The sequence below is a fragment of the Wolbachia endosymbiont (group B) of Philonthus cognatus genome, assembly GCF_947179345.1.
Lineage (GTDB): Bacteria > Pseudomonadota > Alphaproteobacteria > Rickettsiales > Anaplasmataceae > Wolbachia.
Map to the genome: position 1 here is coordinate 1 of NZ_CAMXBG010000002.1, position 115343 is coordinate 115343.

General features: G+C 34.5%; 105 protein-coding genes, 3 tRNA genes and 8 pseudogenes (1 of these 116 running past the window's edge). 58 read left to right on the plus strand and 58 right to left on the minus strand.

Annotation, left to right across the window (positions count from 1 at the left end; translation table 11 throughout):
• Both ONG78_RS01865 and ONG78_RS01870 read right to left on the minus strand, forming a co-directional pair.
• Nucleotides 1-272, minus strand: a 272-nt coding sequence (locus ONG78_RS01865; protein WP_264377553.1) for an SDR family NAD(P)-dependent oxidoreductase, incomplete at its 3' end; no start/stop codon positions are given.
• A complete protein-coding gene (locus ONG78_RS01870; protein WP_264377544.1) occupies nt 259-1074 on the minus strand; it encodes a YihY/virulence factor BrkB family protein in 816 nt (271 codons plus the stop codon). The genes ONG78_RS01870 and ONG78_RS01865, both read right to left, overlap by 14 nt.
• Nucleotides 1075-1202: 128 nt before the next feature.
• On the opposite strand from ONG78_RS01870, the gene ONG78_RS01875 reads away from it, so the two are divergent.
• The 4 genes from ONG78_RS01875 (at nt 1203) to ONG78_RS01890 (ending at nt 5185) form a co-directional block, all read left to right on the plus strand.
• Complete coding sequence (locus tag ONG78_RS01875; protein ID WP_264374480.1) at nt 1203-1556, plus strand: TrbC/VirB2 family protein; 354 nt, start codon at nt 1203-1205, stop codon at nt 1554-1556.
• A gap of 872 nt (nt 1557-2428) precedes the next feature.
• Nucleotides 2429-2626 carry a hypothetical protein gene (locus ONG78_RS01880; protein WP_063630617.1) on the plus strand — a complete coding sequence of 66 codons (198 nt, stop codon included), beginning with the start codon at nt 2429-2431 and terminating at the stop codon, nt 2624-2626.
• 304 nt (nt 2627-2930) lie between these two features.
• Nucleotides 2931-3830 carry a DMT family transporter gene (locus tag ONG78_RS01885; protein ID WP_264377391.1) on the plus strand — a complete coding sequence of 300 codons (900 nt, stop codon included), beginning with the start codon at nt 2931-2933 and terminating at the stop codon, nt 3828-3830.
• Between the two features lie 47 nt (nt 3831-3877).
• The gene (locus ONG78_RS01890; protein WP_264377390.1) at nt 3878-5185 is read left to right on the plus strand and encodes a UDP-glucose dehydrogenase family protein; all 1308 of its coding nucleotides are present in this window, start codon (nt 3878-3880) and stop codon (nt 5183-5185) included.
• A 17-nt stretch (nt 5186-5202) separates the two neighbouring features.
• Here ONG78_RS01890 and ONG78_RS01895 read toward each other — a convergent pair whose 3' ends face one another.
• The 10 genes from ONG78_RS01895 to ONG78_RS01940 form a co-directional block, all read right to left on the minus strand.
• The gene (locus ONG78_RS01895; protein ID WP_010405355.1) at nt 5203-6348 is read right to left on the minus strand and encodes an MFS transporter; all 1146 of its coding nucleotides are present in this window, start codon (nt 6346-6348) and stop codon (nt 5203-5205) included.
• A gap of 127 nt (nt 6349-6475) precedes the next feature.
• Complete coding sequence (locus tag ONG78_RS01900; protein ID WP_264377389.1) at nt 6476-7528, minus strand: threonine aldolase family protein; 1053 nt, start codon at nt 7526-7528, stop codon at nt 6476-6478.
• Entirely contained in the window at nt 7525-8574 is a 1050-nt protein-coding gene (locus ONG78_RS01905) for a threonine aldolase family protein (protein ID WP_006280069.1), read from the minus strand. The genes ONG78_RS01900 and ONG78_RS01905 overlap by 4 nt, the downstream gene beginning before the upstream one ends.
• A 1-nt stretch (nt 8575) precedes the next feature.
• Nucleotides 8576-10351 (minus strand): ABC transporter ATP-binding protein, encoded by a 1776-nt coding sequence (locus tag ONG78_RS01910; RefSeq protein WP_108784045.1) that lies wholly within the window; start codon nt 10349-10351, stop codon nt 8576-8578.
• Nucleotides 10352-11341, minus strand: coding sequence for a phytanoyl-CoA dioxygenase family protein (locus ONG78_RS01915; protein WP_214303434.1), 990 nt, complete (start codon nt 11339-11341; stop codon nt 10352-10354).
• Nucleotides 11342-11345: 4 nt separating this feature from the next.
• Nucleotides 11346-13022 carry a WG repeat-containing protein gene (locus ONG78_RS01920; RefSeq protein ID WP_264377387.1) on the minus strand — a complete coding sequence of 559 codons (1677 nt, stop codon included), beginning with the start codon at nt 13020-13022 and terminating at the stop codon, nt 11346-11348.
• Complete coding sequence (locus tag ONG78_RS01925) at nt 12983-15310, minus strand: glycosyltransferase (protein ID WP_264377554.1); 2328 nt, start codon at nt 15308-15310, stop codon at nt 12983-12985. The genes ONG78_RS01920 and ONG78_RS01925 overlap by 40 nt, the downstream gene beginning before the upstream one ends.
• Nucleotides 15267-16220, minus strand: a complete 954-nt coding sequence (locus ONG78_RS01930; RefSeq protein ID WP_264377555.1) for an NAD-dependent epimerase/dehydratase family protein — start codon at nt 16218-16220, stop codon at nt 15267-15269. The genes ONG78_RS01925 and ONG78_RS01930 overlap by 44 nt, the downstream gene beginning before the upstream one ends.
• 125 nt (nt 16221-16345) lie before the next feature.
• Complete coding sequence (locus tag ONG78_RS01935) at nt 16346-17095, minus strand: NTP transferase domain-containing protein (protein ID WP_264377556.1); 750 nt, start codon at nt 17093-17095, stop codon at nt 16346-16348.
• A 120-nt stretch (nt 17096-17215) separates the two neighbouring features.
• Nucleotides 17216-19816 carry an ankyrin repeat domain-containing protein gene (locus ONG78_RS01940; protein ID WP_253309691.1) on the minus strand — a complete coding sequence of 867 codons (2601 nt, stop codon included), beginning with the start codon at nt 19814-19816 and terminating at the stop codon, nt 17216-17218.
• A gap of 429 nt (nt 19817-20245) precedes the next feature.
• Between ONG78_RS01940 and mutL the strand changes: the two genes are divergently transcribed.
• From mutL to ONG78_RS01975, 7 genes are all read left to right on the plus strand, one after another.
• Nucleotides 20246-22036, plus strand: a complete 1791-nt coding sequence (gene mutL / locus ONG78_RS01945; RefSeq protein ID WP_264377557.1) for a DNA mismatch repair endonuclease MutL — start codon at nt 20246-20248, stop codon at nt 22034-22036.
• A 68-nt stretch (nt 22037-22104) separates the two neighbouring features.
• Entirely contained in the window at nt 22105-23043 is a 939-nt protein-coding gene (gene wmk, locus ONG78_RS01950) for a WO male-killing family protein Wmk (protein ID WP_264377558.1), read from the plus strand.
• Nucleotides 23044-23213: 170 nt separating this feature from the next.
• The gene (locus ONG78_RS01955; protein ID WP_108783952.1) at nt 23214-23879 is read left to right on the plus strand and encodes a JAB domain-containing protein; all 666 of its coding nucleotides are present in this window, start codon (nt 23214-23216) and stop codon (nt 23877-23879) included.
• Between the two features lie 170 nt (nt 23880-24049).
• Nucleotides 24050-25243, plus strand: a complete 1194-nt coding sequence (locus tag ONG78_RS01960) for a hypothetical protein (RefSeq protein ID WP_264377559.1) — start codon at nt 24050-24052, stop codon at nt 25241-25243.
• A 65-nt stretch (nt 25244-25308) separates the two neighbouring features.
• Entirely contained in the window at nt 25309-26229 is a 921-nt protein-coding gene (gene wmk, locus ONG78_RS01965) for a WO male-killing family protein Wmk (protein WP_108783954.1), read from the plus strand.
• Nucleotides 26230-26275: 46 nt separating this feature from the next.
• Nucleotides 26276-27262, plus strand: coding sequence for a WO male-killing family protein Wmk (gene wmk / locus ONG78_RS01970; protein WP_006013990.1), 987 nt, complete (start codon nt 26276-26278; stop codon nt 27260-27262).
• A gap of 169 nt (nt 27263-27431) precedes the next feature.
• A complete protein-coding gene (locus ONG78_RS01975; RefSeq protein ID WP_264377560.1) occupies nt 27432-28520 on the plus strand; it encodes an IS481 family transposase in 1089 nt (362 codons plus the stop codon).
• Nucleotides 28521-28560: 40 nt separating this feature from the next.
• Here ONG78_RS01975 and ONG78_RS01980 read toward each other — a convergent pair whose 3' ends face one another.
• The 15 genes and pseudogenes from ONG78_RS01980 to ONG78_RS02050 all read right to left on the minus strand — a co-directional run.
• The gene (locus ONG78_RS01980) at nt 28561-29475 is read right to left on the minus strand and encodes a patatin-like phospholipase family protein (protein ID WP_108783955.1); all 915 of its coding nucleotides are present in this window, start codon (nt 29473-29475) and stop codon (nt 28561-28563) included.
• 8 nt (nt 29476-29483) lie between these two features.
• The gene (locus ONG78_RS01985) at nt 29484-29705 is read right to left on the minus strand and encodes a hypothetical protein (RefSeq protein ID WP_108783956.1); all 222 of its coding nucleotides are present in this window, start codon (nt 29703-29705) and stop codon (nt 29484-29486) included.
• Between the two features lie 67 nt (nt 29706-29772).
• Nucleotides 29773-30306: an ankyrin repeat domain-containing protein gene (locus ONG78_RS01990; protein WP_155968672.1), complete on the minus strand. Its 534-nt coding sequence runs from the start codon at nt 30304-30306 to the stop codon at nt 29773-29775.
• 52 nt (nt 30307-30358) lie between these two features.
• Nucleotides 30359-31303 carry a contractile injection system protein, VgrG/Pvc8 family gene (locus ONG78_RS01995; RefSeq protein WP_108783958.1) on the minus strand — a complete coding sequence of 315 codons (945 nt, stop codon included), beginning with the start codon at nt 31301-31303 and terminating at the stop codon, nt 30359-30361.
• A complete protein-coding gene (locus tag ONG78_RS02000) occupies nt 31304-31513 on the minus strand; it encodes a tail protein X (RefSeq protein WP_006015620.1) in 210 nt (69 codons plus the stop codon).
• Complete coding sequence (locus ONG78_RS02005) at nt 31510-31872, minus strand: phage tail protein (RefSeq protein WP_264377561.1); 363 nt, start codon at nt 31870-31872, stop codon at nt 31510-31512. The genes ONG78_RS02000 and ONG78_RS02005 overlap by 4 nt, the downstream gene beginning before the upstream one ends.
• 224 nt (nt 31873-32096) lie before the next feature.
• Nucleotides 32097-33110: an IS110 family RNA-guided transposase gene (locus ONG78_RS02010; RefSeq protein WP_264377562.1), complete on the minus strand. Its 1014-nt coding sequence runs from the start codon at nt 33108-33110 to the stop codon at nt 32097-32099.
• A 230-nt stretch (nt 33111-33340) separates the two neighbouring features.
• Entirely contained in the window at nt 33341-35605 is a 2265-nt protein-coding gene (locus ONG78_RS02015) for a phage tail tape measure protein (protein WP_108783959.1), read from the minus strand.
• A 109-nt stretch (nt 35606-35714) separates the two neighbouring features.
• Nucleotides 35715-35972 (minus strand): phage tail assembly protein, encoded by a 258-nt coding sequence (locus tag ONG78_RS02020; protein ID WP_108783960.1) that lies wholly within the window; start codon nt 35970-35972, stop codon nt 35715-35717.
• 88 nt (nt 35973-36060) lie between these two features.
• Nucleotides 36061-36567 (minus strand): phage major tail tube protein, encoded by a 507-nt coding sequence (locus ONG78_RS02025; RefSeq protein WP_108783961.1) that lies wholly within the window; start codon nt 36565-36567, stop codon nt 36061-36063.
• 11 nt (nt 36568-36578) lie between these two features.
• On the minus strand, nt 36579-37754 hold the full coding sequence (locus ONG78_RS02030) for a phage tail sheath subtilisin-like domain-containing protein (protein ID WP_264377563.1): 1176 nt from the start codon (nt 37752-37754) through the stop codon (nt 36579-36581).
• Nucleotides 37751-38308, minus strand: coding sequence for a hypothetical protein (locus ONG78_RS02035; RefSeq protein ID WP_264376937.1), 558 nt, complete (start codon nt 38306-38308; stop codon nt 37751-37753). Before ONG78_RS02035 ends, ONG78_RS02030 begins: the two co-directional genes overlap by 4 nt.
• A gap of 6 nt (nt 38309-38314) precedes the next feature.
• Nucleotides 38315-39586: a hypothetical protein gene (locus ONG78_RS02040; protein WP_264376936.1), complete on the minus strand. Its 1272-nt coding sequence runs from the start codon at nt 39584-39586 to the stop codon at nt 38315-38317.
• Entirely contained in the window at nt 39583-39786 is a 204-nt protein-coding gene (locus ONG78_RS02045) for a hypothetical protein (RefSeq protein ID WP_108784583.1), read from the minus strand. The genes ONG78_RS02040 and ONG78_RS02045 overlap by 4 nt, the downstream gene beginning before the upstream one ends.
• Nucleotides 39787-39790: 4 nt before the next feature.
• Nucleotides 39791-40555, minus strand: a pseudogene (locus ONG78_RS02050) (hypothetical protein); the annotation flags it as partial.
• Between the two features lie 72 nt (nt 40556-40627).
• On the opposite strand from ONG78_RS02050, the gene ONG78_RS02055 reads away from it, so the two are divergent.
• Nucleotides 40628-41500 carry an IS982 family transposase gene (locus ONG78_RS02055; RefSeq protein WP_019236992.1) on the plus strand — a complete coding sequence of 291 codons (873 nt, stop codon included), beginning with the start codon at nt 40628-40630 and terminating at the stop codon, nt 41498-41500.
• On the opposite strand, the pseudogene ONG78_RS02060 reads toward ONG78_RS02055, so the two are convergent.
• The 9 genes and pseudogenes from ONG78_RS02060 to ONG78_RS02100 all read right to left on the minus strand — a co-directional run.
• Nucleotides 41500-41952, minus strand: a pseudogene (locus tag ONG78_RS02060) (hypothetical protein); the annotation flags it as partial. The gene ONG78_RS02055 and the pseudogene ONG78_RS02060 overlap by 1 nt on opposite strands.
• Before the next feature lie 20 nt (nt 41953-41972).
• On the minus strand, nt 41973-43919 hold the full coding sequence (locus ONG78_RS02065; RefSeq protein WP_264377564.1) for a DUF4815 domain-containing protein: 1947 nt from the start codon (nt 43917-43919) through the stop codon (nt 41973-41975).
• 15 nt (nt 43920-43934) lie between these two features.
• Nucleotides 43935-44618: a hypothetical protein gene (locus tag ONG78_RS02070; protein WP_108784542.1), complete on the minus strand. Its 684-nt coding sequence runs from the start codon at nt 44616-44618 to the stop codon at nt 43935-43937.
• Between the two features lie 90 nt (nt 44619-44708).
• Nucleotides 44709-46757, minus strand: a complete 2049-nt coding sequence (locus ONG78_RS02075) for an AAA family ATPase (RefSeq protein ID WP_226079819.1) — start codon at nt 46755-46757, stop codon at nt 44709-44711.
• A 17-nt stretch (nt 46758-46774) separates the two neighbouring features.
• Nucleotides 46775-48013, minus strand: coding sequence for an AAA family ATPase (locus tag ONG78_RS02080; RefSeq protein WP_264377565.1), 1239 nt, complete (start codon nt 48011-48013; stop codon nt 46775-46777).
• Nucleotides 48010-48510, minus strand: a complete 501-nt coding sequence (locus tag ONG78_RS02085) for a hypothetical protein (protein WP_264375362.1) — start codon at nt 48508-48510, stop codon at nt 48010-48012. Before ONG78_RS02085 ends, ONG78_RS02080 begins: the two co-directional genes overlap by 4 nt.
• Nucleotides 48511-48547: 37 nt before the next feature.
• Nucleotides 48548-49336 carry an AAA family ATPase gene (locus ONG78_RS02090; RefSeq protein ID WP_226079816.1) on the minus strand — a complete coding sequence of 263 codons (789 nt, stop codon included), beginning with the start codon at nt 49334-49336 and terminating at the stop codon, nt 48548-48550.
• Between the two features lie 11 nt (nt 49337-49347).
• Complete coding sequence (locus ONG78_RS02095; protein ID WP_264376933.1) at nt 49348-50169, minus strand: ATP-binding protein; 822 nt, start codon at nt 50167-50169, stop codon at nt 49348-49350.
• A gap of 100 nt (nt 50170-50269) precedes the next feature.
• Nucleotides 50270-50758 carry a sigma-70 family RNA polymerase sigma factor gene (locus ONG78_RS02100; RefSeq protein WP_226079814.1) on the minus strand — a complete coding sequence of 163 codons (489 nt, stop codon included), beginning with the start codon at nt 50756-50758 and terminating at the stop codon, nt 50270-50272.
• A gap of 590 nt (nt 50759-51348) precedes the next feature.
• Here ONG78_RS02100 and ONG78_RS02105 point away from each other — a divergent pair.
• The 25 genes and pseudogenes from ONG78_RS02105 to ONG78_RS02225 all read left to right on the plus strand — a co-directional run bounded on the left by ONG78_RS02105 (nt 51349) and on the right by ONG78_RS02225 (nt 72368).
• The gene (locus ONG78_RS02105) at nt 51349-51801 is read left to right on the plus strand and encodes a crossover junction endodeoxyribonuclease RuvC (protein WP_226079873.1); all 453 of its coding nucleotides are present in this window, start codon (nt 51349-51351) and stop codon (nt 51799-51801) included.
• Nucleotides 51802-51904: 103 nt separating this feature from the next.
• Nucleotides 51905-53125 (plus strand): DNA modification methylase, encoded by a 1221-nt coding sequence (locus ONG78_RS02110; RefSeq protein ID WP_253303060.1) that lies wholly within the window; start codon nt 51905-51907, stop codon nt 53123-53125.
• A gap of 133 nt (nt 53126-53258) precedes the next feature.
• A complete protein-coding gene (locus tag ONG78_RS02115; protein WP_141456759.1) occupies nt 53259-55151 on the plus strand; it encodes a hypothetical protein in 1893 nt (630 codons plus the stop codon).
• Nucleotides 55152-55334: 183 nt separating this feature from the next.
• Nucleotides 55335-55817, plus strand: a complete 483-nt coding sequence (locus tag ONG78_RS02120; protein ID WP_264377566.1) for a hypothetical protein — start codon at nt 55335-55337, stop codon at nt 55815-55817.
• An 18-nt stretch (nt 55818-55835) separates the two neighbouring features.
• Nucleotides 55836-57320: an ankyrin repeat domain-containing protein gene (locus ONG78_RS02125; protein WP_015588999.1), complete on the plus strand. Its 1485-nt coding sequence runs from the start codon at nt 55836-55838 to the stop codon at nt 57318-57320.
• Nucleotides 57317-59143 carry a phage terminase large subunit family protein gene (locus tag ONG78_RS02130; RefSeq protein ID WP_015588998.1) on the plus strand — a complete coding sequence of 609 codons (1827 nt, stop codon included), beginning with the start codon at nt 57317-57319 and terminating at the stop codon, nt 59141-59143. Before ONG78_RS02125 ends, ONG78_RS02130 begins: the two co-directional genes overlap by 4 nt.
• 3 nt (nt 59144-59146) lie before the next feature.
• A complete protein-coding gene (locus ONG78_RS02135; protein WP_019236402.1) occupies nt 59147-59371 on the plus strand; it encodes a gpW family head-tail joining protein in 225 nt (74 codons plus the stop codon).
• Nucleotides 59372-60778 carry a phage portal protein gene (locus ONG78_RS02140; RefSeq protein ID WP_141456763.1) on the plus strand — a complete coding sequence of 469 codons (1407 nt, stop codon included), beginning with the start codon at nt 59372-59374 and terminating at the stop codon, nt 60776-60778.
• Nucleotides 60778-61812 carry a S49 family peptidase gene (locus ONG78_RS02145; RefSeq protein WP_019236400.1) on the plus strand — a complete coding sequence of 345 codons (1035 nt, stop codon included), beginning with the start codon at nt 60778-60780 and terminating at the stop codon, nt 61810-61812. The genes ONG78_RS02140 and ONG78_RS02145 overlap by 1 nt, the downstream gene beginning before the upstream one ends.
• A 67-nt stretch (nt 61813-61879) precedes the next feature.
• Nucleotides 61880-62248: a head decoration protein gene (locus ONG78_RS02150; protein ID WP_047759659.1), complete on the plus strand. Its 369-nt coding sequence runs from the start codon at nt 61880-61882 to the stop codon at nt 62246-62248.
• 32 nt (nt 62249-62280) lie between these two features.
• Nucleotides 62281-62943: pseudogene (locus tag ONG78_RS02155) on the plus strand (major capsid protein); the annotation flags it as partial.
• Nucleotides 62944-63166: 223 nt separating this feature from the next.
• Nucleotides 63167-64111 carry an IS110 family RNA-guided transposase gene (locus ONG78_RS02160; protein WP_264377456.1) on the plus strand — a complete coding sequence of 315 codons (945 nt, stop codon included), beginning with the start codon at nt 63167-63169 and terminating at the stop codon, nt 64109-64111.
• 222 nt (nt 64112-64333) lie between these two features.
• Nucleotides 64334-64675: pseudogene (locus ONG78_RS02165) on the plus strand (major capsid protein); the annotation flags it as partial.
• 97 nt (nt 64676-64772) lie between these two features.
• Nucleotides 64773-65078 carry a head-tail joining protein gene (locus tag ONG78_RS02170; RefSeq protein ID WP_108784462.1) on the plus strand — a complete coding sequence of 102 codons (306 nt, stop codon included), beginning with the start codon at nt 64773-64775 and terminating at the stop codon, nt 65076-65078.
• Nucleotides 65079-65567, plus strand: coding sequence for a phage tail protein (locus ONG78_RS02175; RefSeq protein WP_019236396.1), 489 nt, complete (start codon nt 65079-65081; stop codon nt 65565-65567).
• Nucleotides 65568-65576: 9 nt separating this feature from the next.
• Entirely contained in the window at nt 65577-66059 is a 483-nt protein-coding gene (locus ONG78_RS02180; RefSeq protein WP_015588266.1) for a hypothetical protein, read from the plus strand.
• Nucleotides 66046-66510 carry a phage baseplate assembly protein V gene (locus tag ONG78_RS02185; RefSeq protein ID WP_019236395.1) on the plus strand — a complete coding sequence of 155 codons (465 nt, stop codon included), beginning with the start codon at nt 66046-66048 and terminating at the stop codon, nt 66508-66510. The genes ONG78_RS02180 and ONG78_RS02185 overlap by 14 nt, the downstream gene beginning before the upstream one ends.
• 8 nt (nt 66511-66518) lie before the next feature.
• Nucleotides 66519-66773 (plus strand): PAAR domain-containing protein, encoded by a 255-nt coding sequence (locus ONG78_RS02190; protein ID WP_019236394.1) that lies wholly within the window; start codon nt 66519-66521, stop codon nt 66771-66773.
• A 2-nt stretch (nt 66774-66775) separates the two neighbouring features.
• The gene (locus tag ONG78_RS02195; RefSeq protein WP_019236393.1) at nt 66776-67111 is read left to right on the plus strand and encodes a GPW/gp25 family protein; all 336 of its coding nucleotides are present in this window, start codon (nt 66776-66778) and stop codon (nt 67109-67111) included.
• 2 nt (nt 67112-67113) lie between these two features.
• Nucleotides 67114-67905 (plus strand): baseplate assembly protein, encoded by a 792-nt coding sequence (locus ONG78_RS02200; RefSeq protein ID WP_019236392.1) that lies wholly within the window; start codon nt 67114-67116, stop codon nt 67903-67905.
• Entirely contained in the window at nt 67905-69059 is a 1155-nt protein-coding gene (locus ONG78_RS02205; protein WP_262986670.1) for a phage tail protein, read from the plus strand. Before ONG78_RS02200 ends, ONG78_RS02205 begins: the two co-directional genes overlap by 1 nt.
• A 168-nt stretch (nt 69060-69227) precedes the next feature.
• On the plus strand, nt 69228-69923 hold the full coding sequence (locus ONG78_RS02210) for an ankyrin repeat domain-containing protein (RefSeq protein ID WP_019236389.1): 696 nt from the start codon (nt 69228-69230) through the stop codon (nt 69921-69923).
• Between the two features lie 25 nt (nt 69924-69948).
• On the plus strand, nt 69949-70410 hold the full coding sequence (locus ONG78_RS02215) for an ankyrin repeat domain-containing protein (protein ID WP_262986671.1): 462 nt from the start codon (nt 69949-69951) through the stop codon (nt 70408-70410).
• A 106-nt stretch (nt 70411-70516) separates the two neighbouring features.
• Nucleotides 70517-70792, plus strand: a complete 276-nt coding sequence (locus ONG78_RS02220; protein ID WP_017532679.1) for a hypothetical protein — start codon at nt 70517-70519, stop codon at nt 70790-70792.
• Nucleotides 70701-72368 carry a recombinase family protein gene (locus ONG78_RS02225; protein ID WP_264377567.1) on the plus strand — a complete coding sequence of 556 codons (1668 nt, stop codon included), beginning with the start codon at nt 70701-70703 and terminating at the stop codon, nt 72366-72368. Before ONG78_RS02220 ends, ONG78_RS02225 begins: the two co-directional genes overlap by 92 nt.
• Before the next feature lie 31 nt (nt 72369-72399).
• On the opposite strand, the gene ONG78_RS02230 is transcribed toward ONG78_RS02225, so the two are convergent.
• The 3 genes from ONG78_RS02230 to mnmE form a co-directional block, all read right to left on the minus strand.
• Nucleotides 72400-73404, minus strand: a complete 1005-nt coding sequence (locus ONG78_RS02230; RefSeq protein WP_264377568.1) for an NAD(P)/FAD-dependent oxidoreductase — start codon at nt 73402-73404, stop codon at nt 72400-72402.
• Nucleotides 73405-73574: 170 nt separating this feature from the next.
• Nucleotides 73575-73659, minus strand: a tRNA-Ser gene (locus ONG78_RS02235).
• Nucleotides 73660-73706: 47 nt separating this feature from the next.
• On the minus strand, nt 73707-75035 hold the full coding sequence (gene mnmE / locus ONG78_RS02240) for a tRNA uridine-5-carboxymethylaminomethyl(34) synthesis GTPase MnmE (RefSeq protein WP_264377569.1): 1329 nt from the start codon (nt 75033-75035) through the stop codon (nt 73707-73709).
• Between the two features lie 182 nt (nt 75036-75217).
• On the opposite strand from mnmE, the gene nuoI reads away from it, so the two are divergent.
• From nuoI to infC, 3 genes are all read left to right on the plus strand, one after another.
• Nucleotides 75218-75700 (plus strand): NADH-quinone oxidoreductase subunit NuoI, encoded by a 483-nt coding sequence (gene nuoI, locus ONG78_RS02245; RefSeq protein WP_264374802.1) that lies wholly within the window; start codon nt 75218-75220, stop codon nt 75698-75700.
• Between the two features lie 269 nt (nt 75701-75969).
• Nucleotides 75970-77871 carry a threonine--tRNA ligase gene (gene thrS / locus ONG78_RS02250; RefSeq protein WP_264374502.1) on the plus strand — a complete coding sequence of 634 codons (1902 nt, stop codon included), beginning with the start codon at nt 75970-75972 and terminating at the stop codon, nt 77869-77871.
• 11 nt (nt 77872-77882) lie between these two features.
• The gene (gene infC / locus ONG78_RS02255; RefSeq protein ID WP_010404127.1) at nt 77883-78401 is read left to right on the plus strand and encodes a translation initiation factor IF-3; all 519 of its coding nucleotides are present in this window, start codon (nt 77883-77885) and stop codon (nt 78399-78401) included.
• A gap of 22 nt (nt 78402-78423) precedes the next feature.
• On the opposite strand, the gene nuoF is transcribed toward infC, so the two are convergent.
• Complete coding sequence (nuoF, locus tag ONG78_RS02260) at nt 78424-79677, minus strand: NADH-quinone oxidoreductase subunit NuoF (protein WP_264374503.1); 1254 nt, start codon at nt 79675-79677, stop codon at nt 78424-78426.
• Between the two features lie 17 nt (nt 79678-79694).
• Nucleotides 79695-79767 (minus strand) — tRNA-Lys (locus tag ONG78_RS02265).
• A gap of 299 nt (nt 79768-80066) precedes the next feature.
• On the opposite strand from ONG78_RS02265, the gene ONG78_RS02270 reads away from it, so the two are divergent.
• The 4 genes from ONG78_RS02270 to ONG78_RS02285 all read left to right on the plus strand — a co-directional run bounded on the left by ONG78_RS02270 (nt 80067) and on the right by ONG78_RS02285 (nt 83335).
• A tRNA-Ala gene (locus ONG78_RS02270) sits at nt 80067-80142 on the plus strand.
• A gap of 457 nt (nt 80143-80599) precedes the next feature.
• A complete protein-coding gene (locus ONG78_RS02275) occupies nt 80600-81649 on the plus strand; it encodes an RDD family protein (protein WP_264377570.1) in 1050 nt (349 codons plus the stop codon).
• Nucleotides 81650-81839: 190 nt separating this feature from the next.
• Nucleotides 81840-82970, plus strand: coding sequence for an ankyrin repeat domain-containing protein (locus ONG78_RS02280; RefSeq protein WP_264377571.1), 1131 nt, complete (start codon nt 81840-81842; stop codon nt 82968-82970).
• Nucleotides 82964-83335, plus strand: a complete 372-nt coding sequence (locus ONG78_RS02285; protein WP_264377572.1) for a hypothetical protein — start codon at nt 82964-82966, stop codon at nt 83333-83335. The genes ONG78_RS02280 and ONG78_RS02285 overlap by 7 nt, the downstream gene beginning before the upstream one ends.
• Before the next feature lie 163 nt (nt 83336-83498).
• On the opposite strand, the pseudogene ONG78_RS02290 reads toward ONG78_RS02285, so the two are convergent.
• From ONG78_RS02290 to ONG78_RS02305, 4 genes and pseudogenes are all read right to left on the minus strand, one after another.
• Nucleotides 83499-84518: pseudogene (locus tag ONG78_RS02290) on the minus strand (recombinase family protein); the annotation flags it as partial.
• A gap of 76 nt (nt 84519-84594) precedes the next feature.
• Nucleotides 84595-85839, minus strand: a complete 1245-nt coding sequence (gene ltrA / locus ONG78_RS02295; RefSeq protein WP_264377174.1) for a group II intron reverse transcriptase/maturase — start codon at nt 85837-85839, stop codon at nt 84595-84597.
• A gap of 545 nt (nt 85840-86384) precedes the next feature.
• Nucleotides 86385-86864: pseudogene (locus ONG78_RS02300) on the minus strand (recombinase family protein); the annotation flags it as partial.
• Nucleotides 86865-86874: 10 nt separating this feature from the next.
• Nucleotides 86875-87177 (minus strand): annotated as a pseudogene (locus ONG78_RS02305) (DUF2924 domain-containing protein); the annotation flags it as partial.
• Nucleotides 87178-87227: 50 nt separating this feature from the next.
• On the opposite strand from ONG78_RS02305, the gene ONG78_RS02310 reads away from it, so the two are divergent.
• From ONG78_RS02310 to ONG78_RS02325, 4 genes are all read left to right on the plus strand, one after another.
• Nucleotides 87228-87599, plus strand: coding sequence for a transposase (locus ONG78_RS02310; protein WP_264374776.1), 372 nt, complete (start codon nt 87228-87230; stop codon nt 87597-87599).
• Between the two features lie 90 nt (nt 87600-87689).
• Entirely contained in the window at nt 87690-88061 is a 372-nt protein-coding gene (locus ONG78_RS02315) for a transposase (protein WP_264377573.1), read from the plus strand.
• A 499-nt stretch (nt 88062-88560) separates the two neighbouring features.
• Complete coding sequence (locus ONG78_RS02320) at nt 88561-90006, plus strand: magnesium transporter (RefSeq protein WP_264377574.1); 1446 nt, start codon at nt 88561-88563, stop codon at nt 90004-90006.
• A gap of 115 nt (nt 90007-90121) precedes the next feature.
• On the plus strand, nt 90122-90484 hold the full coding sequence (locus ONG78_RS02325) for a hypothetical protein (RefSeq protein WP_264377575.1): 363 nt from the start codon (nt 90122-90124) through the stop codon (nt 90482-90484).
• 74 nt (nt 90485-90558) lie between these two features.
• On the opposite strand, the gene ccmE is transcribed toward ONG78_RS02325, so the two are convergent.
• Genes ccmE through ONG78_RS02360 form a run of 8 tightly spaced genes read right to left on the minus strand, consistent with a single transcriptional unit; the run spans nt 90559 to nt 97362 of the window.
• A complete protein-coding gene (gene ccmE, locus ONG78_RS02330) occupies nt 90559-90951 on the minus strand; it encodes a cytochrome c maturation protein CcmE (RefSeq protein ID WP_264374508.1) in 393 nt (130 codons plus the stop codon).
• Nucleotides 90935-91072, minus strand: coding sequence for a CcmD-like small membrane protein (locus ONG78_RS08085; RefSeq protein ID WP_458694286.1), 138 nt, complete (start codon nt 91070-91072; stop codon nt 90935-90937). The genes ccmE and ONG78_RS08085 overlap by 17 nt, the downstream gene beginning before the upstream one ends.
• On the minus strand, nt 91069-91791 hold the full coding sequence (locus ONG78_RS02335) for a biotin--[acetyl-CoA-carboxylase] ligase (RefSeq protein ID WP_264374509.1): 723 nt from the start codon (nt 91789-91791) through the stop codon (nt 91069-91071). The genes ONG78_RS08085 and ONG78_RS02335 overlap by 4 nt, the downstream gene beginning before the upstream one ends.
• A 4-nt stretch (nt 91792-91795) precedes the next feature.
• Nucleotides 91796-93181: an NADH-quinone oxidoreductase subunit N gene (locus tag ONG78_RS02340; protein WP_264377576.1), complete on the minus strand. Its 1386-nt coding sequence runs from the start codon at nt 93179-93181 to the stop codon at nt 91796-91798.
• Entirely contained in the window at nt 93178-94620 is a 1443-nt protein-coding gene (locus tag ONG78_RS02345) for a complex I subunit 4 family protein (RefSeq protein ID WP_264377577.1), read from the minus strand. Before ONG78_RS02345 ends, ONG78_RS02340 begins: the two co-directional genes overlap by 4 nt.
• Before the next feature lie 3 nt (nt 94621-94623).
• A complete protein-coding gene (gene nuoL / locus ONG78_RS02350; protein WP_264374511.1) occupies nt 94624-96471 on the minus strand; it encodes an NADH-quinone oxidoreductase subunit L in 1848 nt (615 codons plus the stop codon).
• Between the two features lie 4 nt (nt 96472-96475).
• A complete protein-coding gene (gene nuoK / locus ONG78_RS02355) occupies nt 96476-96784 on the minus strand; it encodes an NADH-quinone oxidoreductase subunit NuoK (protein ID WP_064085801.1) in 309 nt (102 codons plus the stop codon).
• Complete coding sequence (locus tag ONG78_RS02360; protein WP_264374512.1) at nt 96775-97362, minus strand: NADH-quinone oxidoreductase subunit J; 588 nt, start codon at nt 97360-97362, stop codon at nt 96775-96777. The genes nuoK and ONG78_RS02360 overlap by 10 nt, the downstream gene beginning before the upstream one ends.
• Nucleotides 97363-97573: 211 nt before the next feature.
• Between ONG78_RS02360 and ONG78_RS02365 the strand changes: the two genes are divergently transcribed.
• A complete protein-coding gene (locus tag ONG78_RS02365) occupies nt 97574-97990 on the plus strand; it encodes a WD_0964 family protein (protein WP_264374513.1) in 417 nt (138 codons plus the stop codon).
• Nucleotides 97991-98118: 128 nt separating this feature from the next.
• On the plus strand, nt 98119-100032 hold the full coding sequence (locus ONG78_RS02370) for an ATP-dependent helicase (protein ID WP_264376522.1): 1914 nt from the start codon (nt 98119-98121) through the stop codon (nt 100030-100032).
• A gap of 42 nt (nt 100033-100074) precedes the next feature.
• On the opposite strand, the gene ONG78_RS02375 is transcribed toward ONG78_RS02370, so the two are convergent.
• Entirely contained in the window at nt 100075-100830 is a 756-nt protein-coding gene (locus tag ONG78_RS02375; RefSeq protein ID WP_264377578.1) for an alpha/beta hydrolase, read from the minus strand.
• Nucleotide 100831: 1 nt separating this feature from the next.
• Nucleotides 100832-101356 (minus strand): c-type cytochrome, encoded by a 525-nt coding sequence (locus tag ONG78_RS02380; RefSeq protein WP_264374516.1) that lies wholly within the window; start codon nt 101354-101356, stop codon nt 100832-100834.
• Between the two features lie 292 nt (nt 101357-101648).
• On the opposite strand from ONG78_RS02380, the gene ruvA reads away from it, so the two are divergent.
• From ruvA to ONG78_RS02405, 5 genes are all read left to right on the plus strand, one after another.
• On the plus strand, nt 101649-102221 hold the full coding sequence (gene ruvA / locus ONG78_RS02385) for a Holliday junction branch migration protein RuvA (protein ID WP_264374517.1): 573 nt from the start codon (nt 101649-101651) through the stop codon (nt 102219-102221).
• Nucleotides 102218-103207 carry a Holliday junction branch migration DNA helicase RuvB gene (gene ruvB / locus ONG78_RS02390; RefSeq protein WP_007302374.1) on the plus strand — a complete coding sequence of 330 codons (990 nt, stop codon included), beginning with the start codon at nt 102218-102220 and terminating at the stop codon, nt 103205-103207. The genes ruvA and ruvB overlap by 4 nt, the downstream gene beginning before the upstream one ends.
• A 268-nt stretch (nt 103208-103475) precedes the next feature.
• Nucleotides 103476-104705 (plus strand): hypothetical protein, encoded by a 1230-nt coding sequence (locus ONG78_RS02395; protein ID WP_264377579.1) that lies wholly within the window; start codon nt 103476-103478, stop codon nt 104703-104705.
• Between the two features lie 847 nt (nt 104706-105552).
• Nucleotides 105553-105732, plus strand: coding sequence for a hypothetical protein (locus ONG78_RS02400; RefSeq protein WP_019236822.1), 180 nt, complete (start codon nt 105553-105555; stop codon nt 105730-105732).
• A 30-nt stretch (nt 105733-105762) separates the two neighbouring features.
• Nucleotides 105763-107241 carry a hypothetical protein gene (locus ONG78_RS02405; RefSeq protein WP_264377580.1) on the plus strand — a complete coding sequence of 493 codons (1479 nt, stop codon included), beginning with the start codon at nt 105763-105765 and terminating at the stop codon, nt 107239-107241.
• A 158-nt stretch (nt 107242-107399) separates the two neighbouring features.
• Here the strand turns inward: ONG78_RS02405 and ONG78_RS02410 are convergent, their stop codons facing one another.
• Together ONG78_RS02410 and priA are read right to left on the minus strand one after the other, a co-directional pair.
• Nucleotides 107400-108185: an ankyrin repeat domain-containing protein gene (locus ONG78_RS02410; RefSeq protein WP_264377581.1), complete on the minus strand. Its 786-nt coding sequence runs from the start codon at nt 108183-108185 to the stop codon at nt 107400-107402.
• Nucleotides 108186-108298: 113 nt separating this feature from the next.
• Nucleotides 108299-110275, minus strand: coding sequence for a replication restart helicase PriA (gene priA / locus ONG78_RS02415; RefSeq protein ID WP_264377582.1), 1977 nt, complete (start codon nt 110273-110275; stop codon nt 108299-108301).
• Between the two features lie 73 nt (nt 110276-110348).
• Here priA and ONG78_RS02420 point away from each other — a divergent pair, with 73 nt between their 5' ends.
• Together ONG78_RS02420 and ONG78_RS02425 are read left to right on the plus strand one after the other, a co-directional pair.
• Entirely contained in the window at nt 110349-111317 is a 969-nt protein-coding gene (locus ONG78_RS02420; protein WP_264377583.1) for a hypothetical protein, read from the plus strand.
• A 9-nt stretch (nt 111318-111326) separates the two neighbouring features.
• Nucleotides 111327-114683 carry an ankyrin repeat domain-containing protein gene (locus ONG78_RS02425; protein ID WP_264377584.1) on the plus strand — a complete coding sequence of 1119 codons (3357 nt, stop codon included), beginning with the start codon at nt 111327-111329 and terminating at the stop codon, nt 114681-114683.
• A gap of 19 nt (nt 114684-114702) precedes the next feature.
• On the opposite strand, the gene ONG78_RS02430 is transcribed toward ONG78_RS02425, so the two are convergent.
• Nucleotides 114703-114846: a hypothetical protein gene (locus tag ONG78_RS02430; RefSeq protein WP_264374492.1), complete on the minus strand. Its 144-nt coding sequence runs from the start codon at nt 114844-114846 to the stop codon at nt 114703-114705.
• Between the two features lie 41 nt (nt 114847-114887).
• On the opposite strand from ONG78_RS02430, the pseudogene ONG78_RS08090 reads away from it, so the two are divergent.
• Nucleotides 114888-115343 (plus strand): annotated as a pseudogene (locus ONG78_RS08090) (IS5 family transposase); it runs 446 nt beyond the window's last position.

Genomic DNA, 115343 nt, shown 5'->3' on the forward strand with positions numbered 1-115343 from the left:
AATTTTGGGCTTTCTATCATATTTGCCAGTTTTTCTACGTTTTCAAAGTCTAAAAGATCAAGCTGAATTAGTTTCACAGAGCCTTCTTTAAGCTCTTCAATTTCGTTATACAATGGCTTGAGATTATCAAGAGATCTGGAAATTAGAATCACACATGCACCTTCTTTTACAAATCTTTTTGCAACAGAAGAGCCTATTCCACCTGAAGCCCCGGTAATTAAAGCTATTTTACCTTCTAACTTACCCATTTCTTTCTCTTTAGCAAGATTCATTGAAATATTTTAGCTGAAAATTAAATTTTGCTCCATATATAAAAATCAAACTTAGCACATAAAAAAATAGCAACGACATCACCACACCGCCTAAACTTCCATATATCAAATTCAGTTGGCCAAAGGAAGCTTTTAAATATTGCTTGAAAGCTGAAGCAGAGATCGTCCAAAGAATAACAGCTACACAAGATCCGGGAAATACGTCTGATAAGTTTTGTTTTATGTTTGGCAATGTGAAATATAGCCAAGATACTATAGTAAAAAGCACAAACTCAATAAGTAAATATCTAGTATAACTTAGCCCTTGGTAAGAAAAATCAATTAACATTGGCACTAATGTAAAAAATACTATAGTCAGAGTTGTAACAAGCGTAATTACTAAAAATTGTAATATACTGAGCACCCTTCTCCATATATAAGGCGATGAAACCGGAACTTTATAGGCCTTATTCAATATCGTTCTAAATCCTTCAATTGTCGATGAGGCAGTCCAAACAGCGCCTACAATTGCCAAGGTTAATAAGCTTTGCGGAGGGCCTGATATTATCTCCCTAATACGTGGCATCAAAGATGATAAAATATCCTGTGGCATGTTATCAATAATAAATGCCCAGCCGACATTGTATTGATCTAAGAAATTTGCGAACGTTGATGCCATGGCTATTAAAACAATAAGAAAAGGAAATATTGATAACAGGATTAAAAATGATAGATACCCTGCATGCTCCACTCCATCATTATAAATTGTGTCAATTAAAGCACGATAAAGGCAATAAACGATACTATAAAATTTCTGTAGCACTTGTAATATAAATAAACTAAGAAAAGTATTCTAAATGAAATAAAGCATACTTTTAAGCAAAAAATCCTCACCGTTTACTTAAATTTAATCAAAATGATAGATAATCCAGCGTTAAATACGGAGGCATAATGAAAAATTTTCTTCTACTTGTAGCTTTAATTCTTTCCTTTGCATTTGATAATGCTTTTGCTGCTGCTGTTACTGATGATGCAACAACCAATACAATATGCAAAATAGTAGGCTATACTCACGGTATAGGCGGACCTATGATTACAATAGTGATAATTGGTGCAGCTTTGCTGGCAATATTTGGCAGAATGCCATGGCCAGCGCTTTTTGCACTCGGTGCATTTACTGCTGTGTTTTTTGGTGCACCTGTAGTTGTTTCAAAAATAGTACCAGGTGGTGTGATTTGTAAAGATGGTGTAACTGCTTGCCCTGATGGTAAAACATGGGATACAACAAAAAATATATGCAAATAATAAGCATAAAGCTTCAAAACATTAGCAAATGGTGCTTCTTTAAGGAGCACCATCATTGCACGAACTTGTGACTTAAGCCACCATAAAGGTGTTATTCGAGTAGTCCCTCCCCTGTCATCCCAGTACTTGATACTGGGATCCAGGAAATTTGATTGGATATTAAGTTTATGAGCATAGAAGCAGTTAATTTTATGTTAAAACACAACATTTTTGATGAGGCTGTATTAAGAGATGGATCCCAGTGTCAGCTACTCGGATGACACCATTTGCTACGCAATTTACTTTCAAAAATGAATGCTCGTACAGCTGTGTGTCAGCTACTTACATAACACCTCTCGAAAATTACTTTAGCTACAAATATTAAAAAATTTACCAAGCAAAAAAAAAGCAAAAAAGTCCCCGTGTAACGAGTTTTAATAATTTAAATTGATAATGTGCTAACAAGCGTGATTTGGCTGAATGTAGAAAAAATTTAAAAAGCCGCTATAATTTTTGTGTAATTTACCAATAAATATTTGAGTTTTTTACTGATTTTGTGATTGAGCCTGCAGGTCAAAAATAAGGATAAATACTCTTAGTATCATGATATGTATAACAATGTTACAAAAAATAATATCATAGAATTCAATAGGATAATTCCTAGAAAACCCCTACATACTAAAAAAAGCAAAATGCTGTTAAAATGAGCTTAAGAATAAATAGCAAACATCTAACATAACAATTCTATTTGTAAATCAGGTGAGACTTATCCTATAGAAAGCTTTCGAACTACGCAAGCGTATCTTTTGCCTTTAGTATTTCTTTAAACCTGCTGCAAAAGAGTGGGAATGGTTATAAAATAGGGAGGTATAGCAAGAGAATAGAGAGGGAAGATGAGCTTAAACTACCATAATCTAAAAGAACATCCGAGAAATTTTCGAGATGTAACAGGTTTGAAAATAGAAGAATTCGAAAAGATTGTAGAAAAAGTGCGCCCAGAGTGGGAAAAAGTTCAAGAACAGAAGAAATGCCATGGAAGAACGTCAAGATTGCCTGTATTGGAAGATAAAATACTCTGTATAATTCTATAGACCTGCTACAAAAGAGGAGATATTTAAAGAGAGATGTAGCAAGAGGGAATGAGCTTAAATTATCAAATCAACGTTATTCTACTTTACCTCACTAGCATTTTCCTTACCTTGAGCCTTACTATTACTCACAAATATAAACGTTCGTTACATAGCTCTTAATATGTCTAAAGAGACGAAATTTCCCGAATTATTTATAATGAACCCTTACGATCACATTCTGGGGACGTACATCAGAAAACTTTTATATTATTAGTTTTGTAGTAAAATTATATGAGTACATCGTATCTATTAAATCAGAAGCTTTATGGATTACAGATTGAGAGCTTATTTGTTTGGGGTTATCTGGTTTATACTTAGCTTACTTAGTAGTGTAGCTAATGATACTATATCAAAATATCTAAGTTTACATCTTCAGAGTTTTGAAATAATTTTTTTCCGCTTTCTGTTTACCACTATTACCCTTGTACCTTTTATGTTTTACTATGGAATAGAAACTTTTAAAACAAGTCAAATATCTACTCAAATAACCAGGGGTGGGTTGTTGTTTTGTGGAATGACCTTATGGACTTACGGGTTGACTGTTTTCCCCATAGTAACTGCAACGATTATAAGTTTTTCTATACCATTATTTGTTATACTTCTTGCAATCCCTTTGCTAAACGAAAATATAATTTGGCAAAGATGGATAGTAACTGTTATTGGCTTTGTTGGTATTGCTATTACTACCAAAGCTCATAGTGAAGATTTTAATCCTAAAATTCTTATTTTTATTGTATCTGCATTAATCTTTGCTATATTAGACATGCTTAATAAGAAACTTGTAATAAAAGAGTCAGTAATAAGTATGTTATTTTATTCAGCTCTAACGACAACTATTTTTTCTACTCCACCTTTGTTATTTTATTGGCATATGCCTTCCTTGTTGGAGTTAGTATTACTGCTGATTTTAGGAATAAGTTCAAACCTAATTCTGTTCTTCATGTTAAAAGCTTTTGCTCTTACTGATGCTACTGCACTTGCACCGTATAGATACATAGAGCTAATAATTTCTGCAATAGTAACATACGTTATATTTAATGAATTACCTGATAAAAGTGCTTTATATGGTACTTTGATATTAATACCATCAACCTTATTTATAGCTTATTCGGAAGGTAAGGCAATTAAGAAAAATAATGTAACAACAAAAGTTTATAATTGTTAATGGTATTTATTTTAGATGCTAAGCTATATTTTTAAGGTGATAATAAAATGCACATAACTATTATAGGAGTAGGGTATGTAGGCTTAGTATCTGGTACAATGTTATCGGAGCAGGGCCATAAAGTTGATTGCATTGACATAAATACTGAGAAGATTGAACTTTTGAAATCAGGGAAAATTCCTCTATATGAACCTGGATTAGCAGATTATTTAGAGAATAATATAAAGTCACAAAGAATAAGATTTTTCGATTCGTATTTTCAAATAAATCCCAATACAGAAGTAGTATTTATAACTGTAGATACTCCATCAGACTCCCTAGGAAATGCAAATTTAAAGAATGTATATAATGCAGTAAGTGAAGTTTCTGACAGAGTTAATCAAGATTGCTTAATAGTGATAAAGTCAACTGTTCCTCCTGGTACTGCAGAAAATATATATAATTATTTATCTAATAAGGGTTATAACTTTGATTTGGGGGTTAATCCAGAGTTTCTCAAGCAAGGCTCTGCAGTATCAGATTTTTTATACCCAGATAGGATAATAATAGGAGTAAAAACTAAGCTAGCTAGGGCAAAACTAGAAGTTATATATAAATCATTTATAGATAAGAATATTCCGTTAATAGTCACTGATACAGTTACTGCTGAAATGATTAAATATGCTTCTAATGCTTTTCTAGCAACAAAGGTTGCTTTTATCAATGAGATGGCAGGTTTATGTGAGCTATTAGGAGCAGACATTGACCTTTTAGCTAACAGTATGGGAATGGACCATAGAATAGGTAAGGAATTTCTCAAAGCTGGTCCAGGATTTGGAGGATCATGTTTTCCTAAGGATTTGTCAGCTTTATTAAGGCTTGCTGAAGACCACAATGTTAAGCTACAAATTTTAAATTCAGTTAAAGAATCTAACTATAATCATATAACAAACATTGCTAAAAAGGTAGAATATGTATTAAATGGAGTCCAAAATAAAAAAATAGCAATATGGGGGCTAACTTTTAAGTCTGGTACTGATGATGTAAGAAATAGCCCAGCTATAGATATTGCACAATTGTTAGTGAATAACAAGGCTAAAGTTACTGCATATGATCCAATGGGGATGGATAATGCTAGGCAAGTTCTAAAGGATATAGAGTACGCAGACAATGCTATAGGGGCTGCAAGGGACGCGGAAGCCTTGTTATTGTTAACGGAGTGGAAAGAATTTAAAAATCAAGATTTTGCAAGTTTAAAGAGTATTATGGCTGCACCTAATGTTTTTGATTTCCGTAATTTATTAGATAGCGAGCTATTACTAAGATATGGTTACCATGTTTATTCCTTGGGTAAAAAGTCTATCTACAAAGTTTAACTGTTGAGAAATTTTTTTTACACCGCTTTACTTAGTTTTTTTAGATCTTTGCTTGATAGTATGGAAAAGCAAACGAGTGCAACAACAGAGCAAATGGAAAAAAATGAAAACATAATACTGTTACCACAGTGCTTAACAAGTACTCCTAAGAGCACGCATGAAAATATTGAACTTGCAATATACCCAAATAATCCTGTTAAGCTTACAATTGCACATACATTATTTTGTGGAGCAATTTCTACAGCTATAACACCTGTCAGTACTTGCACTCCAAATATAAAGAATCCTGATAAGATTGCACCAAGGTTCATAAGAATTATGTTTTGACCAAAGTTCATTGCAATAAAAGTGAGTGCTATACCCAACATATAAAGTGATGCCAGCAAGCTTCTATTTTGAAAGAAGTACATATCACTAATTCTTCCTGTGATTAAAGTTCCAAGGATTCCACCTAAATCATATACGCCTGTTATTAGTGAGGATTGTACAAGAGAAATTTGTAATTTATTCTTTAAAATTATAGGAAACCAAAAGAAGATTCCCATTTTTATAATATAAGCACAAAAAGTAGCACAACATAGAAACCATATGGAACTTGTTACCTTGATACCTATTTGAGATTTCTGCACCTTATAATAGGTAGTAAAGTTGGCACTTTCTTTGTAATATGCCTTTAATATTATATAAATTCCAAAAAGTAAGCATAAGAAACCAGAGTACAAAAATGCACTTTTTGCATCATATATTTTAATTATACTTGGTAATACAATTAAAGTAATACAAGAACCAAGTTGCTGAGATGCGCTCATAACTCCCCATGATGATGCAATTGAAGAGATGCTAGAGTTTGTAACCATAAACTTGGTAATAGCTGGCCAACCTAACCCTTGTGTCCAAGCTAATAATATTAATGTTAACAGTAATAAAGTTAGATTATTATATGATAAAGTTATACCAATGGTTAATAATCCAGTTGCAATATTGCATAGCCCAAACATAAATAATGGATTATTTTTGGAGTCCATGATTATTCCATTAACAAATTTTGATACTCCATAAAAAAAAGAAAAGCAGGCAAAAAAATAGCTTAATTTTACATGGTCAGTATCTATTAACAGTGGTAGAGCAATTGGTATACTTTGTCTTGATAAATAAAGCAGCATATATCCACAGAAGAATAGTAAATATTGAAAGAAGACAAAGTTCACACCTATTCCCAAATAGCTCTATGCAGATGCTAGCATAATACTATATTGGTATAATATTGTTTGACAAGAAGTTTGCAAACAATTAGTGCAGAAAATTACTTAGTATCTTTCTTATAGCAGATACAGTAGTATTAATATCTTCATAGCTTATATCTCTATGTGTTATAGCTCTGATTTTACCTTTGATGTTAGCCATTCTAATTCCATAATTTGTCATTAGTACGTTTATTAATTCTTGAGTAGATATACAATTAGTACGTAATGAAAAATACGCTATATTAGTTTTATACAGGTCGATATCAATTATAACTTGATCTATGGAGTCTAGGCCTTCTATAAGGTGCTGCATTTTTTTATGATCTTCTTCTAAAGAATTTACATTATTACGTAGAGCATATAAACATGCAGCTGAAATAATGCCAGCTTGGTGCATACCTCCGCCAATTTGAAACTTATAGTACCAAGCTTTTTCAATAAACTCTTCACTTCCAAGCAATATTGCGCCCATTGGAGCACCTAATCCTTTACTAAAATCAATGAATACCGAATCAAAATAACTTGCATACTCCTTTGGAGATATTTTAGTATGAGCACAAGCGTTGAACAGTCTTGCTCCATCTAAATGAGTGAATACGTCATTCTCTTTGCAGAGACTTGAGATCTCTTGAATATATTCTAAAGGCCACACAGCTCCACCACCAAAATTTGTCGTTTGTTCGATAGAAACAAGCCCAACTCTCGGAATATTTCTTAAACTAGGACGAGTAATAAACTCAACAATTTGTTCTCCAGTAAATATTCCTCTCGTACCTTTGATGGGCAAAGGAGTGGCATGTGCTTGGGCTGCGATCAAGCCAGATTGTACTATGAGCGGATGTGAAGTTTCATCAAGCAGCAAGTAATCACCAGGTCTTTGAATGTGTACTTTATAAGCAATTACATTGGACATCGTTCCTGAAATCAAAAAGATTCCTGCAGGTTTACCTAATATTTTACATGCGGTTGCCACTAATTCGTTCACAGTTGGATCTTCACATGCAGCTTCGTTTCCAACTTTTGCTTTAGCCATCGCTTCCCTCATTTTAGCTGAAGGGTCAGTGTTTGAATCGCTAAAGAAATCTATTTTTACTCTCATATTAAATTTAACACAACCTCCTTTATAATTTCAGCAGCTTTCATGATGTCTGTTTCCTTTGTGCCAAGATGGGTAACTGCTCTTATATGAGACTCGAGCCAAGGAAAAAGCAATAAACCATAAGCTTGGCACTTACTCAAGAAAACCTCATTAGTTACATTTAGTGCTTTTATACTAAAGCTTACTATATTAGTTTCTGGATAAGGTAGTACCAGTTTTATGTGTGGAATTTCCTTAATCTTGTCTGCAAACAGTTTGGCGAGTTTATTGTCTTCTTTAAGCCTAGAAATATTGTTCTGTAGTACATACTTTGCTGCATTAGCACAATACCCTATCTGATGATAACCACTACCTAGCCAAACCTGTAGCTTTTTAGCCCTTTCAATTATCTCTCTTTTACCCATAAGCATTGAACCAAAAGGAGCTCCAAGTCCTTTGGTAAAAGAAAAGCTCATTGTATCCACATATTTAGCATAATCTGCTAAAGCAATATTTGTTTCGACATGAGCATTAAATATTCTTGCACCGTCTAAATGAAGATTTACATTGTGAGCTTTTAAAAAGTGATATAACTCGACTTGTTTTTCAAAAGGATAAATTTTACCATTAAACCCGTTTATACTATTTTCTATAGAAACAAGACTCACCTGAGCAAAAATTTTGTACCTTGGCTTAGAATTAATAGCATATTCTACTTCAGCAACATCTAAGATTCCGCTATTATTTCTAATACAATTAAATACGATATTATTTACTTTTGCATTGCCTGCGCTATCGAAAAAATTAACGTGATAATTATAATGAGTTATTAGTTCATCACCAGGACTTGTTTGACTGGCAATGGCTAATCTATTTGCAAGCATACCGCTGGTTGCAAATAATGCTTCTTCTACTTTGAATAATTGTTTGCAATATTCTGATAAGTCATTACAGCTTTTGTCTTCACCATAAGCAAAATCTCCAACAGTTGCATTACTTATTGCATGTATAACGTTGGAGCTCTGCAGAGTTGTAGTGTCACTTCTCAGATCAATAATTTTTTCCATCTTATTTTTTGCCATTCAAACAACCAATTTGAGCATTCCAAAGTTCCTTGTAAAGACCTTGCTTAGAAACTAATTCAGCGTGTTTACCATCTTGGACAATTTTCCCTTTGTTAAATACTAGAATTCGGTCCATGTGTAAAAGTGTAGAAATACGGTGTGCTATAGTAATCGTAGTTTTATTTTTCATCAATTTGAATAAACTCATTTGAATTGTTTTTTCTGTTATAGAATCTAACTGACTAGTTGGTTCATCGAGAAATAATATTGGAGCGTTTTTTAAAAATGCCCTTGCTATTATTATTCTTTGTCTTTCTCCTCCAGATAGCTTGATGCCTTTTTCTCCGACTGTAGTTCCATATTGATCTGGTAGAGTCATAATGAAATCGTGAATACCAGCCAGCTTTGCAGCTCTCATTATTTCTTCGATAGTAGATTGAAGTCTACCATATATGATGTTTGCTAAAATAGTATCATGAAATAACAATGGGTCTTGAGGTATTACAGATATTTGTTGCCTCAAAGAACTCTGTGTAACTTCTGATACTATTTGATTATCAATCTGTATATTACCTTTTTTAACATCAAATAGCCTTAGGATTAAGTTTATAAAAGTAGATTTACCACCTCCAGAATAACCAACTAGACCTACCTTTTCGCAAGGATTAATGGTAACTGAAAAATCTTGAAATAATGGCTCCTGGCCTTCATAAGAAAAAGAAACATTATTAAACGTTATTCTTCCACTTAATAAATTTAATTCTTTAGCATTTTCCTTATCTTGAATTTCTGGTACAGTAGTCAAGATTGGCAATGCATCTGAAACTTTGCCGAAATGAGTAGAAAATTGGGTAAGATTCCTAGTTAGATGGTTAAGAAACTCTATAATCGATATATTAATTCCAAGTACAAGAGCAATATCTCCTATTGCGATCTTGTTCAATTGATAATCATGAATTAAAAAATACAAGTTTACTGCTTGGAGTATATCGAATGAATAGCCATATATAAACCAAAGACAAAAGTATGCCCATTGTAATTTTCTCTCTGCAATAGTTCTTTTCTTGCATATTTGAAAAAATTTGTGTCTCTCATGTGCTTGCTGAGAAAATAACCTTACTGATATAACATTTAAAATACTATCTGCTATACTAGCTATTACTTTTGAATTTTGTTTAGAGTAATTATCAGCTAGTTCAGTAAGTACACGAAAGCTGAAAATCGAGACTAAAATAAAAATGCTTACCCAAGTGAATGTAGCGATTGCAAACTTTATGTTTACTAATGATAAGGTATAAATAGCTAAGACTAATGCTATACTGTAACCGAAAAAACAATCTATAAGCAATCTTATTAACTCTATCACACTATCCATTAAGCTACTGACCTTATGTACTAAGCTTCCAGATAAATTGTTCTGATAATAGGAATGGTCTTGTTGGAGTAGCCTACAAAAAGATATATCAGCTATTTTTTGACGCATTAAGGTAAACATTCGAATGTCAACAAAATAGCCATAGAATCTAAAAGCAGTAGTGATAAGTAATGCCATGCCAAGATAAGCGCTTACAGGTAATAAAAGATTTTCAATTACATTACCTTCCTGATATTTTACAGCTGTATCTAGAATATTTTTTACTAAATACTTTCTAAAAGACAAATCAACAGCTACCACCAGGGCAACTAAAGACATTATAAGTACATTAAGTTTGAATTTAGATACTATATTCAAGATGAACATCAATACACATTTGAAGCTATCAACTCTACTTCTGTTCATTTATAATGCTAGCTCCACTACGTTGACTTTTTTATTGAGAAATACAAGTAGTGAAAACCATAAATTTTTGTATATTTTTCCTGAGATGTCTCCAGCATCATGTAGTGCTGATGCTCGATTCAGAATAAGTAGCTTATATAAATCTCGCTTAGCCTCAGTAGTGTCGATCTCAGAAATATTTGTAGTTGTGTCTGTAATAAAGGCTAACCAGCTCTTGATAAGTTCTTCCATGTTTTTTGCTTTTACACTTTCCTGGTAGCCAAACAATGACAAGCATTCTCTCAGTACAGATTCTGTTAACTCACCACAATTGAGTATACCAAAAACTGAAGGCTGAGGTTTTGGCACATAGGGAAGATCTTGATCTTTTATAATCCACCTTGTTACATAAGCAAATCTATCTTTAGCATCTGTATTCTTATCACTACCATGCCATAACCGTGAATCAAAAACTATTGCATCTCCTGCTGAAATAGGTAATGACTTAATTTTGTAATTTTCCCGATTATTTGAGTACTGATCAAAAAAATATGGGTACCAAAAATCAACTAAAGGCTGTATTTCCCATTTATGACTGTTTTCTATAATTTGCAGTGCACCTGAAGTTTCACTTACATTATTCAAAGCTAACCAAACAGAAAAGTGGTAAGGATCATTGAAACTATAGGAGATGTCTTGATGGAAGGGAACTGCATCTATTAAATCAGCAGTTTTACATATAACATTTGATTTTTTCTGCAGTATCTGACACTGAAGTGACTTTTCAAGGTAATTTTTAATAATTTTATCTAATGCTTGAGAGATAATTCTAGTTACTCGAGATGACGTGCCCCATCTACCGGTACAGTTTAAGTAGTCAGAAGTTGAAACACTTAGTTCTTGGGATAGCTCTGATATCTTATTTGTTATATCACTTAAAGACTGAGTTATTAGCTTTAAAGGAACCAGATTTTTGATAATAAAAAAACCATTTTTTTGTAGTATTTCCATATGATTAACACCTGACATCAATGACTGATAAGTAATCTGTTAAAGGTACAACAGAAGAAATTTTGAATCCTTTTACTTGTTTGAGTATTTTTTCCCAATCGCTTAATGTTCTTAGTTTACCTCCTGTTTCAACCATTACATTAATATCTACAGAGCCTCCAGTTGGAGAGCGGTAATCTAAAATAGTTTCTATCAATAAAATACGAGATATTCCTTTGACCAATTTTAAATAAGATAATACTTTATCATCATCATAGTGCTGTAAAAAGCGGCAAAAGACACCTAATTCATAATTTGTAACTGATAGTTCTTCCTGAGTTATAAGTTTGACTTTTAAATTTTCTACTAACTGTCTTGGTACTTTATGTTCGTTATATAGGCCTATAGAACCTTTATTGTGTATATCAGAATAAGCAAGAAATAAAGAGTGTACACCAAATAGCAATATATTCTTAGCACCATCTATATTAATCCTAGAATTAAACTCTTTAGTATCAAATCTAGAATATCCTAGCAATGCTTGGTAAAACGCTATTTTCTTATCTTCTGATGCTTCTCTTTCCTTAAAAGATTCAAATGAAGAGATTGACTTCTGTTTTAGTATATCGGCAATCTTTAACCAATTCTTTTCAGCGGCAACTCTTGCCCACATCGTTGCTGCTTTTGGCAAAAATGGTATTTCCTTAAAACACTTACCTTTTGATGATAGTTGCCATAAGTCCTTGTCCTTATCGTAATCAATAAACCCTATTTCCCACAACGCCCTTAACAGCCTTTCTAGATTTGGTACGATAATGTTTAACTTTTTAGATAAAACTGGCATAGTTGCAGGTAAAATATTTAACAAATCAAGTTCAATAGCAACGCTTGTTAGGTAAGTTTTCCAAAAGGCTGAAAGTTCTGCAGAAATCCTATGCACTTGAGATTCTTTACCTAAATCAAAAATACTAAACTTTACATTTCCGGTAATATTGATTTGTCCTAACACACCTTCAAAAGTTTCAACCTTTGCCATGCCATTATAGAATGCTTCTACCATTTTAAATCTCTGCTGGTAAACAGGATCACCATTAATATCTATATGAAACCAACCATGTTGATCTTCTGCAATAGAATACCCTTTATGAAAAACATTAAGTTTTTTATACCATTTATTATGTACTAACTTTCCATGATGATTAATATGTGTAGCTTTGCCATCCTTATAGACTACAGCGATACCATCCTTAAAATCTCCAACATAATCATATTCCTCCTGATAAATCCTGTTGCCATTTAAATTAATATGAAAACATTTATCATGTCTTCTAACTACACAAGCATCTTCCTGATAATTTCCAATCCATTGATACGACTGTTTGTATACTCTACATCCAGATGAATCAATATGGTAACACCCTGTATCATCTTCTACGGCTGCTCTATTGAAGTAGAATCCAAAAGTTTTTAGAAATCTATGATGATAAACTGCTTCTCCTCTCACATTGATATGATAAGCACCTGTCTGATCATGAACCGGTGCAAGACCGGGCTCATGAAATTTACCAACCTTTATAAACCTATTTTCATACAAAGGATTTCCTAGTAATTCGTGAAAACTCTCACACGGTGAAATTTTAATAGATTTAAGATTATCTTTGATTAATTGATCAAAGGTTTTCTCATGTTGCATGTTTTGCATAATTTGTAATTTAAATAATTCTTTTGTAAGCTTAGGTACTCACTACTCTGCCATATTTCCTCGAGTTTAACCTCATTAACATTACCAAAATTTCCTAATGTCTTACGGAGTTCATCTGGAGCACAGCAAGGACTAAACTTTCCTTCATTGTTTATCCATGCTTCTTTACCTAAAAATGGGCATTGACCACCTGGAGCCAAATCCTTAATACCTTCTTGAGAAAGGATTGTGAAATTTTCTAATTTTATCTTTTTACCATTTGGCAATAGAATATTATCTCTAAGTTCGTATAACCTTCTCACCTCCGTGTTCCATCTACTAATTGCTAACTCATCTCTTCTCATAGATAGATCCTTAATTTCCTCAAAATGTGCCCAAAGATGATGTCCTTTAACTCTATCTATGCCGTTTTTTATGGCCATCTTAACTATGTCATAGAGTTCATGTAAATTACTTTCCAAAAATGTTAATTGTAAAGTAACGGTACACCTTTCACCTGTATCGCTAAAGTATTTATCTCTAACTTCAAGGAAAGTTTTTAAATTTTCTGTCACTACTTCCCATTTTGAACCTTTCATGATTCTTTCATGAGTTTCTTTAGTTGCCCCATTCCAGGAAATCTTAACATCAGATAAAATTGGTACCAATAGTTCAGCCCATTTTCTAGCTCCTTTAATAGGAAAAGAACCATTGGTTGTGAGGTTAAGCTTAAGGTTGAACTCATGGCACAAATTGATTATTTCATCAAAGCTTTTATACATTAAAGGCTCACCCATAGTAGAAGGAATGATTTCCCTTAAAGGTGTTCCAGCTGCTTCCTTAATTACTTTTCTGATAGTTTCTATCGACAGTATCTTAGGTTTTATTCCTTTAGCTTTCTTTTCTTCTTTAACTTTGCTGTATGGTGAAAAACATTCGCACATTATACAAGCAAAATTGCAGTAATCTGGATTAGTATCAAAAGTAATTCTCCAAGGACCGGGTTTAACAGCTACTGATTTGCCTTTCTTTTCAATAGCATTACGGTAAATCTTGTTAAGTTTTTCAGTATGCTCACTTATAGAAGGTATATTTCCATTTTCAGTATAAGGATAGCCTTTTTGGGTAAGTTTATTGTATAACTCCTGATTTGTAGATAGGACTTGCATTTTTTCTGATAAACTACTTGCATCTCTGTGCTTAAACAATAGTCCATCTCTTACATATTCTGCCATGCCACCATAATCGGCTGTTATAACTGGTATTCTAAGTTGCTGTGCTTCATGTATTACTAACGGTGAATTTTCACCCCAAATTGAAGGAACGACTATTGCATCGACTTTATTAAATACGTCAGTAACTATATTCTTATTATCATAACTTCCCATCCATTCTATTCTTTCTTTAACAACAGGTGAAAACTGATCGGCAATCGCTTTTAAGGCTTTAGTTTCTTCTCTTGCTGCTCCCCAAATTCTAAGTTTTACTTTAGATGATAAGTGAGAAAAAGCTTTCAATAATAGATCAATACCTTTTTCGGGAGTATGAGTACCAATATAACCGAAAATAAACTCTTTTTCTTGTGCTCTATTTCTATTCTTAAGACGATTGAGATCAAAACCATAATCAAGATAAGAAATTTTGTTTATCGGAACATTAAAATCCTGAGTAAATTTGTCCATCAAGAATTTCGATGGGGAAATAAAGTAATCTATATAGTCTATTATTTTCCTTGTGTGCTTCATTCTAGTTGCAACCCATTGTTCCCAATAATTTATGTCTAAATTCAGGAATTCTTTATCTCCTGTAAAATATCCTTTGTAACATTGGGTTGCACATTTTTGATCCTTTTGTCCATCACAAAGCCGTAACAAATCTTCAGAATTGCGTTGAATAAACCTTCCTCTTGGACACATTAACCAAAAGTCATGTAGCGTAAAAATTGTAGGTATATTTTCTTTAAAAGCAATTTCTGGTAAAGTAATTGATAGATGATTAAGATGACCAAAATGTATAAGATCTGGCTGAAAGTTATCTATTACTCTTTTAAATTGTATATCTACTTCTTCATTGATAAATTTGTAACGATATTTAGCTATGGGTATATTAATTAAATGCAGTAAGATTCTGGAATCACTACGATCTAGGACTGTAGTGTAATAAAAATCAGGTAAAAAGCTATTTTCATACCTAGTAAATACTTGTACCTCATTGTTATTTGCTAGTTCATGAGCAAGAGTTTGGCTATAAACCTCTGAACCAGCACTATAATAAGGAGGGTAACCATGAATAACTTTTAATATTTTCATATATTACCATATCTATATTGTTAGGATATTGTTGTGTATTGTTTTGTAGACTTTTTATAAATTTACTTAATCCTACTTCTAATGAATGTTTTGGAGACCAACCAAGTAGCTCTTTAGCTCTAGTAAAATCACCATGGAACTTAGTTACATCAAAATTTCTTGGAGGATAAAAATCAATTCTAGAATCACTTTTCGTGACTTTTAATATTGTTTTTGCTAAGTTTTCTAAAGTACATGGGCTATTAGTAGTAAGATGAATAGCAGGAAGAGAAGATTTTTCGCTTTGTAAATATTGAACAGTTAAGCATATACCCTCTATAACATCATCCAAATAGGTAAAATCAAAAACACATTCTTTACCTTCTATTTTAATTGGATCACCTCTTAATGCATTAATACAGAGTGCAGGAATTACTCTACTGTTATGATCTAGTAAACCACCGTATACATTTGAAAAGCGTAATATTGCTACATTAAAATCTTTTGAACTTGTTATTTGTTCCTCAATAAATGCTTTACCTTTTGCATAATTATTTATTGGATCGATACTAGCAGATTCTGTAACTGGCAGTTCCTTCTGCTCTCCATAGACTTCCCTACTACTTGCATATATAAACCATGGTTTATTTGAAAGTGACTTACATAACCCTAAAAACTGCATTGTACCATCAACATTAATTTTTCTACACAGTTCAGGATAAAGTTCACCATGTATAACTCGAGAAATTGCAGCCAGATGAATAATTCCTGTACACTTAGCAAGTAGTGGTACTATATCTTCTGAAAAAAAACTGAGTGGATTGTTGTGAAACCTAATATCACAGCTTATTACTTCATGGCCCTGGTTTTCTAACTTTTTCACCAAGGTTGACCCTATCAAACCTGCAGCACCTGTTATTAATATCCCCATGTATACCCTCTCACTACAACTAGGAAAATTTGTCGTACCAATTATCTTACAAGTAAGAATCAAAAGGTATTATAAAACCAGTATAAAACAAATGTCAACTTAAATTAATGAATAAGAAAATGTAGTTATGAAAGAAAAGTTGGCCGCCTTTTTTTTTGAAAATAGTGTTCGGCTTTAATCAAATCCTCTTTATTATTTACTCCCATTGCTTCTCTTTCATCAGAAACTACATAACCTACACTCAAGTTATTGGTTGCTGCAATGGGCACTATATCATTAAGACAATATTCATTGGTCGAATTATTAAATTTTATTTCTTTTACTAAGGTAAAAAGATCTTTAGCATATGAAACTATTATTCCAGAGTTTGCAAGAAGCATTTTATCTCCATTTTTTAGGATTTTTTGAACATTTCCGTAATTATCAATTACTAATCTTCCATATTGTTCATCTTGACTATTGAATCCAAGAAGAACTAAATTATTATACTTTAAACAATCAGTCATTTTCATAACTGTATCACTAGATATAAAGGGAGTGTCTCCATACTGTATTAAAACTATGTCTTGATCAGATAACTCCTCCAGATTTTCTAGAGCAATTTTAACTGCAGTGCCAGTACCTGTAATATCTTCTTGAATTATTAGTTTTATATTGTATTGATCGATTATACTTTTTAGGGTATCAAACCTTTCTAAATCTTTTAGAAGGGAGTTGTTAACAACAATTGATAAGCTTTTTAGACTCAGCGATTTTGCATTAGAAATTATATGTTCTAAAAGAGTAAGATTTCCCACTTGGTGCAACGCTTTTGAATATTCAGAATTCATTCTACTGCTCTTTCCTGCTGCTAATATTATCAAAATGTTACTCATACATGGCTTAGGGATTGATTAGATAGTAAGTTAATTTATAATTAATAAGATGTAAAGCCCACTATAATTTTCTAAATGATCTAGATCTTGGCACCCTCATTAGAGTTTCATTTAAGAGAGCTATAACTTTAAACTCTTTACTCGATTTTCTACGCTGACATCTTGTAAACTCTGATCTGGACTTTTTAATATTTCTAATAATCTACTTGCAAGGTTTGAGTGTTTATTGATTACTGCAACCTGGACTAATGACTTGCCTTGATCATCACGAGCATTTGTTACAGCTACGCGCTCATCGGGTTTTATTGCTCTCAGCTTACTGATAATTTCAACATTACCATTTTTTGCATTTTCAAATAGCTCTTCTACTAATTTCAATAGGTTAGTAATATTCTGGTCTCGAGAAAGATCAAGTGGTGCTTTACCTTCTTTATTCTTGATGTTATAAATTGCACCATGTTTTAATAAAGATTTTACAACTTCCAAGGAGCCACCTTTAGCTGCAACATGAAGTGATGTAGTACCACTAGAAGTAGTTTTAGCATTAATAAAATCACTCAATTTATTGTGGCTTACACGTTGTAACAAAGCTTCAATAATTTCTTTATGACCTTTGGAAGCAGCAGTGTGTAATGGTGTATTACCCTTGTTAGTAACTTTAGTAGCATCAGCTCCATTTGCTAGCAAGATATTTACAACTTTTATGTGCCCATTATTAACAGCATAATGTAATGGCGTTCTTCCATCCACGTTCTTCGAATCAATGATTGCTCCATCTCTAATGGAACTCTCAATTCCTAAATAATTATTATCTTCTATAGCCTTAAATAACTTCTCAACCAATTTTAGTAATTTTATTACTTCTGGGTTTCCTCTTCTTTCCGCAAAGTGTAATGGTAAAACATATCTACCTCCTTCAGCTCTAGCATTAAAGTATGCTCCGCTCATAAGTAGAGACCTAACTATATCTAAATTACCAATTTGTGCCCCTAAGTGTAAAGGCGTAGCATTTTTATCCATTTTTGCATTAACATCCGCTCCATTTATAATAAGAGTTTTAACTACCTTAGGATGACCATATTGAGCTGCAAGATGTAGGGCTGTGCCTTTATTTTGATTTTCTTTTACATTTACATCAGCACCATGTTTCAATAGAACGGTTGCTATCTGATCATAACCTTTTTCTGCTGCAAAATGTAAAGGAGTCCAATTTGTGTGATCTAAAGCATTAATATCTGCTTCCTTTTCTAAGAGCAATTCAACCACCTCTAAATGATCATGGTCTACTGCAAAGTGTAGAGGTGTAGTACTTTTAACTGTTTTAGCATTAATGTCTGCTCCTTTATCAAGCAAAGATTTAGCAACTTCTAAATTACCATCATATGCTGCACAATGTAGAGGAGTCCAACTTCTGTTATCTAGAGCATTAATATCTGCTCCATTTTCAATCAAGAAATTCATTATTTCCAAGTGATTATGTTCTGCTGCCAAATGTAGAGCTCTTCTACCATCATCCATCTTTGCATTTATATTTGCTCCTTTTGCAATTAAGCTCTCTACTATTTTTAAAGAAAAACCATTATATGCTGCATTATGTAAAGGAGTCCAATTCTGATCATCCACGGTGTTAATGTTTGCTCCATTTTTAATTAAAAAATCACTCACCTCGAAATGACTTTGCTGAATTGCTAGATGCAAAGGTGTAAAACCTTCGTTTTTTTTAGCATTAACATTGGCTTTTTTCTCTATTAGTAGCTTCACTACTTCTAAGTGACCATTCTGAGATCCTATATGTAAAGCTGTGGAATTATCGTGGTCCTTAGCATTAACATCAATTCCCCTTACGAGAAGAAGAGACTTAACTACTCCAAAGTGATTACGTTCTGCTGCTAAATGTAGAGGTGTAAGATTCTCATAATCCTTAGCATTAACATTAGATTTTGCTTTTAGTAAAATGTCTACTAACTCTAAAAAGCCATTTTGAGACGCTAAATGTAGAGGTGTAATCTTATCATCTGTTTTTGCATTAACGTTTGCTCCCGCTTCAAGCAGAACTTTAACTATATCTAACCTACCAGTTTGTGTTCCCAGATGTAAGGGTGTAATGTTTGCATCAACTTTATGATTACCTATGCCTGAAGATCCAGCGTTAATATTAGACCCTTGTGAAATAAGAGCTTTAACTACTTCGAGGTTACCATTTTGTACTGCAGAATGCAAAGGTCTTGCTCGATCATTATTTACAGCATTAACATCTAATCCCTTTTCAATAAAAACATTTACTATATCTAGATGACCATTCTCTGCTGCTAGGTGTAAAGGTGTATTAAGTTTATCTGTTTTAGTACTAAGATCTGCTCCATTTGCAATCAAGGTGTTGACTATATCTAAATATCCTTGCTGGGATGCAAAACTTAAAGGTGTAAAGCCTAGAATGGTCTTATGGTTTACATCTGCTCCATGAGCAATAAGAAAGTTAACCATCTCTAAGCGATTTTTTGCAATTGAAAAATACAGTGGCGTAAAGCCATCGTACTTAATCTCTGAATTAATATCTAAACCTTCTCCTAATAAAGTGTTGACTAAATCCAACTGACCATTTCCTGCTGCTAAATGTAGTGGTGTAAGACTAAGATGTTTCTGAATTTCATAATTTTCATTTAAAAACTCTACAAAAAATTGCAGCTGATCCAGATTATTAGATATTCTATTAGTAAACATAAAGGCCTCGCATGAAGAATTTATGTAAAATATAGTATCTACAAGTTTTTAAGCAAGATAAATCTTCTTCTTAAAAAAGATACTGTAATCCAATCTGTATGCTTATAACTTCTTCATTTGATCATGAGTAGATCAGTTGTCTCAGCTGCAATAGAGACACCTGCCTTAAGTAGCTACGTCAATTTTCTCTGTTTTTGCCCCTTTTTTTTCTGATGAAGATGTCTTCATTCTTCTCAGTAGCCAATATTCTTTTTAAAGAATAATCGTTACGTGCACCAAGGAACTTAGAAAGAACAATAGGAAATCCACTTAAAAAGCATTAATAATTATACATAATTCTAATGATCTTCATGAAAGGGCTTAGAATAGAATTTAATAGACAATCTGATTTTAATTGATATTAAACTGATCAGACTGAGAGTTGAAAATATGGCAATAATTCTTTTAGACACAAAAACTATAAATCGTATAGCAGCGGGAGAGGTAATAGAAAGGCCAGCGAGTGTAGTAAAGGAATTAGTAGAAAATGCAATAGATGCTGGAAGTTCAGAGATAGAGATCAAAATAGAAAGTGGTGGACGTAACCTTATAACTGTGACAGATGATGGAAATGGAATAGAAAAGGACGACTTAGAACTAGCATTTATGAGGCATGCCACTTCAAAATTAAGCGATAGTGAGTTAATAGAAATCAAGCACCTTGGGTTTAGGGGAGAAGCTTTACCTTCAATTGCAGCAGTAAGCAGAATGAAATTATCGTCTAAGGCAAGTGGAGCAAAGGAATCATGGTCTATAAGGTATGAGGGAGGAGAAAAAATAAGAGAGATTACCCCTTGTTCTTTGTTGCAAGGTACATATATTGAAGTTCGTGACTTATTTTTTGCTACACCAAATAGACTAAAGTTTCTAAAAACCGAAAGGGCAGAAACACAAAGTATTGTTGATATTGTGAATAACTTAGCGATGATTAATTATAGTATTGGGTTTACTCTCACTTCTGGTAATAAAAAGCTCTTAAAATATGTTAAGCAAACTTCGCTGTTCAACAGATTATGTGAAATAGAAGAAGAATTTCAAAGCAATTCACTGGAAGTTAAAGAGGAAGAAGAAGGCATCAAACTTAAGGGACACATCTGTAAACCTAATGTCAATCGTGGCAACTCAACTCAGATTTATACGTTTGTTAATGGAAGGCCAATAAAAGACAATCTACTTGTTGGTGCAATTAGATATGCGTATCACGATTTTATTCCAAACAATAGGTATCCTTTTGCAGTGTTGCATTTAGAAGTACCATATGACCAAGTAGATGTAAATGTGCATCCAAATAAATCGGAAGTAAGATTTCAGAATAAAAGGCTAATATATGAAATAGTGAGAAGAGGGATAATAAAAACACTATCAACGAGATTTGCAGCGGGTGATCAAGGTATTGAAGAGGAGCTAATTTTTAATGATAGTAAAAGCCAAGAGCAGGTTGATAGTCAAGAGAAAAAAGATCAAAAAGAGTTTTATGAAAAGAGACCAAGTCTTTTAGAAAATCGTCTAATGAAAGAATTCAATGCACCAGATGAAAGAAGGCAAAGCTTACCAGAAACTTTTAAGTATGGAGAATCCCCAGCCCAAAAGGGAACGATGGTTTTAGAAAGGAAGCAAATTGATTTGGTAGAGGATCATCCCCTAGGATATGCACGTTGTCAGGTCCACAATACTTACATTATTGCTGAGGCTGGAGATAGGCTGATTATAGTAGATCAACATGCAGCCTATGAGAGATTGATATACGAGTGCTTAACAAGCATAAAAAGACAAAAACTTCTCATTCCTGAAACAGTTGAAATTAAAAACCAAGCTGGAATGGGGATGGTTAAAACTTATAAAGATGAGCTTTTTGAAATGGGTTTTGATATTGAAATACAATCAGAAGATAAAGTAACGATAAAAGAAATACCTGCAATCTTGGGAACAATAGATATAAAAGAGATGCTAGTTGATATAGTAGATAAGTTAATGGAAATGGAAGATACGTTGCCAATAGAGGATAAGGTGAATAAAATATCAGCCACAATCGCTTGCCATGGAGCAGGAAGAAAAATGAAATTGGAAGAGATGAATGAGATACTAAGACAAATTGAGAAAACTCCATATCCTGGTCATGAAAGACCAACGTATATAGAAATGAAACTAAGTGATATAGAAAAATTGTTTGAAAGGAGATGAGTTCAGTTTGTCAAAAAGGTTCCCAATTAAGTATACGTAACAGCTCTTCTGGTTATGGAGTATAAAATGTGAAAAAAGAGAATAAATGCTCTAATTTTTTAGATTACAAAGTAATAGGACAGGAAGTAAGAAATCGTAGATTAGCAAAGGGATATACTCAAAAAGATTTAGCAAAAAAAATCGGAACAACATATCAGGTAATACTTCAATACGAAAAAGGAACACGCAGAATTTCAATTAAGAAGTTATATGAATTAGCAGAAGCATTATCAACAACTGCTAGAGATCTAGCTTGCGTACAAGAAGTATCAAATGAGGGAAGGTATGAGGGAGAAGAGGTATTAAATCTAGTAAGAAGACATAGAGAGATTAAGGATCAAGAATTACGTGAAACGTTTTACTTATTAACCAAATTCATCCGTATTAGTGAGGAAGAAAGTGGAAAGGCAGTAAAAGTAGAGGTGGCAAAGGGTTTAGTTAAGGAAAGAGTTTCTGCTCATGTTATCTCTCGAACAACCAATTTATCTATTGATGAATATGATAATGATGAGAAAAAAATTTCCATTCCGTATAAAGTAGGTCAAAGAATAAAAGAATGGAGGTTGATAAGAGGATACACTCAAGAAGATTTAGCAAGTAAAGTGGGCATAATAAATCAAAGAATATATGAATATGAACAAGGACGAGCTGCTGTTTCACTTGAAATGTTAGATGAAATAGCAAAGATGCTATTAATTAATATTACAGATCTGCTTCCAGAAACAAGAGAAAATGAGAATAGTGAAGTGGAACTATCAAGGTTAATAGAAGAATACAAAAAGATTAAAAGCCAAGAATTACGTCATGTACTAATAAAATCTCTGTTTGAAAGCATACAAGTTTGCAAAGAGAAAGTGAAGAGAGTAGAAAAGATGAAAATTGCAAAGAATTTAGTTAAGGAAGGAATTTCTATCAATATTATTTTAAAAACAGTGGGCATCTCTTTAGACGAAATTCAACAAATTTAAAATAAAAAATCAGTATCTATTAATATCTTTACTTTTTGATGAAAAAATAAGTAAAAAAGATTGAAAAATTGATTTGACTTCACTCAAAAGCTATGGCTTTATGCCAATACTGACAAAAAAACAGCAGTAAATATATAAAAACATTTTGTTATTAGTGAAGGGTAATTTTTATGAATAATAAGAAAGATCGTAGAGAAGAAATAGAGTTCAGAGCATTAGAAAGCAACGGTAAAGCTCTACTTGATCGTGAAGTAATAGAAACGTTTCTAAGTGCAGTGCATGACAGGGAAGAAGCTCGAGTTATTGCTAGAAAGCTAATAGATAGTTTTGGAATAGGAGGAATTTTAGGCCAGGAAATAGATGACTTGAAAACTATAGAAGGGATAACTGACTCTACAGTAGCAGTAATTTTATGCCTAAAGGAAGCTGCAAAGAGAGTACCAAGAGAAGAGTTAAAGAAAGGACCTGTAATGGATAACTTGGAAACCATCGTAAAATATTTAAGGGTGAGTATTGGTTATTCAGAGGAGGAAAAGATGAAAATAATATATTTTGATCAAAAGTGCCGTTTAAAGGGGGAAGAAGTGTTCACTGGTACAGTGGATAAGGTACCTTTTTACATAAGAGAAGTAACAAGAAAGGCATTAATAAGAAAAGCGACGTCAATAATAATATCGCATAACCACCCAGAAGGAAGGTTAAAGCCATCTGATGAGGATGAAGCTGTAACTAAAGACTTGGCTAAAGCTTGTCAGGCTATAGGGATTAGGTTACTGGATCACATTATCATCACAAGTGTTGGGTATTTTAGCTTTAAAGAGCAAGGACTGTTATAAAGCAGATATTTGAAGATTTTCATGAGTTGTTTAACTACTTGAATGAAGAAAGTATTTGCAAGTACATTAATTATTGCTTACAATTAATGAGAAAGTATATATTAAATTAATAATAAAGTAATAAAGTCGGTTATAGACTTAGTTAAATATATTTAATAGCGGAGGCTAATATGGTTAATAAAATAATTGTACCTTTTGATGATCAAGAAGGAGGTGTTTACGAATTAAATGTTGATCTTGATAGATTATCAAAGGGTGAAATATCAAATGCGATTATAGGAATTGGTCGTACTAACACCTTTGTAAGCAAAATTAATAAGGCTAAAAAGCCTGAGGAAATAGCACCTTTCCCTGGTAGAGAAGTTCGCGAAAACAAAATCAACTGTGGGAAAGGATTTGACTATGTTTATGGCACAAAACCTGCAAGTGATCAAGAAGATAAAAATCCATTTACCTCCGCCTTGCAAAAAATAAAGCCAAGTATAAGCGAAAGTGAAAAGTTGAGCTGGTTTAAGAGTGGAGTGGTAAAAGCAAAAACCCCAAAAGAGATGAACAAAGTTATAGATGAAGTAATAGGTGATGGAACAAGGCTAAATGCATGTAATGATGGGGAATGGAGTTTCTCAGAGTATGTAGTATTAGGTACACATTTTCATAAATTTGATAAGGTTGATCGTAAAAAGGTAATACGTAAATTAATGTTAAGCGGTGCAGAGTTTCATGATACTCTACTACAGAATAAACTGATAGGTGAAATCTATGATGAGCTACAACCAGAAGTTCAGCTACAGATAGATAAGCAACTAGAAGAACTAGAAAAAGCTGGCGAAAGTGCTGTTCAAGAAGGATCCTTAATAGATCTCGAGATAGACAATACAACATCATATATAGAATTTTCTGATAATAGCAAGGTAGAGGTAGCCAAAATACTGGAAGCAAACAGAAAGTTAGGAAGTAATATTTTAAAAATTGGTAATGATGCAGTTGAGGTTAAAAGCGAGAAGGGAGGTATAAGAAACTATATCGATATGTCAGATGAAAGCTCTATTATATTACAATTTCCTACAAGCATTGGTCAGCTAAATATTATATTGTACCACGATGTAAAAAAATATGATCAAGTACAAGTCAGAGTAGAAAACAAGGAAATGTGGGCTGAGTTACAAAAAAGAGGCGAAGAAATAGGAAAAAACTGCCTTTTTGGGGGAGTGAAACTTCAAGAAGCAGTAGAGAAAGGTAATTTCACTAGATGTGGCATATGGAATGAAAAGTATGCTATAAAAGAGATTGGCAATGATGAAGTATTGTCTTCATGGGTAAATAGGGTATGTGGAGGTAGTAAAGAAACCTTTAGGGAACTTTAATTCATTTATTTTAAGGTTCCAGAGTTTACTGGAGCCTTTGAGCTATAGTAGAAAATATTATATATATGGTTTTTTGCGTGGAAAAAAGTCTAGATTATGAAGTAGGACAAAAAGTAAAAAGTTGGAGGTTAGAGCGAGGTTATACTCAGAAGGGTTTAGCTGAGAAAATTGGTGTAAAGTACTGGGTAATACTGCAATATGAGAAAGGGAACCGTAAAATTCCAATTAAGAAGTTATATGCTATAGCAGAAGCATTATCAGTAAATGTTAAAGGTCTAGTTTGTGGAGAGACGCTACCAAATGAAAAAAGATATTTTGAAGATAAAGAAATATTAAATTTAGTAAAGGGGTATAAGGATAAAGAATTAAGCGAGGTATTTTATTTATTAACCAAATTTATTCGTTTGAGTGAGGAAAGAAGCAGAAAAGCGGTAAAAATGGAAGTAGCAAGGGGTTTGATGAAAGTAGGAGTTTCTGCTCATGTTATCTCTCGAACAACTAACTTATCTATTGGTGAGTATGAGGAGAACAAAATTCCGGTTCCATACAAAGTAGGGCAAAGGATAAAAGAGTGGAGATTGATACGAGGATATACACAAAAAGATTTAGCGAATAAAGTTGGCATAACAAATCAAGGAATATACGAATATGAACAAGGGAGAGCTGCTGTCTCACTTGAAATGTTAGATGAAATAGCAAAGGTATTATCAATCAGTATCATAGATCTACTTCCCGAATCAGATGAGGATAGTGAAGCGGAAGAAAAGCTATCAAAGTTGATAGAAGAATACAAAAAGATTGAGAGTCGGGAATTACGCGATATGCTAATCAAGTCTTTATTTGAAGGTATACATGTTTATAGAGAAAAGGTCAGAGAGGAAAAGAAGATTGAAGTTGCAAGGAATTTAGTGAAAGAAGGAATTTCTGTTGATATTATCTTGCAAACGACAGGCTTATCAAATTATATGATTGAGAAATTTTTGTGATTTCATAAAAACTTAGCCAATAGTGGATTTTTTTGTGATAGAATATATGTTTGCTTCTGTAGGAAAAACAGCTTTTAGAGGATTTATCTATGATAATTCAGAGCATATTGGCTCAGTAAGCTACGAGCTGGGGAAAAAAATAGAAGGTTGTAGGATAGTACAAGGGTATACTCAGGCAAAATTAGCAAGCAAAATTGGTTTAACACATAAGGAAATACATAACTTTGAACTAGGGTGCAAGGCTATTACAATCAAAGAATCGTATATAATAGCAGGAGCATTGTCAGTTAATGTTATAGATCTACTTCCAGGACCAACAGTACTAAGAGAAAACAGTTGGTATGAAGATGAGGATAAAGAAATAGTCTATCTAACAAAAATACATAGAGAAATTAAGGATCAGGAATTACGCAAGAAGCTGTATCCATTAGTAAGGTTTGTATATATTAGCGAGAAAATTAGCCAAGAAGAAGCGAAAATAGAAGTAGCAAAGAATCTAGTGAAAGAAGGAGTTTCAGTTGATATTATTTCCCAAGTGACTCGCTTATCTACTTACGAATATGATGATATAGAGAAAGAAATTTGTACTGATTCTATACTCTACAAAGTGGGGAAAAGGATAAAAGAGCAGAGATTAATACGGGAATACACTCAGGAGGACTTGGCAAATAAAATCGGTTCAACACCTAAAGAAATACACGACTATGAACGAGGATATACAGACATTCCAATTGAAATATTATATAAGATAGCAAAGACATTATCAGTTAACATTAAAGCTCTTGGACTAACAGAATATGAAAATGAGCCAGTTTTTGGGTTTATAGGTAAATGCGAAAAAATTGAGGATCAAGAATTACTGGATACGGTAGCTAGATCTTTATCTGAAGGAATGCAAACTGGTAAAGAAAAGGTTAAAAAAGCAGAGAAAATCAAGATTGCAAAAGATCTAGTTAAGGAAGGTGTTGCTATTGATATTATTGTGCGAGCAAGTGGCCTAACTGCTGATGAGTTGGGTGAGTGTGAAAATTGAATGTGTTTAAGATATAAGTAAAGTTAGTTAATGATTTAACCAGCAGAATTTGCTAACCAACTTTTTTGGCTCAGTTGAATTTTGCTTGGTATAAATTGTATTAGATAGAACTTGATCTGACACTTTAAAAAAGTAAGTTATAAAATAATGAAAATAAGGAGTGTTAGAAATGAGTACAATACAGACAAAAATATTAAAACCAAAGCTAGGATTATTAGAACTAGCAAAGCAACTAGGAAATGTGTCTCAAGCATGCAAAGTGATGGGATACTCAAGAGATACATTTTATCGCTTTAAGGAGTTATATGAAAATGGAGGAGAGGAAGCATTACATGAAATAAGTAAGAAAAAATCGCTATTAGCGAACAGAGTTTCCGACGATGTAGAAAGAGCAGTGATTAGTATAGCAACAGAATTTCCAGCATATGGACAAGAAAGAGCTGCAAATGAACTGAGAAAAAGAGGTATAATAATTTCTCAGGGAGGAGTAAGGTCTGTATGGCTCAGAAATGACCTTGAAACTCTCAAAAAGAGACTTAAAGCACTAGAGACAAAAGTAGCTCAAGACGGAATTGTTTTAACTGAAGAACAACTTGCAGCTTTAGAAAAAGTGAAAGAACAAAGGGAAGCTCATGGTGAAATTGAGACGCAACATCCAGGTTATTTGGGTTCTCAAGATACCTATTATGTGGGTAATATCAAAGGTATAGGGCGAATTTATCAGCAAACTTTTGTTGATACTTATTCTAGAGTTGCAATGGTTAAACTTTACACGGACAGAACAGCTATTACAGCTGCAGATCTTCTCAACGATAGAGTCATTCCATTTTTTGATGAGCAGAAAATTCCATTATTACGCATTTTAACTGATAGGGGTACGGAGTATTGTGGCAAGCCCGAAAATCACGCTTATCAGCTTTATTTGGGAATAGAAAACATTGATCATTCTAGAACTAAAGCCAACTCTCCACAGACTAATGGCATATGTGAAAGGTTTCATAGAACTATGCAAGATGAGTGTTACAATATCATCTTTAGAAAGAAAATCTACAGTTCTTTAGAAGATCTACAGATCGATGTTGATTATTGGTTGCGTTCTTACAACGAAACAAGACCTCTCTCGGGTAAATATTGCTATGGTAAAACACCTGTACAAACTTTTCTTGATAGCAAACATATTGCTTTTCAGAAAAATATTAGTAGCATTAAACAAGAGACTGATATTAGTTTTAACTACCTCAATTATCCTGTCAGTTAAGTCTTGTCTGTCAGGTCAAGTCTTGTCTTTTACATATAAATTAAGATATGAAATCGCAAAGTTTATCTATTAATTTCTGGTTGTCCTCTATCATTGCATTTGCCTCTTGCTGAAGAGATTTGATATTTTTGAGTGTAATATTGTCCATCTCAGTCGATGCTACTTTCAATTGCGATTGTATTCTTATATATTTATCGTCTATTACTTGTTCTAGTTGATAATCAACGCAATCCAATCCAGAGGCAAACATCACATTCAGTAGTGGCTTGATCCACCCTATTTTGCCAAATTTCCTTGAGTTAGCATACTTTATACTTCTATCTGTTCCACCAGTGCCTATTGATAGCAGTATAATCTCATCATTTGGAAATAACCTCTTACCACTTGCATATGCACAAGCCGCTGGATTATTTGCAAACACTCCACCATCTATCAATACTCTCTCTGTTTGGCTAATTTTCAGACGTTTTGGTGTGAAGTACGTTGGAGCAGCTGTTGTAGCTCTGAGTGCATCTTTCAACTTAATGTTTTTTTCTTTCCAACTTTTGAAGAAAAATTCACAACTATTGTGAATGTCATAACTGGTGAGTAGTAGATTACTCGCAACATCGGCCATAGTACTTTCACCAAAGTATTTGTTGAGAATAAATTCCATATTTCTATATGAGTACTGAGAACCACTCAGCCAAGAAGCAATTGATTTTCTCCAAAATGATGATTGAAAGATATATGTTCCATACTCTTGGTAAAGTTCAACCAAATCATTGGCAGAGTATTGAAGTTTATTGCTTTTACAAAGTCCAGCAACAATAATCCCACCGGTTGAGGTTCCTGCCATTAAATCAAAAATCTGGGAAATTGGCTTTTTTGTCCTAGATTCAATTTCTGCTAGAATAATGGCAGGTATTATCCCTCTAATGCCACCTCCATCTACAGATAAAATGTACTTTGTCACTGTAAAATTTATTTGTGTTTGTGAATAGCTTCAAGTTCGTTGACTTCTTCAGTGAGGTTTTTCACTCTCTCTTCAAGTCGATAGACTATTTCGATTAGTTCTTGGTTTTTTTCTACAAATTTATCATGGATATGTACACGTAGGTCGAGTTTTGCCAACCACCAGATTAACCCTACAGTCTGTACAACTATTGTTATTATTACCGCTATTGGGATTTTTTGCTTTTTCATGTGAAAATATTAACTTGTTATGGATAGTTTTGGAAATTTATATGCAGATTATAGAAAACTTACAGCTTTAGTGATTACTTTTTGTTGATTCGTATCGGTCCTCTGCTTCTGCAAGTAGCTTAATGATTTCATCATAAGGTTTGTCCTTATTATGCCGTGATCTTAATACAGCAATTTTCCTTGGTGTTTTTCCATCTGTATCTCTAATGGTAGGGTCTGAACCTTTGTCTAATAAAAATCTAATTATCTCCAATTTGCCTTCATATGTAGCTGCATGTAAAGGTGTCCATCTTTCATATTTCGTAGCATTTATATCAACTCCTTTTTCTACTAGGAATTTTACAACCTCTGCACATCCCTCTTCTGCAGCATAATGTAGTGCTGTTAATTTAGGGATCTGCACATTAATATCTAATAGATTTTCTACTAAGAATTTTACAGTCTCTAAGTTACAATTTTGAGAAGCAATGCGTAATATCGTTTTATAATTATCTGCAGCCTTTGCCTTCATGTAGGAATAGGTAGCAATAATACATACTATTACTGTTATAAGCCACCAAAAATGCAGCTTGTTTTTTGTATCTTGACCCAATTTATCCATATTCAACATCTTTTTAATATTAAATAGATCATTTACTCATTTTTTATTAACATTACTTACTCAAAGATGCTGACAACATAGTAAGGTAACCTGAGCTATTTAAAGTATGCTCCGCTCTATTAACTATCCATTCACCATCTACCGCTTGGTTAAAGTCTATAAGATTAAGTTTAGCTTCTGCAAAAATTTGAGGATTACCAGGCATAGTTATATCTAAAGCTTCATTGTTACGCTTCAATTGTTTCAACTTGGCATTTGCTGCACTCAGCGCTGACTCTGCATTAGAGTAAAGTTCCAGCATAATATAACTTGGCTCGCTACTACCAACTGTTTCTTTAATAGTTTCGCCCTTTTCATAGCTATGCCACTTTGCCACTACTGAATTATACTTATCACGTACGGTAAAATGTACTTTCCAGTTAATTGTATCTTGAGGTCTAATAGTCGTTGTTCCTAAAGCTTTTCCTGTGGCTGATTTTGCCATATTCTTTGAAATAAACAATATATACCCACCAGCTAATTTTGCCATTGCTTCACGCTCTGTTGCGATCTTTGTTAACAGACTTATATCACTTTCATCTGCCTGATTAATATGGGGTATCAATACATTCTTAAATTCCTTAGCGACTTTGTATCCATATCCATGTTTTTGGGCTATTTCTTTTACTAAGTTTTCTATGGTAATTTGGCGCCATTCTTTTGATACTTTTGCCTTCAAAGATATTCTTAAATTTGTTGCATGAGCTTTGATTAGTAGAGTCTTAGGTGGACCCTGTATAGTCACTTCGTTGACTGTATATATACCCATTGGAAAGATTCCAAATTCCTTATAACCTAGTGCTATGTTCAATTCATTCGGAATATCTATGTCTTCATCCCTGTAATTAACACACACTTCAACTACATCATCTATTATTCCTGATTCATCTGTAAGGTGCAATGATATAACTCTATCTTTAATTGATTCACATTTATCTATTATAAAATCTGGCTGCATTTATTCCCAGACCTTTAATTTTGACTTTTGTACTATTTTCTTAATAGTAGGAAGCTTTATCTTTAATCCTGCAGGCAAAAAGCTTCCGTATTCTGCCAAACCTAAGTTCTCTGCTAGTACTAATTCCACTACTCCATCAGTAAATCCGTAATGTTTCCAGCAAATCAGATCTAACATCTCATTTTCTTTACTCACATAGTATACAGTCATCTATAGCTTTTTAAACTCAAACTAAATTCAACTTTTCTTGGTAGTCCATTAGGTAAAAAATACATCTGCTTTTCTTCTAACCTAGTAATTACGAATTGTCCTAAAATATTACCTAAACTATCTACTAAAATATGTGGTTTTTCAGCTTCTTTCACACTCTTTAATTGATTTAGCCCGTTGAGATTATGCAGATAAATCATTCCTTCTAAATCTATATTTTCTACACCTTGACCGATATTTTGTAATAGTGGCATATTTTCAATACACTCAATCGTGCTCCAACGATTTTCTTTGCTATACTTTAAACTTGTGGGAGCAAACTTATACGGACCAAGAGATACCGTCTTGTTAGTCAACATAAAAATTTCCTAAATTGCATCATAAAACCAAAAAAAATACTTCCAATTCACAATCTGTGTAGCAGTACACAGATTATAGTTAGTGTATATGTTGATAAGTAAATTTCTGCTGTTGTGTATATGTAAAATCAATTTACTTATCAACATACACACTAACCAGCAACATTAAATAAATTTGTGTAAGATACTATTTCACATAAGATGTGATGGAGCACTTTTTGACTTTAAACTTCAGCTAATCTTCTAGCCTTATAATTCTTGATATGATCTGGATCAAAAGCCTTCCTTGAACTTAAAACACCAAAAACTATATGGAGTAACTTGCGCATTGCAGCTCCTACAATGGCCATGTTATGCTTGCCTTTCTCTTTTAACCTCTTACAAAAAGTCATAATAATAGGATTATGCTTTTTAGATACTATAGCAGGAAAATACATTGCCTTACGTAATGTTTGTGAACCTGATTTACTTAATCTGGGCTTGGCATATACAGATGAACCTGATGTTATATTCCGTGGTATAGTTCCAGCATATGATGCCAATTGCCTGGCATTTATAAAAACTTTTATATCAGAAATTTCAGCTAAAATAGCTACTGCTGATTCCTTTCCTATGCCTGGAACAGTTAATAGTAGCTGAAAATCTTCCAACAATTCTTTGTGTTGTTTTAATAGTTCATGTATGGAGTTTTTTATTGTTTCTATTGATTGCTCTATGTTCACTGAAAGATTTTCCCAAACATTTACAACTTTTTCAGGCAGTCTCTCTTTCTTTTCTAAATGATTATTTACTAATGTTAATTCATTTTTTAACGCAGCTGAACAACGATAAAGATGTTTTAATTTTTTCTTTTCAGAAGAAGGTGGTGTCCAACGTGTAGGTTCCTGTCTTTGACAATAATCTGCTATAATCTCTGCATCGCTCTGATCATTCTTTTGTCGCACAAGCTTACTCCTTGCATAAGATTTTATGCAATAAGGATTTACTACACTAACAAAATATCCAGCATTGTGTAGAAATTCAGCCAAAGCTTCACTATAACAACCTGTAGCTTCCATACAGATTGTTACTTGCTCCACATTATGTTTTTGTAAAAAATCAAGTAGACCTTGAAACCCAGAATCATCGTTTTTAAAATTCCTTTTCTTAGTTTCGCGTTTCCCTTTTTTACTTATGAAAGAAAGAAAAACATCAAAGCGATCTTTTGATATGTCTATACCTAAAAAGTTGTTGATCATTTATAACTCCATACGTTACCATTTAAAATGAAAAGTAAGGCTAACCTTGTGCATACAGAATTAGAACCATTTAGGTCTTTCTAAGATACCGTCCAACCTCTACTTTTGAGAAGGGAACTCTTTTCTCTTGGACAGATTTTATATCTAAGATAACATCCAGAGTTCTTCCCTTCTCCACCTAATGCTTAAGCTTAAAACATTAGATGCTTTTTTCAAGATACAAGATAGCATCAATAAAATGTCTCTACCGTATCAAATAAAACATCACGTGACTTTTCTCTTATCCTTTTTATTACTTCATCTGCAAGACTACGAACATCTTGGTTAGGTTCTGCTTTAATGCTGATAGTGTAATTATTAGTGATGTTCTGAGTTTTATTTTGTTCTTTATTTTCAAACTTACTCCTTGCAAATATCTTATCGCTCTCTGTCTCCTCAATAAGGCTTTTGACTCTGAAGCTATTTTTATTTCTCTTTGAAAATTCTTTAATTATACTGTTACCTAGCACAGGATTTCCACTGTTGAGAATATTACTCTTTATGGGAGTATGGACTGCTTTTATTTCAGTTTTTCTTTTTTCAAATTCTTTCAGTGGGCTATTTTCCAATACTTTTCCAAATACACTTTCCCCTATCCATGAAAAAGCTTTTCCTATAGGTTCAATGAGTGATTTCCACAAGCTAGAGAAAAAGTCTTTCACCTTTTGCCAGTTAGCTATAACAAGAGCTGCACCAGTAACAAGTCCAGCAACTAAAAGTCCTATAGGGTTAACGAGTGTTATTGCTCTTAGTCCTGTTACTACTGCAGGAAAAACTGTAGCTGATAAAAATGAAAATACTCCAAGTAGGTTTGCTTTCAGACTAAAAATCGTACTTCCTAGCAATGTAAATCCGTATCCTAGTCCTACTGCTACAATTTTTAAACTTATCAAGGATGCTACAGTACCCATGATCGCCGTGGTTAAAGTTGGATATTTTTCTGCAAACTCTGCTATATATCTAGTTTTTTCTTGTAAAAATTCAGCTATAGATTTTAAAGTAGGCAACATCACTGAGCCCAGGTTCATACCAACTTCAGCTATTGCATTTCGAAGAAGTCGTAATTTATTAGCTGTAGTGTCTGCACGATTTTTGAATTCTTCTTGTAGAGAGCTCTTGTACTTTTCTGTATTAGCCAATAACTTTATTGCATCCTCATACTTATTAAAACTTCCAGCTAATAATGCAATATCATCTTGATATTCCTGACCGAAAAGTTTCATAAGGATTGTAGAACGTTCCTGGTTATCCATTTTCTTTAGAGTTTGAAAAAAATAGAGTAATGCTTCTTCGCCGTTTTCGCTTATTCTTTGTACTATTTCTTCTGCAGTTATTCCCATTTGCTCTAATGCTGCTTTAAAATCCCCTCCTTGTTCTTCAGCAGTCTGAAGTTTACTAAGTAGAGCATTTATAGCAGTTGCAGCTTTTTCAGGTGTTTTACCTAAGCTAATGAAAGCATTTGCTAAACTACTTGTTTTCTCGATATCCAAACCAAACTGCTTTGCAGTACCACCAACTATTGCTAGAGTTTCAACCATATCTCTTGCTTTAGCAGCAGTGTTATCTGATAAGTGGTTGATCACATTACCAACATGTTCCATTTTACTAACATCAATGCCATAAACGTTAGAGAGTTTAGCTATAGAATCACCTGCTTGCTCTGCAGACATATCAAATGCTGTAGACATTTTTGCCACTGTTTCTGTAAACATAAAAAGATCTTCTTTCTTGATACCAAGTTGACCACCACTTGCAGCTATTTGTGCCAGTTCTGCGGCTGATAATGGTATAGTGCGTGACATCTCTTTTAACTTCTTTGCAAATTTAGTTGCTTCATCCGTTCCTTTTTTAAAATCTACCACTTTTGTAACATCAGCCATAGCACTTTCAAAGTCAATCGCAACTTTAACTGGAGCTGCAAGCGTTAGCCCTAGCCCAATAGTCTCTATAATTTGTGACTTAAAATGTGCTTTGCTTGCTAAAAAACTTTGGTGACTACGTATTGCAGACCCAAGCTTACCATACTTACCTTTTAGCACTTCAATAGAAGAACCAAGTTTATATTGATCACTTACTAATGACTTAATATTTCTTCCACTTTTCCTTACTTCTTCATTAAATGAATGCAAAGCATCTCTCTTTTTCAAATATGCTTCTTTTGCTTTTGTTGCAGAAAACTTAGCTTTATCAAATTCAGCTTTTAAAGTTTTGCTCGGTTTCTCTATTGCTTTCATTTGTTTAGCTAAAGATTTTACTTGATCTTCAAAGCCCTTCCACGACCTCCTGCTAGTCAAAACATCACTACCCAACTGCTTAAATTTTGATACTGATTTTAAAGATGAGTCAAGCTTTCTTATGTTCTCACCAAGATGAGTAAGTTGACTACTACTGCCCTTTATTACAGTATTAAAACTGCCATCAAGTACTGCACCTATTTTTATCGATAATACTGACATTTGAACTCCCTAGCTAATTTGCTCCATAAAATAAATTCACTAATCTCCATATCAAGTATTTGTTCAACTCCGCCTCCTACAACAGAGCTGAACATTAATACTTCTGACCTCAAGTTCTTTGAATAACTGGTGAAAAAAAATCCTTGAGCACCTCTTGTACTTTAACATAATCAGCAATATCTAACTCCTCAATTGATTCTTTTGCCACTGATGTTAAGTTCGCTGTCAGAGTGACTTCTTTACTTAAATCACTACCATTTAGACGATCTATGGCAAGATAATCCCTAACTTTTGGACGTCTAACGGTAAATTCTGAGACAGAAATTCCATCAACTGTAATTGGGTTGTTTAGTGTTATAGTTTTCATAAAATTCTCCTAAAAAATAAAATATTTTTACACTTTTAAAGTTATTTTAATATGCTTCTCCTTAAAAAATAAAATTTCAAATAAGTTTTCATATTCCTAAAACCGTTTGCAGCAAGGCCATTTGATCAACGCCATTTATCTTTCTTATCATATTTTCAGCATCGATCTCTATCAGCTCATTGCCACCTATGGTAAGTTTATAGTAATGAGCAGCTACAGTACACTTCAGCGTTGCTTTTTCAGCAGGTTTCCAGTTACCAAAATCAAATTCTTTAAAAATGCCTCTTAAATTGATTATTACTGCTTCAATATCATTACTTCCACTACCTTGCATTCCACCACGGAGCATCAAAGCTACTGAATTTCCATTTATCAACCCAAATAGCCGAAAGAGCTCTGTATCGTATTCAGCAAAAGTGAAATCTGCTTCAAGCTTTTCCATGCCCATATCAATATTTACTGGAATATCCATACCACCAGCTCTGTATTCTTCAGTTTTTATGGTAAGCTTCGGCAAGGTTATTTCATCAATTTTCCCTGCATAACCACGACCATCAACAAATACGTTAAAATTTCTCAGTATTTTCGGTAACACTTTACTTGCTCCTAACTTATTATACTATTATTTACAAGATGAGACCTGAATATTATTTGCTCAGCCGGATATGGTGGTGTAAATTCGAAATCAAAATATACTTTCCCGCTTGCAATATTTGCCGGTGTATTGAGCTCTGGTGTTGTATAACATTTTCCGCTAATAATTGCTCCTTGTGCTTTTAAACTTGCAAGATAAGAATTCACCCCCTCAATTACATCATCTATATAAGTTTTGGTGATATTTCGATCAACTGCCCAGAGATGAGCTCGAAGTAAACTATCATTAATTAAATCTGCAGTCCTTCTCACTGACAAAAAAGCCCATTTTGAGTCATTTGAACATGTTCTATTTCCCCAAAGCCTATAGCCATTTTGATGAATTATCGTTGTTACTTCATTTTCATTTAAGTGGTTTGCTCTGCAATTTGTATTACCGAGAGTAAAATCAATAGGCCTGCTTGTTCCAACAATACCGTTTATTTCTTTATTTGAAGGTGAGTGCCAGAAGCCTTGCTCGCTGTCTATCTTAGCTATTAAACCAGCTACAAATGGACTCGATGGCAAGATTTCTTCTTTTCCTTCAATAAATAACTTAATCCATGGGTCAACCACGTAAACTCTTGAGCTGCCTACACTTTTTCTCCATTTTATTGCTTCTTCATCATTAGTATTTGGTCCATCTGCTACTATTATGCTTCTCAGCTTTTCTGCTATAGGAATTAATGCTGCAACCACTGGATTTTTGCCATCTTCTGGTAGTTGGTGAGTAAACTGAGGTGCAATTAATATTCTTGGCGCAACATGAACTATGCTTTCACTGCTGAGAAATGCCTCAATTCCCTGATATTCTCCGGTTTCCTCATCAACACCGCCAATTATATTCTTCAGCGTCTCTTTTTCTTTTAATTTTGGATCACTTTCTTCAACTCGAATAACTACTACTGTTGCACCAATTTGGGAAAATACTCCATTTACTGCTGAAAAAAGAGTCCCCTTTTTGCCAAGTTTTACCGCTTCTTTTAAGCTTCCTGCTATCAGTACTGGCTTATTCAGTGGAAATTTTTGCCCATCTGCTTCAGGTGCAGTACCAATTACACCTATCACTGATGATTTAGCTGTGCGTACTACCTTGGCCCCTGAGGTTACCTCAATAACATTTACACCATGTAAAAATTGCTCTGTCATTTTTTTTGCATTCTTTGTTTAAAATCATTGAGCAAAGCCTGTAGCTCTACTTCACTTTTAGCTTCTTCAATTTTCCTCTTCGCCATGTCTTCCAACTCCTCGCATTTCACTATCGCTTTTACTGCTTTTTTCACTTTTTCCTCGATTATCCTTGCCATTTCGATAACTGTAATACCACGGACTTTTGCTAAAGGTTCTATAATTTCTTTATCCTTTTCATCTATAGATTCTGGTGCTGCTAGAATGCTTTTTGCGGCTTTCGCTTGTATCGCATACGACTTAGACTTCTGGTGAGAATGTCCTGTGTATTGGTTAGTATAGTTATCATAATAAGCACGAAGATTAGAAAGTGCAGAAAATTTCGCATTTTGCAATAACTCCAATTCAATATCTTCTTGATTCCGCTGAGCAATTTCTCCTCCTTCTGTTAAACAATAGCTTTTTTGCCAATCAAAATCTTTTGGCGCTTCATACCAATTTTTACCTTTTGGCTTGCTTTCAAGTATTGTTGTTTCTACTTGTTTATCATTTTCAAATCTAATGTAGATAGACATTGTTTGTTACCTCCAAATCTCATGCGTGTTAGATAATCCTGGACATTGCCAAGCCCTTAGCGTTCTCTCTACATCTATCTCAAGCCCTGTAGTTAAAAAATTGCTCCGAAAGTTATAAATACTCCACCTCATAAACCAACTGTAATGGTGATAATCAGATGTGTAAAAATATGGCGATGCGTAAAATAAAATTGCTACTGTCTTATTTGCTGGCACAGTAATATTATTTGAACTACTAAATACTGCAGAATTAGTTGAGTAGTTGTAAATATTTGTCCAAGTTATTCCTGAGATTGCCGATTTATTAGTATTAACGTGACTAGGTGTTCCTACGAATAACCCTGCTCCTTCATATCCTGAACTCCAACGTGATGAACCACTAAAATGAAGCGTTCGTGTTTTATCGCTGTTTGTAGTGTTTTTTACAAATATTACTCCAAGTAGTGCATATGGGTAACTGTATTGATCTGAGCTGTGACTACGACGTAAAAATGCTTTTCTGTACAGAAATTTACCGTTACTTCCTTGTAAGAAGTACAACTGTGGTGGATGATAAAAACTAGAATACGTACAATCATAAGTATTACTACCTGCAAGGAGTTGCAGCATATAGTCGGTTTTTGCTGTATCTTTATACCACTGCCCTAATTCTGTTTTGAAATAGCCATTATCATCAGACCAACCATAGTCATTATATCGATTAAGAATGCCAAACAGAAAAGGTAATGATTCAGGTTCAACCATATTGCGCTTTCTTATCTCTTTTATAATTGATGACCCATTTGGCACATCATTAATCGAGTTAAATTTAGTTGTAAGGATTTTTAATTGGTCTTCTCTAGTTTTTATTTCTTTCATAACTGATGAACCAGTTGGTATATCGCTTATGGCTTTAAGGCTATTTAATGTGTTTCTTATGCTATTTAGATCTCCGGCATTATTGATGGTGGCAACATGTGAATCTTTTCTGCTATCAAGTAGTGATAAATTTGTAATTCCTTTTTCATCTATTTTCTTTAATGACTTTCCTTCTAATTCAGAGATTGCTGCTAATGCATTGTTTTTACTACTATCTAATTTATTTAAATGACTTGTGCTACTGTCAAGAAGTTCTTTTAATTTTATGTCAGTCATCTGTACAATATCAAGTACTGTACTTTGCCCAGCAATAGACTCTAGAGATTTTGCGAGATATGCGAGTTGATCAGGGGTAGCATTTACAGATAGATCTTTCAGTCTCTGATGCAATGCATAAACTACTTCTTTGGCGATAGTCATCTGTTATTACTCCAAAAATTCAAAAAATTCTCAAAATTCAGTCGTTCAAATGCTTTTTGAAGATCGTTATGTTTACTTTCCCTCTCACTCATATCTTCATCTATTTTTTCTACCGCTTTGCGAATACGTACCACATCTTGCACAGCAATATTCTCTGGATGTGGTAAAGGATATCCGCGCCTCGTTTCATTATTTGGCATTTTTTTACGTTATAACAATCCGCAAGTTTTTTACCTTTGGCCGATAGACAACCGTTCCACTTAAAACTAATTTTATCCTTGTCTCATTGCCATTAAAGTTTGTCAGCACATGAGTTCTCTCTACCCAATTTTCTCCAATTGGTTTTCCTGATGTTAAATTTACTAATTGCCAATCCACATTTTTTTGCACATATGCTTTAACATCTGCAGTGCCAGGTATCAGCGCATCATATGTTATGGTAATCTTAGTGTTAGCTCCTGCTGTAATGCTTCTTGTAACATAATCTCCGAACTCTGAAAGATTACCCATAACTAACTGTAACCCAGGATAAAGAACTGGACTTTTTTCTCGCCCTCCTTTTAGGCTTGCTTTTACCGTTAATTCCCCATTTATTCTTTCACGCAGTGCGAGCGGCAAATTATCAGACAAAAAATTTTCTTTTCCTTCTTCATCTGTTAAAATAAATTCTACATTGGTATCAAATGCTACTTTTTCGACGTTCGTCAAAACAATTAAATCTGATACGTTATTTGCAGTAACCTTGCCAAGATCAATAATGTGAGAAACTTCGCTAAATTTTGCAGCCAAAAGCCGAAACGTTAAATCTAAGTTCTGATGTGGAGTCCAAGTACTTGCGTTGCTAGATGAGAGTAATACTCCTACTTGATATGGCTGACTCGTTACCCAACGGCTATTTACTGCATCATATTTGCCAAGTTCTGCTATTTTTACTGCAGTATCTGCATCATCAGTAAGTAGTACTAACGCTAACTATGGATTAGAAGAGAATAAGAAAAGAGGGTAAACTCCAGTATTTTAGAGATAATAGGAGGTTACCCAGTGAATAAGAATGTAACAGAATTATTCTGTTTTGTAGATGATTATTGTAAAATAATAGACAAAAATTTTGCAGGTAGATTATTATCCAATGGTAAAAAACCTACAAGAGTGCCAGAAATAACGCATTCCGAAATTATAACAATAATTCTGTTATATCAGCAATCTAGATATGAAAACTTTAAATCATTTTACATATGTTACTTACAGTTGCTGCATAAGTCAGACTTTTCTAGACTACCTTCTTATGATAGATTTATTGCGCTAAAACCTCGAGTTTTATGGTATTTAGCAATGCTGCTACAATGGTTATGTGAGCAGGCAAAAAATACAGGTATTTCCTACATTGATTCAACTCCTATCACGGTCTGTCATGCAAAAAGAATATCTAAAAATAAAGTTTTTACTGGAATTGCAAAATTAAGCAAAAGCACTTATGGCTGGTTTTTTGGTTTTAAATTACATGTAGTAATCAATGAAATAGGCGAAATTCAAGGTGTTACGCTAACCAAAGGTAACGTTGATGATAGAAAGCCAGTTCCGGATCTGACTAAAAAACTAACGGGTTTATTATTTGGAGATAAAGGTTATATCCAAAAAGGTCTGTTTCTACAATTACTTGATAGAAATTTAAAGCTTGTTACCAAGATAAAAAAAGGGATGAAAAACGCATTAATCTCTCTAAATGAGAAGATTTTTCTGAGGAAAAGATCTATTATTGAAACAGTTTTTGGTTACCTAAAAAATAGATTAGAAATTGAACACACTCGCCACCGATCTCCTTTTAACTTTCTGGTTCATATTTTTTCTACACTCATTTCATACTCTTTACAACGTAAAAAACCTTCCATTTCCAATTCTTTCTTTGTCGGCTAATCCATAGTTAGCGTTACTATTGCATACTCCTCTCCTGCATGGCAAAACACTGGTGACCACTCTATACGTGTTGCTGTGCCATCTATCTTTATATCTTTTGGCTCAATATAGCTTTCAGCAATGACAGTTTGCGAGGGCACTCCCACTGCTGTTTCTCTAATCTGCACAACAACACGTTTTTTGCCTTTATTTACAAACCATAGTTCCACGCCTCCTATGTGCCTACTTTCATTTAGAGTAAATGTTTGCGCTAAAGGATCAACTCTTCTTGCTGCGATAACTCTTCTTCTTTCCTCTATGGTAATTGTTTTTTTACCAGTATAAGTTGCTTCTCCATAACTGCCTTTATCACCGAAGAACTGCACTAACTTAGTCCCAGCAGGAATGTTTCTTGGTACAGTAAATCTTCCTTTTATTTTTCCTCTGTTATCAGCAATAAATGTTGCGATCATGTTTTTCTTTCAAATATTTTCTATGCTTTAGGTTGAATAAAAATTCCATCAAACTTTAATTCCTTAAGCTTTTCACCAGTTGCAAAACCTTCAATCTCAAAATTTTGAGTTGCTTCTCGCATAAATTCAGTTTCGTATGAGGTGCTTGACAGCAGCTCTGTTGTTTCTTTAACATTAAATACTCTTGTTACTGGACTTTTCCAATTCGTGGTAACCTCCGTCCAGTGGTCAATGTTTTTATTTAGAGTAATTTGTGCCGGGACTGGATCAAAAGCTTGATATGGATTAATCTTTTCTCCTTTAGTCTGTAAAAGCTGCTCCAGTACCGGTTCAAGTTCATACGGCAACAAATAAGTTTTTTCTTCCCCATCAATATCAGCAATAGTTACATCTATTGGTAAAATTAGTTCCTTATTTACTATTGCTGCAGACTGTGAAACTCCTTGATCACGCATATCATCGTCAAAAAACGAATCAACAAATACTCCTTTTTTCGTGGTTGGCTCTCTTGAATTTGCATCACTACGTAGACGTTCCTGTGCAACAAGAGCATAAAGATCATTTATTCCTTTTTTCATTGCTTCAAGCTCATTCATCGGTACAGCATGAATAGCATTATTCACTATTTTTACCCCTTCGCCTTTTTTCCACGTCTGATGAATGTAGCAGAGCAAAAGTTGTCCAGAGGGAGCTTTAGGCATCGATGGTCGCCAAGAGTGGGAAATTCCTTTTATTCTTCTTACCACTCCTTTGCTATCGATAGTAATTAAATCATAGCGTGGCATTTTCCAGGTGTAATCAATCAGAACCAAGCTGTTATCAACTGCTTCTTTTACTTTGCATCCCTGTTCACTTATATCTTCAGGGCTTACATGAGTACGACAGCGGTAAGTTATTTGATAACTACTTCCAGGAGCTGGTTCTTTACCTGGTAATGACCAATCAACGTTTCCTGCGTTTAATTTGTAATCTATACTATTTTCATAAATAACATTGCCTTGTTTAACTTGAATAATCTCAAGTACTGCAGAGTCAGGTATCGGATCAATAGCTCCAGAATATGAACCGTGAGTAACAGTAATAGTTTTCTGAACAGTTATATCTACTTTTTTAATTTCACTTATTGGAAAATCATTAACCTTCAGTTCCATTACTCTTTGGCTATTTGGCTGAAAAGTATGTGGCTCTGATTCAACTGATTTTATATCTGGATCTTCATCAAAAGAAATGCGAATACTGTGAGGTAACTCAATCTCATAGCCATCAACATGAGCTTTGCCCTCATTAATCACAAATATTTCTTTTTTACCTTTTTTTACCCCTTCTTCTCCCTTTTCTTCTTTGTGTAGGAACATCACTTCAAGGCCATTTACAACGTAGGAACCATTTGCCTCTTTGTCATAACGAGCAAGAGCTGTAGTTACTATATTTGCTTGTGGTGGCGGTGAGTGTTCTATTAATACTCCATTTTCAATGTTGTAAATTGGGTAAAATTCGCCATTTGTAGAGTTAACAGTAACACTTTCTACTTGGTATCCCCAAATGATGGAAACTTTAAGCCTTGCAGCTCCTACTTCCTGATAGTTTCTTGTACCAACTGCAGGATCACGAAGATTTTCGTCCTCAAGTTCTGTAATGGTAGATTCTACGTAATAAACACCTATACGCACTGTGGTACTCAGTGGAATAACAAACTCTTTTGCCTCTACTTTTCTCACCGCTCCACGAAGATAGATTTTTCCTGACTCAAGTGTAACTTTACCAGTTTCTCTATCTATAATACAATTGCTTCCTGTTATAACATCGCCATCACGAAATATTGCATCGCCTATGCCTTTAAGCTTAGAGAGAGCATATTCTTGCGTCTCGTTTAATTCTGCTGACTGTAGACCTCTTCCTGCTAGAAACAAGCTTTTTTCGTATTCTTTGTCAGGATTAAAGCGGTTATAATAGCTATTTAAGGTCATCTTTTTTCTCTTTTTCTAAAATGTCACTACAAACGAAAAAGTTTCCCTGGTTGCTGAAGTCCTAATGAGCGGTACTGTATGTTCTAAAACTAATAAGATCCCTGGGTCTTCTATATCTTGTGGTTCAAAATACCTTTGTCCAGGAGGCAATTTTTCTTTTACCCTTGTACCAACCATAACTCCTAGTTCCCTTATCACTTGATTTGCTGCATCCGTGAAATCGAAAGTAAATTTAAGGTACAAATTATTGGTTGGTACATTTGAGGACCTAAACCTCCCTGTTGGAGTCAAAAGCTCTCCATTCTCATCACCTGTGCAAAAGAGAACCTCATCTGCAGTACGTCTGCCAAGTTCATTCAAGAGCTTTATAGAATTTATAGGTTCAGGTGGTGTGCTTTGAGTATATTCTACAGTAACTGCACTATTTGCCGTGATAGAGCTATTTTCCGTAAGTTTTATTACACCAGTACTGCTATCAACTGTATAGTCTATACTTGGCTGATAAATTATTTGTCCTGTAAAAACCCTTACATCTTTAATAGTGTGGTGATCTAGAGCTATTTCACCCTCAACAAAAACTTTTTCGACCTGATGGCTACTTTCCCAATTTGAGTCACCACTGCCCCAGGCAAGATGTAGAGACTGCTCTTTTATACTTGCTGCTATTGCTGCTCTTCCTGACTGTGTGAGAATTGACATTTTTAATTAAGTCTCCTATATTATATATGTACGATGACTTCAAAATTCGTCCGCAAAAATCAAAATATTTTTTTATATCAGAAAAATTTTTTAGGAGAATAGCTCAGCTCCACAGCTAAACTTTCCAACACCACGAGCAAATGGTCCGCTAGGAATGTCAAGCCATTTATCTTCTTTTGAACCAGTAGCCATTCCCTTAACCAGCTTCCGTGCTTGTAACAGCTCTTGAACTATACGCTCCATTCTATCTCTTCCTATACTGTGAAACTCCTCAGGTAGTCTATGCCGCTGTTTATACACTCCTGTACTTCCTGTATGGGTAAATGGATGTCCAGAAATTGCTGCTCGTGTAATTGCAGTTATAAGATGCTGCTTTGAATCTTTTTCGTTCATATTTTTTATTCTTAATCTTTCAGTTATGTCCTCTAACAATCCTGTTTCTTCATTTCTTAAATAAGTGCGTAAAGTGCGATCAGCCAAACCGTTTGCTTTAACAATTGCTCCATAAAATAATGCGTTCTGTCTTACAGATTCTCCTATTGATTTAAAAATTGTCAGTTTAGCTGTATCTTCCACAGACCAAAAAGCGTATGAACACCTAACACCATTAACAAGAGCAGATGTACCTCTAATGGCATCACGTGCTTGCTCAACAGTCGATATAGGTTTTTCACTTTTTGGCTTTCTCATATGATGGGCAGTAATTATTGATGCTCCAGTGCTACCTGCTAAATCAGATAATAAAGACATCAAATAATCGCCTACGGCTGGGTCAGTATTTAAATCAGCATGCACGAATGATGCAAGTGGATCAAATACGATTAATTTTAAGTCTTTTATTTTATTAAGTTGTTTTGTTATCGATTCAAATTCAGGAGAAGTCTCTATAACTTTACCTGAAACACTCTTTATGATTGTAAGTGATCCACTAACATTTGGTAATGGTACAATAAAGAGCCTATCTTTATATTTTAATCTTTCGCATTGCGAATCAAGACGCTCTAAACGACGATGTATTTCACTCATATCATCTTCTGCTGAGAAAATTACCACAGATCCATGTTCAGTAACTAAAGGACCAAAACCACATGGCTGATCTTTTCTACTCGCAACTTTCAGTGCTAAATCAAGCAGAAGCATACCTTTACCAGTATCTCCCATTGCAGCTAGAATAGATGTCACTCCTAAAGGAAATAACCCTTCAACAAGAAACTTTTGCTCTGGTACTGGACCTATAAAACGTTCCACACTCCATTCTTGAATATTAAGAAATTGCTTAACGATGATTTTTTTCGAGTTATTTTCAATGAATTCAGGAATATTCATCTTTTCTTCTATACCATCAGCTGAATCCCATCCTTTTGGTTTATTCTCCGGTATTTCAAGAAGAGTAAGTGATAAAACACCAAGAAAAGTAAGCTTTTTCACAACTTTCTCAGCATATTGTTTACCTGGCTCATCATTGTCTGGCCAAATAATAACATGCTTACCCTTAAGTGGTGACCAGTCTGTTTTTTCTATTGGTGCATTTGCTCCTAACATTGCAGTTGTGGCAGTCATACCTTGCTCTATCAGAGCATCTGCACACTTTTCACCTTCAACTAAAATCACCTTATCAGATTTCATGATACCTGGAATATTATATAAAGGCCTGGTCTCTGGTAGAGTAAAACTAGACCTTTTTACATCAAAAGGAAGATATCTTTTTCCTGAATCAGTGTTATAACGATAAACTGTAACAATCACTTGGTCACTTTCATCGTAATAGTTCCATGATGCCGTTGGTTGCCCCAGAGTGTTATTTTTTTCCGAATAACCAATCCACTTAGCAATATCTTCTATCGTATCAGTAAATTGATTTTTTCCAGTAACAGCAGCCCAAAGATCAAAAATATCTCCTCCTTCTTCGGTAGAAAAATCATGCCATAATCCGGCTTTACTGCCAGTTAACTCCACTATCATACTTTGTCCTTTATTGCCTTGTAGATCACCTACATAGAACTTATCACCACGAAAAGTTCCTCTTGGCAGTAAATAAGAAAGACATGACCTTATATTTGATAGGAGTTGAGTTCTTAACTGTTCTTTCTTCCCTAATAATTTATAATGTCCATTTCTTTGTGAACAATAAATATCCATACCTACCTGAAGAATTTTTATGTTCTAGCTATAACGTTAGCAGTTTTCCAACATCCATTAATCTTATTGATGAATTTTGTTGGTATAGATCTACCGTTTCTAAGTTCATATACTACTTGTAAGATATTTGTACGTTTATTGGGTTGAAATATTACTATTCCAGATGTATAAAAACTTCTTAAAGCGTTAGCACCAACGAGAGCTTGAAATGGATTCTTTTCCAATGTAGAGGTAGATACTTTTTTGGTGTGATTTGTGATGATTATTCCAGCCATAGGATTAATCTTGGAACGTAGTTTTTCTATTGCATGCTGCAGACCATAGTTAACGGAATTATAAGGAGAATCAATCACAACTAAATCAAACTTTTCCTCTACCATATTTTTTATTTTTTCTATACCTTCTTCATTTAAGGTCAAATTCATCTTGTTCGTCACAACTAAGTTTTCTGTTGCTAAATGAGGAAGTTTGTTGAGTTGTTGTATACGTTCTCTAATGTAATCATATTCCATTTCGTTTTGTAGATAGAATATTTTTAGTGGTCTTGTAGGCTTCATGCCAAGAAATGATCTTCCTGCTGCCAGATGTACTAATAGAGAAAGAAGAAAATGACTTTTGCCAATCTTTGGAGTACCACCTATGACCAAAAGACCACCTGGTGTCAAAATTCTTGGGCCTATTATATCTTTTGGCATTGGTGATTTATCGTTTAAGTAATGGTTTACAGAAAATGCTTTTTCTTCGTTTTGTTTTTCTTGTAATATGGAACTTCTTTCATCTTTACCGTTCAACCATGTTTCAGCAGAATCTATATTACCTTTAACTAAAGTCCAAAGGTCTATTATATTTCCTTTCTTTTCTTCGATCAGGTTGTACCAATTTCCTGCATTTTCTCCTTCCATTTCAACTATTATCTTATTTCCATTTCTACTGCCAATATAGAATTTATCTTGGTAAGATTTGCCTTCAGGTAACAAATAAGATAAACAATCTTTGATGTTATTAATTAATAATGATTTTATTTTCAAAGCATTTTTAGATGAAAAATCCATAAAATTCTCCTTGTTTATTCCAAATTTGTTCAACATATTTTTTAGACGTTTAAAGTCAAGATTAGCCAGCTCACAAACAGTTTCAAAAGATCGTGAGCGAATCCATTGACAAGCCTCTTTTTTAAGTTTAGGGTTTTTTCCTGCTGCATCCTGAATAGCTCTAGTAATAACAGCAGCCCACAACTTTCCTTCGTCATACTTCAAAATGGCAACCAATCATCTTGAAAACTTTTTTGTAATTCTGGAGTAATAACTGTAGTAATCCTATTTCTATCTCCGTATGTATTATTAGTTTCAACGCCTACTTTTACTGTAAACTCTAAATCGTTGAAATCAGCTATAGAGTTTATTCTTCTAGCGGTAACTGCTTTCTCTGAAGTGTCATTTGCATGAATATTTCTGGATGATTCCAAAATACTACGCAGCATAGAACGTCCAGATTCTCCCCAGATGTCTTCTTCACCTTCTGCTTTGCCATTTTTGATACCTATAATCTGAAAAATCTTGCGTTTTGCATATGGGCCTTCAGTGACGGTAAATTCTACATTTAAATAGATACTGCCAGTAGTGTAGTTTTTAGTGAACCAATTTTCATAACCTCCAGGCTTTATTGCCATTTTTACCTTGACTATTGTACCTTTTGGTATTAAACTGCTTTGCAGTTTCGCGTTATTAAAATCAGTTAAAAAATCTTGTAGCATACGCTCTCCTATAAGTTGACTTTAAAGTGAAAATTAGCTATTCCATTAGCTGCCAATGACCATTTATCTTATCGACAAGTTTATTTTGCACGCGTTCACCATTACGAAGCTCAAATACTATCTGGCGTACACTACTTTCTTCATCATGAGCAAACATCACCATACCAGTACTGTAAAATCCACGTAAAGATCCAGCACCACTTAGGCCTTGGAATGGATCTTCTTCGAGCATCTTTTTTGATAATTTTTTTGTATGATGAGTAAGTACAATACAAGCATCTGGATTGACAGCACTGCGTAGCTTTTCAAGAGTCTTTTGCAGAAAAAACAGCATAGCACTATTGTCATTTTCATTTCCATATTCACTGCTAAAGATGTTACGTAATGGATCTATGGCCAAAACATCAGGTTTAAAGCGTTCATTTACAATCTCCTTAATTTCACTTATTTCATCATGATTAAATGATAAGTGCACTTTTGGCGTAATGATTAAGTTGTTAGCAGCTACATTCAAAAGTTCATTATCAAGTTGTTGCAAACGTTCTTTCATATATTCATATTCAATTTCAGTTTGCATGTAGAAGATTTTCAAAGGTCTATTTGGTGTCATACCGAGAAATGATCTACCAGCAGCCATGTAAACAAGCCAAGAGATCAAAAAGTCGCTTTTGCCAATCTTAGGAGGGCCACCAAATACTAACAAACCTCTTTTAGTTAGAATTCTTGGTGAGATTATATCCTCTGGTATTGGCGATCGATCGTCCAAGTATTCTTTCACACTGAAAAAAGGAATTTTTTGACCAATAGTTAAAAAGTTTTGTAGCATATAATAACCTCCTATATGTTGGGCGTGACAGGTTGAATTGCAAAAGCTTTAGTTTTAATTTTTGTAAGAAGTTTTCCTAGATGCGGTTCTTCAACCATATTAAGGCAACCACTTCGATCTTTAGCAGGATATCCCCAAGAATTAATCGTCTGACAGACAAATGAACGAACCTCTGTACTATCATCTTTCTTGATTCCAACCATACTGATTACCTCATCAACAATACCTGGAATTTCACTTGCAGTTTTAGCTCCTTCACATTGAGGTAGCCAAGTTGAGCGATTGAAATCATCGAGGTATTGTCCAAGAGTTCCAACTGTAATGATGTCTTTATTTGGAATATGTTGAAACTGATTGAGCCAAGCCATCATTTCTTGAGCAAGTAACCCGTAAGCAGCTCTCATATCTTGTTTTCCTGATCTTTCAGAAAAAGCTTCAGGTTGCATTTTTGCCCATAAAAGACATAAACGCGAGGCTACTGTAATACTATCGATAAAAACACATCGATACTTGAGAAACTCCGAAGCAAGCTCTTTGTATTTACTGGATACATGCTCATAGTGTCTTTGGCTATATGCTGAGTCAGATTTTAACGCAGGATTAGGACCACCTATGAGACATGCAATATCTCTTGCCTCATTCCAAGTACGAATACTTACAGAATCCCCTTGCCAATCTTGAACAGCAAGTAAACCTGCCTCAAAATCAAGACAAAGTGTTGGTTCATTTATGGTCTTTAAGAGACTAGTTTTACCTATACCATAAGGACCAAAGATGACCATTTTTATACCTGTTTGAACTTTTAGCCGTTCATTGCTGTTCATTATTTTCATTTTTCTCCCAGTACCTAAATATATATGTACGATGACCTAGGCAATTCGTCCGCAATTTGCAAAAAAAAATTTTGAGCAAATATAATCGAGAGCTTATAACTTACTCTAAAACTGAGAATTTATTGCGTATTCGTTCTAGTGTGCGATAGATAGTTGTCTTTGGTATTTTGGTTATTACAGAAACTTCAGTAATAGTAAATACCTTAAGTAATTGACATAAATTACTATCTTTTTCAGACAAAGTTGAAATTATATTATTTATATCAGTGCGAATTATCGCTTCGATTTCCGAGTTCCTATGATCTGGAATATCGTCGTTTATATCATCAAAAGTTATATTACGTTTTAGACACAACTGATTGCGTAACATATTGCGAGCACAATAATTAGCTAATCTAGCAACGAAAGTACTAAAACTACTTCTTTTCTCATCGTGCTGGTTAAGATATTGCCAAACCTGACAAAAAAGCTCTTGTTCTATATCTTCGAGACTTTCGTTAATAAAACAGCTTTTGGATTTAAGGCGCGAAGCTTGAAATCTCACATGTTTAACAATTGTAGAATCGATTCCTTGATAAGAATTCTTCATAAAAACTCCAAAAGTTTCATGAATAGAGATTTTTACCAAGATCTTGTATGACTAATTTATTATAAAAAAGTAGTAATAATTTTTTTATCTAAAAGAATAAAATCTTTAAAAGTTAAAATAAGATTTAAACGTTTTGATACACTGCTGAAGCTACTTTTTCATAGGTAAAAAACTACCAATTTCGTACCTAATTTCTGAATTACTAATTAGTATTTCAGAAAGCAGTAATCGTTAAATTATTGATAATATTGTCTTTTTTATGTTCTATTCCTAAAAGCCGTTTCTAAAGTTAAGTGGCTAAAATCGGCCAGTGAAGAGGACTTACGGATTACTGAAGTCTTATATATATTATATATATATTTAAATAAAGGTAAAATATAATATATGATAATATAATAATATAAATATTGGTGTAATATAAGTTATGTAAAATAGCTATTGAGATAAGTAAAAACTTAAATGGTAGGAAAAGGAATATGAAAATTTTTTTTAATTTTTTTTCAAAATTGCGGACGAATTTGCGAGTCATTGTACATATATATTATACAGGGCATTGAACTTTAATTACACAAAGGAGTTTTTGTACGTCGATTTTAACATTAGATCTTGGCAAACAAACGGGCTGGGCAATTCTAACAGATGGAGTAATTGAAAGTGGAAGCAAAAGCTTTCATGGTAGCCGTTTCAGTGGAGGTGGAATGTGTTTTTTAAGTTTTCACAATTGGCTTAATTCTTTGAAACATGAGTTCACTGCAGTGTATTTTGAGGAAGTAAGAAGACATCTAGGAACTGATGCAGCGCATTGCTATGGCGGTTTTCTCGCAGTTCTGTCTGCTTGGTGTGAAGAGAACAATATTCCCTACCAAGGTGTTAATGTTAAAACTATAAAACGCTTTATAACAGGCAAAGGCAATGCAAGTAAGAGTGAAGTTATTGAAGCGATACGTGAAAAAAGTTTTTCACCTAGAGATGATAATGAGGCCGATGCTTTGGCATTAATGTTCTATATTAGTAAAGATATTAATAAGACAAAAAACCCATAAAAAGTGGGTCCTTTCGGCCATAATGGCGGGTTTGGTGGGTTCGACCCCAGGCCTTCTCTAGCGTCAGATATATTTTAAATATTAACTTTTTAATTATTAAGATATGAATTTAGCAATCCACTACTATCCTACTCGAAACCTAGTTGAATATGAGCGTAACCCACGTAAAAATGACGATGTGGTCAACAGAATGTGTGCTTCTATTCGAGAATTTGGCTTTCGTATACCAATAGTTGCAAAAAGTGATGGCACTGTGGTTGATGGTCATTTAAGACTTAAAGCAGCAAGAAAACTTGGTATGGAAAGTATACCAGTGGTCTTAAGTGATAATTTAAATGAACCACAAACTAAAGCTTTTCGATTACTGGCAAATCAATCAGCTAATTGGGCAAAGTGGGATGATGAGCTTTTGAAAGTAGAAATTCAAGAGTTAGAAGATTTACAGTTTGATCTTAAAATGACTGGATTTGAATTAGAAAAAGTTCAACATTTCCTTGATGATTTAGATAGTGAAAAAGAAGATTTTTCTGACTTGGTTGGTGATGACAAAAAGGTAGAAATAACAAAACCAGGTGATCTATGGATTTTAGGTGATCATCGAATCTATTGTGGTGATAGCTCTGTAGTTGAATCATATAAAGCGCTGTTAGATGATAAAATGGCAGACATTACTGTTTGTGATCCTCCATATAACGTTGATTATGGTAGCAGTCAAGAAAGAGAGGATAAAAAGATACTAAACGATAATCAAGGTGAAAAGTATGAGCTTTTTCTCTATGATATTTGTACTCATATTTTAGCATATACTAAAGGTGCAATTTACATCTGTGCATCATCATCAGAGTTTTCAACGTTGCAAAAAGCATTTGAGGAAGCGGGAGGAAAATGGTCAACTTTTATCATTTGGGCGAAGAATCACTTTACGCTAGGAAGATCAGATTATCAAAGACAATACGAAGCAATGCTTTATGGATGGAAAAGCGGCAATAAACGTGAGTGGCATGGCGGTAGAAATCAAAGTGATCTGTGGTTTTATGATAAGCCAATACATAACTCACTGCACCCAACAATGAAGCCAGTAGAGCTAATGGAGAGAGCAATAGTAAACAGCAGCAGATCAGGAGACATAGTACTTGATCCATTTAGCGGTTCTGGAAGTACACTGATTGCATGTGAGAGAACAGGAAGAATTTGTAGGACAATAGAGCTAGATTCAAAATTTGTAGATGTAACCATAAAACGTTGGCAAGTGTACACAGGTAGGGAAGCAATTCTTTCTGGTGCTGGTAAAACTTTTTCAGAGATTCAAGAAGAAAAACAGTAAGAAAAAAGTGGAAAAGATAACGCAAACAGAAATTTAGTAAGCCTTGGTAGTTGTAATATTAATTTACTGGTATATACCGTATTTTAATGAGTTTAGCGTAACAAATAACTTTGGATTAAATGTGGTGTACTCAATGAATCAAGAAAAGACGTCAGCTGGAGTAGTAACGTCGCAAACAAATAATGAAGCATCGTTTTCTGAAGAAGTAGAAAATAATGTTTCAAATTCTACACTATCTGTTAAGGAGAGAATTGAATTGTTTGAAAAAGGTACGAAGCAAGAACCTGACCTGAACACTGAATGCAAACTAGCTTCTTTAAATGTGATTAGCAATAGTAGCGATAGCAGTATTACAGCAAAAATAGACGAAGCAGGTGCTGATTTTTCAGTGAGTTGTTCTTCTTTAGTATTTGATGATGGTAAAGACATAGAGGACGAATTTAATGCAGTTTGTGAGGCAAATGGAATAGAATATAACCGTCCGTATTCTCTTGATCAGCTTGAGGCAGCATCCAACACATCTTCCAACCCCAAAATAGACAATACAAAAGAAATGCAAAAAGAGGAAGAGGATAAAGAATTAGGAGATAAACCAAAGCCGTTACCTAGGAATGGAATGTTGGAGAAGGACAATATTAGAAATGTAGCTCCACCTTCACCTAGAACAGCAGAAAATCATCGGTTGAGTATTATTCAGGATATTGCACCACCAAAGCTACCGCATTCTTCTTTCCAATTAAATGGAGAAAAATGTGATGAGCAAGAAGCTATAGGAGAACCTATGTATGCAACTATAGACAAAAATAAAAAATTCTCGAAAAGAGGTTTAGATGGTGAAATAAACGATCAAAGTCCGGAGATGGAAAAGTCAAATTCTGAAGAAACATCAATTAAGAAAGGATCAGAAGATATAATTGGTGAACCTGTAGATCTGAATACAAAATTTTTAAAAAAGAGTTTGGAAGGAAGTGATAGTGGAATAGACAATAGAAGTGCAGAGATGACAAGATCAAATTCTCAAGTAACAGAAATGAGTGAGTCTTGTGGCAATCAAGGATGGGAGAATATGTCATTAAATCATGATAGTCCAGTTACACTTTCAACTAGCTCATCAGAAAAAAGTGATAATGAAGAAACCCCGTTAATTAAAAAAGAAAAGAAAACAAATAGAATTTTGCCAAGAGTAAAATATGCAGTGCAGCAGAAGGAATTTATAATTTTCGGTATAGCTGCTGTTGCACTTAGCGTTTCTGCAGCTTTGGTATATTTACAGGATAAAGCACAATTTATTGCATTTTTTGCAAACAGTGTCATCTATGTAACTATACCAATTCTAGCTGTTGCATTATTGGTTGCAATTAGTCCGATATTTTGTGGAATAAAGCAATTTAGAGATACTGAAGAGTGTCAAATAGGGAGAAAGAATGCGAATGAAACTTTGAATCAGGTGCGAGAGTATCAATCAAAAGATAAAGTAATAAAATCAGTCAAACTGGAATACGGCAATGGTACTCATTCGCATTTTACACTTAACGCTTGGGAGGGTAAGAACAACTTCATTAATATTGACGACAAAGTCATTAGTAGAAGAAATAAAGTAGAATCAGTAATCAAAGATAGGCCATTATTTACAGCATTATTAAGCAGTTTGGTTGCTGCAAATATAGTATTGCCTTTATTACTGTATGTAGAAGGTGGTATTAATAGTGTACAGAAGTTTTACCAGAACGCTTTGATTAATAACGTAGGGTTATCACTACTTATAGGCTCGAGTATACTTGCACTATCAGTGATATTCCTTGGAGTACATTACTACAGAAAAACAAATTGCACAAATCTTGTATATTGTGAGGAAAGAATTGAACCAGAAAAAGTTAATGGAAAGTTCATTGAGGAAATAAAGGAAGCAAGGACAAAAGTGCTTGAAGAAAACCATAGTAAAGATGCCAAATGCAGCAGTTTAACGCTAGAGCAAGTAGTGGTTGAATCTCATAACTACAAAGATGCAATTTATAGTATTAGTTGAAAATGGCCAAATTTCACTATGTAAAAAGAAAGCAGCTATAAACCGGAGTACTTCGCTCTATATTAGTAAAATATCTCTAAGACGCCGGCAAGTATAAACAGGTAGGAAATTGCTGATACTGGCAAAACCTTTTCAGAGATTCAAGAAGAAAATTCGTAGAAACAAGAGAGAGGAGAAAAAAAAGTGAAAATCACACAAACAGAATGGGCAAGAGAGATAGGAGTATCAAAGCAATATGTCTGTTATTTAGTAAAAAAAGGAATAGTTGAGTTGGAGGATGGTTTGATCAATAGAGAACAAGCAAATAAAGCGGTGGCAGCAATAAGAGATCCAAGTCAGCCACTTAGGAGGAAAAATCCAGAAAACGAAAATACAAATAACCTTTCTACAATGTTGCTAAAAACGCGAATAAAAAATGAAATGGAGCGAGGAAGGTTGCTAGAAGCAAAGGCAAAAGCTGAAATAGGAGAACTTGTAGCAGTAGAGGAAGTAAAAAGTGAGGCATTTAACGTAGCAAGAGTTGTACGTAATAATTTGCTTAATGTTCCAAATAGAGTTTCAGCACTGCTTGCATCACTGAGTGACACTGAAAAAATTCACGAGACGCTAACTGAAGAGATTACAAACTCACTTGAAGAATTATCTAACGCTAAATTTAAAATATAAAAAGATTTTGAATACAAAATGGCTGATAACTTAAGTTTAGAGTTAATAAAGTGTTTAATCAATCAACCTGGATTAGATGTTAATGTCAGAGGGTTAAACGGAAAAACTCCACTGCATTGCGCTATAGAGTTTGATGAATTAAGCATGGTAGATTTGTTACTCACGAAGAAGAACATTAATCCTTTTGTGGAAGATAATGAAGGTAAAACATCTCTTGATTACGCCAAAGAAGGGAAAAAAGCAGAAATATTACAAGCACTAATTAATAACAAGTACGGGTCAGAACAAGATAGCTTACTTCATTTAGCTGCAATGATAGGTGAAATTAATGCAGTGAGATATTTGATCAGAAAAGGTATTGACGTTAATGTACGAAATGCTTTGCACCATACTCCATTACATCTAGCAGCAGGCATAGGACATGCAGAAGTTGTAAAGATTCTGATAAGAGAAGGAAAAGCTGAAATAGATGTCTTTGATGCACGAAATCAGACACCAATGCACTATGCAGTTAATAATAAAAAGTTGGAGATAGTAAAGTTACTGCTGAAGCTTGGAGCAGATGTGAATAGTGCACGCATGGGACAAAACTCAATGAAATTGTCACCTGTGCATATAGCTGTAAGTAATGCTAATTACGATGAAAGAGACTTATGTCTTGATATCCTCAAATCCTTAATAAAGGAGCCTAATGCTCAAGTAAATTTGCAAGACTACGAAAATAAAACACCACTACATTATGCTGAAAGACTAAAAACAATAGAAGTTTTACTAACGCGAGAAGATATAGACCCTCTGGTAAAAGACGATAGCGGTAAAACACCATTTGATTACGCTAAACCTGAGATAAAGAAGGCTTTGATGAGTAATAAATACGGTTCTGAAAAGAATAGTCTACTCCATTTAGCTGCACAAAGAGGAGAAATTGAGATTGTAGATGCAATTTTAAGAGAAGAAATCGATATTGATATTGTAAATAATAAAGGTTTATCACCGGTTTACCTTGCTGCGGAAAAAGGGCATTTACATGTAGTAAAGTTATTGCTGAAAAAAGGAGCAAATTATACACCTGTTTTACATTTAGCAATTAAATCAAACAATTTAGAGTTACTTAAAGTTTTGTTTACTGAAAAAAATGGGTCTTTGCTCTGCAGAGATACCGTTGTTAATTTTCCAACCCTTCATAATAAATATATAGCACAGAGAGAAATAGCAGATAAAAGGACGAAAAAACATAATAATATTATCTGCATCTATACTACAGTCAGCGCAATAGCAGTAGCAGTATATATAGGGTTGATAACAACAACAATAAGCAGTGCAATCATTTTTGCAACAATAACAGGGGTATTTGCACTTGTTATAGCAATAATGATAAGTGAGATGAGCAAAAGATATATAGAAAAGGAATTTCAGAAAAAGATGTTTATGGAATTGGATGAGTGTAGTTCTATTGTTAATGATGTCGAGATAGAACCAGTTATGAGTAGATGCAGACAATGATATACGCTACATCTTTTTCTGAAGGTTTAAGGCCAGATCCCCAGCTTAAAGTATCAGAGTGGGCGAATGAGTATCGAGTTTTAGCGCCAACTGCAGCATCAGAGCCAGGTAAATGGAGAACAGAAAGAACTCCTTATTTAAAAGAAATAATGGATTCACTATCACCATCTTCACCTGCAGAAAAAGTAGTATTCATGAAAGGAGCGCAGATTGGGGGAACAGAAGCTGGCAACAATTGGATTGGCTATATCATCGATCAAACACCAGGTCCAATGCTGGTAGTACAGCCAACAGTTGAAATGGGAAAACGTTGGTCGAAGGGAAGATTTGCACCGTTAATAGAGAGTACACCATGTTTAAAAAGTAAAGTAAAAGACCCAAGGTCAAGAGATTCAGGGAATACTGTACAAAGTAAGGAGTTTCCAGGTGGAATAGTAGTAATAACTGGAGCGAATAGTAGTGTAGGACTGAGATCTATGCCAGTAAAATATCTCTTTCTTGATGAAATAGATGCCTACCCAGGAGATTCAGGAGGAGAAGGAGATCCAGTACTGCTCAGTATTGCTCGAACTAATACATTTGCAAGGCGAAAGATTTTTTTAGTATCGACACCAACGATTCATGGAATAAGCAGAATTGAGAAAGAATTTGAAGCAACAGATAAGAGATATTTTTTTGTTCCCTGTCCGTATTGTAATTACTATCAAGTTCTAAAATGGTCACAAATAAAATGGGAAGATAAAAATCCAAGTACAGCACACTATATATGTATAGAATGTGGTGAAAAGATAGAAAATCATCAAAAGACAGAGATGCTTGAACGTGGAGAATGGAGAGCTACAAATCAAGTACACAATAGCAAAGTAATAGGATTTCACCTTTCAAGTCTTTATAGCCCAGTTGGGTGGTATAGTTGGCAACAAGCAGTAGAGGATTTTCTGCATGCAAAGGAAAGTGAACAATTACTGAAAGTTTGGATCAACACAACGCTTGGAGAAACCTGGGTAGATAAAGGAGAAGTACCTGATTGGAAGCAATTATTTAACAGGAGAGAATTTTTTCAGATTGGCACAGTACCAAGGAGAGAAGTGGTACTTACTGCAGGAGTAGATGTCCAAAAAGATCGTCTAGAGGTGGAAGTTGTAGCATGGGGAAAAAGTCGTGAAAGTTGGTCAATAGACTACCGAGTATTTGAAGGAGATACAGGAAGTAGAGAAGTATGGAAAAAGCTTTCGGAGCTCCTCAATCATCATTTTATTGGTGAAAATGGGCTTGAATATATGATAAGTATGATGGCGGTTGATGCAGGGTATGCAACGCAGGAAGTTTACAACTGGGTGAGAAGTCATCAAGGGTCTGGAAGAGTAATGGCAGTGAAAGGTGTAAATAAAGCACTAGTGCCGCTGAGCAGCCCAAGTAGAGTAGATATAACAGTTGGAGGGCAAAAGCTGAAAAGAGGAATAAAGCTCTGGCCAGTCGGAGTATCGATATTAAAGTCAGAGCTTTTTCAATTACTTAATATTTTAAAAGAAGGTGAAGAAACACCGCCAGGGTATTGTCATTTTCCCGAGTATGCACCTGAGTATTTTAAGCAACTAACGGCAGAGCAATTAGTCAGCAAAGTAGTAAAAGGATATACCAAACAAGAGTGGCAAAAGGTAAGAGAAAGAAATGAAGTACTAGATTGCCGAATTTATGCAAGAGCAGCATCGATAGCACTGGGAATAGACAGATGGCCAGAGAGTAAATGGAATAGTTTAAGTGAAAAACCGGAAAGTAAAAAATCAAAGAAAATAGTCAAAAGCAAATGGATCAGCAAGTAATAAATGTATAACGAAGATTATTTAATTCAAGTCGAAGAAGCGATAAAGAAGCTGCAAAACGGAGAGCGAGTAGTATCAATTGCATATGGTGATCATGTGGTAAGATATGCAGAAGTAGATATAAATGATTTACTAAACTTAAGACAACGAATTAAAGCTGAGCTAAAGATTGCTGGAGTGGAGCCAAAGAGGAAAATTATTTTTTCAACGAGTAAAGGAATTTTATAAATGCTACTAAAAACCTTCAAACAATTATTCAACAAGCCAAAAATCAAAAGTTCAGCCTGGGATGCAGCAGGCTCAGGAAGAAGATTTTTTCACTTTCAACCAGAGTTAGGAAGTATAAACAATTTGCTGTCTCAAAGCCTTGAAACTTTACGTAGTAGATCACGTGATATGGTGAGAAAAAATCCTTACGCTGCAAATATAATTGATACGATAGTAAGTAACTCTATTGGAACAGGAATAAAACCACAATCAAAAGCAAGAGATGGAGAATTTCGAAAGAAGGTGCAAGAATTATGGCTAAGATGGACAGATGAAGCAGACAGTAGTGGAGTAAGTGATTTTTATGGATTACAAGCTCTAGTATGCAGAAGTATGATAGAGGGAGGAGAATGTTTTGTACGTTTAAGAACGAGAAAGCTGGAAGATAGATTTTCTGTACCACTACAACTGCAAGTACTTGAGTCTGAACATTTAGACAATAAAACAAATCAAACTTTAGCAAATGGTAATGTAATAAGAAACGGGATTGAGTTTAACAAGCTTGGGCAAAGAGAAGCATATTACTTATTTAGAGAACATCCAGGCGAAGGCTCATTTGGAGAATCAGTAAGAGTACCAGCAAATGATGTTTTACATATTTATAGACCACTAAGACCTGGGCAAATTAGAGGAGAGCCATGGCTTTCGAGTATACTGCTAAAGCTCTATGAACTTGATCAATATGATGATGCAGAATTAGTACGAAAAAAGACTGCAGCAATGTTTGCGGGATTTATTACGAGACTTGATCCAGAAGCAAATATCATGGGAGAAGGTGAAGCAAGTGAGCAAGGAGTAGCACTATCTGGCCTGGAACCTGGAACAATGCAGCTTTTAGACCCAGGAGAGGACATAAAATTTTCAGAGCCATCAGATGTTGGAGGAAGTTATGAAGCGTTTATGAGACAGCAACTGAGGGCAATAGCAATAGGTACAGGAATAACATATGAGCAGCTAACAGGAGATTTAACAAGCGTTAATTATTCATCCATTCGGGCAGGGTTGATAGAGTTTCGCAGAAGGTGCGCAATGTTACAGCATAACGTGATAGTGTTCCAGTTTTGTAGACCTATTTGGAATAGATGGCTAGAATTAGCAGTGTTTTGTGGAGAACTGAGTATAGATGAAAAAGTAGTAAAAGCAGCGAAAGAAGAAGTAAAATGGATACCACAGGGATTTGATTGGGTGGATCCACTGAAAGACCAGCAATCGCAGCAAATGGCAGTAAGGAATGGATTTAAGAGTCGATCGGAAGTAGTATCAGAAATGGGTTACGATGTTGAAGAAATAGATCAAGAAATAGCAGAAGATCAAAAACGTGCAAATAGTCTCAACTTAATGTTTGACTCTGATTGTAAAGGATTATGATGCTCTTAGGAAAACCATTAATGCTTGAACCAAGGAGTTTTGAGCTATTGTCATTAAACAATCAAAAACATCCCACGTTTAAAAACATAAAGCACTCCATCAAAAGTAACGTAGAAAGAACTGCAATTATAGCAATACATGGAATCTTGACTAAAAAACCAGGTGCGTTTGATGAAATGCTCGGGATGACATCATATGAGCAAATAGAAGAACAAATCAAACAAGCATTAGCAGATAGTAGCATAGAGACAATTATGCTGGAAATAGATAGCCCCGGAGGAGAGGTAAACGGTATATTTGACCTAGCTGACTTTATTTATGAATCAAGAGCAAAAAAGAGGATAATAGCGATAGCAAATGATGATGCATACTCTGCTGCATATGCTATAGCTTCAAGCGCTGAGAAGGTATTTGTGAGCAGAACTTCTGGTGTTGGCAGTATTGGAGTAATAGCAAGTCATATAGATCAAAGTAGATTTGATGAAAAGCAAGGTGTTAAGTACACCACAATCTTTGCTGGTAGTCGAAAGAATGATTTAAACCCACATGAGCCAATGACGTCTGAAAGTCTGGGAAGCTTACAAAAAGAAGTAGACCGACTATATGAAATGTTTTTGCAGCTAATAGCAAGGAACAGAGGTCTTTCAATTGAAAAGATTCGATCAACAGAGGCAGGGCTATATTTTGGGGAGAAAGCAGTAGAAATAGGCCTTGCAGACGGAATGACAATTCTTTCATCTATTAATAAAAACAGGAGTATTACTATGAATGAACAAACTACAAATGACCTAGAAACTGATAATTTAACCAAGTATCGTACTGAAGTTCTTGAATTAATACGTTTATGTAATTTATCGAAGATGCCAGAAAAGATAGGAGAATTTATTGAGCAAAGTGTAAGTGTTGAGCAAGCTAGGGAAGTTTTAATGGAATTACTTGCAGAGAGAACAAAGAAGACAGAGATACTGAGTGCAATACCACAGAATTCAGGAGAAGAATTGATGATGCAGGTAGCGAAAAGTCGTAGGAGTTAAAGTATTTTTATAACCGCCGTATATAGCATTGATAAAAGCGGCGGTAAGCAGTTAAGGAGAGAAATTTATGAGTTGTATAAGCGAACAAAATAATCTGGGTGACTTATTAAAGTATGAGGCATCAAGTCTATATTCAAGAGATCAGATAACAGTAGCAAAAGGGCAGAACCTAAAGCTTGGTACAGTAGTGGCTCTCGATAAAGATAGCATGGTTAAGATAATAAATCCAACTGCCACAGATGGTACACAAACAGCGATAGGTGCAGTAGTAAGTGATGTAAATGCGACAGAAAATGCTAAAGCAGTAATTATTACTCGTTGTGCAATACTAGCAGATCATGCGGTTGTGTGGCCAGCAAATATCACTGAAGAGCAGAAAGCTGCAGCAATAAAGCAACTTGAAGCACGAGGGATCATTGTCCGCAAGGGAATTTAACTAAAATTAATAGGAAAAAAAGGAGAGAAAAAATGCAAAATCCATTTACAAATACAGCATTTAGCATGACGGCACTAACAAATGCGATAAATATATTGCCGATAAATTATGGACGAGTTGAAAATCTAAATTTGTTTCCAAGTAGGTCAGTAAGATTTAGACATATTACCATAGAAGAACACAACGGAGTATTAAGTTTATTACCAACGCAAGTACCAGGGGCGCCAGCAACAGTAGGAAAAAGAGGAAAAAGAAAGGTAAGAACATTTACGATTCCACATATTCCGCATGATGATGTAGTGTTACCAGAGGAAGTACAGGGAATAAGGGCATTTGGATCAGAAAGTGAACTTAAAGCGCTAGCAGACGTAATAACTGACCATTTACAGCTAATGAGAAACAAACATGCAATAACATTAGAGCATTTGCGAATGGGAGCGCTGAAGGGAATAATTTTAGATGCTGATGGGTCAGAATTATTAAATCTGTACAACGAATTTGAAATAACACCAAAAGTAGTAAATTTTGCCCTTGGAACAGCAACAACTGATGTAAAACGTAAGTGTCTGGAAGTATTGCGGCATATAGAAGATAACCTAAGTGGTGAATATATGACTGGAATTCATGCCTTGGTAAGCCCTGAGTTTTTTGATGCACTAACTTCTCATGCAAAAGTAAAAGAAGCATATGAAAGATTGTAAGTTAAAAATGTGATATAAAAGAGATAAGAGGGAAAGATAACCCTACTCACTATAGGAATAGGGCTATCACGGGCGTGTGCGACCGAATGAAAATTGGTATTACAACCGTAGCCATCAAGGTACACTAGCCCTATCCCTCGATACGTTTGAATAGTTGTGTGGGACATATATGTGCACCCGTTTACAATCTTAAATTAATTAAACTATCGAGGTTATTATGATTGCATCTTATCAAAATTTTATTGGCATTGATATTGGAAAATTCAAAAATGTTGCTGCAGTGTACAACCAAAAAAACACTATCAAGTTCAATAATAATGATGCTGGTTGGCAACAATTGTTTCAAGAATTTTCAAATATTCTACCTAATTCTTTTGTAACTTTAGAAAATACAGGAAAATATGAGCTTGGTTTAGCACGTTCTCTTGTTGATATGAATGTTGCTGTGCATCGAGCTAATACTCGTAAAGTAAAAAGTTTTATCATATCACATGGAACTTTAGCAAAAACTGATCAATCAGATGCAAAAGCCCTTGCTCAATATGGTTTTGAACGCTATAGTGCTCTATCTCTATTTGTGCCTATGTCAAAAGAACAAACTGCCTTAGTTGCACTCTGTCAACGTCGTGATGACATTACGCAAATGAGAACTCAAGAGAAATGTAGGCTTGCAGCACCTGAAAACGACTATATAAAGGAAAGTTGCCAAAAAACAATAGACTTTTTTACCAATCAGATAAATGAGTTCAACGATGCCATACAAAGAATTATTGATAAAAATCCAGAGTTACAAAAGCGTCAAAAGATCCTGAGAACAGTGCCAGGAATAGGTCTCAAGCTATCTCAAGTTTTTGTGTGTCTAATGCCAGAACTTGGCTACCTAAACAAAAAAGAAGTTGCAAGTCTTGCTGGGGTTGCTCCACATCCAAAAGAAAGCGGTAAAACTATTGGTTACCGAAGGATAACAGGTGGTAGAAGCAATGTTCGTGCAAAGCTTTTTACAGCTGCTATGGCCGCTGCAAGATCTAAATCTGCACTTGGTGCTTTTTACTCTAATCTTATTGGTAGAGGTAAAAAGAAGATGGTAGCTATAACAGCTCTAATGCGAAAAATCATAGTAATTGCCAATGCAAGACTTAAAGAAGCAATTAATATGAAATAAAAAAATCTGCATAGAAAATAGGTTAACGGATATGTGCGTCTACACACATTTAAAGCACATATTCGTTAACCATAAAATCTAAGCAGTGGTTGCTGTTTGATATAAATTTCTTTCTGTATAAACTGGGATCTTTGTTGCCAAAATACATTTTTCAATTGAATAAAAATGCAAAATTATGAACAAATGAGACTAAACTCAAAAAATTTTAAAAAACATAGTTGATGGCAAGAAGGAGCAGCACTTCGAAATGATATGAGGTCAGGGTTTACATTTTGTGGCATAACGTTTGAGGAATATAGAGGGCAAGCAACTGACCCTGAAGGAACGGTTAGAAGATTTATTGAGAAAGATACAGGGCACTGTTTTCCACTAGGAACAGCAAGCACGTTTACAACATATTTTGCACCAGCAGACTTTAATGAGACGGTGAATACTCTCGGACAGCCACTCTATGCAAAACAAGAGCCAAGAAGATTTGATAGAGGGACCGATTTACATACGCAGTCAAATCCTCTACCAATGTGCCACCGCCCGGCCGTTTTGGTCAAGATCGTTGCAGCATAACAATACTGGTAGAGTAACTACAAGGTGGTGAGGCACAGAACGACTCTACCGGTATGCGCTTTCTTAGCATGTAAAGGTTAGTATATCAAAAAGAAATATGCAAGAGAATATTAAGCGATTATTAGAAGATTGTTTTGCCCATTTAGGAGAAGTGGCTTTATATAAATCAAAGGATAAGTCATATATGGTACAGGTGTTAAAGCAAGAGCCAGATAAATTATACGAGATTGGTGAAGGGCAATTTGTAGGAGAAACTTTAGTGTTGGAAATAAGTGCGTTTGATCTACTGCAGCCAATTGTAGGAGATATTTTTGTTATAGGTGACCGTAAATATAAAGTATATTCTCCACCGCTGCAAGATAATTCAGGAATGGTATGGAAAATTCGAGCGTCAGGAGTATAAATGCGTATTAACACCGGTAGTATTATACAAAGTATAGATGCTGAAAGGAAAAAAGTGGAAAAAGTGACGGTGAGTGCATTAAACAAAACAGCAATATGGCTAAAATCAAAAGCAGCTAAGGAAATTAGTGAGGAAAAGAGAATAAAATTAAGTTTGATAAGAAAGAGATTAAGAATTTTTAAAGCAAAAACAAGCAGATTAGAAGTGTTAATTAGAGCAAATCTCTACGACATTAGAGCATCGACAATTGGCAAAATACAAAAAACAAGAAGAGGATCGAAAGTAGGAAAGCATGAGTTTATAGGAGGATTTGCAGCAGTTATGCCAAAAGGAAATAGCGGTATGTTTAAACGTGAAGGAAGGGCAGCATTGCCAATAAAGGAAGTTAAGTTGCCACTCGAACCTGAGGCTTCAAGGATAATAGGGAATCTTGTTAATTATGAAGTTGAAAAGGTATTTGAAAAATATTTTATACATTACATGAGTTAAATTATATGCATGACAAAGTTCTGGAAAGATTTACATAAAGCAATTTGCAGCACACTGAAGGAAGAAATACTGGCTATACAGACATGTGAAATTTATCCAGCAATAAGGAAAGAATTAGTAGCGCCAGCGGTGTTTGTAGAACTAACAAGTTTAGAACCAGGTAAAGATGCAGGTACTGATGAATTAGCATTGAAAGCCAGGTTTGAGGCGAGGATTGTAGTTGATGGAACAGTAGAGGATTCCTCGGTAGTTGTTAGAACATTAGCTGCTGAGGTTGCGAGAGTAGTAAATAAAAATACTTGGAATGTGGAAAATGTTTCACCAGGAGAATTTATCTCTGCGGAAATTGACGGATTTAGGCCAGAGCTCGATGCATATTTAGTGTGGATGGTTGATTGGAGTCATCAGCTTCATTTAGGTAAATCAGTATGGGAAGAGGGGAAAATTAAACCACATACAATAAACGTAGGAAATATAAATGTTGGATCATAGTTTTGCGATTTCAGAGCTGAATAGGAAGCTAGCAAACGTTATTCGTATAGGAATTGTAAAAGAAATAGATTATGAAAAAGCAAAAGTAAGAGTGAAAATAGGAGATATTGTAACAGATTATCTGCCATGGATAACAAGCAAAGCAGGAAAAGATAGAGATTGGTCTCCTCCAGATATCGATGAACAAGTAATGGTATTTTCTCCTCTTGGTGAACTATCATTAGGAGTGGTATTAGGAGGAATATATCAGGAAAAATACTCTGCACCAGAGAATAAAAAAGAAATAAATAGTGTGAAGTTTCAGGATGGAACAAGATTGTTATATGATAAAGAGAAGCATCATTTAGAGATTGAAGTAGTAGACAAAATAACATTGAAAGCTGGAGGATCGAGTATAGAGATGACAAAGAGTGAAATAAAACTGAAAGCAGATAAAATAGAACTTAATTAATTGGAAAAATGAATAAATCAGTTGTGCGAGTAGGAGATTATTGTGCAGAAGCAACACCACATTTTTGCATTAGCGGCAGTAATAATGTTTTTGTGAATGGTAAGCCAGTTTGCCGTAAAGGAGATAATTTTACAGAAGGAAGAGTATTAACTGAAGGATCAAAAACAGTGTTTGCAAATGGTCTTGGTATAGGAAGAGTAGAAGATATAGTTTCATGTGGATTTAAAGTAATAAAAGGCAGTGAAACCGTGTTTGCAGGCTAAAAATGAAAGGAATGGATGCTAAAAGAGGGAAAGAATTAAAAGGAATAGAGCACTTGAAGCAATCAATAGTTGATATTTTGACTACTCCGAAAGGTAGTAGAATTATGAGAAGAGATTATGGCTCAAGATTATTTGAATTGGTGGATAAGCCAATAAATAGAGATTTAACTTTGGAAATCTATGCAGCAACAGCAGAAGCACTGGGGAAATTTGAGAAGAGATTTAAGTTAGAAAAAGTAAAGATTGCTGAAGCTAAAGAAGGAAAAATGACTCTTGTACTTGAAGGTATGTATCTTTCAGAAGGCAAATTCATAGGTATTAGTGGAGTAGTTGTTTAGAAATGCAGACATCTAATATTATTGAAAAACTAAGCTATGAGGAAATCTTTTCGAGAATGAAGGAAGAATTGGTCCGTAGAGATGAAACCTTTTCAGCGTTAGTAGAATCCGATCCAGCAATAAAGATTCTGGAGGTAGCAGCATGGCGAGAACTTCTGCTCAGAGAAAGAATAAACGAAGCAATAAAAAGTAATTTATTTAAATTTGCGACAGGAGAAGATCTTGATAATTTGGCTGAATTTTATGGAGTAGAGAGAGAAAAAGAAGAAGATGATGAACGATTTAGAAAAAGAATCAAAGCAAAAATAAAGGGGTGGTCAACAGGAGGAAATTATCGTTATCATGCACTTTCGGCAGATAGAAGAGTAAAGGATGCGCTAGTAGAATCACCTATACCAGGGAAAGTACAAATTTCAATCTTATCAACAGAATTATCCACAACTGGCATAGTGTTAGAAGAGCTACTAGAAATTGTAAAAAAGCAGGTTACTAGGGATGATATAAGTGTTTTAACAGATACGATAACAGTAATTGGTTGCAATATTACGGAAATAGATATTCACAGCAGAATGAGCATAAATCCTGTAATATCAGAGGAAGAAATCAAGAAGCAGTTTATTAAGAAGTTTGAAGCAAATAGAAGACTGGGATGGAATGTTACAAGATCATGGATAATAGCAAATCTATTTGTAGAGGGTGTAGAAAATGTGGAATTAATCGAGCCAAGAGAGGATGTTATGGTGCTAGGTAACGAGTGTGCAAATTTGAGAAATTTAAAGATTGAGTTGAATTAATGTTACTGCCACCAAACGCAACAAAGCAAGAGCAAGCATTGGTTGATGCAACAGATTATAAGGTTGATCCAAGCTGTATAAGAGGGTTTAAATTTAGATTAGAAGAAGAAACATTGCCGTGGTTGATTGAGGAATATGGTTTAGAAGAGATACTGCGTTGGGTAAAAGATAGAAGAAAAGCCGTAATAGAAGGAGTAAAATTTCAAAGACTGAGAGGAACTCCAGCATCACTAAAAATAGCACTAAAATGGGCAAATATAGAAGATATTAAAATTATCGAAGAACCACCTGGTAAACATTTTTTTGAGTTGCAAGTAGGGATAAAAGATGTTCCAAATGACTTCTTCGTAGATGCAGTAGTAGAGCTGGCAAAACTATCACTGCCTGTAAGATCCAGATTGATGAGGATTTTTAACGATTATTATAATGCGCAGAGATTTATATTGGATGAGAGTTTATTTGGAGATCTTCTTTCTGATTATTCAGGGGTAAAAATAGAAAAAGATGGACCAGTGTTATCATTTGGAAGAGTAAATTTTTTCAGGTCTAGTGGTCCAGTTATTAGGATTATAGAAAACTATCTACGCGATCATTATGAACGAGCTTTAAGCAATGATATATATCGCCTAGATGTAGCAATCCTTGGAGAAACCGAGCCTCACACAAAGAATTATAACGGTATTTATGAAAGAAATCATTTGTGGTACAACTTAAAAGCACTATATCCATTACCACAGAGTTTATTACCATCGATTAAATTTGCAAAAGCGCAGATAGTATTATCAGACAGTTGGGATTTAGGAGACATAAATACGTGCTTTCCAGTTAGTAGCGTAGAAGAAAGAGGAAATAAATTTGTATTGGGAAGCGATAAACTTTCAGGGCAATATTGGAATTTAAAACACAAGCCAATTTTAGAAAGATTTAGCGTTACTCACAACTATAAAGTAGAAAATTATACAGATCAGAAGGTCAGAAAATATGTTTTAGCAGAACACAACATTTACTATAAAAACGATTTAGAGCAAAAAGATTCAATACACGAATTAGAAAATTACATTTTAGTATTTTATCCAGGAGTACTGAAGTGGCACGAACATCGACATTTGCACAGAAGTTGGAAAAGTAGTCAAGTAATATCTCTAATAAGCTAAGCATTTATATTTAGATCCTCATATATTATATTAATAATAGGTAAAAGTGTATGAAATAAAAAGAAAAAGACTTGCTTTCTTATGCTAAAATAGACATGACTTGAATAGCAGCAGGTAAATATAAGAAATTTATCTGACGCTAGAAAAGCTAATTTTGTGAGGTATGAAATGAGTTTTAGCAAGAGTAAGTTTTTTAAAGAAGTATCAAGTAACGATATTAATAAAAGAAATGAAGAAGGAGAGACGATATTGCACCAAGCAGTAGAAATCTCCGATTACACAACAGTGAGGTTATTAATAAAAAAAGGGGCAGAGGTTAATGCAAGAGATAAAAATGGTTATACACCTCTGCACTGTGCAGTATTCGCAAAAAGTTTAGAAAATGTAAAAGTGCTGCTAAGAGAAGGAGCAGAAGTAAATGCCACTCAATATGTCACTGGATGTACGCCACTCCACTCTGCGTGCAAAGGAGCAGGAGTTGAAATAATAAAAGAGCTAGTAAAAGCAGGAGCTGAAGTTAATCAACTGAATAAGTACGGCGCAACGCCAATGTATTACATCTGGGAAAGTGAAAAGTATCGTCTATGTGATAGCAAAGAGAGTGAAAAGGCGAGTAAATTTTTGAGAGAAAAAGGAGGAATAACAAAAAGTAGAGAACTGACGTGCTATGGAATAGAGGGGCTAGTGGGAGAAATAGCAGACATGTTGAATGGAAGCTACATGCCGGAGCTAAAAATAATAGAGATAGGAGAAATAAGGAAGAGAGACAAATCGCTAATAAAGAAAGAATGTCAAAATTTAGCAAGCAAGATAATCAGCCAAGTGAATGCAATGATAGATGAGGTGGTAAAAAGGAAGGCTTAGGTTTAAAGAAAAGGTGGGGTAAGTTATGGTAAAGCTGGGTAAAAAAGATGAGTCACTATTAGAGAACTCGTTTAAAAATATTTATGAAAGAGACGAAAAAGGAAGAACAGCTCTACATTATGCAGTAGAGGTAAAAATAGTGAGGTTATTAATCGAAAAAGGAGTAGATGTGAATGCAGCAGATGTAAGAGGACATACAGCACTGCATCTAGCGATAACGGAGAAGCGTCTAGAAACAGTTAGAGAATTGATAAAATCAGGAGGGAATGTAAATGCTGAAGAGTATGGCAATAAATGCACTCCGCTGCATCTTGCATGTATGGTAGGAGAAAAAGAAATAGTGGAGGAGCTAGTAAAAGCAGGGGCTGAAATAGAGCAAGCAGATAAATTTGGAATAACAGCGATGGATTATGCAAAAAATAGCAAAGAAATAGCCGAGGTATTAAAGAAGGAAACAGAGAAAATGGAAAGTTTGTTAAAAAAATAAGAGTCGTATCAGAAAGCGCAACAGCAGTTGGCAAAGGAAGGGCTAGACCAAATTTGAAGGCTGTAGCTGATAAAAGTTGGTCTTTTTCATAAGAATAAATGGATTGATGGAAAAAAGGAGTGGTAAGGCTCCTTGCACTACAAAAACATTTGCAGGAGAAACTATGAGAAAAAGAACATTAACTTGCCGATACGAGCCAGATGAATTAGCGGAACAACATCTAGCAGACGCCTATGAGCTGTTACTAAGGTATGCGGTAAAAAGAAACAATGAAAAGGAGATAAAGAAAAATGATAACAGTGGCCTTATATGCAAGAGTTTCATCGAAGAGTCAAGCGCAGAACAATACAATAGAGAGTCAAATTGCCGAGCTCAAGCATAGAATTGCTGCAGATAAGCATGAGTTATTGAATGAGTATGAATTTAAGGATGATGGGCTTAGTGGGTGGAGTTTAGAACGTGAAGGTTTAGATGCATTACGTGATAAAGTAGGAGAAGATCAAATTGATAAAATTTATATTCATTCACCTGACCGACTATCAAGAAAATCTGCACATCAAATGATACTACTTGATGAATTTGAAAAAGCAGGAGTAGAAGTAATATTCTTAAATCATAAGACTGAAAATAATCCAGAGTCTAAATTGTTATTGGGAATGCAAGGATTAGTGGCAGAATATGAGTGTACAAAGATTATGGAACGTAGTCGTAGGGGAAAACTCCATAGAGCAAAAAAAGGCTGTGTAAGTGTAATTGGTATTGCACCTTTTGGTTATAATCGTATAAAGCATGTAGATAGAGAAAAGACAAAGTTTGAAATAAATGAAGAGGAAGCAAAAATAGTAAAGCAGATATTCATGTGGGTAGGGCAAGAGAGAATAAGTATAAGGGAAGTGATACGTAGACTAAGAGATAAGTCAATTAGAACAAGAACTGGAAAGAAGGTGTGGTGTCCAATAATAATTTGGAAGGTATTAAGAAATCCAGCATATAAAGGACAAGCAGCGTTTGGTAAATTAAAGAGGGTTGAAAAAAGAGAAAGAAATAAACAAAAGGTTTCTATCTGTCGCACAGATGAGGACAGCTGGATTTATATACCAGTACCAAAAATAGTTGATGAAGGGTTATTTAATAAAGTACAAAAGCAACTGGATGAAAATAGAAAAAGAGCAAGGATGCAGAGAGAGGGAGGAAAAAAGAAATATCTATTACAAGGTCTAGTTGTGTGTCAAAACTGTGGATATGCGTATAGTGGTGCACAATGTGGAGTTGAGGGAAAAAAGTTTAGCTATTATCGCTGTAGTAGTACTATACGTATTACTGATGGTAGGGAGAAGTGTACTAATAAATTGGTCCGTACAGATATGTTAGAAACAGCTATATGGGAAAAGGTGAAAAATTTACTAAAAAACCCAGAGATAATAAAAAATGAGTATCACCGTAGAATTGCAGAAAATAAAAATGATGAATCATCAGATAAGAAGCTTGCAAGAAGAGAAAATCAAATAAAACAAGGCATCGAAAAGTTAATGGAAGACTATTATAGTCAAGAAAATGTAGGAGATAAAGGATATATAAGTGAGGAAGAATTTAAACAGACGATGAAAAGAATGAGGGAACGCTTAAGAGGGATAGAAGAAGAGAAGAAAAAGGTAGTTGATCAAAAAGCGATAGAGAAGGGAATGAACCTTATCATCAACAGTATAAAGAGTCTTTATTCCAGTGTAAAATCTAATTTGGAACAGCTAGATTGGCAAACTAAGCGTGGCATCATTAAAGCATTAGTAGAACGAATTCAGATTGGTTATGATCAGGTAGAAGTGGCGTTTAGAATAGAAGAACCAGCACAGGATGGAGAGATTTTTAATTTGCAACATTGTACTGGACGTCATGGCAAGGGAGTTGGGGGAATTTGTAAAGTAATCTTTTTCGTTTGTATTCCCTTATGCTTGAGATAACTGCATGCAGGTTCATGGATCTCTTTACTCTTTAATTTCGATGAATTCCCTTTGAAGTTGAATATTGAAAATTAACTGGAGAATTGTGAATTACTTTGTATATGTGATAACAAGCCATGGCGCTCTCAGCAAAGCCATTTAGTATCAATTTTAGTTTGCCTGGATAAGTAGCTATATCTCCGATTGCATATATTCTATCTCTACTGGTTCTAAGTGTAGCTGGGTCGACAGTTATGCGGCCATGTTCTAACTCTATACCCCAACTGTTTATTGGCCCAAGATTCATTGACAATCCAAAAAATGGCAGCAAAAAATCAGCGGATATTTCTTTTTCTTCCTTAGAGGCAATGTTTTTTACTATCACTGCGCTCAACTGCCCATTACCTACTGCTAGTTCGTGTAATTGATATGGCACTACCAGTTCTATCTTTCCATTATTTTCAAGTGATTCTAATTTATTTCTAGTTTCAGGAGTGCAGCGAAATTCCTTTCTCCTATGTATCACATAAATTTTCTTTGCAACTTTAGAAAGTTCTACAGTCCAATCAGCCGCAGAATCCCCCCCCCCTGCAATGACTATAGTTTTGTCCTGAAAATCAGAAATTTTATTTACATTATAAAATACAGATTTATTTTCATATTCTAATATACCACTTAAGGGTGGACGGTTAGGTTCAAACATTCCGTTACCTGCAGCAATGATAACGGCTTTGCATTTTACCTCTGTACCTATGTTCGTTATGATAGTAAAGTTTTCACCTTCGTTATTTGAAATCTTTTCCACTTTTTGACTTAAATGGTAAACAGGCTCAAACGGTGAAGCTTGCTCCATTAGTCGCTCAATTAATTTTTGGGCAGTAATTACAGGATAACCAGGTATATCATATATTGGCTTTTCTGAGTAAAGAGATGTGCATTGTCCTCCTGCTTGATCCAAAACATCTATTACATGACATCTCATATCAAGCATTCCCGCTTGAAAAGCAGTGAATATTCCAACAGGCCCTGCACCTATTATTACGATATCGGTTTCCATATTCAGATGGTGATCTATTTATAGATATTAGCTTTCTTTGCTAACAAGGTCAATTTACAAAGGGATGTATTTTTAAAAGATGTAGCTAGATTAGATAAGATTTACAGCGTTACGAACCATCTAAATAAGCTCTAAAAATTAACTAACATTTTAAATCTGAGAAGTAAGTGCGGACGGAATGGGATTCGAACCCATGGTACGTTTCCGTACGTCAGTTTTCAAGACTGGTGCCTTAAACCGCTCGGCCATCCGTCCACCTCTTTTTTACCACAATATTTAATTTCAAGCAATCTATAAAAATCTTACTTGCCTACACAAAAGCTACTAAACACACTATCCAATATTTCCTCAACATTAATAATTCCAATTACTGCACCAAGTTCAAATGCAGCAAGCCTCAAATCTTCAGATATTAACTCAATTGGATTATCAATATTAAAACGTTGTAAATGCTCCAGTGTTTTCTGCATGTGAATCCTATGTCTTTGCCGAGTAATTACAGGAGTGTCTCTATCATGCCCAAATTTTTCCTCTACTTTCTCTTTAATTACAGAGATTAGTCTTTCTGTACCTATTCCTTTTAAAATAGAAACAGGTAAAAAATCTATACTGTTAATTTTTATGCTGTGGTCATTGATAATATCATCGGCTTTGCTCAGCACGTAAATGGTGTTACTATTTTCAACACTGCAATCGATTGCATGACGCTGTTTGAAGGGAAATAGCTCTATTCTCAAATTAGCTTCAAGGGATCTTTTTCTTGCCCGACTTATACCTTTTGATTCTACCGGATCTGAACTTTCATGAATGCCAGCAGTATCAGAAAGGATAACTGGATATCCGGCAACGTCAATATGGGCCTCGAGTATATCCCTTGTTGTACCTGCATATTCAGAAATAATAGCAATATCACGCTTGGCCAAAAAATTAAACAGCGTTGATTTACCAACATTTGGTTTACCAGTTATTACAACGTGTAAACCCTCACGCAACCTTTCGCCTCGTCTATTATCATTTAGGTGCTCTTGTATTGATTGCACAAGAGTTTTCACTTCATTATTAATTTTTTCCAACTCATTTTTTTCTGCCAAAATATCTTCTGGAAAGTCTATATATGCTTCGATTTTGGATTGTATCGTTATTAATTTCTGCTTCCAACTGCTATATAGCCTCTCCAATTCTCCTGATATCTGCTTAATCGCTTGTTTAGCTTGCATTTTTGTCTCAGCATCAATTAAGTCTGCAATCCCTTCTATTTGCGTTAAGTCAAATTTACCATTTAGAAAAGCCCTAAGTGAGAATTCCCCAGGCCTGGCCATAACGAAAATTTTTGATAATTCCTCCAAGATTATTTTTATAATTGCCTTGCTTCCATGCATTTGTAACTCTATAACATCCTCGCCAGTGAAGCTGTTTGGGGCAGGAAAATAAATAATTATTCCATTGTCTATCAATTGATTGGAACCATCATATAAGTCAACTAAAGTAGCAAGCCTTGGTTTAACTTCTTTCTTAATGTTAAAATGATTTAAAGCTTTAAGTGCATCGTTACCTGAAATTCTAATTACTGCAACTCCTGACTTACCAAATACAGTTGATAAGGCAAAGATAGTTTCATTTTTGTTTGTCATTAATTTATATACACTACTTAGCAATTTAAAATACTTAATCTAAAAAATTTTTACTTATTTTGCTAATTTATGTTAATGAAGTATTAGTAAATATATTGTATAGAAAAACCGTCAGGTAAAAATATTTATTTTGAAAACTGATAATATGATTTATAATCATGAATACGGGTTTTAAACATTTTATGCTCAAGAAATTAGCTTGGTATTGGTCATTTATAGAGTTGATTAAAGGGTTTGTTATTACATTAAAATATATGTTTAAGCCAAAGGTTACTTTGAGATATCCTATGGAGAAGGGCCCGTTAAGTCCAAGGTTTCGTGGTGAGCATGCGTTGCGTAGGTATCCAAACGGTGAAGAGCGCTGCATAGCTTGTAAATTATGTGAAGTTATCTGCCCTGCCCAAGCAATAGTTATCGAAGCAGAGGAAAAAGAAGACGGAAGTCGTCGCACTACACGTTATGATATTGATATGACAAAATGTATATATTGTGGGCTTTGCCAGGAAGCATGTCCTGTTGATGCAATTGTGGAGGGTCCTAACTTTGAATTTGCTACTGAAACAAGAGAAGAGCTAATGTACAATAAGGAAAAATTATTGCGTAATGGTGAAGTTTGGGAAGACGCAATTGCACTCAGGTTAAAAAAAAATAGACCTTATTATTAATGTTCAGAGCTTATAACCCTGTTATCCATTATGATTTAGGGGCAGTGCCCACCAGGGGTGGTGTCATCCCAGTGCTTGACACTGGGATCTATCTTATTTTCATCATGGACATTATTTTAACATATGTTCCTAGAATCTGTTGTCCATTGCATAACTTGCGAATATTTTTATACTTAGATCCCAGTGTCAGCTACTCGGATGACATCATAGGGGGCACTGGAATGAACACCAGATATTGGCTTTTACTGATTATACAGGAGGTATGACAAATGATAAAAGTCACTTTTTCAACTGAACAAAAAGTAGAGAAATATAGCTGTAAGGTTACCGATTTTAATATACTACAACCAGAGGTTTTAAAGGAAGCAGTTGCTTTAAAGATCAATGGTGAGCTATATGACCTCTCACATGAAATTGAATCTGATACAGAGATAGAGGTAATACAACTGAGTGACGAAGCGGGTTTAGATATAATAAGGCATGATGCTGCTCATATAATGGCGCAGGCAGTAAAAGAGCTCTTTCCTAATACTCAGATTACTATCGGGCCAACAATTCAAGATGGTTTCTACTATGATTTTGCTACAGATCGTGCCTTTACCACGGACGATCTTACTGCAATAGAAAAAAAAATGAAGGAAATTATAAAAAGTAACCACAGATTCGTCCGAGAAGTTTGGACTCGTAAGCAGGCAATTGATTTCTTTAGTGATATAGGTGAAAGATACAAGGTTGATATTGTCTCATCAATACCAGAAAACGAAAACCTAACTGTTTATAAACAAGGCAACTTTGTAGACCTATGTCGTGGTCCGCACTCACCATCAACTGGCAGAGTTAAAGCGTTTAAACTTATGAAAGTAGCAGGTGCATACTGGCGTGGCGATTCTAAGGGCCCAATGTTGCAAAGAATATATGGCACCGCGTGGAGAAATAAGGATGAATTAAATACTTATCTTAAACGTCTGGAGGAAGCAGAAAAACGCGACCACCGCAAAATTGCTAAGGATATGGACTTATTTCACATTCAAGAGGAAGCTGTTGGGCAGATTTTTTGGCATGAACAGGGATATACTTTATATAATGTTCTTGAGTCTTACATCAGAAAAAAGTTAATGAACAATGGCTACTTTGAGGTAAAAACACCTATTTTAGTAAGCAAAGAGCTGTGGGAAAAATCGGGACATTGGGATAAGTTTCGTGAAAATATGTTCATTATTGATGAATCTGAAAGTAAAAAGCTAGCAATAAAACCCATGAATTGCCCTTGTCATGTGCAGATTTTTAATTCTCACACCAGAAGCTATCGTGATTTACCGATACGTATGGCAGAGTTTGGCACATGCCATAGAAATGAAAGCTCAGGCTCATTGCATGGAATGATGCGAGTGCGTGGTTTTACGCAAGACGATGCACATATTTTTTGTATGGAAAAACAAGTGAATTCTGAAACTGTAAAGTTTTGTGACCTTTTAAAAGAAGTATATTCAGAACTTGGGTTCAATGAAATTTCTGTGAAATTTTCAGACCGTCCAGATACTAGATCAGGTAATGATGAAGTGTGGGATAGAGCTGAAAGAGCACTGCTTGAAGCAGTTAAAGAAGCAGGGCTTAGTTATGAACTTAATCCTGGTGAAGGTGCATTTTATGGTCCAAAGTTAGAGTTTGTTTTGAAAGATGCAATAGGTAGAAATTGGCAATGTGGAACGTTGCAAGTTGATTTTATTTTACCGGAGCGGCTTGGAGCTTTTTATATAGGAGCAGACGGACAAAAGCACCATCCTGTTATGCTACATAGAGCAATTCTTGGAACTTTTGAACGTTTTATTGGGATTTTGATAGAAAATTATGCAGGAAAATTTCCAATTTGGCTTGCTCCAACGCAACTTGCTATTCTGACCATTATAAATGAAGCTGATGGTTATGCTACTGAAATCAGCAATATTTTAAAAGAACAAGGTGTTAGAATTAAGACCGATTTGACCAATGAAAAAATTAGTTATAAGATACGCTTGCATAGTTCAAATAAGGTACCTATATTATGGGTTATAGGTAAAAATGAGATCATCAATAGAACTGTGTCAGTGAGAAATTTAGGGTCAGAAGAACAAGAGTCTTTTCCTTTGGAAAAGGCTACTGAGTTGCTTTTAAAAAGTATTAATTTGAGTTAAGGGAGAAAAACTTGCAAGTTCAAAAGAATAATAAAAACAAAATTAATGAATTCATCACAGCTAAGGAAGTACGCTTAGTTGATCATAATGGTGAAATGGTTGGAATTGTGCCATTAAGACAAGCTTTGGAAGTTGCACAAGGTGTCAATTTAGACTTGGTAGAAATTGCACCTGATTCAACTCCTCCAGTATGTAAAATACTCGACTACAGTAAACAAAAATATGATGCAAAAAAGAAGGCAAGCGAGGCAAAAAAGAAACAAAGAGCATTAACTATAAAGGAAATTAAGCTGGGCCCCAATATTGATAATCATGACTATGAAACAAAATTGCGTCAAACAAGAGATTTTCTTATATCTGGGCATAAAATCAAGTGCACAATGAAATTTAGAGGTAGAGAGCTTATAAATACTGAGGTTGGAGTGGAAAAATTAGAACGGCTAATTCGAGACACTGAAGATATTGCAAAGGTAGAGCTAGCGCCTAAAAGGGAAGGAAATCAATATTTTCTAACTCTGGTTGCTAAGTAGTAAAACGACTTAAAAGTGTAAGTTAAGTTACTGCCCTATCTTCAATTACATGACGAAAATGTCTGATTAGCCCTTGCACTGGCCAAGCTGCAGCATCGCCAAGCGCACAAATTGTATGTCCTTCTATTTGAGTTGTAAGGTCAAGTAGCTTATCTACTTCACCAGGTTTAATATTTCCTGCTACCATTCTTCTCATAATTCTCCACATCCATCCAGTACCTTCACGACATGGTGTACATTGCCCACAGGACTCATGCATATAGAAATGTGATAATCTTTCTATTGCAGCTATTATGTCAGTTGATTTATCCATCACTATCACAGCAGCAGTACCAAGCCCTGATTGTACAGCTCTCAATGAATCAAAATCCATTTCAATAGTATCGCATATAGATTTTGGAATTAATGGTACTGAAGACCCACCAGGTATTACAGCAAGTAAGTTATCCCAACCTCCTCGCACTCCACCTGCATATTTTTCAATTAATTTACGTAGTGAAATTCCTAGCTCTTCTTCAACATTACATGGATTATTTACATGCCCTGAAATACAAAAGACCTTAGTGCCAGTATTATTTGGTTTACCAAGAGATGCAAACCACTCTCCTCCGCGATTTAGGATATCTGGAACCATAGATATAGTTTCAACGTTGTTTATTGTAGTGGGGCAGCCAAAAAGTCCAACACCTGCGGGAAATGGAGGTTTCATGCGAGGAAAGCCCTTTTTTCCTTCAATGGATTCGAGTTGAGCTGTTTCTTCCCCACATATGTAAGCTCCTGCACCCCTATGGATAAACACATCAAGATCATAACCTGACTTGCAGGCATTTTTTCCAATTAAGTTTTCTTTATAGGCTTCCTCAAGTGCTTTTTTTAGAACTAAATGTTCATTATAAAATTCACCCCTGATATAAATATACGCAGCTGATGCGCTGATCGCTCTGCCAGCCAGAAGAATTCCCTCAAGTAGCTTGTGTGGCTCATATCGTAATATGTTTCTGTCTTTACATGTACCAGGTTCTGACTCATCTGCATTGACTACTAAATATGCTTTTGGAGGATTTTTAGGCATAAAGCTCCACTTAAGGCCAGTAGAAAATCCTGCACCCCCTCGACCTCTCAAGCCAGATTTCTTTACTTCATCAATGATTTTTTCTGATCCTAAATCCAGTAATTCCTTTGTTTTTTGCCAACTACCACGTTTTTTTGCACCCTCAAGTAGTGGTGTTTCTTTACCATTTAAGTTTGTGAATATTTTGTCCTGTTCTTTTAGCATGCTTTTAAGATTCTAAGTGATCCCGACGCGATTCGAACGCGTGACCCACTGATTAAAAGTCAGTTGCTCTACCGGCTGAGCTACGGGATCATTTTATTTTTCAGCTATACTAAACAGTAATATAGTTTTTATCCATTTTAATCAAACTAAAATTTCCATGTGTGGTTAAATAAATTATATAATGTACTGTATTAGTGATAATTTAATTAAAAATTTTTGAAGGAAAACTTCTTGTTAATTCAAAGATTCATTTGGTAAAGCTGACGTACAACTCTAAAAAGATAGAGAATTATACATAAATGCAGAATTTGTGCACTATTTAGCAATAGCCTCACAAATAAATATTTCTTGCATTTCAGCCTGAGTGATTTATGCTTTAAGCAAAAGTTGGGGGCATAGCTCAGCTGGTAGAGCATCTGTTTTGCACGCAGAAGGTCAGCGGTTCGATCCCGCTTGCCTCCACCAAACCAAACAGAGAAAAAGGGAGGTGAGCTCAGTTGGTAGAGCATCTCGTTTACACCGAGGAGGTCGTCACTGTCATCACCCACTCAATGGAGAGTTTTTAGCCAAAATTTAAAATACAAAAATACGCTAAACACCGTTCAAATAAACACGGTATTTCACTTCAAATGTTTACCCATTAAAAACCCCATATTTTTACATAATCTATTAACAATACTCTCTATTTCTCTACAATATAGGGTATTTTTCAACAATTTAGAGAAAATCATAGAGTAAACAAGTTAATAAAAGAATTTAATTTGACAGTAGAGAGAGGTTTGTTTTGAAAAATATTTAAATTATGTCTTTTTATAGTTCACTTTGCTGATAATGAGCAATTTTCTTGGAAATAGGTTAAGCCATCTTTTACTATTGTTTAATTGCTAATATTATAATATTAAATGATCATGTGAGGCGTAAAATGGATGTTAAAGCAAACTATGCAGAAATTACTAAACGTATTGCAGCGTATTTAGTTGATCAAACAATATTCCTAGTCTGTTGTTCATTCTTTTTTTTATTAATTTCATTTATATTACCAGAAGAATCTCTTACTGGCTTTTTTAATTATGTCTTTTCTGATACCGACACTGATACTGGCCTTATATCAGAACGACATGAAATACTAGGAGACCTAGGTACATTATTAGATAGTTTAGTATATATATCATTAGAAGTATTAATGATAATAAGACTTGGTTGGACTCCAGGAAAATTGCTATTTGGTATATACATAAAGGATATAAACACACTTAAAAACTCTACTTTGATGCAGGTGGTGATAAGAAGCACTCTTAAGACGCTTTTGTTTTTACCTGTCTATTACATTTCTGAGTGGTTTTTAATTTTACCAATATTGATCCTAATACCTGCAATATTTGATAAACACAAGCAGTTCTTTCATGATAAAATTGCAAACACAGTAGTGATAGATCATAAACCTGAAGAATGTCACTTAAATTTAAACTATGTGGGAATAACTAGACGTGTCGTAGCACATATTATTGACGGTCTTACTATTATGGGAACTTCTTTAATCTGTTTGATTTTTGTAGGAGTGATTTTTCACATTGCTGGATTTAAATTATTCATTACACGTAGTTGCTTATCTTTTTTGCTATCAATAGTATTCGGAGTATTCATGATAAGAAGATTTGGTGGTACTACAGGACAATTGTTATGCGGCATTCATATAAAAGATGCAAACACACTTGAAAATGTCACTTTAGTGCAAGCGATAATCAGGCATACCCCGTTTGCAGTTATTCGCTTTCCTATACTGATCACAAGGAGGGAAATTTTTAATAAGTATACTTCTGAATGGTGGCTTGATCCCTTATCAGGCTTAATCTTGATAACCATAATATTAATTTTTATATGTGGAATATTTGACCGACGTAAGCAATTCCTTCACGATAAAATTGCAAAAACAGTGGCTGTAAAAAAAAGCAGAAGTAATAGTGATAAATAAACCTACAGGCTAATTCAGGATTTTATTTTTGCTATTCAATTTCTGATCTGTATAAAATTTACTTGAAAAAATTGTTGGCACTAGAAATACCTATGTCATAAGTAAGGCTAAATTGGATATTACATAAGTTATTTACAACTATTTAGCTTAATGGTGAAGACAATTTTTAGTTGTACTTTGGGAGGATGAAATGGGTATAGGTCAGGAACGATTAGCTGGTACTACATCTATAAAAGACAATACTGTTCAGTTGTTACGGTCTAGCAGAGGTCTTAGTGATAAAATTAATTGTGCAGAAGTAAGTAGCTCCATATATGATATTATCGCCGGAAATCAGAAGGATGATGCACGTAAACTTCTTAGTTTATCGCTAAAAGCAGGGAAATTCTTATTAAATAATAATTTGGGTGGGTTTGTAAATGCTCTTCGCAAGTATATTACTGAGGAGCTTATAGATAATTTCATAGAGCAGCTTATCGAAAAATATACAACTGAAGAACAACGTAAGGCTTTTATACGAGAGGTTTGTGAAATTGTTTTAAATCCTTTTCCTGAGCTCAGGGTTGCACAGAAGTTTTCTCAGGTATTAAATAAAGAACATGTTACAGAGAAATTGGAGGAACAGCATGTTACAGAACTACCACAAACTACTGAGGGTCAGCAAGTTACAGAAGTATCACAGGTTACAGAAAAGCAACAGAATACGAAAAAACAACAAGTGATGAATGAAGATGGTGATACAGCTTTACACTTAGCTGCTATGAAAGATGATTTAAATACAGTGAAGTATCTTGTAGAGAAAGGAGTTGATGTTGATGTTAAAAATAAATATGGTGCTACTCCCTTACATGCTGCTTCTATACGTGGCAATTTAGAGATAGCACAATTTTTACTTGACCATGGTGCTGATGTTAATGCTCAAGCTATAAATGGTCTTACGCCTTTAAACTGGGCTACCATACACGATCACCTAGCAATGGTAAAATTACTTCTTGATCACTGCGCAGATGTTAACATTCAAGAGAGTGAAAGTTATGCAGAACATAGTTTTGGTTATGGACGCACACCCTTAATGTCAGCTGTTGTAGCTTGTAATACAGAGATAGCAAGGCTTTTACTTGATAATGGTGCTGATGTTAGTATTAAAGGTCGCGGTTTAACAGCATTGGATTTTGCTAATACTAACAAAGATAAATGCCCAGAAATGTTAGTTTTATTGAAAGAGGTTAATATTAAAATAGTGATAGCAGAAGTCATTGCACATTTACTATGGCAACAAGCAGTGCAACAAAACCTTCTTTTTTTGTTAGTAGTATGTTGAATTCGATAGGAGCTTCAACTACTGCTGCACTCAGTGGCATATTCCAAGGCACTCCTGCTTTACCTTTTGCACAACAGTCCATTACCTATTCAGGTGAAAACTCAATCAATTCTTCACAGGTTGGTTTTGGTGGAATGGCTTTTTTAGCTGATGTGGCAATTAGAAAGTTCACTGGGCAAAAGTATTCAAGGCCACTCGATGATTCGCTTTTGACACTGGAGCAAATTAAAGAAAGAAGGCTTAGCGCTATAGAAAAAGATGTCAAAATGGCAATTAGTAAATTTGAAAAGCTTGATCAGTGTCCTAGGAGCTCGCTAAGCAACACAACGATATCTAAAGGCATGGATTATCAAAAATCCTTTTAATTCTATCTGAGAAGGCTTTGTTAAATAGCTACTTGTGAAAATGTAGGTGTAGAAAACTCAAAATGTACTGTAAGCTATATGCTCAACGCAGAGAAATGGCAGGAGAGTTTAGAAATATCTAGTTAATAATTTATAGATTCTTCTAAAGAAATTATCTTGTTTTTTATTGGCGGACGGCTTGTTTAAACCCGTAAAATTTCTCCCTTTGCTCACTCCACAGCATCGGTATTTCTCTTAAATCAACTAACTTCAAATCTCTTGGCTGCCTCCCATTTACTATATCTTCTTTAATTTTTGGTGCTAAATAATTCAACCTTAAAATTTGCTGTATACGTCTTGTACCTATATTAATTTTGGCACTCAGCTCTTTCACACTTTCGTATTTTCCTTCTTCCAGTTGCCGTTTCCACGAATGTGCTCTTACCACTGCTTTCAGTAGCACATTGTTTGTTTTTCCTTCTGGTTCTACTACTGTGCATTTATTTCCTTTCTTCTTTATTGGTATAAATTCTACCTTATTCTCTGAACTCACCTCTATCCCCTCTCCTTTTACCATTACTCCTTTTATTAGCTTTTTCACTACTTCTTTCTGCTTTCCAAAACTTAAATTTTTCCACTCTTCTGCTTTTTCTTTCCATTTTTCATATAAATCTTCCGCTTTCTTCATCACTTCTTTTTCCACTTCTCCAGCTACTATAGTCTTGTTTATTGATTCACAATTCTTTCCCCTTAAGTGGTTATTACATACGTAGTATCGATACCTTTTATTCTCTTTTTTTGAGTATGTCAGCGTCATGTTTACTTTGCAGCATCTGCATCTTATCATACCCTTTAGCAGCGCTTCCTCATATTTTGCTTTTCTATATGGCTGATTCTTTATCAATTCCTGTGCTTTTTGCCATTTTTCTTCCTCTATTATTGCTTCATGCTTTCCTTCATACTCTTTCTCATAATGCCTGATTTTTCCCATATATATTGGGTTTGTTACTATCCTTCTCACTGTTGCTTTTTTAAAGATATCTGATTTTGTTCTGTAACCCTGACTATTTAGCTCCCTTGCCAATTCTGCCATTGACTTCAGCTCTACATACCTTTCAAATATATGCTTTACTGTCTTTGCTTCTTTCTCATTTATCATTAATTCTTTATCTTTTACATTATACCCAAGCGGCAAAGTTCCCGGAGAGTAGACCGGCGGAACTTCCCCAGCCAGTCTCTCGCAAAACTGTACGTAAATCTCTCGATTTATACAGCTTCCATTATTCAGCCTTTTGACCTAACCCTACTGTCCAGTGGTAGAAAGTCTTTGGATTCTCTTCTTTTATTTTTCCTAGAAGTTGCCTTGCTAGTCTTTTTCCAAGTTTCGGATATTTCTTTCTTGTCCACTTTTCTAGATGTTGCTCTACATTGTTAAGAGGTTTATACACCTCCGATTGGTAAAACCTGCCATAGTACTGATACCAGCCTCTGACTATTGGATTTACTTTCTTTGATATCTCCTCTAATGTTATGTGTGTTTTTCGTAGTATTTTCCATGACCTTATGGTTGTAGTAATCTTTTTCTTAACCTTATTGCTAATTGCTGGAAGAAATGCAACGAAATATTTCCCTATCTTGCTCTTTGCTTTTCTAGGTCTAAAAGTATATCCTAGGTAATCAAAGCTTTGTGTAGGAAACATATTCTTCCTGTTGCCATCCTTACAATACACAATTTGTGTTTTATCAGGATGTAACTTTAGCTTATATTTGGCTAATCTTTCTTCGATCATTACTCTCATAAATTCTGCCTGTTTTTGCGTCTTGCAGTGCACTATTGCATCATCTACATACCTCTCAAATGGTACTGTAGGGTAGTTCTGTTTCATCCATATATCAAATACGTGATGCATGAATATATTCGAAATGATTGGGCTAACTGAACCTCCTTGCGGAACTCCCTTTTCCCTAACTACCTTACTGCCATCTTCTAGCTGAATAGCGGCTTTCATCCACCTTTCAACATACAGTATGATCCATTTGCAGTTTGTATGCTTCTTGATAGCTTGCAATGCCAACTCGTGATCCAAATTGTCGAAAAACCCGGATATATCTAGATCTATCGTCCAATCATACCTCCAGCATCTTTTCCTTGCAGTATCTACCGCATCCAGTGCTGATTTATTTGGTCTATAACCATATGAATCTTCATGGAATTTTGGCTCTACTAGCAGCTCAAGATACATAGAAGCAGCCGTTTGCCCTATCCTGTCGAATACTGAAGGAACACCTAAAATTCTTTGTCCCCCTCCCGTATCTTTCGGTATTGCTACAGCTTTTACAGGCTCTGGAAAATAACTTCCTGATGACATCCGATTCCATAGTTTGTACAGATTATCCTTCAGGTTCTCTTCAAACTTTGTTATCGATACCTCATCCACACCAGCCGCACCTTTATTTTTCGATACTTGTTTATAAGCCCTCCAAATAAGTTGCTTTGGTATATCAAAAGACTTTGTTTTATTCATTAACTCCTCCCTTTCGGTTGATACATAATTAAAACTGAATAACTCAGCTCCTTCGCTCCCTTTCCATTACAGAAACTTCTTCACTACTACAAGCTGATCCGCCCCTGTTCTTCGCATCGGTACTCTCATCCTTGAAGTTTAGCTTCTTGGATTTCTCCCTTGTCATCGAAACGACAGGTTCCCGCAGTTCTACACAATAGCCTATAATAGTTTTCACGCCACCTATATGCCGGACGCCACCTACCCAGTAAGCAAGTTCCTTGTAGATCTATCCCAGGAGAGATGGGAGCTCCTGGTTTTGACGTCGTCTCAGCCCTTTCGACACTTCATCAGTGGTTCATTTTCATTCGCCTCTCTATTTCGTACATGACACGTATTTGTGCCTTTTCCATAACGCTCACTACCTTGACTCTTTATCAAAGCAGCTTATGGTTGTTTAAAGCCTGCTCTTGCAAGCCGACTTTGAGGGACCTTCCCTCATCTATTGTGCAGCTTAAGCACTTAGTTTGCTCATTTCTGATCATTCTTTGTGTCTCTACGGCACACCCCATCCATAAACCTTGTTCTTTTGATGTTGCTATTTTATTTTTTACTCTCTCTACTATCATCTCTCTTTCTAGTTGTGCTGCTCCTGATAATACTGTCTGTACGAATTTTCCCATTGGCGTATTATTGTCAAATATCTGTGTTACTGCTACAAAATTTACTCGGTGCCTTCTAAAAAATGACGTTACTTCTATGCTGTCTTTTGTTTCTCTTGATAATCTATCTAGTGTGTACACTACTACACAATCTACTTCTCCTTTTTTTGCATCTTCAAATAATTCCTTTATCGCTGGTCTTTCTAAATTTTTCCCTGAAAATCCTCCATCATCGTACTTTTTAGCCAATGCTACCCAGCCTTCTCTGCTCTTTATGTATTTTTCACATGCTACTCGCTGCGCATCAAGACTGTTAAACTTTTGTTCTAGCCCATCCTCATTTGATTTTCTTGTATATATCGCACACCTTACTTCTTTTAGCATTTTATTCTCTTCAATTTTCATTTTTATCACGCATACCGAATAATAAAGGTCCGTTGTAGCTCATTCCCATTATTTTCCCGGCTACTGCTGATAATGATGTGAAAAATTCTTCTCTGTAGATTAAACCCTTGTCTGTTACCATCACCGCATGCATCTCTTCTCCTCTCTCTAATATTAGCTCTGTTCCTGCTACCGGAAGTTTGTCACTACTTATTCTTTTTCCCTTCTCTAGCCGATCTGCCAGATACTCTAGTCTTTTTGCTCCTTTTCTTGACATTTCTCCATATGCTTTTTCCTGCATTCTATAAGCTATAGTATTTCCCAAAGTAAATGATAAAGGTATAATAAGGTATTTGGGTTATAATGGCGTATAGTGTGGATTTAAGAGAAAAGGCAATATCGATGATAGGAAAAGGGAAGACGAAGGTTGAGGTGGCAGAGCTTCTGGAGATAGGAATAGCAACTTTGTACCGCTGGTTAAAAAAGAAAGCTGCTGGTGAAAGCCTCAAGCCATCTAAAAACGGCAGCTTCATTCGAAAAATAGACCCAAAAATACTCGAAGAATATGTTACAAAGAATCCAGATCATACTCTGGCAGAGATGAAACAAAATCTTGGATTTGGAATAAATTCAATTTGGTATAGACTAAAACAGCTAAAAATTACTTTAAAAAAAAGTCACACTATATCAAGAGCGCAATCAAGAAGCAGTTTATTGATAAAATCTCAAAAATAGACCATTCCAGCATCTTATATATAGATGAAGCAGGAGTTGATAATAAATTATACCGAGAATATGGACGTGCTCCAAGAGGAAAGAAAATTTATGCAGATATTCCAGCGAGAGAGAATCAGTATAGTAGCCGGGTGGATTGGAATGAGATTTATTGCACCAATGACTTTCAAAGGTGGGTGTGACAAAGAGGTATTCAATATATGGTTGGAGAAACCTAAATTGCCACTTGGCACAACCATAGTTATGGATAATGCTACATTTCATAAGACCACTAAAACAAAATCATTAATAGAGTCTTTTGGCTGTCATGTGCTGTATCTTCCAACATATTCACCAGATTTGAATCCCATAGAACACTGTTGGCATACCATCAAAAGCCGCCTCAGACCTCTAATGTATAAATGTACAGACTTACAACTTTTGGTTGGTAATACCATAATGGAAATTTATCATTCATTTTAGAAAATACTATAGTATTATTGACATAAGGTTCCGTATTATTAATTTGTGTTAAACCTACCATTATAGGGTTAGCATATCGTAATCAGGGAAATTAGGAATGCAAGATATTTTTATACGTTTTCTAGAATTTTTATCTACTGCAGTATTAGTGGAGAATTTTTTGTTTACTTTACTCACTACCAGCTCTTTTTTATCTTGAATTTCTCTCAAATTCTCAAACTTATAGGGCTTTTTATGTTAAGTAAAGTTACCAAAAATGTGTCTATTTTAAGTATTTTTAACCATCTTACATAAAGCAACAGAGAACAAGTTCAAAAGTATTGTAGGGTCCACCAATATAGGTTTCAACATACCATAAAGCCAGCCTATTTATTCTATCGGGGTTTTATACTAATTCTCTAGTGATATTTGTTATTATGACTCCAATACATGCTAATTTAATTATAAATTAATCAGTAAATGCTAGAATAGCTATAATTAAATTTATTAGATAATACTTATGAGTGGAAAAAAACATGTCTTTAAGATGGTACCTGGACAGCAATTTTCATGCGGATCTAGTAGATATAAAACGTATTCTAACATTGAAGATCCTCAATCTATGAAAAAAGTCAAGCTTATATCGCTAAGCGAAGAAGACGATACGCTAGAATTATCTATAAAATTCTGTAGCGATTTTCTTGATAGATTTGGAATGTATTGCGTAGAAGAAAAACAAAACAGATATATTCGAGATGATCAACCTGGTTATTATAAGAACAGTAATTCATTTGCATATGACAATGATAGATTAGTTAAACTATCATTAAATTGGGGCACAGGAGATAAAACTGGTTATCATAATTTTGTAGGTGAAGAATTGAAGTACAAATATTTAACATGGGAGGAATCAGGTCTTGGTGACGATAAATATTATTTTTCAGATAAGGAAGGAAACATAATCGATTCACCTGACAACAAGATATTACAATACAGTATGCCACACCATGATACAGCAAAGGTGATAGAAGATATAACATCGTCTAAGATACCAAAGAGTGTACTAATATCAAGTGAGTTCGCCAAAACTTTTTTTAAGAACTTAACAGGAAATCAGTTAGAGACTCTTGCCGATATTCTTAATAATGAGAAATTACAGATTTTAGCAAAGAGCTTAACAAATAAACAACTACAGGTTTTAGCAGAGAACTTAACAGATGGACAATTTCTAGCTTTAGTGAATCATTTAACCAATCATCAATTACAAGCCCTTACTCACACATTGGATTCAAAAAAGTTAGGAATAATAGTCCCCTTATTAAATAAGGATCAGGTTACGAACTTAGTAAAAGACTTTAACCCAGATCAAGTAAAACAAATTTTCCCTCACCTTAAAATGGATCAGTTCCAGATGGCGATCGAGACAATGAGTGATGACCAGTTTGTAGAACTAATAAAAAATGCAAATGAGAGAATGATAAACACTATTTTGGACGAAGCGTTGAGAAATAAACTTCCAATCTTAGTAAAAACTTTAGAAGAAGATACATTACATAATTTAATTAATAAGCTAGACCACAAGAAACTTGCAATAGTAGCTCGAGATTTAACTGATCCTAATAAAATTCAGATGGTTATTAAGTCTTTAGCTAATAACCCAGAAAAACTTCAAGCTTTTGCTCATAATATGTCTAGTGAGCAGTTTAAAGAACTTTTGGATAACGTAGATGCAGAAGAGCTTAAAGACATCATTCACAAATTGCCTCACGAGAAAGTTATATCTGTGATTGGTGATCTTGATAGTAAAGGTCATTCTAAAGCTATTATTGATGCATTGAAGGAGGAGTTTTATAAACAAAAAGAATCGATAAATGAGTTACACAAAAAGCTCGACGAATTTACCACACCGCCACCAATGGATTCTCCATATGATGTTATGGAAGAAGGATATTATGAGTTAATATAGATAAATAGCTCTAGATTTGGAGCTATAACAAAATATTCCAACAATAAGCAGCTTATATGTTGTTTATTATAGTTAAGAATTAGTTAAATTTTTTACATAATTACGGAGGTAATATATGACAACGGACAACAGTGTACAAAATAGTGCACAGAATCTCGCAAGAGCTGGTAATGGAGAAGACAAGCCAATTATAAGTAAAATTGAGCCCATTATATTTATGGCCACAGGAGATCCTTACACAGATGATCAATTAAAGAAGTTTGCACCATTCTCCCATGTTCAAAATATTATTGGGAAAGTAACTAACAATATGAATAATATAATTGATATATTAAATACAACATTAAAAGCTGAGCAAACTAAAGTTATAACATTGATAGGTACAGTTGGTGATGAAAATAGTGGACTAATAAAGACAATTAACGATTTAAAGTCCGAATTAGAACCACCGCCAATGGATACCCCTGAGTTCATTTAAGAAAAAAAGTAACAGCTTGCTAGCAGGCTGTTACTCTTTTCACATGCTGTTTAGATACAGCTAAATTAGGGAATCTATTTTAAAACTTTCGACTTGTAATTCTCATCATGTTTTGCAAACACCGTATCTGCAAGAAAAGTACTATTATCAAACATTTTACCTTGCACAACAACACCACTTTTTTCTGAAAACATTGGTGGAAGTATTCCCTGATATTTTACCACAACGCTTTTGTTAAAATCTGTCATTTGAAAAATTACTTCACTTTCGCTCCGTATCACGCTATTTTCAACAACCATTCCACCAACACGGATTGGCTTTTGATTATTTGGCAAGACTATGGCTTCACTTACTGTATAGAAAAATGAGATATTTTCTTTGAGCGTTGTTAAAATAAAAAAAACTGCACAACTTAAAAAGCAGAAAATTCCTGAAGTTATAAGTAATCGCTTATGTTTCTTCTTCATTGTTGCTTTTAAGACTTTCTAAGTTTTTTTTACTTTTTATATAGCAAGAAACGGTAAAAATAAAATTTCCACCAATCAGTATGAAACTAATAAGGTAAGCAAAAATTACATATGTATTCATAATGCACTGCCAATAAATAACTCACCTGCATCAAAATAAATTAAGCTTCCATCATTTTGCTGAAACACCAATTTACCACTTTTATCTATATCAGCAAAAATTCCTTCATACAATTTGTCAGCTAACTTTACACTGATTTGCTCATTCATTTTGAATGCTTTTTTTAACCACATTTCTCTTATAGCATAAAACCCATCAAATAGCCATTGCTTTCTTAGCTTATTAAAGTTTATTATTAATTCTTTTAACAGATCCATGTGAGACACAGATTCACCGTAATTGCTAATGCACGTTGTTCCTAGAAGTGGTGCATGATTGACATTAATTCCAATTCCTATAATGAGCCAATTTGAATTGGATTTTTTTTCAAGCAATATTCCGCTTATTTTCTTGCCATCGATTAGAACATCATTTGGCCACTTATACTGGAGATTTAGACCATTTATAAATGACAGTATAGTATTTCCAACAGCAAGAGCAGTAACAAAAGTCAATTCTGTTAATTTGCTGACATCCTTTTCTTGGTTAATTATCAAACTCGCATAGAGATTACCCTCTGGAGAAATCCAGCTTTTTCCAGTGCGTCCCCTGCCTTCTGCTTGTTTATCGGCAATAATAATAGTTTCATTAGATATCCCTTTCTCAATTAAACCCAATGATTCTTTATTAGTACTTGGAACTTCTTTGTAATGATAAATACGAAAACCTTCAAGGATCACCTTGTCAGCCCTTTAGTTTAATGAGTGAGTCAAGATCTTCTACATACAAGAAAAGAACGAGATTGATCAGTGAAACTACTGAAGTGATAATGAATAGACCCCTAGAATAAGCAACCTTATTACCACTAGCTTTATCAAAATACATAACTTTCATGATATTTAAATAATAGTAGCATGATATCACACTCGCTATTACAAGGATCAAAGACAGGCTGATAAAGCCAGAATTTATTAAACTTTTGAATATAAAAAATTTAGCGATAAAACCTGCAAGTGGAGGTATTCCCGACATCGAGAGTAATAGTATAGAAAGATGGAATGCTAAAATTGGTTGCTTTTTTCCTATACCAGATAAATTTGCAATATCACAATCATCATCGTCAATTTGTACGAGATATGAGAATAGCCCTATGCTTGTGATGATATATATCACCAAATACATTAAGGCACTATCTGTTCCTGCTTGTGTAAAAATAGAAAGTGAAGCAAATATAAAACCAATATGACCAATTGAACTGTAAGCAAGCAGCCTTTTTAAGTTTTGCTGACGCAAGGCCCCAAAAGCTGAGATAAGCACAGACAATGCTGAAACGTATAAGAAAATAGGCTGAACATAACTTTTTACATTTACTAACTCTTCATTCATCAATCGAATTAAAAATGTTACAAGTGTAGCTTTTGGGGCCGTAGAAAAAAACGCAGTTACTATGGTAGGTGCACCTTGATAGACATCTGGAGCCCACATATGAAAAGGAGCAATAGCAAGCTTGAAACACAAACCAATAAGGATAAAAACTAACCCAAAAACTATTCCATAAGTTATCTGATGGTTTTGCAAGAATGAACCGAGCTCAGAGAAATTGACTTGTCCTGTATATCCATAAAGCAGCGACATTCCATACAGCATAATGCAGGAAGATAGTGCACTAAGTGTAAAATATTTCACTCCTGCTTCACATGAATAAATCGAATCTTTATTAAAGCTCGCAAGAACATACAAAGATATACTCATCAACTCAAAAACTAAGTAAAAAGAAATCAGACTATTTGCTGAAACTAAAGTTATCATGCCAAACAGTGCAAAAAGAATCAGTATTGAAAATTCATATTTATAGTCATATTTTGATAAATTCAGCATCAAAAGTATTAAAATTCCTGTGCTGAGAATTAACCCTTGGGCTGACCTGATGTATAAATTGAGTTTTAACAACGAATTAAAGAGAAAAATTTCATTGTTTTCTGCCGAAAGAATTAAAATAATCAAAGTTACCACTGTGCAGCCAAGTGCTAATAAGTTGATAGTTCTGCGGTTAAATATAATCCCAAGCAGTAGCAACACTAACGAGGAGATAATAGAGAACATTTCCGGCAATATCTGTATATAATTCATAGCGCATTATATTTGACTAACAAATTTGCCATACATGGCTTCAAATAATTCAGTGCAAGGGTTGGGTAAAATCCAAGCAAAATAACAAACACTGCAAGCAGAATTAAGACAGAAAATTCTATGCTATCCAAACGGTTATTTAATAATTTAGAATAGCTAACCCCCCATATTATTTGCTTACATAAATTCAGCATATAAACTGCGCTTAAAATAGTGCCAAGTGCGATAAATCCTGTAAAAAACCCTATGCTCTTAAACATCCCAACCATAGCCAAAAACTCACCTGCGAACCCAGATGTTCCAGGTAGCCCTATTGAAGCCATTGAAAATAAAATGAACATAAAACCAAATTTTGGCATTGTGTTTACTATGCCAAAATATTTTGCAATCTCCAAAGTTCCAGTTCGAGTATATAGCATTCCAACACATAAAAATAAAGCAGCAGAAATAAGGCCATGACTAATCATTTGAAATATAGCGCCGAGTACTCCTTCCTCACAAAATGAAAAGAGGCCAGCAGTAACGATCCCCATATGTGCTATTGAAGAATAAGCTATTAACTTCTTTATATCATCTTGAGCAAACGCAACTAGAGAAGCATATATCACCGCAATAATGCTCAGCACAACAACGAAATTTGAAAAATACAAACTTGCCTGAGGAAGCATTGGAATAGAAAACCTTAAAAATCCATATCCCCCCATTTTAATAAGCAAGCCAGCTAAAATCACAGATCCAGAAGTTGGTGATTGCACATGCGCATCAGGAAGCCAAGTGTGAAATGGAAACATTGGTACTTTTATTGCAAAAGAAATAAAAAATGCAATCCACAGCAATGACTGCACTTCAAGATCAAGGCTTGGCACTAATGTAGCTAATTTTTGTATATTAAACGTTCCAAAAATGCTATAGATGTACACCAATCCAAGTAGGAATAATAATGAGCCAGTTAATGTATAAAGAAACAACTTAAACGTTGCATATACCCTGTGTTTTCCTCCCCAGATGCCAATAATAAAGAACATTGGTATTAAGACAGCTTCAAAAAATACATAAAAGCCTATAGCATTCAGTGAAACGAAAAAACCGACTACAAAACTCTCAAGCAGCAGAAATAATGCCATATAGGCTTTTAGGGTCGTATAACTCATTTTGCAATTATAGAGCATACAAATAACAAACAAGAAGGTCGTAAGTAGAAGGAAAAGCAACGATATTCCATCCACCCCTATTCCAATATCTCTTACTGGATAGCTGACAAACTGAAAGTCCGCATTGTTATAATCAAATTCTATACAAGCTACAATGCTAAGCAAAAATGGAAGTATAGCAAAAAATAGAGCAAGGAATCTTAGGTGTATAGATTGATGATTAATCCTGACCGAGGATAAAGTTAATGCCCCTAGCAGTGGAAGCAAGAATATACTAAGTAACAACACCTTCTATTTCATTCCAATAATATATAAAGCACCGATTATTAAAGTAACAAACATAATAAATGCATAATCAAATATATAACCAGTTTGTAACTTTATAGAACTTTTTGAACATTCATTAACCAACCTTACAACACCATTTGGTCCAAATGAATCAATAGCCTTAACATCAAACTTCCATAGAAGCCTAGATATAAACCTTATCGGTGCAATTATAACAAACTCATACACCTCATCAAAGTACCATTTATTCTGCAAAAACTTAAGTAAAAATTTACTCTTAATTTGCCTAATTACTTGATATTGGTAAATTAGGTATGCAAGTGCTATTCCACTTAGGCTTGCTAAGGTTGGCAGTAGTTTTATAAAGAAATTATGAACTCCATGCTCATCAATCATCACTAAACTTGATTTCCAAAACGCATTACTAGTTATGTTTAAAATATTTGCTCCCCATATTCCAGAAAATACTGATCCAAAAGCGAGTATCAGTAATGGTATAAGCATAATCTTTGGTGCCTCATGTATATTAATTTTACTTTGTTTTTGGCTGTGGAACACAAGAAGCAATAACCTCCAAGAGTAAAACGCTGTGAAGAATGCAACAACTAAGCTTATTACAAAAGCAAAGCTATCCGTGCTATAAGCATGTTCAATTATCAAATCCTTTGAATAAAAACCTGCAAATGGGAATATCCCAGAAAGCGCAAGAGATCCAACCCACATGAGAGCGTAAGTGCAAGGGATTTTCTTCCAGCAATTTCCCATTTTCTGAATGTTTTGCTCATGATGCATTGCATGAATCACATTGCCAGCACCAAGAAATAGTAGAGCTTTAAAAAAAGCGTGTGTCATTAAATGAAAAATAGCAACATTGTAAGCAGAAAGCCCACATGCCATAAACATATAACCAAGTTGACTGCAGGTTGAATAAGCAATTATTTTCTTTATATCGTTCTGAGTAATTGCAACGGTGGCTGCAAAAAAAGCAGTGAGTGCTCCAACGATAACTATTAATTCTCGTGCCACATTTGATAACTCAAACAATGGAGAACACTTTGCTACTAAAAATATACCTGCTGTTACCATCGTTGCTGCGTGAATAAGTGCAGAAACAGGAGTTGGCCCTTCCATTGCATCTGGCAACCAAACATGTAAACCAAGCTGTGCAGATTTACCCATACAGCCAATAAAAAGTAATATGCATATTATATGAGTTACTTTGAATTCACAGCAGAATGCCCTAATGTTCTGCGTGCCAAGAAGATCAGTTGTGTCAAAAACTTCAGTAAAATTCAAAGAGTGAAATGTATAATAAATAAGAAAGATTCCAATCAATAGTGCAAAGTCTCCTACCCTATTCACAACAAATGCTTTAATTGCTGCATTATTTGCAGAATATTTTTGGAACCAAAATCCTATGAGTAAATAAGAACATAGGCCAACCCCTTCCCAGCCAAAAAAAAGCTGCACGAAATTATCGCTTACAACCAGCACAATCATGCAAAACGTAAATAGCGATAGGTAAGAAAAAAACCTCGACTTCCCCTTATCATGCTCCATATAACCGATAGAGTAGAGATGTACTACCAGTGAAACGGTGGTAATAACAATAAGCATTAAGGATGAGAGAGCATCCACACTAATTGCCCAATTTACTTTTAATACACTTAATGAAAATAGAGGAAATAAACTCAAGTGATAATTTTCAGAGAAGGTGAGAAAAACATACCAAGATAAAACTGCAGATATTCCAATCCCTGCCGTTGTAACTAACTGACTTTTTCTAAAAAATGCTCCAAACAATGAACCAAAAAGTGGCAGAAATACTATTAATTTCAGTATATCCATCATACTTTCATTCTTTCATTAAATTTGCTTGTTCAACGTCTATATTGCCACGGCTTCTATAATATACAACCAATATTGCAAGCGCAACTCCTGACTCTGCTGCCGCAACAGTCAACACAAACATCACAAAAATTTGCCCAACTATATCATTCATAAAGGCAGAAAAAGCAACTAAATTGATGTTAATCGCCAGCAATAATATTTCTATTGATAACAGTATATTGATTATGCTCTTACGGTTAATGAAAATACCACACACGCCAATAGTGAACAAAATAGCAGCAACTATCAAAAAATGATTTAATCCTATTTCCATTCTACTCCTTTTCCAAATTTAGCCTTAATCAATTTTACAGATGAAGATTGTGTCAATTGCTTTAATACATTCTGTTTTTTAACTCCTTTTTTCTTGTCCTGCAAAGTAAGAGCAATTGCACCGACAATTGCAACAAGTAGCAAAATTCCAGAAAGATGAAAAGCGTACATGTAGTCAGTGTAGAGCAAATTACCGATAGCTTTCACGTTATTGGTATTATAGTTTATAACATTGCTTATATTTGGTGCTGAGCTGCGGATTACAAAGCTGATGATTAGAAAAAACACAACACATAATATAGCACCAAGAGTGAAATGCTTTGCAAAACCCTGATGCAATCTTATGTAGTCGATATCGAGCATCATGACTACAAAGAGGAATAACACTGCAACTGCACCGATGTATACTATCAGCACCATCATAGCAATGAATTCAGCTCCAAGGAGAATAAAAAGCACTGCAGAGTTAACGAAGGTGAAAATTAAAAATAATACTGCATGCACAGGATTCCTTACGCTAATTACACAAACAGCAGATAAAATGCTAAGAATTGCGAAAAAACAAAAGAAAAAAGGCATCGATACTTTAACTGCAACAATAGTTACTAACTTAAAGTAATTATTGCCGTAAAGTCAATATTATATTAAACGTTTAAAAACATTGTACTACAAGCTTCAGCTCCATTTTAAATTATTATATAGAGCATTTCCTCAGTCACACAAACACTCTTGACAATTTTAATTTATTAATGTACAATATATGCATGTTAATAGTCAGTAATAGCTCAAAATGTATAACATATTTGGTTACTTCGAAACTTGTGATAAGCAAAGTGGCAAGTTAGATGGCAAAAGTTATCAATACACCACAAGAGATCATGTGACAATTTACTTCAATAACACACTAGCCAGTTTAGGTAGATCATGGAGAGAATTTAAAGAAGAAGCATATGGGTTTATATATGATATCGGAGCTTGGTTGAAAGAAACATATGAAAATCTCACTGAACGACCTGAAATGCATAACTTCTATGTTCCAGAAAAACTTCCTGTTAAAGCTGAGGAAATAGAGATGAAGGAACTGAATCGTAAGCCTAAGCCATTCAAAACTCCACCTATCCACCCAACAAGCAGAAGCTCTAGTGCCAATACCTCAAATCAAGTTGTTGTTACTCGACATACACCTGAAGCTACTAAAACAAGATAGATAAAAAACCTACGTTTAAATATGTAGTACTTGAGTGAAGCATTCTTTAAACTGTTCTATTCAATAAAATCTTTACAATATTTGGATCATAGGTTTAACTTTACGAAGTTATAGTCTATAGGGCTTCAATGAACGATTATCTCTCACTGTTAAATCCAGAGCAACAATTAGCTGTAACTAACTTAAATGGGCCAATTTTGATACTGGCAGGGGCGGGAACGGGAAAAACAAGAACGATCACTTCAAGAATAGCGCACATAATTCGAAATGGCTACGCTTACTCCGATGAGATCTTAGCAGTTACATTCACGAACAAAGCAGCAAATGAAATGATATCAAGAGTGCTTGAACTTACGGGCACAAATATACCATGGCTTGGCACCTTCCACGCAATTGCAGCAAAAATTTTACGTTATCATGCTGAAATTGTGGGCTTAAATTCCAATTTCACAATCATTGGTGTGGATGATCAATTACAGGTAATAAAAAATATTATTAATGAAATCAGCCCTGATTACCTATCAGAAAAATGTAAGACCATTATGAATATTATTCAGCAATGGAAAGAGAAGTGTTTATTGCCGTCTGAAGTGGAAGATGTTCAATCATTTAGGCCAGTTTACGTAACTGCACTCAAAGTCTATTACCAGTATCAGGAAAGGTTAAAATTCCTTAACTCTGTCGATTTTGGTGACTTATTGCTATATAACATACAACTCTTTAATCAAAAGACCGAGGTTCTATCCTACTACCAAAACAAGTTTAAATATATTATGGTAGATGAATATCAAGATACAAATGCAATACAATATCTTTGGCTAAAATACCTTGCAAAAGAGCACTCAAATATTTGTTGTGTAGGAGATGACGATCAATCGATATACAGTTGGCGTGGTGCAGAAGTTGAAAATATTTTGAAATTTTCCGATGATTTTAAAAATGCAAAAACCGTTAAACTGGAGTGTAACTACAGGTCAACATCCCACATACTTGCAACTGCATCATATGTTATCAATCACAATAAGACTCGCTTAGAAAAAAAGTTGTGGACAACAAACATTGAAGGGGAAAAGGTAAATCTAATAAAATTATGGGACGGGAAAGCTGAAGCAAGGTTCATAAGCGAACAGATATTAAAGCTCAATAAATACAGATTTAGTGACATTGCAGTGCTCGTAAGAGCGACTTTTCAAACTAGAGTGCTCGAAGAGTATTTTATAAAATATTCAATTCCCTATAAGATTATAAGTGGCGTAAAATTCTACGAACGTCAAGAAGTAAGGGATATAATTGCATATTTGAGGCTTGTTACAAATAATAATGATGATCTCGCTTTTGAAAGGATCGTAAATCGTCCAAAAAGAAGCATAGGAGCTACAACTCTAAAGAAAATATACACGACTGCTCAGGATAACAAAATTTCTTTTTTTGAGGCAGCAAAAATATTGGTTAATAGTGATCAAGTAACCGAAAGAATTAAACTCTCACTAAATGATTTTTTAAATAAAATTAAAGCTTGGGAAGAAATAGTAAGCGTAAAACCACTGCATGAATTCGTTAAAATCGTAGCAAATCAATCAGGATATATGGAAATGCTTGAGAATGAAGGAGTGACGGGTTTAGCGCGAATAGAAAATGTTAAAGAGCTCATTTCATCTTTGAAGAATTTTGACAACGCTATAACCTTCTTGGAGCACATTAGCCTGGTGATGGAAGTGGATAATATGAATAGCGATGACACTGTATATGTTATGACTCTTCATGCAGCTAAAGGACTTGAATTTCCGTGTGTGTTTTTACCTGGTTGGGAAGAAGGATTATTTCCTCATCAAAGATCTTTTGAAGATAAAAGTGGTAAAGCTTTAGAAGAAGAGAGAAGACTTGCATATGTTGGCATAACTAGAGCAAAAGAAAGGTTGATCATTTCATGTGCAGACAGAAGGGAAATGAATAACCAATGGAAATCAATGTACACTTCTCGATTTATTAAAGAACTGCCAAGAGAAAATGTTGAGGTGATCAAGAATAGTGCCTACTGTTGAAGCTATAACTGCAGCTCTTACGACAAACACATCTGAATTACTTCAATTATATATTTCTCCTGGCAAAAATTCTCTGATGGTCTTAAATAAAATTTTCAGTGAATGATTATCAGACATGTTGTGTTCTGCTGATTTTATTAAGTGTACTTCAACGTCTGTTGACTTAATTTTTTCAGCTAAATTCAATGAAGTTTGATAAGGAACATCTTTATCATTAATGCTATGCAATAAGCGCACAGGACAGTTTATATCTATTGCTTCTCTGTTTAAAAGAAGGTTCTTTCTGCCATCTTCGATCAAATTTTTAGTTATTTTGTATGTACAATGCTCTGAAGTAAAATCTATTATACCTTTCGAACCTAGTTCTTCTTTTTGCTTGCCTGACAATTGCTTGAATATCAAATCTTCAGTAAAATCAGGAGCAGACGATATGCCGATTAATGCTGCAATTTTTTCTGGAAATTGAAGAGCAGTGAGCAGCATCAGCCATCCTCCCATACTTGAACCTATAATTATTTGTTTATTGCTAGTTAATTCACTTATCACTTTAGCACAATTTTTTTGCCAATCACTTATTGTATAATCAGCAAAATCACCGCTTGAATTACCATGGCCAAAATAATCAAAGAGCACAAGTGCTATATCATTTTCTTGGCAAAATTTGTAAACGGCAGTTGCTTTAGTTCCATCCATATTGGATGCAAAACCACTAAAAAAAACTATAGAAGCCTTCTTTCCTTGTAGCTTTCGATATGCTATATGGTCATTACTTTCATCGAGTAATTTACAATAATTCATACTACTTTGGCAAGGCAACCGGACTATCGCTCATCGAACGCAAATAGCTGACTAGATCTGCAATCTCTTGTGGATTGGAAATGCCTGCAAATGCCATACGTGTACCTTTTATGTAGGCTTTTGGATTTTTTAAAAAAGCAAATAATTCCTCATACTCCCATTTCCCACCTTTTTCAAGTAGTGCTTTTGAGTAATTGAATGAGCTGCTAAGATGGGCCTTTTTATTTCCAACCACGTTCCATAAGTTTGGCCCTACTTTATTCATTCCACCTTTCTCAAAACTATGACAAGCTATACATTTTTTTGCTGCTGACTTCCCCTTTTCAAAGCTAGCATTTTGCATGAGCTCCCCAATATCAAGTGCCACTTGTTCAATCTTTTGCTGAGGCTCATTGCTGGCTGCTACTATTGTTTGGTGTTCAATTTTATAATCCTCTGGGTTATAGAACATATCAACTACATTACTAACTATCATAATTATTAATCCAGAAAGTAAAATCGATGCTGCAATCTTATTAAGCTCCATAGTTAATTCTTATCAAGTAATGTTACTTAAATTATGCAAATATTTTCGCAAACAGCAAACAATTACCTTTATTCTACCAAAGATAGAAATTTCTATTACTTAGTTAATAGACCGCAATTCTGCTGCTGAAGTAACTCCGTGGTCCAGTCACATACTGGTCCGGAATAATATATTCAAATAGATTTCCTGCAAACCTGTCTAAAATGATTGAAACTGGAACCACTTCTATAATGTTCGTTTGCTTGACCTAAGATTCAGTAGCATTTAAACTGAATTTTATAAAGTACTAGAAATGATAGGAAATCTAAGAGGAATAGTTGATGAGGTGTGTAGCGATCACATAATCCTGAATGTGAATGATGTTGGCTACATAGTATATCTTTCAGCCAAAACTTTAAGTGCTTGTTCGATTGGAAGTAGAGTAAAATTACTTATCGACACTTATGCAAATAGCAGAGAAAACGTTACTCAGCTATATGGCTTTATAAGTAAAGAAGAACAGCAGTGTCTGCGTTTATTAGTTAAAGTGAGCGGTGTCAGCTATAAAACCGCAATGTCAATTTTGAGCAAATTAACTCCAGAGCAACTGTTTTTGGCAATTATAAATGAGAATAAACTAGCACTTAAGGTGAGTGGACTTGGCCTGAAACTCATAAATCGAATTATTACTGAGCTGAATGGCAAAGTAAGTAAATTAGAGATAAATAACAATCATTTTCACTCAATTAGTGAAGATGCTCTTTCAGCTTTGATCAATCTTGGATATGAAAGAACAAAAGCTTATGATACAATAAAAAAAATAGAAGATGAATCACCAAACTTGGACACTAAAGATATTATTCGTATGGCGCTTAAAACAATATGAAGTCAATATCATGTAGTAAGGAATACTCTGAAGATGTACGTAATTTAAATATCAGGCCTGAGCAACTTGATGATTTTGTCGGGCAAAAAGACTTAATACAAAATTTAAAAGTGTTTATAAATGCTGCACAGACGAGAGCTGAAGCTTTGGATCACGTATTGCTCTATGGTCCTCCAGGGCTTGGTAAAACAACTTTAGCACAAATTGTCTCTAAGGAATTAAGGGTTAGCTTTCGTGCAACTTCTGGTCCATTGCTTAGTAAAGCTGGGGACTTAGCTGCAGTGCTCACTACTTTAAATGCAAAAGATGTTCTATTTATCGATGAGATCCATAGATTAAATCGTAGCATTGAGGAAGTTTTATATACTGCTATGGAAGATTTTTGCCTAGATATACTAGTAGGTGAGGGCCCATCTACCAGAACTTTAAGAATAGATTTACCACCATTTACACTGATTGGGGCAACAACACGGCTTGGACTGCTTTCTGCACCGCTGAGGGATCGTTTTGGTATTCCCCTGCATCTTGAGTTTTATTCTTTTGAGGAACTGGTTGATATTATAAAAAGAGGTGCAAGAGTTCTTTGTGCTGAAATCGAAAAGGATGCTGTGCAAGAAATTGCCTGCCGCGCCCGTGGTACTCCAAGAATTGCTTTGAGATTACTCAGAAGAATAAGAGATTTTGTTGAAGTAAAAGATGATAAAAAAATTACCTGTGAAATTGCCGGTTCTGCACTATCAAAATTGGGTATAGATAAAATGGGACTAAATAAATTAGATATGGATTATCTGAGATTTTTGTTTAACACCTCAGGACCTGTTGGAATTGACACCATATCTATTGCACTATCTGAAGATGTTGGCAATATTGAAGAAACAGTAGAACCTTATTTAATCAAGGTCAGTTTCGTAAAGCGCACACCAAGAGGACGTGTTTTAACTGATCAAGCAAGGGAATATCTCAGCATTAATTCAGTGGTATGCTAGTATTATACTATATTTTATAACATTGTATAGTATTACACTAAACATTATAATATTCTCTTATTATATGATTTGCAGGTGTTTTAGAGGCAAATAAGAAAGTCTTCTGTTATAGTGAATATGTTCTTGAAAAATTACGTAATATATGCTAGCCTATATATAGTATAAATGTAAAAATATCAATAAGTTACTGATGTTTTTTAAGATTAATACTTATTAAATACTTCATATTGTAAGATTGAGTTATTGTGTTTTATAGACTTAAGATAAAATGGTAAAAAGCTTTCTAAACAATTATAGAAACAGTAATTCAATTAATGGAGAAAAAGCAATGAAAAATTTTTTAATCAATAACAACGAAGAGGACGGTAGCTCAATCTTCATTAGTCGAATCAGGGAGCAAGATCTCTCTGCAGAGCAGAAGCTCAATGAATTAAAAGGATTCATGGAGGAGCTTGCTAGGAAAGCTGAGCTCAAGAGAATAGAGCTTGAGCGTCAGGCTGCGAGTTGCATTGATGAAACATTATCTCAAGTAGAGCTACAGATACAAGATAATGAGGATTACTTTACTGATAATAATCAAGGGGTATTCGCAAATTTCTTTGAATCCCTCTTTAATCTTTTTGAAGTAAATGTAGATCCGAAAGTCTACAAAATGCTCAAGGAGAAGAAAGAGAAAAATCTGCTTCTTTCGATAATTAATTTTTTGCGTGATAAGCTTAAGGAATTAGTTAAAAAGATCTTCAAAAAAGATTTAGACTTAAGTTGGGATAAAAGGCTAGACAAAGAGATAAAAGAATTGCAGGAGAAATTACTCACTGGTGGGTTATCTCCGGAAGAGGAAATAGCAATACTCGAACGTTTGCAAGCGTTGCAAAATTTAAAATTGAAGCTTCAAACTTTTCTCGTGGGCTCAGTCATTGCAATGTTTGCAGAAATTTTTGCAGTTGATTTAGCAGCAGTAGTAGAGCAAGATGTAACTGAGGAAAAAAGAGACAAAAAAGCAGAAAAAACAGAATCAAAAGAAGTTCGTCAAGAAATAGAAACAAAAGTGAGTGAAATCACACCAATTTCCCTATTTAATTTTTCATCTCAAGTTCCAATGCCAATCACTCTGAATAAGCAAGAACATGCTATTTTACCAAAGCCTATAGAAAAATTAGTAGACACTCTACCTAAACCTGTTATAAGTCACAAAAATAGTGAAGTACAAAAACTGGAAAAAATGAATAAAGAAAAGAAAGAAGCAAAAGAAGAGAAAAATGAAAAACCAAAATTAGCTGTCTGTCCACCTGCTCCACATCAAAAGGAACACAGGAGAGTTAAGCGCTTTAAATGCGATGCAAGGGGATTAGATAAAGAAGGAGCTAAATATAGACGCAATAGTAATCAGCGAGAAGCTACTAAGTCTAATGCTTCTGTTGAACTGCCAGGAGGATTAACTGATAATGTAAGAGTTGAAAACCATGTTTCTTCAGTTAGCAAAGAGAGAAGTGTGTAAAGGTTCTCTCTCTTTTTGTCATTCCAGACTGGTTTTTTATCTGGATTCCAGTTTCAAGTGCTGGAATGACATGGCGGACAAGTAGCTCTCTCTTGTCTTCAAGTGGCCCCTTTGTTGTCATCTCAGTGCCTCCTCTCTTGTCATCCCAGTGCTTGACACTGGGATCCAGGAACTTAGTTTAAAAAAGTTGTCATTTCAGTCTAGGATCCATTTTCTCTTCTAGATTCCAGCGTCACGCGCTGGAATGACATCGTCTTGAATAAAATTTGAATGAAAACCGGTCTGTCATTCAGGTAGCCCTTCATTTTCATTCCAGTGCCTCCTTTGATGTCATCCCATTACCTCCTCTCTTGTCATCCCAGTGCGTGACACTGGGATCCAGAGAACTTAGTTTAAAAGAGTTGTTATTTCAGTTTAGGATCCATTTTCTCTTCTTCTAGATTCCAGACTGGAATGACACCGTCTTGAATGGGAGGCAGTGCCAACGATGTGCCATATTGCAATGTTTGTACAGTTGCAACTTAAGTCAATAAGGAAAGGTGTTATTCCATTACCTCCTCTCTTGTCATCCCAGTGCGTGACACTGGTTTTTCATCTGGATTCCAGCATCAAGTGCTGGAATGACATGGCGGACAAGTAGCTCTCTCTCTTGTCATTCAAGTAGCTGACACTGGGATCCAGAAAACTTAATTTAAAAAGTTGTTATTCCAGCACTTCTTCTCTTGTCATCCCAGTCTGGAATCCAGGAGTATAAAAATGGTGAATAAAATTTATGTTAAAAAACTGCTTGTGCTGACAATTGATTCTTAATATACTCGTTACATAATAATTTAATTTAGAGGTTGATATGCATGGTAACAATGATTCAGGCAAAAGAGTATTTGATAATACTGCTCCAGGAGGAGGAAAGATTAATCTGAGAAATTTGAGGGGTGAAAATGTTACAATAGATGATTTTAGAGACAGGATTAAACGTGAAGAGGAAAGAAAGAAAAATCAATCTAGTGGTCAAGGTAGTAGTAAGTAATTATGTTAATTTAATTTAGGGGGTGGCGTTATGCCTAATAAAAGTGAAATAAATCGAGAATTAGTAAGAGCGTTTAATGTTATTCTTAATTATCATGAGATTATTGCTACTAATCTGGTCGTAGAAAAAGGTTCTTACAAGGATCATATAGTTATCTCATTTGATGAAAACATGGATAAAGAGCAATGCATGGACTACCTGAGTAAGTTGAAAGAAAGTATAGTAGATAAGTATTATGGAGAATATGAAATAGATGAGAGATATGATATGGCTGGATTGTCTTTTGATATGAATTCTTTTCCTTTTAAATGTGATAAAAAGCTTCTAAAAAAAGATAAAGAAAAATATAAATTTTCAATACCAATAGATAATAAGGTGGTTTTTAATTTAAAATGTTCGCTAGCCAATTATTGTGTATATAGTAAAAAGAACTATTTAGTAGAAAAAGATCCAGATTCTATGGACAAGTATTGGGGGGAGGAGTTAGAAGTTAAGGATAGAAAAAATTACCTATATGCTATACGTTTTGATTCCAATGGTAGAGAATTACAAGACAGGTTTAAAGGTTTATTGTTATCAAAGATAAGAGAGTATAGGAAGTCTCCTGAGGAAGCTTTAGAAATTAAGGGTAATGAGATATATATAAAGTCAAACGTTTTTGATGAGATTGAGTTCATTAACAATATTGTAAAAGAAACCTCAATGATTGAGTATCGTGCTTTTGAAGTTTCAAATATTGATGATCCACTTTCTGTAGACAGAAAATTTTTGCCAGTTGATTTATTTTGCAAAGCAGACACGTCAGTTAATAATATAATGCGTGTCCCTTGCTCTGATAAAAGACGCCCTGACTATCTGAAAAAAGGAGAAAAGTCGATTTTAATCCCTGTTTTTAAGTGTAGTAATGATCATCTTATACTTTTAAAAAGAGAAGAGGCTGAGCATCTTAATAAGATATTTGGCATGGATGTATTAAATAATATGGAAGATTGTATTGACGAGATTGTGCTATTAAAGCTAGGGCTTAGTGATAAAGGAATATATGCAATAGATTGTGCTAACCCAGACATTGCTTACTGTGTGATGAATAAAGTCATAGAAAGCTCTGTAATCAATGAGGATTATAAACTGTCCATTGATCCTGCACGTGTGCCAGCTATGAAACCACAAACTCTTGCCCCTTCTGAAGAAAAAGTAGGGACAGATGGACCAAGTGCAGATAGTGGTTTTGCTGGTTCACCTAAGAATTCAGTTATAGGTAAATCACATAATGGAAACTCAAGCAAATTCCTTGACCTCAATTACTATGATGAAGATGCACAAAGAATTAAAGATGATAATTCGGCTAAGGATAGTGGCATTTGCGTTTCTTCAGCACGATCTTCTTTTAATAAGCCCAAAACAACAATTAAACAGTGTTCTTTAGAACAACAGTGTGAATCAATGCCTGACCGGCATCCTGTAAAGCGTACATCTACTAGTAAAAAATCATCTTGCTGTATTTTATAGCTAAAGGAAATTAGGCTATTCAAAGATGAATTGTGAATGAAAGGTTATGTATCCGTTTAGATGCATGTGAGACCAGTGTTTTCTTTCTTGTTATACAAGTAGCTGACACTGGGATCACACTTGATTATGCAAGAAATCTAATGTTAAAAAACTCACAGTTATCCTAGTACTGCTTTATTATCTGCAGTCTTTTCAGGTTTGACGGAATTCAATTGAGAATCAATAGCAACAACTCCTTCTATCAATTTAGCCTGTTTATAGTCTTGACTTAGGAAATATATAGACAGTCCAACTGCTATTCCAGCAACAAGAGCAGATACTGCGAGTGCGCATAATATAATAGTCATTGAAGGGACTAAAGCACCACCAACACCGAGTCCAATGCCAAGAAAAACGCCAGGTATAATGCCAATCAAACTATTACATCTAGCACTTTCTTTTTTCGATTGAGCTTGGTCTTTCATACATTCGATGAGTAATTTTTTTATATCTCCTTGAGCTAAATCTAATGGGATTTTCTCTTCTTTATTCTTTATCAAAGGGCTTGCACCATATGTCAAAAGGGCTTCTATTGCTTTAGTGTTATTACTTATAACAGCTTGGTGTAATAATGTATTTCTACTTTGATCTCGAAAATTGATCAATCTGTCGAAATACTGAGGATTAGAAAGTATACTCACAGCTTCATCTAAAATCTTCATCACGTTTTGAAACGGTAATATATCTCCTTTTTCAGACCTTGCACTATTGTGTTTAATACAGTGTTTCAAGATAGGGTATACTATCTTTCCTCCTTCTTTATTGATAGGACTTCCATTTCTAGGAGCTCTATTTGAAATAGCTTCTGTGAATAAATTCTTGTTAATCACAATTTCGCTATTATCATTAAGATACTCTTGCAACTCTTTAATTTTTCTGTTAGTAACAAATGTAAGTAAATTCATGTTATCTATCTATTTTATACTAATAATATAATAAATTCTAATAAAAGTCAAATTTTTAATTAAAAAATTAATACAATTAATTCTGTGAATGTCAAATAAATTCCGTAATTTTGTTAAAAAAAACTCACAGGATCAACATCTATTGTTACTGTAATGTTTGAACTCGAATTATAGTTTTTAATCCAATGTTTCAGCTTTTTCTTTATGAATAGACTATGGTTATTGTATATTTTTAGTAACACTCTATAACGATATTTATTGTTTAAAAAATTTATTGCTGCTGGTGATGGGCCAAAAATTTCAAATTCTTTCAGTGTCAAGTGCTGAGAGGTAGTTGAAAATTGATTATGCAAAAAGTTTGTTATCTCATTTGCTGCTTTTTGTGTTGCAAATTGATCCTTACCGCAAACTATAAGCGCTATTAATCTACTAAATGGTGGCATTTTAGCTTTGCGTCTTGACTCAAGTTCAGTTTCATAAAATAAATCCCTTTTTTGCTGCTGCAATGCTTTTATTATCAAACTTTCAGGATTATTAGTTTGCACTATTACCGTTCCTTTTTCGTTGAATCTTCCCGATCTTCCTGCAACTTGATGCAATAATTGATACGTCTTTTCTGCTGCCCTGAGGTCAGAGTTTTCAAGGCCTAAATCTGCATTTATCACTCCAACTAAAGTTAATTTAGGGAAATTATGCCCTTTAGCAATCACTTGTGTACCGATTATAATATTCACTTCTTCTTTGAGCACTGAGTCAATTACGTTACCAAGCGACTTCTGATCGCTGCTGATAATTGCAGTTTTTGCATTTGGTATTAATTTCACTATTTCTTCAACTAACCTTTCAATTCCCACACCATAAAGGAGCAATGACTGCTCACTTTGACAATTGGAGCATTTTTCTGGAAGTTTTAATTGATAAGAACAGTGATGGCATAAAAGGACATTCTTTTTCTTGTGGTACGTAAGCCATACAGTGCAATTTGAGCAGGAAATTTTATATCCACATTTTTTACAAACTGCAAGTTGCGCATACCCCCTGCGGTTTAGAAAGAGCATAACTTGCTGTTTTTTCTCTATGGTTTGTTTTATCCCTTCGAAAAGCTCATTTGAAATCCATTGTTTATTATTCACTACTTTTATGTGCGGCAACTCTGCACCACCGAATCGTTCGGTTAGCTTTACATGGTTGTAATTCCCTTTTTTAACATGATAAATTGTTTCAAGCAGCGGAGTAGCGGATGATAAAATAATCGGAATATTTTCGAGCTTGGCTAAGATAATGGCCATATCTCGAGCATTATATATAATTCCTTGTTCCTGTTTAAAGGATGAGTCATGCTCTTCATCGACGATGATTAATTTTAGGTTTTTATAAGGTAAAAAAAGTGCTGACCTTGCCCCAATAATTATCTGCGCACTTCCATTTGCTATATTAAGCCAATTATTTCGGCGAGCTTTGGGAGTAAGTCCTGAATGCCACTCAGCTATATTTCCAGATATCTGACTGTGAACACGATTTACTAATTGTGAAGTTAGGACAATTTCTGGCAGAAGGATCAGGACTTGTGCATCGTTTACGATTTCAATTAACCTTGCAATCACAGAGAGATAAACTTCCGTTTTTCCAGACCCGGTTTCACCGTCAAGCAAAGTCACTGAATACTCATTCAAATTACTTATTATCTTATCGCGAGCTGCTTGCTGCTCAGGGCTTAATTGGCAATCTATTTCACTTATTTCCTGCTTTTGCTTAGTGAAAACTAACTTATCTATCTGATTTACCTTTAATACTCCTCCCATTATCACTTTTGCAAGCATACCAATAGGTATTACATTATACTGCACAACCCACTCTGCAAATTCGATCAGTTTTGGTCTGATGCTCGGTAACTCGATCTTTTGTTCAATGCATTTTAATTCTCGATCACTCTTGCCGCTATATTTCCAAACTATTCCAATCAAACGCTTTCTGCCAAATGGTACCACTACGTAATCTCCAATTGAAACTTCAGTATCTTCCTCAACTGCATATGAAAATAGCTGATCAATTGGAAGTGGCAGTAATACGTCAACTGTTTTTAGATACATAGAGAAGCCTTAATGCTTTTTTCATAGTACACAATTTATAATCATAAATACTGGAAATGTGAGGAAATTCTGTATGTTTAGCGATAAAATAGTCCTAGACTTTGAAATAGAAAAAAGTGACCGAATAGATCGGTGTTACTTCTCTACACGCATCAAACTTACAGATAAGAGCAAGAGTTTTCTACGTGAAAAGCTCGGTAAACCTAACAATTTAGATGATTACTTTAATCTTAATCCTGAGAATTTTTATATTTATTACAACAAATATAGTGGTCACTATGGTATAAATGAGCTATATATCAGAGATGATAATGGTAGATATTTAGCTACTAAACTTCCACTTGATCAGAGCGGATTTTCGGTAGAGTTATCATTCGACGAGGTGAATTATGGTTTTTATCCTCTGTATGCAATCTATAATCCCACTCAATATGACAAAAAGCAGGAAAAGAGCTTTGAAGATAATGGTGAATTGCAGCCGTTTGTGTCAAGTGTATTGGATTACTTTCTAAATGGCTTAACCATTCAAGATATGTTTTTGCAAATACAAAATGAGCTTGTCGAAAAAGAAACAAAATTAGAAGAAGACAGAAGAAAAGCAGAGGAAGAATTAAATCAAAAGAATGAAAAGTTAAGAGAACTCATAGAAAATGATGAGATTAAAGTACTTAAAGTAATAAAAGGCCATAGTATTGGGAATGGACGTTCAGCAGCAATTTTACAGCTTAATGGTGATCTTGATGCAAGTAAGTACTACATAGCAGAGTATGAAAGCAATGAATACTTACATTGCACGAGCTCTGGTTATGACATACTGCTTGACCAGAGCGATTTATTTTTTGTTCTGAATAGCAGCTCTTATCTTGAACTTGAAAGCGGTTTTTACTCAATACCTGCTGGCAGCTATGCTAAATATCTCAATACTAAGAATCGGCTTTTCAGCGATGATCAACTATCTCAGCAGTTGTGCAAAAGCAAGGTAAAGGCTGAATCTACAGTTAACGCATTTTTCTCAAGACTTATTTATAGTGAAAATTTTTAAGAGGTGAATATGAAATTTAAAACAAATTCTGAATATGATAAATCAAAAAATTTAGACTTAGATGCTAAAGACTCTACAGGCTATGCTGCTCTACATAAAGCTGTTTTTAGTGGGCGTTTCGATGAGGTCAAACTGTTAATAGATAAAGGCGTTAGAGTGGACGTGCAAGATAAACATGAGCTCACTCCACTTTTTTATGCTGTTATGAACAATGATGAGAAAATGATAAAATTTCTAGTCGAAATAGGTAATGCCGATGTTAACCTGGGTAAATATAATAATCCTCTTGGCATGGCTATTTCACTTGGACGTATGGAATTAGCAGAATATTTGATAGACAAAGGTGCAGATATAAACCGACAAGACAGTATCGGCAGAACCTTTCTGCATAAAGCTGCTGAAGATGGAAATTTAGCTGCAGTGAAATTTTTAGTAGAAAAAGGTGCTAGGCTTGATGTTTTAGATAAATGGAATGATACTCCTCTTCATGTTGCTGCAAATGTAAAAGTCAATAAAGGTCATACAGAAGTAGTAGATTATTTAATAAAAAACGGTGCAGATATAAATCTTACTCATAACTACACTCCGATACACCTAGCTATTACACGTGGAAATTTAGATATGGTGAAATGTCTGATAGATAATGGTGCTGATCTTTATATTAAAAGAGCATGCGATGGTACACCTCTTACTTATGCTAAACAGCAAGGGCAAGTGGAAATAGTAAATTACATGGATGGTGTAATGTCAAACCTTTCACGTAGCAAAACTGTATCCCTTGATAACACTAATATAAATATCAAGTATGACTTAGCTGCCAATAAGCTAGATACAATAGAAAAAAGCATTAAAGATGCTGTACGAGACTTTAAGGGTGCTTTTAATACCTCTGACCATGATATAAGGATCAATACTTATGTATTCAACACTCAAAATGAGTTTAAAGAGTACTTGAAAAAAGTTGGATTCGATGCTGGCGACGGTGTTAATGGCTACACAAGAATGATCGATCTAAATAAGGGAAATGCTGCTGACGTTTATGTCTACCTAGATAGTAAAGGGAATTTAAATCAACATACGTTAGAGCACGAGATAGGGCATGCAATGCACTTTGCAAATCTTGGTCTAAGCTATATCTTGCCAAAAGCAATGCACGAAGCTATTGCTAACTATGTTGCTGGTTTAGAAAATGGCAAACACATTAATGATCACGGAGATAAAGAAGCTTTAATTGCAATAAAAAATAAGAATCTTAAACTAGATGAGATATTACGTAATGATTATCAAGGAAATCACTACTATTCAGAAGCAGAGCAAGTAGTAAAGTTTCTTGAACATAAACACCCGGACTTAATTGATAATTTACTAAAGAGCCTCTCCACTTATAAGAGATATCATGATAGGGATCAAGGTAAGAAATTAGTTGAGGATTTTTTGACTGAGCTAAAAGGTTATGATCGAGAGTTTAAACAGTGGGTCAAAGCTGAGTTGAACGGCGAACAACATATGGAATATAATGTTGTTGAATCTAACAGTGTTGAAAGTTCAACAAGCCAACAAAGTGCAGGCAAGGGTCTATATGGTTATAGCCCAGTACATAATGTAAGTGGTGATAAAACCAAGATAGAATCTAAATCAAGTGTCAGTAGAGAAGATTCTATGCAACCTGCTAAAAAAGCGAGTGAAGACGAACAAGAAAAAGCTGTTACAACAAAAGTTATGAAGTATAATAAACAGCCTTTCTTAAAGGTGAATATTGATGACAATAATGTAGAAAATACTATAGGAAAAGTAAACGAGATAAATAAGGTAACAGGTGCGACTAGTTTACATTTTGCTGCTTCATTGGGAGATTTAAGCAAAGTAGCAACGCTACTAAAACACAATTCATATATTGATACAAGAGACCATAATGGACAAACGCCACTACATTATGCCATTCAGTCAGGAAATACGGAAGTAGCAAAATATCTTATTGATCATGGAGCAAATCTTAATGTTCATGACAATTATTATCAGAAAACTAATACTAAATATGTGTATTATAAGACACCTTTACACTATGCTATTGAGTCTGGAAATATAGAGATAGCTAAATACTTAATAGATCGTGGTGCAAATCCTAATATTCAAGATGCTTATTCCCAAACACCATTATACAGTGCTATTTATTCAGGTAATACAGAAATAGTGAAGTATCTATTAGATCATAACGCAGATCCTAATAGTAAAAGTTATTATACTTTTCCGTTACTTGCTGCTATTAAGCTAGGGAATTCGGAAATAGTTAAGAGTTTAATTGAGTATGGCGCAGATCTTGGTATAAAGAACACGTCAGCTCAAACACTGCTGCACTATGCAATTGAGCTAAAACATACGGAAATTGCTAAATACTTAATAGATCGTGGTATAGATGTTGATACCCGTGATATTAGCTCTGGTAAATCTCCACTACATTTTGCCATGCACATGAAAAATATGGAAGTAGTTAAATATCTCATAGAGCATAATGCGGATATTGATATTCAGGATAGCTACGGCTTAACACCTTTGCATCTTGCTGTTGATCTTGGGAATAAGAAGATGATAGAGCAGTTAGTTGAAAAAGGTGCGAATATTAATGCTCAGGATAATGATGGTTGGACACCTTTAGTTCATGCAGTGAGGCATGGAAAGTTAGATACAATAGAATATCTAATAAAAAACAAAGCTGACGTTGACGTTGTAGGCAAAGATGGCAGGACACTTGTTGAACATGCTGAGTTATGGGCAGAAGAGAAAGGACTAGCAAGAGATGTAATAGATAGCAAAGGCGATAATGATTCTTATTATCGTGAGCTTTCAAAAGAAGCTGCAACTTGGGAAAAAGCTGGAAAGGATATGCTTAGCTATCTCAAAAAAATTACTATGCAAGAAGAAGAATCTAACGATATAGACCAAATGCCAGCAGATCAACCTGTAATTGAAGAAAGGAGTAAAAGATCGATAAGAGTAGACGAAGAGAAGCAAGAGGAAACAATTGTTATAGATAATGTGAAAGAAGAATCACAACATCCTTTAAAAATCAAAGTGGGTGAGGCTGTTGAAATAGGGAAATATAAGGTAGAACTGCAAGTTACGTATGATGATGTAAGAAATTTTTATGACACTATACGTGGTAAATATCATGATGGTAGTGGATACAATTATGAGCAAGTAATGGTTTTGTACAATGAAATTGTTAGGCCAGCATCACAGCATCATGATGAACCATTTACTCTTGCTGAGTCCTATATTGCAGATGGGCATCTATTTATTAAAAATCAAGATTTTGGAATTTTGAATGATTTTAATGAGATGTTCTATAAAAGTGATGAGTTTATGTAATGTAAAAGGTGGATGAGAATTAATTGATATAAGGAATTAGATCTTTCACTGTCATCCCAGTGTTTCTTTCCCCTGCCATTCCTGCGTTTCCTTCTCCTGTCATCCCAGTCTGGGATGGCTTTGTTGCATCGCTCAAGTGAAAAGAACTGGAAGTTACTGACAAAATTCATTATAAAACAGCCATTTAACTGTTGAAGAAAAAATATGCCACAGAAAATGAAAGTCAGTAACCAAAACGAATATAACAAATTCCTTGAAAAAAGGGGGAATATTTTTCGTTACATCGATGAAGCTATCGAAAATTGGTATGAAAATAGTCCAAAAATGCAGGGCGGCAACTATATTTATAGTGATAAAGTTGTGATTTTGGTGCATATAATCGTTAATCTTTTTAGAATTGGCTTAAGACAAACGGTAGGGTTTGTAAAAGGATATCTGCAACAAATAGGAAAAAATTTGCAGCTATTCACAAGCATCAAAAAAAACTTAATATTAAGATAAATGATTGCAGAAAATAATATAGAAGATATCGAAGTTGCTATAGACAGTACAGGAATTAGTATATACAACAACACACAGCAAGGAAAATAGCACTGACAGAGTGGCTATGAGCAAACGAGAAAATTGCACGTAATGTTGAATATAAACAACAAAAAAGCC

What these genes read in the sequence shown, in the direction of transcription:
- ONG78_RS01875 (WP_264374480.1), top strand. Translation starts at nt 1,203, where the DNA reads ATGAAAAATTTTCTTCTACTTGTAGCTTTAATTCTTTCCTTTGCATTT.
- ONG78_RS01880 (WP_063630617.1), top strand. Translation starts at nt 2,429, where the DNA reads ATGAGCTTAAACTACCATAATCTAAAAGAACATCCGAGAAATTTTCGA.
- ONG78_RS01885 (WP_264377391.1), top strand. Translation starts at nt 2,931, where the DNA reads ATGGATTACAGATTGAGAGCTTATTTGTTTGGGGTTATCTGGTTTATA.
- ONG78_RS01890 (WP_264377390.1), top strand. Translation starts at nt 3,878, where the DNA reads ATGCACATAACTATTATAGGAGTAGGGTATGTAGGCTTAGTATCTGGT.
- ONG78_RS01895 (WP_010405355.1), bottom strand. Translation starts at nt 6,348, where the DNA reads ATGCTGCTTTATTTATCAAGACAAAGTATACCAATTGCTCTACCACTG.
- ONG78_RS01900 (WP_264377389.1), bottom strand. Translation starts at nt 7,528, where the DNA reads ATGAGAGTAAAAATAGATTTCTTTAGCGATTCAAACACTGACCCTTCA.
- ONG78_RS01905 (WP_006280069.1), bottom strand. Translation starts at nt 8,574, where the DNA reads ATGGAAAAAATTATTGATCTGAGAAGTGACACTACAACTCTGCAGAGC.
- ONG78_RS01910 (WP_108784045.1), bottom strand. Translation starts at nt 10,351, where the DNA reads ATGAACAGAAGTAGAGTTGATAGCTTCAAATGTGTATTGATGTTCATC.
- ONG78_RS01915 (WP_214303434.1), bottom strand. Translation starts at nt 11,341, where the DNA reads ATGGAAATACTACAAAAAAATGGTTTTTTTATTATCAAAAATCTGGTT.
- ONG78_RS01920 (WP_264377387.1), bottom strand. Translation starts at nt 13,022, where the DNA reads ATGCAAAACATGCAACATGAGAAAACCTTTGATCAATTAATCAAAGAT.
- ONG78_RS01925 (WP_264377554.1), bottom strand. Translation starts at nt 15,310, where the DNA reads ATGAAAATATTAAAAGTTATTCATGGTTACCCTCCTTATTATAGTGCT.
- ONG78_RS01930 (WP_264377555.1), bottom strand. Translation starts at nt 16,220, where the DNA reads ATGGGGATATTAATAACAGGTGCTGCAGGTTTGATAGGGTCAACCTTG.
- ONG78_RS01935 (WP_264377556.1), bottom strand. Translation starts at nt 17,095, where the DNA reads ATGAGTAACATTTTGATAATATTAGCAGCAGGAAAGAGCAGTAGAATG.
- ONG78_RS01940 (WP_253309691.1), bottom strand. Translation starts at nt 19,816, where the DNA reads ATGTTTACTAATAGAATATCTAATAATCTGGATCAGCTGCAATTTTTT.
- mutL (WP_264377557.1), top strand. Translation starts at nt 20,246, where the DNA reads ATGGCAATAATTCTTTTAGACACAAAAACTATAAATCGTATAGCAGCG.
- ONG78_RS01955 (WP_108783952.1), top strand. Translation starts at nt 23,214, where the DNA reads ATGAATAATAAGAAAGATCGTAGAGAAGAAATAGAGTTCAGAGCATTA.
- ONG78_RS01960 (WP_264377559.1), top strand. Translation starts at nt 24,050, where the DNA reads ATGGTTAATAAAATAATTGTACCTTTTGATGATCAAGAAGGAGGTGTT.
- wmk (WP_108783954.1), top strand. Translation starts at nt 25,309, where the DNA reads ATGGTTTTTTGCGTGGAAAAAAGTCTAGATTATGAAGTAGGACAAAAA.
- wmk (WP_006013990.1), top strand. Translation starts at nt 26,276, where the DNA reads ATGTTTGCTTCTGTAGGAAAAACAGCTTTTAGAGGATTTATCTATGAT.
- ONG78_RS01975 (WP_264377560.1), top strand. Translation starts at nt 27,432, where the DNA reads ATGAGTACAATACAGACAAAAATATTAAAACCAAAGCTAGGATTATTA.
- ONG78_RS01985 (WP_108783956.1), bottom strand. Translation starts at nt 29,705, where the DNA reads ATGAAAAAGCAAAAAATCCCAATAGCGGTAATAATAACAATAGTTGTA.
- ONG78_RS01990 (WP_155968672.1), bottom strand. Translation starts at nt 30,306, where the DNA reads ATGGATAAATTGGGTCAAGATACAAAAAACAAGCTGCATTTTTGGTGG.
- ONG78_RS01995 (WP_108783958.1), bottom strand. Translation starts at nt 31,303, where the DNA reads ATGCAGCCAGATTTTATAATAGATAAATGTGAATCAATTAAAGATAGA.
- ONG78_RS02000 (WP_006015620.1), bottom strand. Translation starts at nt 31,513, where the DNA reads ATGACTGTATACTATGTGAGTAAAGAAAATGAGATGTTAGATCTGATT.
- ONG78_RS02005 (WP_264377561.1), bottom strand. Translation starts at nt 31,872, where the DNA reads ATGTTGACTAACAAGACGGTATCTCTTGGTCCGTATAAGTTTGCTCCC.
- ONG78_RS02010 (WP_264377562.1), bottom strand. Translation starts at nt 33,110, where the DNA reads ATGATCAACAACTTTTTAGGTATAGACATATCAAAAGATCGCTTTGAT.
- ONG78_RS02015 (WP_108783959.1), bottom strand. Translation starts at nt 35,605, where the DNA reads ATGTCAGTATTATCGATAAAAATAGGTGCAGTACTTGATGGCAGTTTT.
- ONG78_RS02020 (WP_108783960.1), bottom strand. Translation starts at nt 35,972, where the DNA reads ATGAAAACTATAACACTAAACAACCCAATTACAGTTGATGGAATTTCT.
- ONG78_RS02030 (WP_264377563.1), bottom strand. Translation starts at nt 37,754, where the DNA reads ATGACAGAGCAATTTTTACATGGTGTAAATGTTATTGAGGTAACCTCA.
- ONG78_RS02035 (WP_264376937.1), bottom strand. Translation starts at nt 38,308, where the DNA reads ATGTCTATCTACATTAGATTTGAAAATGATAAACAAGTAGAAACAACA.
- ONG78_RS02040 (WP_264376936.1), bottom strand. Translation starts at nt 39,586, where the DNA reads ATGACTATCGCCAAAGAAGTAGTTTATGCATTGCATCAGAGACTGAAA.
- ONG78_RS02045 (WP_108784583.1), bottom strand. Translation starts at nt 39,786, where the DNA reads ATGCCAAATAATGAAACGAGGCGCGGATATCCTTTACCACATCCAGAG.
- ONG78_RS02065 (WP_264377564.1), bottom strand. Translation starts at nt 43,919, where the DNA reads ATGACCTTAAATAGCTATTATAACCGCTTTAATCCTGACAAAGAATAC.
- ONG78_RS02070 (WP_108784542.1), bottom strand. Translation starts at nt 44,618, where the DNA reads ATGTCAATTCTCACACAGTCAGGAAGAGCAGCAATAGCAGCAAGTATA.
- ONG78_RS02075 (WP_226079819.1), bottom strand. Translation starts at nt 46,757, where the DNA reads ATGGATATTTATTGTTCACAAAGAAATGGACATTATAAATTATTAGGG.
- ONG78_RS02085 (WP_264375362.1), bottom strand. Translation starts at nt 48,510, where the DNA reads ATGCTACAAGATTTTTTAACTGATTTTAATAACGCGAAACTGCAAAGC.
- ONG78_RS02090 (WP_226079816.1), bottom strand. Translation starts at nt 49,336, where the DNA reads ATGCTACAAAACTTTTTAACTATTGGTCAAAAAATTCCTTTTTTCAGT.
- ONG78_RS02095 (WP_264376933.1), bottom strand. Translation starts at nt 50,169, where the DNA reads ATGAAAATAATGAACAGCAATGAACGGCTAAAAGTTCAAACAGGTATA.
- ONG78_RS02100 (WP_226079814.1), bottom strand. Translation starts at nt 50,758, where the DNA reads ATGAAGAATTCTTATCAAGGAATCGATTCTACAATTGTTAAACATGTG.
- ONG78_RS02110 (WP_253303060.1), top strand. Translation starts at nt 51,905, where the DNA reads ATGAATTTAGCAATCCACTACTATCCTACTCGAAACCTAGTTGAATAT.
- ONG78_RS02115 (WP_141456759.1), top strand. Translation starts at nt 53,259, where the DNA reads ATGAATCAAGAAAAGACGTCAGCTGGAGTAGTAACGTCGCAAACAAAT.
- ONG78_RS02125 (WP_015588999.1), top strand. Translation starts at nt 55,836, where the DNA reads ATGGCTGATAACTTAAGTTTAGAGTTAATAAAGTGTTTAATCAATCAA.
- ONG78_RS02130 (WP_015588998.1), top strand. Translation starts at nt 57,317, where the DNA reads ATGATATACGCTACATCTTTTTCTGAAGGTTTAAGGCCAGATCCCCAG.
- ONG78_RS02135 (WP_019236402.1), top strand. Translation starts at nt 59,147, where the DNA reads ATGTATAACGAAGATTATTTAATTCAAGTCGAAGAAGCGATAAAGAAG.
- ONG78_RS02140 (WP_141456763.1), top strand. Translation starts at nt 59,372, where the DNA reads ATGCTACTAAAAACCTTCAAACAATTATTCAACAAGCCAAAAATCAAA.
- ONG78_RS02145 (WP_019236400.1), top strand. Translation starts at nt 60,778, where the DNA reads ATGCTCTTAGGAAAACCATTAATGCTTGAACCAAGGAGTTTTGAGCTA.
- ONG78_RS02150 (WP_047759659.1), top strand. Translation starts at nt 61,880, where the DNA reads ATGAGTTGTATAAGCGAACAAAATAATCTGGGTGACTTATTAAAGTAT.
- ONG78_RS02160 (WP_264377456.1), top strand. Translation starts at nt 63,167, where the DNA reads ATGATTGCATCTTATCAAAATTTTATTGGCATTGATATTGGAAAATTC.
- ONG78_RS02170 (WP_108784462.1), top strand. Translation starts at nt 64,773, where the DNA reads ATGCAAGAGAATATTAAGCGATTATTAGAAGATTGTTTTGCCCATTTA.
- ONG78_RS02175 (WP_019236396.1), top strand. Translation starts at nt 65,079, where the DNA reads ATGCGTATTAACACCGGTAGTATTATACAAAGTATAGATGCTGAAAGG.
- ONG78_RS02180 (WP_015588266.1), top strand. Translation starts at nt 65,577, where the DNA reads ATGACAAAGTTCTGGAAAGATTTACATAAAGCAATTTGCAGCACACTG.
- ONG78_RS02185 (WP_019236395.1), top strand. Translation starts at nt 66,046, where the DNA reads ATGTTGGATCATAGTTTTGCGATTTCAGAGCTGAATAGGAAGCTAGCA.
- ONG78_RS02190 (WP_019236394.1), top strand. Translation starts at nt 66,519, where the DNA reads ATGAATAAATCAGTTGTGCGAGTAGGAGATTATTGTGCAGAAGCAACA.
- ONG78_RS02195 (WP_019236393.1), top strand. Translation starts at nt 66,776, where the DNA reads ATGAAAGGAATGGATGCTAAAAGAGGGAAAGAATTAAAAGGAATAGAG.
- ONG78_RS02200 (WP_019236392.1), top strand. Translation starts at nt 67,114, where the DNA reads ATGCAGACATCTAATATTATTGAAAAACTAAGCTATGAGGAAATCTTT.
- ONG78_RS02205 (WP_262986670.1), top strand. Translation starts at nt 67,905, where the DNA reads ATGTTACTGCCACCAAACGCAACAAAGCAAGAGCAAGCATTGGTTGAT.
- ONG78_RS02210 (WP_019236389.1), top strand. Translation starts at nt 69,228, where the DNA reads ATGAGTTTTAGCAAGAGTAAGTTTTTTAAAGAAGTATCAAGTAACGAT.
- ONG78_RS02215 (WP_262986671.1), top strand. Translation starts at nt 69,949, where the DNA reads ATGGTAAAGCTGGGTAAAAAAGATGAGTCACTATTAGAGAACTCGTTT.
- ONG78_RS02220 (WP_017532679.1), top strand. Translation starts at nt 70,517, where the DNA reads ATGGAAAAAAGGAGTGGTAAGGCTCCTTGCACTACAAAAACATTTGCA.
- ONG78_RS02225 (WP_264377567.1), top strand. Translation starts at nt 70,701, where the DNA reads ATGATAACAGTGGCCTTATATGCAAGAGTTTCATCGAAGAGTCAAGCG.
- ONG78_RS02230 (WP_264377568.1), bottom strand. Translation starts at nt 73,404, where the DNA reads ATGGAAACCGATATCGTAATAATAGGTGCAGGGCCTGTTGGAATATTC.
- mnmE (WP_264377569.1), bottom strand. Translation starts at nt 75,035, where the DNA reads ATGACAAACAAAAATGAAACTATCTTTGCCTTATCAACTGTATTTGGT.
- nuoI (WP_264374802.1), top strand. Translation starts at nt 75,218, where the DNA reads ATGCTCAAGAAATTAGCTTGGTATTGGTCATTTATAGAGTTGATTAAA.
- thrS (WP_264374502.1), top strand. Translation starts at nt 75,970, where the DNA reads ATGATAAAAGTCACTTTTTCAACTGAACAAAAAGTAGAGAAATATAGC.
- nuoF (WP_264374503.1), bottom strand. Translation starts at nt 79,677, where the DNA reads ATGCTAAAAGAACAGGACAAAATATTCACAAACTTAAATGGTAAAGAA.
- ONG78_RS02275 (WP_264377570.1), top strand. Translation starts at nt 80,600, where the DNA reads ATGGATGTTAAAGCAAACTATGCAGAAATTACTAAACGTATTGCAGCG.
- ONG78_RS02280 (WP_264377571.1), top strand. Translation starts at nt 81,840, where the DNA reads ATGGGTATAGGTCAGGAACGATTAGCTGGTACTACATCTATAAAAGAC.
- ONG78_RS02285 (WP_264377572.1), top strand. Translation starts at nt 82,964, where the DNA reads ATGTTGAATTCGATAGGAGCTTCAACTACTGCTGCACTCAGTGGCATA.
- ltrA (WP_264377174.1), bottom strand. Translation starts at nt 85,839, where the DNA reads ATGAATAAAACAAAGTCTTTTGATATACCAAAGCAACTTATTTGGAGG.
- ONG78_RS02310 (WP_264374776.1), top strand. Translation starts at nt 87,228, where the DNA reads ATGGCGTATAGTGTGGATTTAAGAGAAAAGGCAATATCGATGATAGGA.
- ONG78_RS02315 (WP_264377573.1), top strand. Translation starts at nt 87,690, where the DNA reads ATGCAGATATTCCAGCGAGAGAGAATCAGTATAGTAGCCGGGTGGATT.
- ONG78_RS02320 (WP_264377574.1), top strand. Translation starts at nt 88,561, where the DNA reads ATGAGTGGAAAAAAACATGTCTTTAAGATGGTACCTGGACAGCAATTT.
- ONG78_RS02325 (WP_264377575.1), top strand. Translation starts at nt 90,122, where the DNA reads ATGACAACGGACAACAGTGTACAAAATAGTGCACAGAATCTCGCAAGA.
- ccmE (WP_264374508.1), bottom strand. Translation starts at nt 90,951, where the DNA reads ATGAAGAAGAAACATAAGCGATTACTTATAACTTCAGGAATTTTCTGC.
- ONG78_RS08085 (WP_458694286.1), bottom strand. Translation starts at nt 91,072, where the DNA reads ATGAATACATATGTAATTTTTGCTTACCTTATTAGTTTCATACTGATT.
- ONG78_RS02340 (WP_264377576.1), bottom strand. Translation starts at nt 93,181, where the DNA reads ATGAATTATATACAGATATTGCCGGAAATGTTCTCTATTATCTCCTCG.
- nuoL (WP_264374511.1), bottom strand. Translation starts at nt 96,471, where the DNA reads ATGATGGATATACTGAAATTAATAGTATTTCTGCCACTTTTTGGTTCA.
- nuoK (WP_064085801.1), bottom strand. Translation starts at nt 96,784, where the DNA reads ATGGAAATAGGATTAAATCATTTTTTGATAGTTGCTGCTATTTTGTTC.
- ONG78_RS02360 (WP_264374512.1), bottom strand. Translation starts at nt 97,362, where the DNA reads ATGCCTTTTTTCTTTTGTTTTTTCGCAATTCTTAGCATTTTATCTGCT.
- ONG78_RS02365 (WP_264374513.1), top strand. Translation starts at nt 97,574, where the DNA reads ATGTATAACATATTTGGTTACTTCGAAACTTGTGATAAGCAAAGTGGC.
- ONG78_RS02370 (WP_264376522.1), top strand. Translation starts at nt 98,119, where the DNA reads ATGAACGATTATCTCTCACTGTTAAATCCAGAGCAACAATTAGCTGTA.
- ONG78_RS02375 (WP_264377578.1), bottom strand. Translation starts at nt 100,830, where the DNA reads ATGAATTATTGTAAATTACTCGATGAAAGTAATGACCATATAGCATAT.
- ONG78_RS02380 (WP_264374516.1), bottom strand. Translation starts at nt 101,356, where the DNA reads ATGGAGCTTAATAAGATTGCAGCATCGATTTTACTTTCTGGATTAATA.
- ruvA (WP_264374517.1), top strand. Translation starts at nt 101,649, where the DNA reads ATGATAGGAAATCTAAGAGGAATAGTTGATGAGGTGTGTAGCGATCAC.
- ruvB (WP_007302374.1), top strand. Translation starts at nt 102,218, where the DNA reads ATGAAGTCAATATCATGTAGTAAGGAATACTCTGAAGATGTACGTAAT.
- ONG78_RS02395 (WP_264377579.1), top strand. Translation starts at nt 103,476, where the DNA reads ATGGTAAAAAGCTTTCTAAACAATTATAGAAACAGTAATTCAATTAAT.
- ONG78_RS02400 (WP_019236822.1), top strand. Translation starts at nt 105,553, where the DNA reads ATGCATGGTAACAATGATTCAGGCAAAAGAGTATTTGATAATACTGCT.
- ONG78_RS02405 (WP_264377580.1), top strand. Translation starts at nt 105,763, where the DNA reads ATGCCTAATAAAAGTGAAATAAATCGAGAATTAGTAAGAGCGTTTAAT.
- ONG78_RS02410 (WP_264377581.1), bottom strand. Translation starts at nt 108,185, where the DNA reads ATGAATTTACTTACATTTGTTACTAACAGAAAAATTAAAGAGTTGCAA.
- priA (WP_264377582.1), bottom strand. Translation starts at nt 110,275, where the DNA reads ATGTATCTAAAAACAGTTGACGTATTACTGCCACTTCCAATTGATCAG.
- ONG78_RS02420 (WP_264377583.1), top strand. Translation starts at nt 110,349, where the DNA reads ATGTTTAGCGATAAAATAGTCCTAGACTTTGAAATAGAAAAAAGTGAC.
- ONG78_RS02425 (WP_264377584.1), top strand. Translation starts at nt 111,327, where the DNA reads ATGAAATTTAAAACAAATTCTGAATATGATAAATCAAAAAATTTAGAC.